Origin of the sequence: Pseudomonas lyxosi (assembly GCF_047758685.1) — a bacterium.
GTDB classification, from domain to species: Bacteria; Pseudomonadota; Gammaproteobacteria; order Pseudomonadales; family Pseudomonadaceae; genus Aquipseudomonas; species Aquipseudomonas lyxosi.
Map to the genome: position 1 here is coordinate 1,936,032 of NZ_CP180481.1, position 115,343 is coordinate 2,051,374.

The 115,343-nt window shown below is 59.4% G+C and carries 91 protein-coding genes, 2 tRNA genes, 2 pseudogenes and 1 riboswitch (2 of these 96 cut by a window edge); of the genes and pseudogenes, 65 read left to right on the forward strand and 30 right to left on the reverse strand.

The features are described from left to right. Both ACMXYI_RS09090 and ACMXYI_RS09095 read right to left on the reverse strand, forming a co-directional pair. Positions 1-54: the start of a methyl-accepting chemotaxis protein gene (locus tag ACMXYI_RS09090; protein WP_371925560.1), read on the reverse strand. The gene continues 819 nt to the left of window position 1, outside the view; only the first 54 of its 873 coding nucleotides appear in the window; the start codon lies at positions 52-54; its stop codon lies beyond the left edge, outside the window. Continuing rightward, positions 37-873 (reverse strand): annotated as a pseudogene (locus tag ACMXYI_RS09095) (MCP four helix bundle domain-containing protein); the annotation flags it as partial. The pseudogene ACMXYI_RS09095 and the gene ACMXYI_RS09090, both read right to left, overlap by 18 nt. Before the next feature lie 209 nt (positions 874-1,082). Here ACMXYI_RS09095 and ACMXYI_RS09100 point away from each other — a divergent pair. From ACMXYI_RS09100 to ACMXYI_RS09115, 4 genes and pseudogenes are all read left to right on the forward strand, one after another. Further along, entirely contained in the window at positions 1,083-1,313 is a 231-nt protein-coding gene (locus tag ACMXYI_RS09100; protein ID WP_415772920.1) for a hypothetical protein, read from the forward strand. Beyond that, a complete protein-coding gene (locus tag ACMXYI_RS09105) occupies positions 1,310-1,612 on the forward strand; it encodes a cell division protein ZapA (RefSeq protein WP_008149648.1) in 303 nt (100 codons plus the stop codon). The genes ACMXYI_RS09100 and ACMXYI_RS09105 overlap by 4 nt, the downstream gene beginning before the upstream one ends. 145 nt (positions 1,613-1,757) lie before the next feature. Then, positions 1,758-2,783 (forward strand): annotated as a pseudogene (locus ACMXYI_RS09110) (HAMP domain-containing protein); the annotation flags it as partial. A gap of 135 nt (positions 2,784-2,918) precedes the next feature. Beyond that, positions 2,919-3,650: a methyl-accepting chemotaxis protein gene (locus tag ACMXYI_RS09115; RefSeq protein WP_415773880.1), complete on the forward strand. Its 732-nt coding sequence runs from the start codon at positions 2,919-2,921 to the stop codon at positions 3,648-3,650. Between the two features lie 131 nt (positions 3,651-3,781). On the opposite strand, the gene ACMXYI_RS09120 is transcribed toward ACMXYI_RS09115, so the two are convergent. Together ACMXYI_RS09120 and putA are read right to left on the reverse strand one after the other, a co-directional pair. Continuing rightward, on the reverse strand, positions 3,782-5,584 hold the full coding sequence (locus ACMXYI_RS09120; protein WP_415772922.1) for an acyl-CoA dehydrogenase: 1,803 nt from the start codon (positions 5,582-5,584) through the stop codon (positions 3,782-3,784). A gap of 258 nt (positions 5,585-5,842) precedes the next feature. Then, positions 5,843-9,796: a trifunctional transcriptional regulator/proline dehydrogenase/L-glutamate gamma-semialdehyde dehydrogenase gene (putA, locus tag ACMXYI_RS09125; protein WP_415772923.1), complete on the reverse strand. Its 3,954-nt coding sequence runs from the start codon at positions 9,794-9,796 to the stop codon at positions 5,843-5,845. A gap of 464 nt (positions 9,797-10,260) precedes the next feature. On the opposite strand from putA, the gene putP reads away from it, so the two are divergent. From putP to ACMXYI_RS09175, 10 genes are all read left to right on the forward strand, one after another. Next, complete coding sequence (putP, locus tag ACMXYI_RS09130) at positions 10,261-11,745, forward strand: sodium/proline symporter PutP (protein ID WP_415772925.1); 1,485 nt, start codon at positions 10,261-10,263, stop codon at positions 11,743-11,745. 240 nt (positions 11,746-11,985) lie between these two features. Further along, positions 11,986-14,004, forward strand: coding sequence for a type VI secretion system tip protein VgrG (locus ACMXYI_RS09135; RefSeq protein WP_415772927.1), 2,019 nt, complete (start codon positions 11,986-11,988; stop codon positions 14,002-14,004). Then, complete coding sequence (locus tag ACMXYI_RS09140; protein WP_415772929.1) at positions 13,994-14,731, forward strand: DUF4123 domain-containing protein; 738 nt, start codon at positions 13,994-13,996, stop codon at positions 14,729-14,731. The genes ACMXYI_RS09135 and ACMXYI_RS09140 overlap by 11 nt, the downstream gene beginning before the upstream one ends. Then, positions 14,731-19,512 (forward strand): RHS repeat-associated core domain-containing protein, encoded by a 4,782-nt coding sequence (locus ACMXYI_RS09145; RefSeq protein ID WP_415772931.1) that lies wholly within the window; start codon positions 14,731-14,733, stop codon positions 19,510-19,512. The genes ACMXYI_RS09140 and ACMXYI_RS09145 overlap by 1 nt, the downstream gene beginning before the upstream one ends. Next, a complete protein-coding gene (locus tag ACMXYI_RS09150) occupies positions 19,512-19,871 on the forward strand; it encodes a hypothetical protein (RefSeq protein ID WP_415772933.1) in 360 nt (119 codons plus the stop codon). Before ACMXYI_RS09145 ends, ACMXYI_RS09150 begins: the two co-directional genes overlap by 1 nt. Before the next feature lie 207 nt (positions 19,872-20,078). Then, entirely contained in the window at positions 20,079-20,495 is a 417-nt protein-coding gene (locus tag ACMXYI_RS09155) for a hypothetical protein (RefSeq protein ID WP_415772934.1), read from the forward strand. Then, a complete protein-coding gene (locus tag ACMXYI_RS09160; RefSeq protein WP_415772936.1) occupies positions 20,495-20,911 on the forward strand; it encodes a hypothetical protein in 417 nt (138 codons plus the stop codon). Before ACMXYI_RS09155 ends, ACMXYI_RS09160 begins: the two co-directional genes overlap by 1 nt. An 88-nt stretch (positions 20,912-20,999) precedes the next feature. Further along, on the forward strand, positions 21,000-21,308 hold the full coding sequence (locus ACMXYI_RS09165) for a contact-dependent growth inhibition system immunity protein (RefSeq protein WP_415772937.1): 309 nt from the start codon (positions 21,000-21,002) through the stop codon (positions 21,306-21,308). Positions 21,309-21,656: 348 nt separating this feature from the next. Then, positions 21,657-21,974 carry a hypothetical protein gene (locus tag ACMXYI_RS09170; protein ID WP_415772939.1) on the forward strand — a complete coding sequence of 106 codons (318 nt, stop codon included), beginning with the start codon at positions 21,657-21,659 and terminating at the stop codon, positions 21,972-21,974. A 285-nt stretch (positions 21,975-22,259) separates the two neighbouring features. Continuing rightward, the gene (locus tag ACMXYI_RS09175; RefSeq protein ID WP_415772941.1) at positions 22,260-23,099 is read left to right on the forward strand and encodes a 23S rRNA (adenine(2030)-N(6))-methyltransferase RlmJ; all 840 of its coding nucleotides are present in this window, start codon (positions 22,260-22,262) and stop codon (positions 23,097-23,099) included. A gap of 128 nt (positions 23,100-23,227) precedes the next feature. Here ACMXYI_RS09175 and msrA read toward each other — a convergent pair whose 3' ends face one another. From msrA to aceE, 5 genes are all read right to left on the reverse strand, one after another. Further along, the gene (msrA, locus tag ACMXYI_RS09180; protein ID WP_223526220.1) at positions 23,228-23,875 is read right to left on the reverse strand and encodes a peptide-methionine (S)-S-oxide reductase MsrA; all 648 of its coding nucleotides are present in this window, start codon (positions 23,873-23,875) and stop codon (positions 23,228-23,230) included. 69 nt (positions 23,876-23,944) lie between these two features. Beyond that, on the reverse strand, positions 23,945-26,638 hold the full coding sequence (locus ACMXYI_RS09185; protein WP_415772943.1) for a putative bifunctional diguanylate cyclase/phosphodiesterase: 2,694 nt from the start codon (positions 26,636-26,638) through the stop codon (positions 23,945-23,947). 287 nt (positions 26,639-26,925) lie between these two features. Beyond that, the gene (locus ACMXYI_RS09190) at positions 26,926-28,320 is read right to left on the reverse strand and encodes an alkaline phosphatase D family protein (RefSeq protein WP_415772945.1); all 1,395 of its coding nucleotides are present in this window, start codon (positions 28,318-28,320) and stop codon (positions 26,926-26,928) included. A gap of 281 nt (positions 28,321-28,601) precedes the next feature. After that, positions 28,602-30,581: a dihydrolipoyllysine-residue acetyltransferase gene (aceF, locus tag ACMXYI_RS09195; protein ID WP_415772947.1), complete on the reverse strand. Its 1,980-nt coding sequence runs from the start codon at positions 30,579-30,581 to the stop codon at positions 28,602-28,604. Positions 30,582-30,592: 11 nt separating this feature from the next. Continuing rightward, positions 30,593-33,238, reverse strand: a complete 2,646-nt coding sequence (aceE, locus tag ACMXYI_RS09200; RefSeq protein ID WP_415772949.1) for a pyruvate dehydrogenase (acetyl-transferring), homodimeric type — start codon at positions 33,236-33,238, stop codon at positions 30,593-30,595. Between the two features lie 383 nt (positions 33,239-33,621). On the opposite strand from aceE, the gene glnE reads away from it, so the two are divergent. From glnE to ACMXYI_RS09285, 17 genes are all read left to right on the forward strand, one after another. Beyond that, positions 33,622-36,561, forward strand: coding sequence for a bifunctional [glutamate--ammonia ligase]-adenylyl-L-tyrosine phosphorylase/[glutamate--ammonia-ligase] adenylyltransferase (glnE, locus tag ACMXYI_RS09205; protein WP_415772951.1), 2,940 nt, complete (start codon positions 33,622-33,624; stop codon positions 36,559-36,561). 51 nt (positions 36,562-36,612) lie between these two features. Further along, positions 36,613-37,647 carry a lipopolysaccharide heptosyltransferase II gene (gene waaF, locus ACMXYI_RS09210; protein WP_033055457.1) on the forward strand — a complete coding sequence of 345 codons (1,035 nt, stop codon included), beginning with the start codon at positions 36,613-36,615 and terminating at the stop codon, positions 37,645-37,647. A gap of 1 nt (position 37,648) precedes the next feature. Beyond that, positions 37,649-38,710, forward strand: coding sequence for a lipopolysaccharide heptosyltransferase I (waaC, locus tag ACMXYI_RS09215; protein ID WP_415772953.1), 1,062 nt, complete (start codon positions 37,649-37,651; stop codon positions 38,708-38,710). After that, a complete protein-coding gene (locus ACMXYI_RS09220) occupies positions 38,710-39,831 on the forward strand; it encodes a glycosyltransferase family 4 protein (protein ID WP_415772954.1) in 1,122 nt (373 codons plus the stop codon). The genes waaC and ACMXYI_RS09220 overlap by 1 nt, the downstream gene beginning before the upstream one ends. Next, entirely contained in the window at positions 39,831-40,637 is an 807-nt protein-coding gene (rfaP, locus tag ACMXYI_RS09225) for a lipopolysaccharide core heptose(I) kinase RfaP (protein ID WP_415766299.1), read from the forward strand. Before ACMXYI_RS09220 ends, rfaP begins: the two co-directional genes overlap by 1 nt. Then, positions 40,637-41,371, forward strand: a complete 735-nt coding sequence (locus tag ACMXYI_RS09230; protein WP_415772956.1) for a lipopolysaccharide kinase InaA family protein — start codon at positions 40,637-40,639, stop codon at positions 41,369-41,371. The genes rfaP and ACMXYI_RS09230 overlap by 1 nt, the downstream gene beginning before the upstream one ends. Further along, on the forward strand, positions 41,368-42,120 hold the full coding sequence (locus ACMXYI_RS09235; protein ID WP_415772957.1) for a lipopolysaccharide kinase InaA family protein: 753 nt from the start codon (positions 41,368-41,370) through the stop codon (positions 42,118-42,120). The genes ACMXYI_RS09230 and ACMXYI_RS09235 overlap by 4 nt, the downstream gene beginning before the upstream one ends. Beyond that, on the forward strand, positions 42,120-43,571 hold the full coding sequence (locus ACMXYI_RS09240; RefSeq protein ID WP_415772959.1) for a lipopolysaccharide kinase InaA family protein: 1,452 nt from the start codon (positions 42,120-42,122) through the stop codon (positions 43,569-43,571). The genes ACMXYI_RS09235 and ACMXYI_RS09240 overlap by 1 nt, the downstream gene beginning before the upstream one ends. Before the next feature lie 167 nt (positions 43,572-43,738). Beyond that, positions 43,739-44,074: a YceK/YidQ family lipoprotein gene (locus ACMXYI_RS09245; RefSeq protein ID WP_415772961.1), complete on the forward strand. Its 336-nt coding sequence runs from the start codon at positions 43,739-43,741 to the stop codon at positions 44,072-44,074. 71 nt (positions 44,075-44,145) lie between these two features. Beyond that, entirely contained in the window at positions 44,146-45,024 is an 879-nt protein-coding gene (locus tag ACMXYI_RS09250; protein WP_415772963.1) for a DUF3800 domain-containing protein, read from the forward strand. Between the two features lie 227 nt (positions 45,025-45,251). After that, complete coding sequence (locus ACMXYI_RS09255) at positions 45,252-47,009, forward strand: carbamoyltransferase family protein (protein ID WP_415772965.1); 1,758 nt, start codon at positions 45,252-45,254, stop codon at positions 47,007-47,009. After that, positions 46,993-48,123, forward strand: coding sequence for a glycosyltransferase (locus ACMXYI_RS09260; protein WP_415772967.1), 1,131 nt, complete (start codon positions 46,993-46,995; stop codon positions 48,121-48,123). Before ACMXYI_RS09255 ends, ACMXYI_RS09260 begins: the two co-directional genes overlap by 17 nt. After that, a complete protein-coding gene (locus tag ACMXYI_RS09265) occupies positions 48,123-49,019 on the forward strand; it encodes an antimicrobial resistance protein Mig-14 (RefSeq protein ID WP_415772969.1) in 897 nt (298 codons plus the stop codon). Before ACMXYI_RS09260 ends, ACMXYI_RS09265 begins: the two co-directional genes overlap by 1 nt. Before the next feature lie 8 nt (positions 49,020-49,027). Further along, the gene (locus tag ACMXYI_RS09270) at positions 49,028-50,458 is read left to right on the forward strand and encodes a PIG-L deacetylase family protein (protein ID WP_415772971.1); all 1,431 of its coding nucleotides are present in this window, start codon (positions 49,028-49,030) and stop codon (positions 50,456-50,458) included. Continuing rightward, complete coding sequence (locus ACMXYI_RS09275; protein ID WP_415772973.1) at positions 50,455-51,411, forward strand: glycosyltransferase family protein; 957 nt, start codon at positions 50,455-50,457, stop codon at positions 51,409-51,411. Before ACMXYI_RS09270 ends, ACMXYI_RS09275 begins: the two co-directional genes overlap by 4 nt. Positions 51,412-51,450: 39 nt before the next feature. Further along, positions 51,451-52,218: a glycosyltransferase family A protein gene (locus ACMXYI_RS09280; protein WP_415772975.1), complete on the forward strand. Its 768-nt coding sequence runs from the start codon at positions 51,451-51,453 to the stop codon at positions 52,216-52,218. Between the two features lie 4 nt (positions 52,219-52,222). Beyond that, a complete protein-coding gene (locus ACMXYI_RS09285; RefSeq protein WP_415772977.1) occupies positions 52,223-53,371 on the forward strand; it encodes an O-antigen ligase domain-containing protein in 1,149 nt (382 codons plus the stop codon). Between the two features lie 42 nt (positions 53,372-53,413). Here the strand turns inward: ACMXYI_RS09285 and ACMXYI_RS09290 are convergent, their stop codons facing one another. Further along, positions 53,414-54,055 (reverse strand): toluene tolerance protein, encoded by a 642-nt coding sequence (locus tag ACMXYI_RS09290; RefSeq protein ID WP_415772979.1) that lies wholly within the window; start codon positions 54,053-54,055, stop codon positions 53,414-53,416. 115 nt (positions 54,056-54,170) lie between these two features. On the opposite strand from ACMXYI_RS09290, the gene msbA reads away from it, so the two are divergent. Then, positions 54,171-55,970 carry a lipid A export permease/ATP-binding protein MsbA gene (gene msbA, locus ACMXYI_RS09295; RefSeq protein WP_415772980.1) on the forward strand — a complete coding sequence of 600 codons (1,800 nt, stop codon included), beginning with the start codon at positions 54,171-54,173 and terminating at the stop codon, positions 55,968-55,970. 247 nt (positions 55,971-56,217) lie between these two features. Beyond that, positions 56,218-57,642 (forward strand): bifunctional D-glycero-beta-D-manno-heptose-7-phosphate kinase/D-glycero-beta-D-manno-heptose 1-phosphate adenylyltransferase HldE, encoded by a 1,425-nt coding sequence (gene hldE / locus ACMXYI_RS09300; RefSeq protein WP_415772982.1) that lies wholly within the window; start codon positions 56,218-56,220, stop codon positions 57,640-57,642. 128 nt (positions 57,643-57,770) lie between these two features. Here the strand turns inward: hldE and ACMXYI_RS09305 are convergent, their stop codons facing one another. From ACMXYI_RS09305 to ACMXYI_RS09320, 4 genes are all read right to left on the reverse strand, one after another. Then, the gene (locus tag ACMXYI_RS09305) at positions 57,771-58,739 is read right to left on the reverse strand and encodes a metal ABC transporter ATPase (RefSeq protein WP_134419771.1); all 969 of its coding nucleotides are present in this window, start codon (positions 58,737-58,739) and stop codon (positions 57,771-57,773) included. Between the two features lie 32 nt (positions 58,740-58,771). Beyond that, the gene (locus ACMXYI_RS09310; RefSeq protein ID WP_415772984.1) at positions 58,772-59,584 is read right to left on the reverse strand and encodes an aldo/keto reductase; all 813 of its coding nucleotides are present in this window, start codon (positions 59,582-59,584) and stop codon (positions 58,772-58,774) included. Continuing rightward, the gene (locus ACMXYI_RS09315; RefSeq protein ID WP_415772986.1) at positions 59,581-60,756 is read right to left on the reverse strand and encodes an NAD(P)/FAD-dependent oxidoreductase; all 1,176 of its coding nucleotides are present in this window, start codon (positions 60,754-60,756) and stop codon (positions 59,581-59,583) included. The genes ACMXYI_RS09310 and ACMXYI_RS09315 overlap by 4 nt, the downstream gene beginning before the upstream one ends. A gap of 153 nt (positions 60,757-60,909) precedes the next feature. Next, the gene (locus tag ACMXYI_RS09320) at positions 60,910-61,242 is read right to left on the reverse strand and encodes a DMT family transporter (protein ID WP_008027887.1); all 333 of its coding nucleotides are present in this window, start codon (positions 61,240-61,242) and stop codon (positions 60,910-60,912) included. Positions 61,243-61,345: 103 nt separating this feature from the next. Here ACMXYI_RS09320 and ACMXYI_RS09325 point away from each other — a divergent pair, with 103 nt between their 5' ends. Beyond that, entirely contained in the window at positions 61,346-62,248 is a 903-nt protein-coding gene (locus tag ACMXYI_RS09325) for a LysR family transcriptional regulator (RefSeq protein WP_415772988.1), read from the forward strand. 11 nt (positions 62,249-62,259) lie between these two features. Then, complete coding sequence (waaA, locus tag ACMXYI_RS09330; protein WP_415772990.1) at positions 62,260-63,537, forward strand: lipid IV(A) 3-deoxy-D-manno-octulosonic acid transferase; 1,278 nt, start codon at positions 62,260-62,262, stop codon at positions 63,535-63,537. Between the two features lie 72 nt (positions 63,538-63,609). Here waaA and ACMXYI_RS09335 read toward each other — a convergent pair whose 3' ends face one another. Continuing rightward, entirely contained in the window at positions 63,610-65,043 is a 1,434-nt protein-coding gene (locus tag ACMXYI_RS09335) for a TolC family outer membrane protein (protein WP_415772992.1), read from the reverse strand. A gap of 192 nt (positions 65,044-65,235) precedes the next feature. Continuing rightward, positions 65,236-65,341: riboswitch (TPP riboswitch) on the forward strand. 163 nt (positions 65,342-65,504) lie between these two features. On the opposite strand from ACMXYI_RS09335, the gene thiC reads away from it, so the two are divergent. Together thiC and cytX are read left to right on the forward strand one after the other, a co-directional pair. After that, on the forward strand, positions 65,505-67,394 hold the full coding sequence (gene thiC / locus ACMXYI_RS09340; protein WP_415772994.1) for a phosphomethylpyrimidine synthase ThiC: 1,890 nt from the start codon (positions 65,505-65,507) through the stop codon (positions 67,392-67,394). A 145-nt stretch (positions 67,395-67,539) separates the two neighbouring features. Next, entirely contained in the window at positions 67,540-68,832 is a 1,293-nt protein-coding gene (gene cytX / locus ACMXYI_RS09345) for a putative hydroxymethylpyrimidine transporter CytX (RefSeq protein ID WP_415772996.1), read from the forward strand. On the opposite strand, the gene ACMXYI_RS09350 is transcribed toward cytX, so the two are convergent. Continuing rightward, complete coding sequence (locus tag ACMXYI_RS09350) at positions 68,801-69,547, reverse strand: RsiV family protein (RefSeq protein ID WP_415772998.1); 747 nt, start codon at positions 69,545-69,547, stop codon at positions 68,801-68,803. The two genes, cytX and ACMXYI_RS09350, sit on opposite strands and share 32 nt — an antisense overlap. A 228-nt stretch (positions 69,548-69,775) precedes the next feature. Here ACMXYI_RS09350 and ACMXYI_RS09355 point away from each other — a divergent pair, with 228 nt between their 5' ends. The 9 genes from ACMXYI_RS09355 (at position 69,776) to ACMXYI_RS09395 (ending at position 79,216) form a co-directional block, all read left to right on the forward strand. Further along, positions 69,776-70,393, forward strand: coding sequence for an NUDIX domain-containing protein (locus tag ACMXYI_RS09355; RefSeq protein WP_415772999.1), 618 nt, complete (start codon positions 69,776-69,778; stop codon positions 70,391-70,393). After that, positions 70,384-70,836: a DUF1249 domain-containing protein gene (locus ACMXYI_RS09360; protein ID WP_008153350.1), complete on the forward strand. Its 453-nt coding sequence runs from the start codon at positions 70,384-70,386 to the stop codon at positions 70,834-70,836. Before ACMXYI_RS09355 ends, ACMXYI_RS09360 begins: the two co-directional genes overlap by 10 nt. Before the next feature lie 258 nt (positions 70,837-71,094). Further along, a complete protein-coding gene (cpdA, locus tag ACMXYI_RS09365; RefSeq protein WP_415773001.1) occupies positions 71,095-71,910 on the forward strand; it encodes a 3',5'-cyclic-AMP phosphodiesterase in 816 nt (271 codons plus the stop codon). A 63-nt stretch (positions 71,911-71,973) separates the two neighbouring features. After that, positions 71,974-72,582: a YqiA/YcfP family alpha/beta fold hydrolase gene (locus ACMXYI_RS09370; RefSeq protein ID WP_008153348.1), complete on the forward strand. Its 609-nt coding sequence runs from the start codon at positions 71,974-71,976 to the stop codon at positions 72,580-72,582. 54 nt (positions 72,583-72,636) lie between these two features. Then, the gene (parE, locus tag ACMXYI_RS09375; protein ID WP_046045699.1) at positions 72,637-74,541 is read left to right on the forward strand and encodes a DNA topoisomerase IV subunit B; all 1,905 of its coding nucleotides are present in this window, start codon (positions 72,637-72,639) and stop codon (positions 74,539-74,541) included. Further along, positions 74,541-75,530: an esterase-like activity of phytase family protein gene (locus tag ACMXYI_RS09380; protein WP_415773002.1), complete on the forward strand. Its 990-nt coding sequence runs from the start codon at positions 74,541-74,543 to the stop codon at positions 75,528-75,530. The genes parE and ACMXYI_RS09380 overlap by 1 nt, the downstream gene beginning before the upstream one ends. Further along, a complete protein-coding gene (locus ACMXYI_RS09385; RefSeq protein WP_415773003.1) occupies positions 75,527-76,051 on the forward strand; it encodes a retropepsin-like aspartic protease family protein in 525 nt (174 codons plus the stop codon). The genes ACMXYI_RS09380 and ACMXYI_RS09385 overlap by 4 nt, the downstream gene beginning before the upstream one ends. Positions 76,052-76,058: 7 nt before the next feature. Next, on the forward strand, positions 76,059-78,326 hold the full coding sequence (gene parC / locus ACMXYI_RS09390; protein ID WP_415773004.1) for a DNA topoisomerase IV subunit A: 2,268 nt from the start codon (positions 76,059-76,061) through the stop codon (positions 78,324-78,326). Between the two features lie 176 nt (positions 78,327-78,502). Further along, a complete protein-coding gene (locus ACMXYI_RS09395; RefSeq protein WP_415773005.1) occupies positions 78,503-79,216 on the forward strand; it encodes a PqiC family protein in 714 nt (237 codons plus the stop codon). Positions 79,217-79,472: 256 nt separating this feature from the next. Here ACMXYI_RS09395 and ACMXYI_RS09400 read toward each other — a convergent pair whose 3' ends face one another. After that, positions 79,473-81,005, reverse strand: coding sequence for an AhpA/YtjB family protein (locus ACMXYI_RS09400; RefSeq protein ID WP_415773006.1), 1,533 nt, complete (start codon positions 81,003-81,005; stop codon positions 79,473-79,475). A gap of 135 nt (positions 81,006-81,140) precedes the next feature. Here ACMXYI_RS09400 and serB point away from each other — a divergent pair, with 135 nt between their 5' ends. Further along, positions 81,141-82,355, forward strand: a complete 1,215-nt coding sequence (gene serB, locus ACMXYI_RS09405; protein WP_415773007.1) for a phosphoserine phosphatase SerB — start codon at positions 81,141-81,143, stop codon at positions 82,353-82,355. Between the two features lie 137 nt (positions 82,356-82,492). Here serB and ACMXYI_RS09410 read toward each other — a convergent pair whose 3' ends face one another. Continuing rightward, a complete protein-coding gene (locus ACMXYI_RS09410) occupies positions 82,493-84,271 on the reverse strand; it encodes a molecular chaperone (RefSeq protein WP_415773008.1) in 1,779 nt (592 codons plus the stop codon). A 214-nt stretch (positions 84,272-84,485) separates the two neighbouring features. Between ACMXYI_RS09410 and ACMXYI_RS09415 the strand changes: the two genes are divergently transcribed. Then, the gene (locus tag ACMXYI_RS09415) at positions 84,486-84,671 is read left to right on the forward strand and encodes a hypothetical protein (RefSeq protein WP_415773009.1); all 186 of its coding nucleotides are present in this window, start codon (positions 84,486-84,488) and stop codon (positions 84,669-84,671) included. A 56-nt stretch (positions 84,672-84,727) separates the two neighbouring features. Here the strand turns inward: ACMXYI_RS09415 and asd are convergent, their stop codons facing one another. Genes asd through ACMXYI_RS09430 form a run of 3 tightly spaced genes read right to left on the reverse strand, consistent with a single transcriptional unit; the run spans position 84,728 to position 88,003 of the window. Further along, the gene (gene asd, locus ACMXYI_RS09420) at positions 84,728-85,588 is read right to left on the reverse strand and encodes an archaetidylserine decarboxylase (RefSeq protein ID WP_415773010.1); all 861 of its coding nucleotides are present in this window, start codon (positions 85,586-85,588) and stop codon (positions 84,728-84,730) included. A gap of 18 nt (positions 85,589-85,606) precedes the next feature. Beyond that, positions 85,607-86,422 (reverse strand): rhodanese-like domain-containing protein, encoded by an 816-nt coding sequence (locus tag ACMXYI_RS09425; RefSeq protein WP_415773011.1) that lies wholly within the window; start codon positions 86,420-86,422, stop codon positions 85,607-85,609. A 42-nt stretch (positions 86,423-86,464) separates the two neighbouring features. Beyond that, a complete protein-coding gene (locus ACMXYI_RS09430) occupies positions 86,465-88,003 on the reverse strand; it encodes an HDOD domain-containing protein (protein ID WP_415773012.1) in 1,539 nt (512 codons plus the stop codon). Positions 88,004-88,169: 166 nt separating this feature from the next. Here ACMXYI_RS09430 and motA point away from each other — a divergent pair, with 166 nt between their 5' ends. Both motA and motB read left to right on the forward strand, forming a co-directional pair. Beyond that, complete coding sequence (gene motA, locus ACMXYI_RS09435; protein ID WP_415773013.1) at positions 88,170-89,021, forward strand: flagellar motor stator protein MotA; 852 nt, start codon at positions 88,170-88,172, stop codon at positions 89,019-89,021. Positions 89,022-89,024: 3 nt separating this feature from the next. After that, a complete protein-coding gene (motB, locus tag ACMXYI_RS09440; RefSeq protein WP_415773014.1) occupies positions 89,025-90,050 on the forward strand; it encodes a flagellar motor protein MotB in 1,026 nt (341 codons plus the stop codon). A gap of 41 nt (positions 90,051-90,091) precedes the next feature. Here motB and ACMXYI_RS09445 read toward each other — a convergent pair whose 3' ends face one another. From ACMXYI_RS09445 to rsgA, 4 genes are all read right to left on the reverse strand, one after another. Continuing rightward, positions 90,092-90,577, reverse strand: coding sequence for a toll/interleukin-1 receptor domain-containing protein (locus ACMXYI_RS09445; protein ID WP_415773015.1), 486 nt, complete (start codon positions 90,575-90,577; stop codon positions 90,092-90,094). After that, positions 90,577-91,536, reverse strand: coding sequence for a caspase family protein (locus ACMXYI_RS09450; protein WP_415773016.1), 960 nt, complete (start codon positions 91,534-91,536; stop codon positions 90,577-90,579). The genes ACMXYI_RS09445 and ACMXYI_RS09450 overlap by 1 nt, the downstream gene beginning before the upstream one ends. Before the next feature lie 3 nt (positions 91,537-91,539). Further along, positions 91,540-91,947, reverse strand: coding sequence for a TIR domain-containing protein (locus ACMXYI_RS09455; RefSeq protein WP_415773017.1), 408 nt, complete (start codon positions 91,945-91,947; stop codon positions 91,540-91,542). 213 nt (positions 91,948-92,160) lie between these two features. Continuing rightward, on the reverse strand, positions 92,161-93,192 hold the full coding sequence (gene rsgA, locus ACMXYI_RS09460; RefSeq protein WP_415773018.1) for a small ribosomal subunit biogenesis GTPase RsgA: 1,032 nt from the start codon (positions 93,190-93,192) through the stop codon (positions 92,161-92,163). 107 nt (positions 93,193-93,299) lie between these two features. Here rsgA and orn point away from each other — a divergent pair, with 107 nt between their 5' ends. Together orn and ACMXYI_RS09470 are read left to right on the forward strand one after the other, a co-directional pair. Beyond that, positions 93,300-93,842 carry an oligoribonuclease gene (gene orn / locus ACMXYI_RS09465; protein ID WP_008035288.1) on the forward strand — a complete coding sequence of 181 codons (543 nt, stop codon included), beginning with the start codon at positions 93,300-93,302 and terminating at the stop codon, positions 93,840-93,842. Positions 93,843-93,934: 92 nt separating this feature from the next. Next, the gene (locus tag ACMXYI_RS09470) at positions 93,935-94,546 is read left to right on the forward strand and encodes a trimeric intracellular cation channel family protein (RefSeq protein WP_415773019.1); all 612 of its coding nucleotides are present in this window, start codon (positions 93,935-93,937) and stop codon (positions 94,544-94,546) included. Between the two features lie 106 nt (positions 94,547-94,652). Here ACMXYI_RS09470 and queG read toward each other — a convergent pair whose 3' ends face one another. Next, positions 94,653-95,717 carry a tRNA epoxyqueuosine(34) reductase QueG gene (gene queG, locus ACMXYI_RS09475; protein WP_415773020.1) on the reverse strand — a complete coding sequence of 355 codons (1,065 nt, stop codon included), beginning with the start codon at positions 95,715-95,717 and terminating at the stop codon, positions 94,653-94,655. 63 nt (positions 95,718-95,780) lie between these two features. Between queG and ACMXYI_RS09480 the strand changes: the two genes are divergently transcribed. The 12 genes from ACMXYI_RS09480 (at position 95,781) to ACMXYI_RS09535 (ending at position 110,785) form a co-directional block, all read left to right on the forward strand. Further along, a complete protein-coding gene (locus ACMXYI_RS09480) occupies positions 95,781-97,280 on the forward strand; it encodes an NAD(P)H-hydrate dehydratase (RefSeq protein ID WP_415773021.1) in 1,500 nt (499 codons plus the stop codon). After that, positions 97,268-97,738: a tRNA (adenosine(37)-N6)-threonylcarbamoyltransferase complex ATPase subunit type 1 TsaE gene (gene tsaE / locus ACMXYI_RS09485; RefSeq protein ID WP_415773022.1), complete on the forward strand. Its 471-nt coding sequence runs from the start codon at positions 97,268-97,270 to the stop codon at positions 97,736-97,738. The genes ACMXYI_RS09480 and tsaE overlap by 13 nt, the downstream gene beginning before the upstream one ends. Beyond that, positions 97,739-99,166, forward strand: a complete 1,428-nt coding sequence (locus tag ACMXYI_RS09490; RefSeq protein WP_415773023.1) for an N-acetylmuramoyl-L-alanine amidase — start codon at positions 97,739-97,741, stop codon at positions 99,164-99,166. Beyond that, the gene (gene mutL, locus ACMXYI_RS09495) at positions 99,163-101,073 is read left to right on the forward strand and encodes a DNA mismatch repair endonuclease MutL (RefSeq protein ID WP_415773024.1); all 1,911 of its coding nucleotides are present in this window, start codon (positions 99,163-99,165) and stop codon (positions 101,071-101,073) included. Before ACMXYI_RS09490 ends, mutL begins: the two co-directional genes overlap by 4 nt. Further along, positions 101,073-102,044, forward strand: a complete 972-nt coding sequence (gene miaA / locus ACMXYI_RS09500) for a tRNA (adenosine(37)-N6)-dimethylallyltransferase MiaA (RefSeq protein ID WP_415773025.1) — start codon at positions 101,073-101,075, stop codon at positions 102,042-102,044. The genes mutL and miaA overlap by 1 nt, the downstream gene beginning before the upstream one ends. A 93-nt stretch (positions 102,045-102,137) precedes the next feature. Then, entirely contained in the window at positions 102,138-102,398 is a 261-nt protein-coding gene (hfq, locus tag ACMXYI_RS09505; protein ID WP_007902656.1) for an RNA chaperone Hfq, read from the forward strand. A 12-nt stretch (positions 102,399-102,410) separates the two neighbouring features. Continuing rightward, positions 102,411-103,712, forward strand: coding sequence for a ribosome rescue GTPase HflX (gene hflX / locus ACMXYI_RS09510; RefSeq protein WP_415773026.1), 1,302 nt, complete (start codon positions 102,411-102,413; stop codon positions 103,710-103,712). A 96-nt stretch (positions 103,713-103,808) separates the two neighbouring features. Then, positions 103,809-104,978 (forward strand): FtsH protease activity modulator HflK, encoded by a 1,170-nt coding sequence (gene hflK / locus ACMXYI_RS09515; protein ID WP_415773027.1) that lies wholly within the window; start codon positions 103,809-103,811, stop codon positions 104,976-104,978. After that, on the forward strand, positions 104,978-105,847 hold the full coding sequence (gene hflC / locus ACMXYI_RS09520) for a protease modulator HflC (RefSeq protein WP_008156983.1): 870 nt from the start codon (positions 104,978-104,980) through the stop codon (positions 105,845-105,847). Before hflK ends, hflC begins: the two co-directional genes overlap by 1 nt. A gap of 318 nt (positions 105,848-106,165) precedes the next feature. Continuing rightward, on the forward strand, positions 106,166-107,353 hold the full coding sequence (locus ACMXYI_RS09525) for an ATP phosphoribosyltransferase regulatory subunit (RefSeq protein WP_415773028.1): 1,188 nt from the start codon (positions 106,166-106,168) through the stop codon (positions 107,351-107,353). Positions 107,354-107,407: 54 nt separating this feature from the next. Further along, positions 107,408-108,700 (forward strand): adenylosuccinate synthase, encoded by a 1,293-nt coding sequence (locus tag ACMXYI_RS09530; RefSeq protein ID WP_010464193.1) that lies wholly within the window; start codon positions 107,408-107,410, stop codon positions 108,698-108,700. Positions 108,701-108,850: 150 nt separating this feature from the next. Continuing rightward, positions 108,851-110,785: a methyl-accepting chemotaxis protein gene (locus tag ACMXYI_RS09535; protein WP_415773029.1), complete on the forward strand. Its 1,935-nt coding sequence runs from the start codon at positions 108,851-108,853 to the stop codon at positions 110,783-110,785. Between the two features lie 93 nt (positions 110,786-110,878). Here ACMXYI_RS09535 and ACMXYI_RS09540 read toward each other — a convergent pair whose 3' ends face one another. From ACMXYI_RS09540 to ACMXYI_RS09555, 4 genes are all read right to left on the reverse strand, one after another. After that, on the reverse strand, positions 110,879-112,444 hold the full coding sequence (locus ACMXYI_RS09540; RefSeq protein WP_415773030.1) for an ABC transporter permease: 1,566 nt from the start codon (positions 112,442-112,444) through the stop codon (positions 110,879-110,881). Next, positions 112,444-113,454: an extracellular solute-binding protein gene (locus ACMXYI_RS09545; protein ID WP_415773031.1), complete on the reverse strand. Its 1,011-nt coding sequence runs from the start codon at positions 113,452-113,454 to the stop codon at positions 112,444-112,446. Before ACMXYI_RS09545 ends, ACMXYI_RS09540 begins: the two co-directional genes overlap by 1 nt. A 190-nt stretch (positions 113,455-113,644) precedes the next feature. Further along, a tRNA-Leu gene (locus tag ACMXYI_RS09550) sits at positions 113,645-113,731 on the reverse strand. Between the two features lie 166 nt (positions 113,732-113,897). Continuing rightward, positions 113,898-113,984, reverse strand: a tRNA-Leu gene (locus ACMXYI_RS09555). A 226-nt stretch (positions 113,985-114,210) separates the two neighbouring features. Here ACMXYI_RS09555 and rnr point away from each other — a divergent pair. Next, positions 114,211-115,343, forward strand: partial view of a ribonuclease R gene (gene rnr, locus ACMXYI_RS09560; RefSeq protein ID WP_415773032.1) — the beginning only. Its footprint extends 1,498 nt past the window's final position; 1,133 of the gene's 2,631 nt are visible here — the first part of the coding sequence; it begins with the start codon at positions 114,211-114,213; the stop codon falls past the right edge of the window.

The following is a 115,343-nucleotide window of genomic DNA, read 5'->3' on the forward strand; positions in this document are numbered from 1 at the left end:
GGAGCCGGAAATCCGCTGCAGGGTGTCGCGCAGCTTGTCCTGCATCTTCGACATGGCCAGCAGCAAGCGGCCGGCTTCGTCCTCACCGTCTACGGTGATCGGGCGAGTCAGGTTGCCTTCAGCAATTTCTTCGGCAGCGCTCAGGGCGTTGGCGATCGGCTTGGTGATGCTGTTGGTCAGCAACCAGGCGAAAAGCAGGGTCAGGCCGGTCGCGATCACCAGCAAGGTGATCACGAGGGTGAAGGCCGAAGCGTACTGGTCGGCGGCTTGCTGATTGGTGTCGAGGGTCTGCTGAGTGTTGATCTCCAGCAAACGGTTCAACACGGCATTCACCGCTTCGGAGTTGGTCAGCAAATCGGTGTTGAGCAGGGTGCGCAGTTCATCCACCTGATTGTTGCGCGACAGGGTCTTCATGCGGTCTTCAATCTGACGGTACTGGCCGAGCAACTGCACGTACTGGTCGTAGGCCGAACGTTCCTGCGGGCTGGTGATCAGCTTTTCGTAGGTCGCCTGAGCGGCGCGAATCTGTTGATTGCGGGTTTCCAGCAGTTCCATGGTCTTTTGCTGGACATCCGGCTCGCGGTTCACCAGCAAACGGTAGGACAACACCCGCAGGCGCAGGGTCAGTTGAGTGAACTCATCCAGGCTCTTGATGCTCGGAACGCTGCTCAAAGTGATGTCTTCACCGGCCGCGCGAATCTTGCTCATCTGGTTCAAGGCAAACACACCCAAAACCAGCATCAAACCGCCAATCAGGGCAAAACCGAGGAACGCCCGTGGCGCGATATTCATATTACGAAGGGACATGGTGTTTACCGAAAAGAGCGCATCCGTGCGGCGCTGAGACTGACGTATGGGTGACTTATCGGTCATACGACTAAAGTCTTGAGGCCCTGCGCGTTTTTGTCGCACAACGGCTCCGGCGACGAAGTGCAGGAACCAGATTCGCCAATCACAGTCTTTAAAGTTCGCGAGGAAGGTCGCCCGCCAGGAAAATCAAGGCCTTGCGCCCCAATAACCCTGGCATCCGTGGTGACTTTTCTTTATCGTACGCGCCCTTTGAAAATGCTTGGAAAATCAAAATGTTGGAAGCATCCCTAAGCCAATTGGAACAGCTGGTCAGCGACCTGGTGCAACAGAACCAGACCCTGCTCGGCACCAACCAAACCCTGAGCGCAGAACTGGCCCAGGCCAAGGATGAAAACGAAAGCCTGCAACTGGCGCTGATGGAACAGGAAGAGAAACAAGGGGCCACCGCTGCTCGTATCCAGGCCCTGGTTGAGCGCGTCAGCGCCGGCCCGGTCAGCGCATGAATCACGGCGCCGCAGGGGTAAAAGTCGTCTCGATCCTGGGGGAGGACTATTCGATCAAGGCGCCGGCCGGGGAAGAGCAAACCCTGCTGGACGCCGCGTTAATGCTGAAGGCTGCCCTGGCTGACACCAAAAGGAAGTACCCGACGCTGATCGGTGACCGCTTGCTGGTGCTGGCCGCGATGAATCTGTGCTCCCAGCAGATCGAAATGCAGAAACAGCACAAGCAGGAACTCGACCGTTACCAAGAGCAAGTCAGCGCCACGGTTGAAGTGATCTCCAAGACGATCAATCAGGCCTGATCGGCTTTGCGCACAACCAAAGAATAAATTGTCGCTTGCGTTGTATACAATCGGCACGGCTGTTGCAGTGTTTCAGCCTCTTATTCTTTGGGGGTGCTCCATGCAGTTCTGGCGACGCAGTATTCAATGGCAGTTGATCCTGAGCATGGGCACCGCCCTGCTGGTCAGTATTCTGATCGTGGTTGGCATTTATACCCTCGTGGTCAACCGTCTCGCCGAGCGCTATCTGGTCGAACAAGCGCTGCCGTCGAGCATCGAAGCGATGCGCAACGACATCGAGCGAATCCTCGTTCAACCCCTCACCGCCGCCAAGGACATCGCCAGCAACAGCATGGTGCGCGACTGGTTGGCCGGGGGTGAAAACAGCGCCCAGACCGCCACGTTCGTGGAGTATCTGGAAGGCATTCGCGCGGAGCACAAAGCCTTTACCGCGTTGATCGTCGGCACAGCTTCAAACCACTACTTCACCGAAAAAGGCCTGGACCGGACCCTCAGCCGTTCGAACCCCAAAGACGCCTGGTTCTACTCGTTCCTCGACAGCAATCAGCCGCGCACCCTCAATATCGACAATGACACCGCGACCGGAGAATTGGCACTGTTCATCGACCTCAAAGTCGAGCAGGCCGGCAAAGTCGTGGGCGTTGCCGGGCTTGGCCTGAGCATGAAAGAGCTGTCGGAGCTGATCCACAACTTCAACTTCGGTGAGCGCGGCAAGGTCTATCTCGTGCGTTCCGACGGTTTGATCCAGGTTCACCCCGAGGCGCAGTTCAGCGGCAAACGCTCCTTGGCCGAACAGATTGGCGCCCCGGCAGCGCAAGCCGTCATGGGCCAACAAGCTGCCACCCACAGCAGCTTCGATCGCGATGGCGAAGATTTCCTGGCATTGAGCCTGCCGTTGCGGGACTTGGGTTGGACCCTGGTGGCCGAAGTGCCGCAGTCGCAGATCTACGCCGAAGCGCGCCGCGCAATGTGGATGAGCAGCGGTATCGGCCTGGCGGTGGCGCTGGTTTGCCTGATGCTGGTGGTGTTGTTGGCCCGTGGATTGGTGCGGCCGATCCGTCAGGTAACAGCGGCGCTGGTAGCCATCGGTAGCGGTGGTGGAGATTTGACCCACAGGTTAGATTCCAGTCGCGCCGATGAACTGGGTGACCTGGCTCGCGGCTTCAATCGATTCCTGGAAAGCCAGCGCGACATGATCGGCGAAGTGCTGACCACCAGCGAGCGTTTACGCACGGCAGTCGGCCAGGTGGCGCGGGTGGTGGACAACACCGCAGAACGCTCCGGCCGGCAGCAGGAAATGACCGACATGGTCGCCACCGCCGTCCACGAAATGGGCCTGACTGTGCAGGAAATCGCCCAGAATGCCGGCAACGCTGCGGTGGCTTCACAAACTGCCCGCGATGAGGCGATGCAGGCGCGGGAAGTGGTGGGCGGGTCGATCCGGCATATTGAAAGCATGTCCGATGAGATTGGCCTCGCTGCCAGTGCGGTGGGCGAGTTGGCCCATCAGGTGGCATCCATCGATCAGGTGTTAGCAGTGATTCGCGGGATTTCCGAGCAGACCAACTTGTTGGCGCTCAACGCGGCCATCGAAGCGGCGCGGGCCGGGGACATGGGGCGTGGGTTTGCGGTAGTGGCGGATGAAGTGCGGACGTTGGCGCGGCGGACGCAGTCGTCGACTGATGAGATTCAGCAGATGATTGGCAGCCTCAAGCAAGGCGCGGAGAACGCGGTGTCGTCGATGCATTCCGGGCAAGCGGCGACCGGCACGGGCGTCGAGTCGAGCCAACGCACCGGGGCGTCGTTGACGGCGATTACCGGGCAGGTGGAACGCATCAGCGACATGAACCATCAGGTGGCGGCGGCGACGGAAGAGCAGTCGGCGGTGACGGAAGAGATTAACCGGAACGTGCAGGGGATTTCTGACTTGGCGCGGGCGACGGCGGGGGAGGTCAGGGCTTGCCGCGAGGATTGTCAGACGTTGCAGCGCTTGGCGGATGATTTGGCGCGGCAGATGGGTAGCTTCAAACTCACCTAACCGATCGTTCCCACGCTCTGCGTGGGAATGCCTCCTGTGACGCTCTGCGTCACGATCGAAAAGGGACGCGGAGCGTCCCGGGCTGCATTCCCACGCGGAGCGTGGGAACGATCAGCGATACAAGACTGCGATTAGAACCATTCATCCTGCATTGTCAGACACACATCATCCCGAGCCTCAAGAATCGCCAATTCATGGTGGCAACCCGGCACTTCCCACGTCAGAAAATACCGCGCCGCCTGCAGCTTGCCTTTATAGAAGCTCACATCCGCCACATTCCCTTTGGCCAACCCTTCCTCAGCGCGAATCGCCTGCTCCAGCCAGCGCCAGCCAATCACCGTATGCCCGAACACTTTCAGGTACAGCGCCGAGTTCGCCAGACTGCTATTAACCTTGCCTTGCCCCAGATCCGTCAGCAAACCAATGGTCACGGTTTGCAGGCGCGCCACCAATTTCTCCAATGGCTCACGCAGCGCGGTTAACGATTCATACGCTTGAGCGCGCTCGGCGGTATCGGCAATCAGACGGATCAATTGCTTGAGCCCCGCACCACCGTTCTGCGCCAGTTTGCGGCCCAGCAAGTCCAGCGATTGAATGCCGTGAGTCCCTTCGTGAATCGGGTTCAGACGGTTGTCGCGGTAATACTGCTCCACCGGGTATTCGCGGGTGTAACCGTGGCCGCCGAGTATCTGGATCGCCAGTTCATTGGCCTTCAGGCAAAACTCCGACGGCCAGGATTTGACGATCGGCGTGAGCAAATCCAGCAGCTCATGGGCCTGTTTGCGCTCGGCTTCAGTCTCAAGGGTCGTGGTGTCGTCAAACAGTCGCGCCGCGTACAGCCCAAGGTCGAACGAACCTTCGACGTAGGCTTTCTGAGTCAGCAACATGCGTTTGACGTCGGCGTGCTGAATGATCGCCACCGGCGCGGTATTCGGGTCCTTGCTGTCCGGCACGCGACCTTGCGGGCGCTCGCGTGCGTACTCCAGGGAATACAGATAACCGGCGTAACCGAGCATCACCGCGCCCATGCCGACGCCAATTCGTGCCTCGTTCATCATCTGGAACATGTAGCTCAAGCCGTGATGAGGCTTGCCCACGAGGTAGCCGACACACTCGCCGTTGTCGCCGAAGTTCAGCGCGGTGGAGGTGGTGCCGCGCCAGCCCATCTTGTGGAACAGCCCGGCCAGCAGTACGTCGTTGCGTTTGCCGAGGCTACCGTCATCGTTGACCAGAAACTTGGGCACGATGAACAGCGAAATCCCTTTCACCCCGGCCGGTGCATCCGGCAGCTTGGCCAGCACCATGTGCACGATGTTTTCCGACAGCGGGTGATCACCGCCGGAGATGAAGATCTTGTTGCCCTTGAGTCGATAGGTGCCGTCAGGCGCAGGTTCTGCGCGGGTACGAATATCCGACAGCGACGAGCCGGCATGCGGTTCGGTCAGCGCCATGGTGCCGAAGAAGCGTCCGTCGATCATCGGTTGCAGGAAGCGCTGTTTCTGCTCCTCGGTGCCAAAGCTTTCGATCAGGTTCGCCGCGCCCATGGTCAGGAACGGATAAGAGGTCGACGCCGCGTTGGCCGACTGAAAATGCGCAAAGCAGGCCTGAGACAACAGCGTAGGAAGTTGCATCCCGCCCGCGTCGAAACTGCGCGCAGCGTTGAGGAAACCGGCTTCAAGGAAGGCATCCACCGCCGGTTTCACTTCTGGAATCAGAACCGCCTGACCGTCCTCATAGCGCGGCTCGTTCTCGTCGCCTTTGCGATTGTGCGGAGCGAAGAACTTCTCGGCGATGTTGCGAGCGGTGCCAATGGCAGCATCGAAGGTTTCGCGGTTGTGCTCGGCGAAACGCTCACGCTGAGTCAGGCCTTCGGCATCGAGGACTTCATACAGCTCGAAAGCCAGATTGCGGGAACTGAGCAACGTCTCGGACATGGCGGCCTACCTTTTTTTGGAGTGGACCGAGTCTAGGCTTGGGGAGGGCGGGGTGAACAGGATGATTGATGAGCGTGATGGTGGAGCAGCGCAGCGACTTAGCAGGTGCCACAAAACAAATGTGGGAGCGAGCTTGCTCGCGATGGCGGCGGCACATCCAAAACTGATGTGACTGACAGACCGCTATCGCGAGCAAGCTCGCTCCCACAGGGATTATTGCTAAGCCAGACACCATTGCAGGTGCCCGGTTGATCGGGTTTAGCCGATAGTCATCAAGCTCGCATTACCACCCGCCGCAGCAGTGTTAACGCTCAATGCCCGCTCGATCACCAGACGCTCCAGCGCAATGTTGGTCTCACCTTGCGACAAACCATGAACCCCAACGATCGCACCGGCACGCTTGGCCACTTGCTGGCAGACCGCACGCAGCTGATCGGAATGGCCGTGATGCAGAACCGCATCAAACAGCACTTCGTCCTTGCTCCAGTCGGAAACCAGCTTGATCTTCGTCTGAACTTCCTTCGGCAGACGTGCGAACAACGCCTTGGTCAATTCAGCTTCCGGCCATACCGCCGAACCGCCTACAGCCAATACCGCCGCCAGTTGCGTCAGCAGATCGCCTTCGACTTCCGCCAGACACAGCACGTGTTCACGCGGCAGGATGGCGTAGCTGTTGCGCTCACCGGTCGGGCCAGCCAGCACACGGGTGATCCCGCTTTGCGATTGCGCCGCGAACTGCACGCACAGGGCGCTCAGGTCGGAGAACTTGTTGCTGTCAGCCCAGGCTTGCAGAGCCTTCAGCGGTTTGCTCATGGCATCACGCAGACGAACGTCCGGTGCCGCGATGGCATCACCGCGAGCGAAGGATTGTTCGATCGCATCGGTAGGACGCGTCGACAGCAGGCGGTACAGGTACAACGGACCACCGGCTTTCGGGCCGGTACCCGACAGACCTTCGCCACCGAACGGTTGCACGCCGACCACAGCACCCACGATGTTGCGGTTCACGTAGACGTTACCGGCGTTGACGTTGTCGATCACCTTGGCGATTGTCTCGTCGATGCGAGTGTGCACACCCAAGGTCAGGCCGTAGCCAGAAGCGTTGATCTGACCGATCAGTTGATCGATGTCTTTGCGCTTGTAGCGAACCACGTGCAGCACCGGACCGAAGATCTCCCGTTGCAGTTCGTCGAAGCTTTCCAGTTCGATCAGGGTCGGCATCACGAAGGTGCCGCGTTTGACTTCTTCGGTGTTGGCGATTGCCACCTGATACACGCTGCGACCTTTGTCACGCATGCCCTGAATGTGCTTCTCGATACCGGCCTTGGCTTCGGCGTCGATCACCGGGCCGATGTCCACGGACAGGCGTTCCGGGTTGCCGAGACGGCATTCAGCCATGGCACCTTTAAGCATTTCGATGACACGGTCAGCGGAATCTTCCTGCAGGCACAGCACACGCAGTGCCGAGCAACGTTGACCAGCACTGTCGAAGGCCGACGATACGACATCGATCACGACTTGTTCAGTCAATGCCGAGGAGTCGACGATCATCGCGTTCTGGCCACCGGTTTCGGCGATCAGCGGAATCGGGCGACCTTGAGCATCCAGGCGACCCGCGACATTGCGTTGCAGCAAACGAGCGACTTCGGTGGAACCGGTGAACATCACGCCTTTGACCCGATCGTCACCGACCAGACGGGCGCCGACGGTTTCGCCACGGCCCGGCAATAGTTGCAGCACGCCTTCCGGAATCCCGGCTTCGAGCAGCAAACGCACGGCTTGAGCGGCTACCAGCGGGGTTTGTTCCGCAGGTTTGGCCAGTACCGGGTTACCGGCGGCCAATGCAGCAGCGACTTGACCACTGAAAATCGCCAGCGGGAAGTTCCACGGGCTGATGCAGACCACCGGACCCAATGGGCGGTGGGCGTCGTTGGTGAAATCGTTGCGCGCCTGCACCGCGTAGTAACGCAGGAAGTCCACGGCTTCACGCACTTCGGCGATGGCGTTGGCGAAGGTCTTGCCGGCTTCGCGAGCCAGCAGGCCCATCAGCGGCTGGATCTCGCCTTCCATCAAATCGGCTGCACGTTCCAGAATCGCGGCGCGTTCGGCGGGCGGGGTGGCCTGCCAGATCGGCGCAGCATTCAGGGCGCACTGGATCGCGTTGTCGACGTCTTCGACGGTCGCTTCCTGTACATAGCCAACCACGTCACGCAGATCGGACGGGTTCAGGACTGGCGCAGGGGTTTCAGTGCTGGAGGTGCAACCGAGCATCGGCGCGGCTTTCCAGTGGTTATGAGCGGTTGCCAGCAAGGCGCAGGACAGCGAAGCCAGACGATGTTCGTTGGCCATGTCGATGCCGCTGGAGTTGGCGCGCTCGGCACCATAAAGATCACGCGGCAGCGGAATACGCGGGTGCGGCAGGCCGAAGCCGCCTTCCAGCGTCGCCATCTGCTCGATGCTGGCCACTGGATCGGCCACCAGCTCCTGGATCGAAATAGATTGGTCGGCGATGCGGTTGACGAACGAGGTGTTCGCACCGTTTTCCAGCAGACGACGTACCAGGTACGCCAGCAGTGTTTCGTGAGTACCGACCGGTGCGTACACGCGGCACGGACGGTTCAGCTTGCCTTCGGAAACTTTGCCTACAACCTGTTCGTACAACGGTTCGCCCATGCCGTGCAGGCACTGGAACTCGTACTGGCCGGGGTAATAGTTCTGACCGGCGATGTGGTAGATGGCCGACAGGGTGTGGGCGTTGTGCGTAGCGAATTGCGGGTAGATGACTTCCGGCACCGACAGCAGTTTGCGGGCGCAGGCGATGTAGGAAACGTCGGTGTACACCTTGCGGGTGTAGACCGGATAGCCTTCCAGGCCTTCGACCTGGGCGCGCTTGATTTCGCTGTCCCAGTACGCGCCTTTTACCAGACGGATCATCAGGCGATGACGGCTGCGACGAGCCAGATCGATCACGTAGTCGATCACATACGGGCAACGCTTCTGATAAGCCTGGATCACGAAACCGATACCGTTCCAGCCGGTCAGTTGCGGCTCGAAGCACAGACGCTCCAGCAGATCCAGCGACAGCTCGAGGCGGTCAGCTTCTTCGGCATCGATGTTCAGGCCGATGTCGTATTGCTTGGCCAGCAGGGTCAGCGACAGCAGGCGCGGATACAACTCGTCCATCACGCGCTCGTACTGCGCACGGCTGTAACGCGGGTGCAGTGCCGAGAGCTTGATCGAAATGCCCGGGCCTTCATAAATCCCACGACCGTGGGACGCTTTGCCGATCGAGTGGATGGCTTGTTCGTACGAGGCCAGGTACTTCTGTGCATCGTGTTCGGTGAGTGCTGCTTCACCCAGCATGTCGTAGGAATAGCGGAAGCCTTTGGCTTCGAACTTGCTGGCGTTGGCCAGGGCTTCGGCGATGGTTTCGCCGGTCACGAACTGCTCGCCCATCAGGCGCATGGCCATGTCGACGCCCTTGCGGATCATCGGCTCGCCGCTCTTGCCGATGATGCGGCTCAGGGACGAAGTCAGGCCCGCTTCATTATGGGTGGCGACCAGTTTGCCGGTCAGCAGCAAGCCCCAGGTGGCGGCGTTGACGAACAGCGACGGGCTATTGCCCAAGTGCGGGTGCCAGTTGCCGGTGCTGATCTTGTCGCGGATCAGTGCGTCACGGGTGCCTTTGTCCGGGATGCGCAGCAGCGCTTCGGCCAGGCACATCAGCGCCACGCCTTCCTGGGACGACAGAGAAAATTCCTGCAACAGGCCCTGAACAATCCCGGCACGGCCGCCGGCGCTCTTTTGATTGCGCAGTTTTTCGGCAATCGAGGCGGCGAGCTTGTTGGTGGCTTCGGCCATGGCGATCGGCAGGCGAGCCTGCTCGATCAGCATCGGCACCACTTCCGGCTCAGGGCGACGGTAAGCGGCGGTGATCGAAGCGCGCAGCACCGATTGCGGCAGGATGCTTTCAGCGAACTCCAGGAAGCACTGGTGCGCGTGGTCAGCGTGGACTTCGCCAGCGTCGTCAGCGTCTTTGCTGATCAAACCGCTCAGCTCGGTCAGGGTTGCACCACCCTCGAGTTTTTCCAGGTAATTGAAAATTGCCTGCTTGATCAGCCAGTGCGGCGTGCGATCAATCGAGGTCGCGGCAGCCTTGAGGCGCTCGCGGGTCGGGTCGTCAAGTTTGACCCCAAGGGTGGTGGTAGCCATATTTTTATCCTCATGTTTGCCACAACCGCGTGGCATCAGCTGGCGGCAAGATTAGCCGTGCAACCGTCGAGGTGCAACCGGGTGCAACCCTTTTTTTGTCGGAATAATACGCAGCTCGTCAGGAAATAAATTCCGGTACGAACGTACCGCTCCTGCTTGGTGCTTTTGCTTCTAGTAAACCGAAAGGACTGCGCTAAAAGGGAGCAAAAACGGGGTTTTTTCAGGTAAATCCGACTAGGTGCAACTTATTCTCAAGAAACTGGTTGCACCTTATTTACTTTGTTGAATAGCATTCGCGCCCAAGGTGCAACCGGTCAAAAAAGACAGGTGCACCGGCTGATGGCTTTCCTGGGGAAACATCAGTCATAAATGCGCGGGCCCAGAGATCGTCTGATCAAACGTTGTCGTTTGTCGGCGGTTTCACACTCTGCCGCTACATAAAAACAAAGCCAGGGCATCACTTAATGAGCGTAAGTAATCCAACACTGATCACGTTCGTGATCTACATCGCAGCAATGGTGCTGATCGGCTTCATGGCCTATCGCTCCACCAACAACCTTTCTGACTACATTCTGGGCGGTCGCAGCCTGGGCAGCGTCGTGACTGCATTGTCCGCCGGCGCCTCCGACATGAGCGGCTGGTTGTTGATGGGCCTGCCGGGCGCCATCTACATGTCCGGTCTGTCCGAAAGCTGGATCGCCATCGGCCTGATCGTCGGTGCTTACCTGAACTGGCTGTTCGTCGCCGGCCGTCTGCGTGTGCAGACCGAGCACAATGGCGATGCGCTGACCCTGCCGGATTACTTCTCCAGCCGTTTCGAAGACAAAAGCGGCCTACTGCGGATCATCTCCGCGGTCGTGATCCTGGTGTTCTTCACCATCTACTGCGCTTCCGGCATCGTGGCCGGCGCCCGTCTGTTTGAAAGTACCTTCGGCATGTCCTACGAGACTGCACTGTGGGCTGGCGCTGCGGCGACGATTGCCTACACCTTCGTCGGTGGTTTCCTGGCAGTGAGCTGGACTGACACCGTACAAGCCACCCTGATGATCTTCGCCCTGTTGCTGACGCCGATCATCGTGCTGCTGGCTACTGGCGGCATCGACACCACGTTCCTGGCGATCGAAGCACAAGATCCAAGCAACTTCGACATGCTGAAAAACACCACCTTCATCGGCGTGATCTCGCTGATGGGCTGGGGCCTGGGCTACTTCGGTCAGCCGCACATCCTGGCGCGTTTCATGGCGGCGGATTCGGTCAAGTCGATCGCTAACGCTCGCCGCATCTCCATGACCTGGATGATCCTGTGCCTGGGCGGCACCGTGGCTGTAGGCTTCTTCGGTATTGCCTACTTCTCGGCTAACCCTGCCGTGGCAATGCCCGTGAGCGAAAACCACGAACGTGTGTTCATCGAACTGGCCAAAATCCTGTTCAACCCATGGATCGCCGGTATCTTGCTGTCGGCCATTCTGGCTGCTGTGATGAGCACCCTGAGCTGCCAATTGCTGGTTTGCTCGAGCGCCCTGACCGAAGACTTCTACAAAACCTTCCTGCGTAAAACCGCTTCCCAGGTCGAGTTGGTCTGGGTCGGTCGTGCCATGGTGCTGCTGGTTGCCTTGATCGCTATCGCTCTGGCCGCTAACCCGGAAAACCGTGTTCTGGGTCTGGTCAGTTACGCTTGGGCCGGTTTCGGCGCTGCTTTCGGTCCGGTTGTCCTGATCTCCGTGATCTGGAAAGACATGACCCGTGACGGCGCACTGGCCGGCATCCTGGTCGGCGCGATTACTGTGATCGTGTGGAAACACTTCGAACTGCTGGGCCTGTACGAAATCATCCCTGGCTTCATCTTCGCCAGCCTGGCGATCTATATCGTCAGCAAACTGGGCGAGCCTACTAAAGGCATGCTTCAGCGCTTCGCCGCTGCCGAGGCAGATTTCCGCCTGAACAAGTGATCGGGATGAGCTGATGCTCTGACCTTTCGCCGAACATGAAAACGGCCCGCTTCCTTATGGATGCGCGCCGTTTTTTTGTCTGTACGACCCATCTGACGGGTATGTCTGTAGTTTTCTATCCCAATTTTTGAAGGAAAAATCTCTAAAAAAGTAGGGCAAATCTGATTTCCCTGTCCCTCCATCAACACCCCTTGTCGCTCATGCAGAATCGCCCGCCTTCATTCTGCAGAGACACATCGGATGTTCGCTCCTGCCAATCAACCGCGTTTCACGTTGACGATCGACGGCGTCCAGAATGAACTCAAGGTACTTGAGTTCTCGGGCACGGAAGCCATCAGCCAGCCCTACCGTTTTGACCTGGAACTGGTCAGCGAGCGGCCGGACATCGAACTCGAAAGCCTGCTGCATCGTCAGGCATTTCTGAGTTTTGATGCGCAGGGTTCCGGCATTCATGGTCAGATTTTTCGCGTTGGCCAAAGTGATTCCGGACAACGCCTGACGGGCTACCAAATCAGCCTCGTGCCGCGTCTGGCCTATCTCGGTCAGCGCATCAATCAGCGAATTTTCCAGCACAAAAGCGTGCCGACGATCGTCGCGCAAATCCTCAAGGACCACGGCATCCAGCGCGATGCTTTCGAGTTTCGGATAGGCAGCGACTACCCAGAGCGCGAGTACTGCGTGCAATACGCCGAAAGCGATCTGGCGTTCATCCAGCGGCTGTGTGCCGAGCTCGGCATTCACTACCACTTTCAGCACAGCCTCGACGGGCACCTGCTGGTATTTGGTGATGACCAGACGGTTTTCCCTCGTCTGCCCGAGTCGACGCTATACCTGCCGGGCAGCGGAATGGCGGCGGATGCGCCGGCCATCAAACGTTTCAACGTGCGACTGGAAACCCGGACGACAGCGGTAACCCGTCGCGACTACGACTTCAAAAAACCTCGCCTGCAACTTGAAAGCAGCCTCGACAGTGAGCTGCGACCGGTGCTCGAGGATTACCACTTCCCGGGCCAGTTCACTGACCGCGAACACGGCAAGCATCTGGCCCAACGAGCACTCGAACGCCACAACGCCGACTTCCGTCAGGCCGAAGGTCGTGGCGACGAATCGGCTTTGGTCAGCGGGCATTTCCTACACCTGGCCGAGCATCCGCGTCAGGCATGGAATGACCTGTGGTTGATCACCGAAATCGAGCACCGTGGCCGCCAGCCGCAAGTGCTGGAAGAGTCGGCTACCAGCGACAGTCCGGATGATTTCCAGGGTTATCGCAATACCTTTCTGGCAACACCGTGGGACGTTTCGTTTCGCCCTCCACTCGGGCCGGAAAAACCACGCATGCTCGGCTATCAACCTGCGGTGGTCACCGGCCCGACTGACAGCGAAATCCATTGCGACGAGTTCGGTCGGGTCAAGGTTCAGCTCGCCTGGGACCGTGACGGTCAGCTCGATGAACACTCCAGTTGCTGGCTGCGCGTCGCCACCGGCTGGGCCCATGACCGTTATGGCAGCGTGATGATCCCGCGAGTCGGCATGGAAGTGCTGGTGGGATTTGTCGATGCCGATGCCGATAAACCGTTGGTGATGGGTTGCCTGCCCAACGCCGCAACCCCGGTGCCGCTCGATCTACCCGCTGACAAAACCCGCAGCATTTTCCGCAGCCAGAGCAGTCCCGGTGGCGGCGGTTACAACGAATTGCGCATCGAGGATCGCAAAGGTGCCGAGGAAATCTACCTGCGCGCCCAGCGAAACTGGACTCAGCACGTACTGAATGATCAACAGGTACAGGTCGATAACGCCCGCAGCATTGTGGTCACCGGCACCGCTCGCCATGAGCTGAAGGCCGACGAGCAACGCATCACCCATGGCCAGCGCCAGACCGAAGTGAAACTGGATGATCACCTGGTAGTGGTCGGTGACCGACACATTCGAGTGGCCAGTCAGGCGCTGAATGCCAGTCAGCAATTCCATGTCAGCGCCGGCCAGCAAGTGGTGATCGACGGCGGTGCCAGCGCGACGATTCAAGCGGGCGGGCAGTGGATCAACATTGGGCCGGGCGGGATCTTCAGCAGCGTGCCGATTCAGGTGGGGGGCGCGTTGATGCCGGCCATGGCGGCTGCGCCGACTTCTCCAGATGTGCCGTTGACACTTGCCGCTGCCCCGGCGGCGTTGCTGAGTGCCGCACAGATTCTGAGCCTGAAAAGCGACGCGCCGTTCTGTGAGGAATGCGAGCGTTGCAAGGAGGGTGTCTGTGCAGCCTGATGCCTTGTCACCCCACGCCTGGTTGGATCGCCAACCACTCAAACCCTCCGAGCAGTTGTTCGCGGTTTTCAGCAATGCGAGTGGCGCTGAACCGTTCAAAGCCTGGCAGCGTTCGATCACGGCTCAAGCACCCAGTCCGATCTGGGCCGGCACCACTTACGCCGAGTGGGAACCGGTAATGCCCTATGTCGGAATCGTCGCTGCTGGCAGTGAGTTTCTGGAGTGGGTTGCCACAACCGAGTCTCGTGATTGGGGTTGGCTGGCGGTGGCTTCCGTCTCTCAAAGCGTGCTGGTCGAGCATCTTCGCAGCCTCACTCAAGTTCTTTTACCCAACGGCAACGCGGTGTTTTTTCGGTTCTGGGATGGGCGATATTTACTGCCGATTCTTCAGTCCATCGACGTTAACACCACGCAGTTAATGCCTGTGATTGACCGCGTTTTGATCAATGGCCAGCCGCTCGCCATCGGTGGCAGTGCGCTGAAAACCTCCCGCTTGTTTCCGTGGTGGGAGGTTTCTGAATCGCTGCTTCAACACCTCGCCTCGGAGTCCGCGACAACCCGCATCAACAACTTGCTGAAGTGGTTGAGTGAAGACCGCCCTGATCTCTATGAGGCGTTTTCCGAAAGCGTTTTGCGCCACAAGGTCGCGATCTTTCTTGAGACACCGGACCTGCCGCAAGCAGCCAAAACAGCCTTGGCGGACTACCTGATGGCGGAGCTGAACTGATGGATCAGATCGTACGGATCGAGCAGGAGCTCGACAGTTTCCCAAACACCCTTTCCCTTTACCGCGAACAGTTGAAGCACTGGTTCAGCCAAGCGGCGGACAAGGCCAGCCGCGCCGCTGATTTGCCTTCGCTGATGGGCATGGAGCGGATCATAAGGTTCGGCAATGCCAGCACTGCGGTGAGCAGTGGCGACGACGATTTTTTCTCCTCCGTGGTGCAATGCCCGAAGGGCGGAGAGCTAGAGATCGAGAGCAAGTTTGAATCGGTTTATGACATTCCCGTGGGGAATATTCAGGTTGATGTGATTGCGCTTGAGAGCGGCGAAACGGCGCTTGTCACGCTTGATGAAAATGGCAAAGGGAAGTTCAAGGGGGACGAGGGCAAGTTCTACCGCATTCACGTCCACAACGAAGTCACACCGCAGCAAGTTGAAGATCTTTTCTCTTCCTACAACGGCCTGACGAAAGAACTTGAAAAATGGCTGCGTGATGAATGGAAGACATTCAAGCCGAAGTGGTCGGAATCTTCTTCGGCTGCTGTAGGCAATGGAATGCTCGCGGGAAGTTGGGCGGCAATCGAGGGCGTGTGGGACGGCATCGGCCTGCTTTCGGACATCCTCAAGGATCCGGGGAAGTTTGGTGAGCGGTTGGGTGAGAGCGCCACAGCGCTGAAGAACCTCGCGGAAACCGCTCCGGATGTCATGGAAAAAGCCCAACTGCTGGCCAGTGACGAAGCGGCGCTGTGCCTACTGTTACGCACCGCCAGCCTCTGGTTGGACATGCTGCCGCCCGGGGAGATCGCCGGTAAAACCGCCGAAGCCGTGTCGACGATGGTAGTTCAGCTGTTGATCGACATCCTGATTGGCATCGTTCTGACGTTTATCGGTGCGGGTGCAGGGATTGCCTACTTGACGATGCGTCTGGCTGATCGAGCCGCGCAGTTGCTCAGTGCTGTTCTGCGTCTCGTCAAAGCGATTTTCACGATCATCAATGGCTTCATCAGCTACGTCGACCGCTACAAAAAAGTCGCCGCGAGGGGCATCGCTGCCGGCATGAAAAAAGGCCGGATGCAGTTGAACTGGAGTGCACGTCGCAACGCATCACTGAAGAAAGACGAACACCACGACGACGCCTCAGCGCAGGCGAAAAACCCCAACGGCGACAGCGCCGATTGCGTGCCGCTGACCTGCACAAACAACTGCCCGGTATCGATGGTCACCGGCGAAGAACTGCTGACCCTGACCGACGGTGCGCTGGACGGCATCCTGCCGTTCGATTTCACCCGGCTCTATCGTACTAGCGCCGCCGAGATCGATATCGGCCTCGGATTCGGCTGGAGTCACAGCCTCGCCCATCGACTGGAACTCGACGGCGACTCCGTCATCTGGATCGACCACGAAAACCGGCGCACCACGTTCCCGCTGCCAAACAGTGAACGTCCGGCGATCCATAACAGCCTGTCGCGGGCGGCGATTTATCTCGGCGATGAACCCGAAGAACTGATCCTCGCCCAGTCTGGCGACGACGCGCGGTTCTATCACTTTCATAACGGTCGGTTGACGGCGATCAGCGACGCTTACGACAACCGCCTGCGCATCACCCGCGACCGACAAGACCGCATCAAACGCCTCGACAACGGCGCCGGCCGTGCCTTGCGATTGCGCTATGACCGCAGCCATTTGGTCGCCGTGGAGTATCAGCGCTTTCATCCGGCCGACACCCTCGACGAGGCCTGGCACACCGAACAGACGCTGGTTGCCTACCGCTACGACGCTCGTCATCGCTTGATCGAGGCGACCAATGCCGTCGGCGAAAGCGAGCGCTACGACTACGACGATCAGCACGTCATCCTGCAGCGGCAGTTGGCCGGTGGGGCGAGTTTCTTCTGGGAATGGGAACGGTCCGGCAAGGCGGCCCGATGTGTCCGCCATTGGGCGTCGTTTTCGCAGATGGATACGCGTTACGTCTGGGATGACGAGGGCAGTGTCACCGTCCAGAACATCGATGGCAGTGAAGAGGTTTACGTCCACGACGACCGGGCGCGGCTGGTGCGCAAGGTTGAGCTGGACGGCGGCGAACACCTCAAGGCCTACGACGACAACGGTCGGCTGATTGCCGAGCAGGATCCGCTCGGCGCCGTCACCGAATACCGTTACGACGAGGTCGGACGATTGGTTGCGCTGATTCCGCCGGAAGACGAACCGACGGCCTACGAGTACCGCCACGGTTTCCTGCACGCACGGTTTCGCGGCAAAGCGGTGTGGAAATATCTGCGCAATGCGCAAGGCGATATCACCGAAGCGACCGATCCTGACGGCCATGTCAGCCACTATCACTACGACGAAAAAGGGTTGCTGCTGTCGATCCGATATCCGGACAACAGTCGGCAGGTGTTCGTCTGGAATGGCTTGGGGCAACTGCTCGAAGAGACCTTGCCGGACGGTGGCCAGCGGCGGTTTTCCTACGACGCGCTGGGGCGGCAGATTACCCGGCAGGACGAATACGGTGCCATCACCCAGTACCAATGGGATGCCGTTGGACGACTGATCCAGACGACGCTTCCCACCGGCGCGAGCCGCGCGTTCAGCTACAACGCCTACGGCAAGATCACCGCCGAACGGGATGAACTGGGCCGCGTCACCCGGTACGAATACGTCGACGACCTGCACCTGGTCAGCCGCCGGATCAATCCCGACGGCACCCAGCTGAAGTACCGCTACGACAACGCCCAGCTGTTACTCACGGAAATCGAAAACGAATCCGGTGAAAAATATTTCCTGGACTACACGCCTAATGGCTTGATCCGACAGGAAACCGGCTTCGACGGCCAACGCACGGCGTACACCTACGACCTCAACGGCCAGCTGCTGGAGAAAACCGAGCTCGGCGAGGACGGGTCGTGGTTGGTAACGGCGTATCAGCGGGATTCGGCCGGGCGCCTACTGGTCAAAACCCTGCCCGACGGCATCAAGGTCGAATATCGCTACGACAGCCTCGGCCGACTGGTCAGCGTCGACGATGGCTACGACCATCCGCTGGAATTCGAGTACGACCAGCAGGATCGCCTGATCACCGAACATCAGGGCTGGGGCACGCTGCGTTATGGCTACGACGCCTGCGGCCAACTCAATCGCCTGCGCCTGCCGGACGGCAGCAAACTCGATTACCACCACGCCAAGGGCGGCGCGCTGACAGCCATCGACCTCAACGGCGCGCGACTCACCACTCACCAATTCGCCTTCGGCCGCGAACAGCAACGCCAGCAGGGGCAACTGCTCAGCGAATATGCCTACGACGATCAGGGCCGATTGAAGGCCCACGCTGTCAGTCAACAGCACCAAACGCTGTATCGCCGCGACTATGCCTACAGCACCAACGGCAATCTCGACAGCATCGCCGACACCCGTCACGGCCAACGCAATTACCAATACGACCCGCTCAACCGCCTGACCCGCGTCCGCCACACCCGCGACGACGCACCAGAAGCCTTCGCCCACGACCCGGCGGGCAACCTGCTGATGCAAGACCGCCCCGGCGCCGCGATCGTTAAAGGTAACCGCCTGCTGATGCAAGGCGACCGCCATTACGACTACGACGCCTTCGGCAACCTCATCCGCGAACGCCGCGGCACCGCGCAAAAACTGATCACCGAGTACCGCTACGACTGCCAGCGCCGCTTGGTCGGCGTCACAACCCCTGACGGCCGCAGCGCCAGCTACCGCTACGACGCCTTCGGCCGCCGCATCAGCAAAACCGTCGACGGCAACACCACCGAGTTCTTCTGGAAAGGCGACAACCTCATCGCCGAAAGCAGCTGCGAGCACTACCGCAGCTACGTCTACGAACCGGGCACTTTCCGCCCATTGGCCATGCTCGATGGCAAAGGCCCGCGCAAGGCGTGCCCGTTCTACTACCAACTCGATCACCTCGGTACGCCGCAGGAACTGACGGATTACAGTGGCGAAATCGTCTGGTCAGCGAAATACAACGCCTATGGCAAGGTCACTCGCCTTGCATTCGGTGGGGGAGAGCAGCTCGAGCAACCGTTGCGGTTTCAAGGGCAGTACTTCGATGCCGAGAGCGGTCTGCACTACAACCGGCATCGGTACTATGATCCGGAGGTTGGCCGGTATCTGACGCCGGATCCGATCAAGTTGGCGGGTGGGCCGAACCAGTACCAGTACACGCCGAACCCGACGGGGTGGGTTGATCCGTTGGGGTTGAGCGGGAATTGCCCGTCGCCGAATAAGCCTGGGTGTGGGGCGCCGGATGATACGACTGGCGCTAGGGTTGATGAGGGGGAGCCTGCGCTGCCGAAAATGGCGGTTGAGCAGCGACGAGCAAGAATTGATGAGTTATCAGAGTCGGTTTTTTATAGGCGCTTGAAGGAAATGGAAGAATCGATTGATGGTGCCCATTTTCAGCAGAAACATGGAGCTCAAACAACCCTGCAATCCCAGCTTGATCGGGTGAAGGAAGGCAGAAATCCCACGACAGGCGAAATAGAAAGGTACGAGAAAGGAAAGAAAAAAGGCAAGCCCGTCATTCCTTCTGCCGCGACGCGTTTTCTCAGTCATCGTGATCAATTTAATGCAATACAACGTGCTCAGTTAATTTTTAGGCAGAGTGGTATAGATGCTTCACGACAACCTATTGAAATGGGTAAAAAAATAGGTGAAGGATTTAAAAGGGAGGGATTGCAGTATGGTCAGCAGACTAGAGCGGTCGTCATACTGGATAAAAATGGTAAAGCTAAAACTTCATACACGGAATTTGACTGATGAATAAGCCCTACACACTGTGGAGTATACGAGGTCTGCTTTTTGTATTTGATATTGAAAATACGCATGATTTGGAGCGGGAGGAGATTATTGTTTCGAAGAATGTGAATGATGACAATGAACTTGCTGAGCTTTTTGACGCCTTGCTACGCCCGGAATTTTTTATTTATAGTGAGCAAGAGCGCATTTCATTAATCGAAACTTTGTCTTACTTTTTAGAAGTGGGTAATAGTTTTGATGAGGTTTTTTCGAAGATGGACACGTATTTTGATGATGATGTTAAAGATCAAAGGCGGTTTATGACAGTTCTCATTAATTGTTTGAAGCGGTATCAAAAACAAGGAAATGACAATAATTAATTCCTGCAGAACGAGACAGTCTGATGTCTGAACAGACAAGTTTGCAACAAAGGGATCAACAAATGGGACGGATTTATTTTTGCTGCCAGCTTCGAAGGTGTTGTTAATATTGATAATGGCAGCAAATAAATTCGTCCACGTTTTGTCCGTATTTTGCTTTACATTTTTAGTGTTTTATTGTGCTCTGTTATGATCGGTGTTTGAAGAATGACGTTATTAATAGCTATTAGAAAATGGATTGCTATAGTGCGAGCTATGTATAAAAGTCGGGCAGATAGTTCATGTGCTGCTGCTCAGAAAAAAACCACTAGCTGCGAACTTTATGGTGAAAGAAAGAGGTGGAGAGCCGTTCCAAGCTCTAAATTTATAAGTTATAGCGCGCAGCTGAATGCTTATAATGAAGCGATGACAAGGGAAACTAGAAAAATGTCTCGTTTTACTGGAGAGGATAGTAAAGGAAATTTGGTAGTAAGAATGGAGGCTGAAAATGTAGGCCAGGGATATGAGCCTAATCCTTTAGACCCAGAAAATCCGCGTTTCATTCCGCAGATGAATGCCTTTGAGATGAAGTTTGACTTCGAGACATTACAGCCTTTGGCGCTTTATCCAATAGAGAAAATCTAATGCTGATGCATCCATATCTGAATGTTCAATATAATCCAAGCTTAGGACATTTTCTCGGCGGGTTCGATATATATGATCGCGAGGAGAGTCTTGGGGTTGAGTTGTCGTCGTACGATCCTGAGTGTCCTTCAGATAGAGGATTTTTGATATCTCGGTTTATTGTCAAGCGCTTCGCTGCGTTGAGTTATCGGCACAAGTTTGTTTTGTTTTTTGTGTTGGGAGAGGCTCTTGATGGTGACTCGAGTGTTTTTTCTGAGGTTTTGGAACATGATCCGATGTCACCCTCCTTGCTCCCTCCTGGGTGGAATGAAATGAAAAATCCGAGGGCGTTTTTTGCAGATGTGTACCTCAAGTTATCCGAGGCGTGGGTTGATGATCTATATAAAGCGAGCCAGGAGGACTGTTCTACTTGGTGAGGGCTAGTATTTCCATGAGGGAGGGATGCCGATATCGATGTGAGGAGAATGCATAAAGCTGTCCAATTTTTCGCAAGCTTCCAGAGATATGAACACAGAGTTTCCTGAGTTACACGATTTTTTTGGGGCTTATTTTCATCAAGATTGGGCAGTCGAGCATGATACCGCTGAGCAGGTGATTGATGCTTTTTTAGCCGACTCCGATCCTGATGATCTATTGGTGGTGCAGCATGAGCTCAATATTTTGCTTAGCCAGCGAAAAGACGAGTTTGTGTTACGAGATTACTTGCTGAAAGAGTTGAGCTGTTATTACTGCTATTGGCATGCATGGGAATCAGGTGAGCTTTGGCTACGCCATATTGCTGATAGACTGGCTAGTCGACTTGATCACACATGATGGCAACGGCTGCGAAATTTCTGGGCAAGATCGTCGGAAGTTTCCTTCAATCCGCGGCGGTTTCCATGAACTGGTGTGAAATGGTCTCCACCGATAGTCTCTGGTGGTCACTGAAAACTCAGTGGCGGGGTGTAGGAACCCTTCAAGACTAGAGAGGACGCTTCGGCGTCGACACCTGAATTGCGGCCATCAACATGCGTCCGTAAGATCAGTTGCGGCGGCTGTGCGCGGGCACGCTTCGGTGTGGTCGAGTTCTCTGGTCTCGATATTCCTACCCCGCGTATAGCTGCCACCCAAGCCTGTAGGAAGGCCGATGGTAGCGACCATTTACTACCAGAGGTTTCAAAAATGAAAAGTCTTCACCCCGATCCACCCTACGAAAAACCAACCCCCCATCCCCAAAGCCGCTTCATGGCGCTCACCAGCAATTGCGACGACATGCCAACCCTGTTCGTCGACGCCCAAGCGCCGCTGGATGTTTTGTATGACGCTGCCAGCTACCGAATTCGCGCCGTCACCCAAGTGATGGAGAACTTGTCCATGCGCGGTTCGATCGAGTGTCAGTCCTTCATTCTTAGTGATTTTGCTTTGCTCTGTGCCATTCCGTTGCGGGATGGGTGTGATGTGCTGGATGTGTTAGGGCGACAATTGAAGGCTCGGCCTTAGGAGTAACGCCGGACGCTATCCCTGATGCGATTCAGTCAAACAACTTTGGCTGAGTCGCACGAGTTGTAGCAGCTGGCGAAGCCTGCGTCCGGCTGCGCAGCAGTCGTAAAATCAGCACTCGCGATTTTTCAGACACACCGTGCAAGCAGGGTTTACGACTGCTGCGCAGCCGGACGCAGGCTTCGCCAGCTGCTACAGGTTGTGTGGCAGCTTGCCCGCTCGGCTGTGAGGTCCTGACGTTCGCCGCCGTACAAGGTAAACTTCCCGCCCTTCGCAGGAGCAGCCATGAATTATCGTCACGCCTTCCATGCCGGCAATCACGCCGATGTGTTCAAACACCTGACTTTGACCCGCATCATCGCTTTGATGTCGCGCAAGGAGCAGCCGTTTGCCTATCTCGACACTCACGCCGGCATTGGTCTGTATGACCTGCAGGGTGATCAGGCGAGCCGTACCGGTGAGTACCTGGAAGGTATTGCGCGTTTGTGGGATCAGCCGGATCTGCCGGCGTTGACCGCTGATTACATGAAGGTGCTGCACGACATGAACCCGGATGGCCAGTTGCGCTATTACCCGGGGTCGCCGGAGTTGGCGCGGCGTCTGACGCGGCCGCAGGATCGGGTGATGCTCAACGAGAAACACCCGCAAGACGGTGTGTTGCTCAAGGACAACATGGCGGGCGACCGTCGGGTGAAGGTGCATCTGGGTGAAGGCTGGCATGTGCCGCGTGCGATGTTGCCGGTGCAGGAGAAGCGAGCGGTGATGTTGATTGATCCGCCGTTCGAGCAGCTAGATGAGATGCAGCGCTGCGCGGCGTCTCTGAAAGAGGCGATTGGCCGGATGCGCCAAACCGTGGCGGCGATCTGGTATCCGGTGAAGGACCAGCGCATGTTGCGTCGTTTTTATCAGGACCTGGCGGGTACAGGTGCGCCGAAGTTGTTGCGCGTCGAGTTGCTGGTGCATCCGTTGGATACGCCGAACAGTCTGAATGGCTCGGGGTTGGCGATTGCGAATCCGCCGTGGGGGCTGGAAGAGGAATTGCGTGAGTTGCTGCCGTGGTTGTCCAAGAAGTTGGGGCAGACCCAAGGTGGCTGGCAGATGGATTGGTTGATTGCCGAGAGTTGATGCCTGATCGATCGTTCCCACGCTCCGCGTGGGAATGCAGCCCGGGACGCTCCGCGTCCCTGCCGAAGCGGACGCGGAGCGTCCATTGAGGCATTCCCACGCAGAGCGTGGGAACGATCAGTGTGGTGTCAGATCGGGCAAGTCACGCCTGTACCGCCAATCCCGCAATACCCTTCAGGGTTCTTGGCCAGGTACTGCTGGTGATAAGCCTCGGCAAAGAAGAACGTCGGGGCTTCGTCGATTTCAGTCGTGATGGTGCCTTTGCCAGCCTTGGTCAACTCGGCCTGGAACACTTGCTCGCTGTGCTTGGCGGCAGCCAACTGAGTCGGGTTGGTGGCGTAGATCACCGAACGGTACTGCGTGCCGATGTCATTGCCCTGGCGCATGCCCTGAGTCGGGTTGTGCAGTTCCCAGAACATCTTCAGCAGCTCTTCGTAGCTGACTTTTGCCGGCTCGTAGACCACCAGTACCACTTCGCTGTGGCCGGTCAGGCCCGAGCAGACTTCTTCATACGTCGGGTTCGGCGTAAAGCCGCCGGCGTAACCCACCGCCGTACTGACCACGCCTTCGCGCTGCCAGAACTTGCGCTCTGCGCCCCAGAAGCAGCCGAGGCCGAAGATCGCGAAATCCACGTCCATCGCGAACGGGCCCAGCAGCGGGGCGTCGTGGACGAAGTGTTTTTCCGGCACGGTCATTGGGGTTTCACGGCCAGGCAGAGCTTGTTCTTTAGTCGGGAGCACGTTTTTGTTCACCAGAATTTCCGAGCGCAAGACCATGATCAGTCCCCTCAGTCAGGTTGAATGTAAATTGTCAGACACGCAGTTTGCCCGAGTGTCACGCCGCTGTCAGGCGATCGGGCCACGCGGATAGCGCTTGAGCTTTTCGATCAGCTCTACGCCGGGGATCGGTCGATCAAACAGGTAACCCTGGCCAACGTCGCAGCGGTGACGGCGCAGGAACGCCAACTGCTCGGCGGTTTCGATGCCTTCAGCCACGACCTTGAGTTTCAGGTTGTGGGCCATGGCGATCACCGCGGAGGTGATTTCCATGTCGTCCTGGTTGTCCGGGATTTCGTGGATGAAGCTTCGATCAATCTTAATGATGTCGATCGGGAATTTTTTCAAGTAACTGAGCGACGAGTAACCGGTGCCGAAGTCATCCATGGCCAGGGTCAGGCCCAGGCGCTTGAGCTGGTCGAGCTGCAAGTGGGTGTCTTCGGTGGCTTCCAGCAGCAGGCCTTCGGTGAGTTCGAGTTCCAGCAGGTTTGCCGGCAGCGCTTCTTCTTTGAGGATGTTGGCGATGGACGACACCAGGTCCGGATCGGAGAACTGCTTGGGCGACAGGTTGATTGCCACCTGAAGATTGCCCAGGCCGGCGGCGGTCAGGTCTTTGCTCATGCGGCAGGCCTGGCGGGCGATCCATTTGCCGATGGGGATGATCAGGCCGGTTTCTTCGGCGACGCTGATGAACTGGTCCGGGCGGATCATGCCTTTTTCCGGATGGTTCCAGCGCAGCAGCGCTTCCATTCCCAACAGACGACCGCTGCGCAGGCAGAGCTTGGGCTGGTAGAACACATCCAGCTCGTTCTGGGTCAGGGCGCGGCGCAGGTTGTTTTCGACGAACAGTTTGTAGCTGGCTTCGGCGTTCAGCGCTTCGGTGAACACTTGGACCTGGTGTTTGCCGTTTGCCTTGGCCTTGTGCAGCGCGAGGCCGGCGTTGCGCATCAGGGTTTGCGGATCGCGACCGTGCAACGGTGCGCAGGCCAGGCCCACGGAGCCGGTGACGCTGATCAGTTGGTTGTCGACGAACATCGGTTTGTCGAGGGTCGCCAGCAATTGATTGGCAATCTGTTGGCCCGCACGCAGATCGGTGTCGTCCAGCAGCACGGCGAATTCGTTACTGGCGAACCGCGCCAGACTGCCGCTCGGGCTCAGGCTGTTGCGCAGGCGTCGGGCCAGGCTGATCAGCAGTTTGTCACCGGTCTGGTGGCCGAGGCTGTCGTTGATCCGCTTGAAGTTGTCGATGTCCACCAGCAACAAGCTGATCGGGGTATCGCTGTCTCGGGCGAAACGTTCGTCGAGGTTGCGGATGAAGGCCGGGCGGTTGCCGAGGTTGGTCAGGTTATCGGTGTAAGCCAGTCGTTCGATGCGCTGCTGAGCGAGCTTGGTCTGGGTGATGTCTTCGTAAATGCCGATGTAATGCGTCAGCTCGCGGTTGTCGCCGTAGACCTTGGAAATCGACAACTGGCCCCAGTAGGGTTCGAGGTTTTTGCGGCGGCTTTTGAACTCACCCTGCCAGCTGTTGCTCTTGGCCAGTGCCGAGTGCGCGTCGAATAACAGTTCGCTGAGATTTTCCAGTGCCGGCAGTTCTGACAGCCGCTGGCCGTGGACTTCTTCGGTGGTGTATTGGGTGATCGCCGTGAAGCTCGGGTTGACGTATTCCACCACGCCATCGCAATTGACCAGCAAAAAGGCGTTGGCGCTTTGCTCGACCGCACGCTGGAACAGGTGCAGGGCGCTGGTGGCGGTGCGGCGGTTGTGGTTGTTGATGACTTGGGCAAACTGATCCGCCAGCTCACCGGCGAAAGCAATTTCGTCCGATTGCCAGGCGCGGGTCGTACCGGTCTGTTCCAGGCAGAGTACGCCGACCACTTGGCCATCGACGCGGATGCTGGCGTCGAGCATCGCATTCACATCGCGTGGGCGCAGGTGTTCGGCCATTTCCCGGGTGCGCGGGTCGCGCATGGCGTTTTGAGCATCGATGGCACGGCCGGTGTGCAAGGCTTCCACGTAGTCGGGGAAGTTGCTGACGTCGATCGGCTCCGGCAGCAGGTATTCCTGGCTGGAACGGTGATAGGCCGAAATCGGCACGAGCAGTGAACCTTCGAGATTCCACAGGCTGGCGCAGTCGATTTCGTAAATGTCACAGGCACTGCGAGCGATCAGTTCGGCGGCTTCTTGCAGGGAGTTGTTGCTGCTGTAGCGCTGGCGGGTCAGCAGCAGGATCAAGTCTTGCTGGGCGCGCACCCGGTCCAGGTGCAGAAGCTGTTCCTGCTGGGCGCGCTGATTGAGTTCCAGGGCGATTTGCAGGCGAGAGTTCTGGGTTTCGAGGTCCAGGGCCGGCAGCAGTTGCTCGCCCTCGAACAGGTCGTCGACCACCAGCAGGTAGCCGCGCAGCAGGTGTCGATTGTGTTGTTTGTAGGCTTCGCCCAGTTCCAGCAGGTTCAAGGAGCCGGCGGCGGTGTGCAGGGTATAGCGGATCAGGTAATGCGGGCTTTCGGTGAGTTGCTGCTGAACCACATCATGCAGCTGATAGCGCGCTTCGGGCTCCATCAGGCTGGCGTAGGGCGAGCCGACCAGAGCGCAGAGCTCCACAGCCGGCAGGCCGAACTGTCGTTCGCAATTAGGATCGAGAAACAGCAGCGCCCAGCTCGCTTCATTCAGCCGTTCGAAACGAAGCATGCCGAGCCGCGAGGGCACAGGCAACTGCGTCACTACCTCGGCCACCATACGGCTGGCGGCATCGGGTTGGCTCTTCATATGGAGGGAAACTCGCTTCGAATAGGCTGATCGCGCCGGGCTCTCGCCCTCTTTACTGTTACCTGCGGCAAGGTTGCATCATTGCGACACTGACTGACAAGAGACATGAAGGCCAAGTGCTATAAGAATATGTCGGCCGGCGGCAGGATTTCTCCAATGGATGGCTAAAAGTAATCGTTTGGAGTCCTGTGGCGAGCGAGCTTGCTCGCGCTGGGCTGCGCAGCGGCCCAAATCTTGTGAGCGCTGCGCACTCAAGCGGGAGCAAGCTCCCTCGCCAGAGGTTTGGTTTAACGCAAAGGAATGCCTACCGATTGCAGCAGCTTGCCGTCCCGGTCGTGATAACTGACACGAACCTGTTCGGCATCGACGATCAGATGGGCAAAGTTGTCCTGGCTGACCACCTGGCTGGTCAGTTCGTGCTGGTAGTCGCCGGCGGCTGTTCGCGCCAATGGTTGATCGAGGATGAAGGTGGAGGCCTTGGCGTACGGCAGCAGTTTGCTGTTGCACAAGGGGGAGGAGACGATGGTGTGCACCTCGAAGTCCGGGTCTTCGCCGTGGGTCAGACGACTCGTCAAAGAGCCATGGACATCGCCGGAAACGAAGAAGACGTTCTTGATGCGGTGTGTACGAATAGTCTCCAGCAGCCGCAGACGCTGTTCGGGAAAGGCCTTCCACGCGTCATCGCCAAGGGCTTTGCGGTCGGGGTAGAACATCACGCTGGTGACCACGAATTTGACCCTGGCCGGGCTGTGAATCAACCATTTGCACAAGGCCTGTTCCTGCTTTTCGTCGAGGATGCGTCGATCATTGGCCGACAGGTTGCGTCGGGTTCGACTGTCGGTGACAAACCATTCGATATCGCCTTCGGCGAATTGATACCAATACTGTTCCAGTTTTCTATTTACTTGCCCGCTGGCAAGAAGTTCATGCGCCGGGCTATGACTGGCTTGATACAATTCATACGCCGCGATGGCGTTTTTGTATAAATAGGTGTCGGCCTTACTTTCGTTGGCGGGCCAGTTGTCTTCAATTTCGTGATCGTCGAGGATCATGTAAGTCGGCACGCCGGACATTAACTTTGCAATATTGGGTTGGGAAAAAGCTGCGCGGTACTTACTGAGTATTTCCTTGTATTCCCGGTCGGGAGCAATGACGTTCAGGTCATCGACATAGATTTGATCGCCGGTCATCAACATGGCGCTGATGGGTGGTTCGGCCTGCTGTGCCAGATTCGTGATCGAGGCGAAAATCCTGTCCCCCAGATGCGGCGCAGACGGGATGCCAGCAGTCATGCGCAGGTAACGGCATGAACCGACGATATAGGCCCGTGGAATCGTGGCTTTGCTGGACTGCGTGCGAAACCGGTAGATATCCCGCGGCCATTGCAGCGGCAGTTCCTGAACCGTTTCCACGGTGTGCACCGGGCTCATGGGGCTGAACCAGCCTGCCTGGTATTCGTACTCGGTATCGGCGGCAAGGTCGTTGAGTGCAATGACATCGGACATATCATGCAAGATCGTCAACTTTGCAAATACACCTTGGGACCAGCGCTCTTCGCCAGGTCGGCGATAACGAACGCCCGCAAATACAGGTGCATTAGTTTGAAGTTTGCCGCGCAAGAAGATACGTGCATGATTAGTTGTGGTATGGCCAATAATAGGGCCGACAGTCGGTTTGAACATGTTCGAATCCATTCGAAGTAATGCTAACTAAGCAAAATAAGTTGATAAGAGTTGTGGCGACAACTAGTTGAAATAAGCTTAGTTATTGGTTCGCAAAAAATATCGAGCAGAAGTGGATTGGAGTTGTGGGCGACGTAAGCCGCAAACGTAGGAAAAGGGTGTCGCGTGGCTTTCTTCCAGGCAAAAAAAGCCCCGCCAAACTGGCGGGGTTGAGGTACGAGCGTGGCGCTCGGAAAACGTGGAACGCGACGGGCCCTCCGGTGAAGGAGGGCCGATCGGTGTTACAGCAGGATGGTGCGGATGTCCGCCAGCAGATCGCTCAGACGCTTGGTGAAGCGTGCAGCAGCGGCGCCGTTGATCACACGGTGATCGTAGGACAGCGACAGTGGCAGCATCAGTTTCGGCTGGAAGGCTTTGCCGTCCCAGACTGGCTGGATGGTTGCCTTGGAAACACCGAGGATCGCCACTTCCGGCGCGTTTACGATCGGCGTGAAGCCGGTGCCGCCAATGTGGCCGAGGCTGGAAATAGTGAAGCAGGCGCCTTGCATGTCGTCAGCGGTGAGCTTTTTGTCGCGGGCTTTGGCGGCCAGCACAGCGGCTTCGGCTGCCAGTTGCAGCAGGCTCTTCTGATCGACGTTCTTGATGACCGGTACCAGCAGGCCTTCAGGGGTGTCGACGGCGAAGCCGATGTTCACGTACTTCTTGCGGATGATCGCCTTGCCGCTTGGTGCCAGCGAACTGTTGAAGTCCGGCAGTTCCTTGAGCAGGTGCGCGCAGGATTTGAGCAGCAGCGGCAGGATGGTCAGCTTGACGCCAGCCTTCTCTGCAACGGCTTTCTGAGCGATACGGAACGCTTCCAGGTCGGTGATATCAGCCGAATCGAACTGAGTCACGTGCGGAATGTTCAGCCAGCTGCGATGCAGGCTCGACGCGCCGATTTGCATCAGGCGGGTCATCGGCACTTCTTCGGTTTCACCGAAGCGGCTGAAGTCCACAACCGGAATCGGCGGGATGCCCGCGCCGCCGGTTGCGCCTGCAGCGGCGGCCGGTGCTTCCTTGGCCTTCTGCATCATGGCTTTGACGTAAACCTGCACGTCTTCTTTCAGCACACGACCGTGCGGGCCGCTTGGGCTGACCGCGCTCAACTCGACGCCGAACTCACGGGCCAGTTGGCGTACAGCCGGGCCAGCGTGAACCTTGGCGCCCGGTTTGGCCGGTGCAGCAGCCGGTGCGGCCGGTGCCGGAGCAGCGGCTGCAGGAGCAGCTTCAGCCTTGGCAGCCGCAGGTGCTGGTGCAGCAGCGGCCGGAGCCGGAGCAGCAGGCGCAGCACCTTTGACTTTCAGCTTCAGGATCAGGTCGCCGGTACCGACTTCGTCATCCAGCTTGATGGAAACGCTTTCCACCACGCCAGCGGCAGGCGATGGAATTTCCATGCTCGCCTTGTCGGATTCCAGGGTGATCAGCGACTGATCGGCTTCAACGGTATCGCCGGCCTTGACCAGGACTTCGATGATCTTGGCCTTGCCTGCCGAACCGATGTCCGGGACATGAATGTCCTGAACACTGTCGGCAACCGGTGCAGCCGGGGCCGCAGCGGCTGGCGCTGGAGCAGCGGCAGCAGGTGCCGCCGCCTGAGTTGGCGCGGCCGCAGCCGGTGCCGCAGCACCTGCCACTTCCAGATCCAGAATCAGGTCGCCGGTGCCGACTTCGTCGTTGAGCTTGACGCTGATGGCCTTGACCACGCCAGCGGCGGGCGAAGGGATTTCCATGCTGGCCTTGTCGGATTCCAGGGTGATCAGCGACTGATCAGCCTCGACGGTGTCGCCGACCTTGACCTGGATCTCGATGATCTGGGCCTTGCCCGACGAACCGATGTCCGGCACGTGCACTTGCTGAACCGAAGCGGCAGCAGGCGCGGCAGCTGGCGCTGGAGCAGCGGCGGCAGGAGCAGCAGCCGGTTTCGCTTCAGCCTTGGCTGCTGGCGCAGCGGCAGCCGCAGGGGGCGGTGCAGAGGCCGGGGCAGCGGCACCTTCGACTTCCAGCTCCAGCAGTTCGTCGCCTTCTTTCAGGCGATCGCCCAGTTTCACTTTGATGCTTTTGACGATGCCGGCCTTTGGCGCAGGAATTTCCATGCTCGCCTTGTCCGACTCAAGCGTCAGGATGCTCTGGTCGGCTTCCACACGGTCGCCGACCTTCACAAATAGTTCGATTACTTCACCTTCACCGCTGCCGATGTCAGGTACGCGAATGAGTTCGCTCACAGAGTGTCTCCTCAGCAGTCCAGTGGGTTGCGTTTTTCCGGGTTGATCCCGAACTTGGCGATGGCTTCAGACACCACCTTAGGCTCGATATCACCACGGTCAGCCAAGGCTTCCAGGGCTGCCAACACCACGAAATGACGGTCGACTTCGAAGAAGTGACGCAGCTTCTTGCGGCTGTCACTGCGGCCGAAACCGTCGGTGCCCAGGACTTTGAATTCCTTGGACGGGACCCACTGACGAATTTGCTCAGCGAACAGCTTCATGTAGTCGGTAGATGCGATGACCGGACCTTGACGGCCGTTCAGGCACTCTTCGACATAGCTCAGTTTAGGCTTCTGGCCCGGGTGCAGACGGTTGCTGCGCTCTACGGCCAGGCCGTCGCGACGCAGTTCGTTGAAGCTGGTAACGCTCCACACGTCAGCGCCGACGTTGAACTGTTCACGCAGGATTTTCGCCGCTTCGCGAACTTCGCGCAGGATGGTGCCGGAGCCCATCAGCTGAACGTGGTGCGCCGCTTCGCGGGTGTCTTCCTCGAGCAGGTACATGCCCTTGATGATGCCTTCCTCAACACCGGCCGGCATGGCTGGCTGCTGGTAGGACTCGTTCATCACGGTGATGTAGTAGAAAACGTCCTGCTGCTGTTCGGTCATCTTCTTCATGCCGTCCTGGATGATCACCGCCAGCTCGTAGCCGTAGGTTGGATCAAAGGTGCGGCAGTTCGGGATGGTGGCAGCCAGGATGTGGCTGTGACCGTCTTCGTGTTGCAGGCCTTCGCCGTTCAGCGTGGTCCGCCCGGCGGTGCCGCCGATCAGGAAGCCACGGGTACGGCTGTCGCCAGCGGCCCAGGCGAGGTCGCCGATACGCTGGAAGCCGAACATCGAGTAGAAGATGTAGAACGGCAGCATTGGCTGGTTGTGGCTGGAGTACGAAGTACCGGCAGCGATGAAGGAGCTCATGGCGCCCGCTTCGTTGATGCCTTCTTCGAGGATCTGGCCCTTCTTGTCTTCTTTGTAGAACATCACCTGGTCTTTATCGACTGGCTCGTAGAGCTGGCCGACGGACGAGTAGATGCCCAACTGACGGAACATGCCTTCCATACCGAAGGTACGGGCTTCGTCCGGGATGATCGGAACGATGCGCGAACCGATTTCCTTGTCCTTGACCAGCTGCGCGAGGATCCGCACGAAGGCCATGGTGGTAGAGATTTCACGGTCGCCCGAGCCGTCCAGGATTGCCTTGAGGGTATCCAGCGGTGGCGTCGGGATGTCGAAGCTTTTGGCACGGCGCTGTGGCACGAAACCGCCCAGTGCAGTGCGGCGCTCGCTCAGGTAACGGGCTTCAGCGCTGTTTGGTTCCGGTTTGAAGAACGGCAGGTTTTCCAGTTCTTCGTCACGGACCGGAATGTCGAAACGATCGCGGAACAGCTTCAGGCTTTCAACATCAACTTTCTTGGTGTTGTGCGCAGTGTTCTTCGCTTCGCCGGCACCGGTGCCATAACCTTTGATGGTCTTGGCCAGGATGACGGTCGGTTGTTCTTTGTGGTTGACCGCTTCGTGGTACGCCGCGTAGACCTTGTACGGGTCGTGACCGCCACGGTTGAGTTTCCAGATCTCGTCGTCGGACAAGTCTTCAACCATCGCCTTGAGTTCTGGCGAGTTGAAGAAGTGTTCACGTACGAACGCGCCGTCTTTGGCTTTGTAGTTCTGGTATTCGCCGTCGATGACTTCGTCCATGCGGCGTTGCAGGATACCGTCGACGTCTTTGGCCAGCAGTGGGTCCCAGAAACGGCCCCAGATGACTTTGGTCACGTTCCACTGAGCACCGCGGAACACGCCTTCGAGCTCCTGGATGATCTTGCCGTTGCCGCGTACCGGGCCATCAAGGCGCTGCAGGTTGCAGTTAATAACGAAGATCAGGTTGTCGAGCTTCTCGCGGCCAGCCAGCGAGATCGCGCCCAGGGATTCCGGCTCGTCGCACTCGCCGTCGCCCAGGAAGCACCAGACTTTTTGCTTGCCTTCAGGGATAAAGCCACGGGCTTCCAGGTACTTCATGAAGCGTGCCTGGTAGATCGCCTGGATCGGGCCCAGACCCATGGATACGGTCGGGAACTGCCAGAAATCAGGCATCAGCCAAGGGTGCGGGTAGGACGACAGGCCCTGACCGTCCACTTCCTGGCGGAAGTTGTTCATCTGGTCTTCGGTGATGCGGCCTTCCATGAACGCACGGGCGTAAACGCCTGGCGAGGTGTGACCCTGGAAGTAGATCAGGTCGCCGCCGTGTTCGTCGGTCGGGGCCTGGAAGAAATAGTTGAAGCCGATGTCGTACAGGGTTGCGCTGGAGGCGAAGCTGGAGATGTGACCGCCCAGGTCAGAATCTTTCAGGTTCGTACGCATCACCATGGCCATCGCGTTCCAGCGTACCAACGAGCGAATGCGGCGTTCCATGAACAGGTCGCCAGGCATGCGTGCTTCGTGGGTAACGGGGATCGTGTTGCGGTATGGCGTGGTGATGGCGTAAGGCAATTGCGAACCGCTACGGGTTGCGAGTTCGCCCATACGGGTCATCAGATAGTGAGCGCGGTCTTCGCCTTCTTTGTCGAGAACCGATTCCAGGGCGTCCAGCCATTCCTGGGTTTCGACGGGATCGAGGTCTTGCATGGCTTGCTCCAGGGCGGAAAGGCTTCCAGAATCGGTTGCCTGAGTTTGCGACTGGCCTTGTGGGCAGACGATATAAATTCTTGGATTGCCGAGAGGTTGTTCCGGCGGCGTGTAGTTTTACTACAAATCTTCGGGCATTTCAGCCTTTCGAATGTATATACGAGTAGTAAAACTACAGATGAGCGGCTTGTGGCCTCCAGCTGCGTTGTGAGAATAATCGTTAAGGTTGGTCTTTTGCCAACCAGAAAAGGTGAAAGCTTGATGCTGTCTGCCAAAAATAAAGAAATTTCAGCTATTTCTAACCTTTGTTCGACAGTCGATCACGTAGTGCATTCTCGCGAATCACTACATGCAGCCCTCTACACGCCGATCAAGGATAGACCATGAGCCTCCCTTCGCTTGCCGAACTGCCTGGCATCCTTCTGCCGTTTGTCACCCGCGCCGAGCAGTCGTTCCGTGCGGCCGTCGCGGTGCTTCCCGACGACCATGGCCTGGCCGGCTGGACGCCTGAACGCTGGGCACAATTTGCCCGCGTCACCGCTGCCAGCGACTTCGTGATTGAACAAAGTGTCCGTGACCCATTGATGTTGCTGGAGCTGGTGCAGTCCGGTGAGCTGGACCGAAGTTTTGCGCCCGGCGAGCTATGCGCACAAATTGCGGCAGCGGCGAGTGCAGCGGAAACCGACGATGAGCTCGGTCGCGCCCTGCGTCGTCAACGCACCCGTCATCAAGTGCGGATCATCTGGCGCGACCTGACGCGTCAGTGCGATCTGATCCAGACCTGCCGCGACCTCTCGGACATGGCCGATGCCAGCATCGATCAGGCCTATCAGTGGTTGTACTCGCGGCATTGCCAGCAGTTCGGCGTGCCGACTGGCCGGCGCAGCGGCGAGCCGCAGCAAATGGTCATTCTTGGCATGGGCAAGCTCGGTGCGGTGGAGCTCAACCTGTCGTCGGACATCGACCTGATCTTCGCCTATCCCGAAGGTGGCGAAACCGTCGGGGTCAAACGCTCGCTGGATAACCAGGAATTTTTCATTCGTCTCGGCCAGCGCCTGATCAAGGCCCTGGACCCGATGACCGTCGACGGTTTCGTGTTCCGCGTCGACATGCGCCTGCGGCCTTATGGGGCGGCCGGCGCATTGGTGTTGAGCTTCAACGCGCTGGAGCAGTATTACCAGGACCAGGGCCGTGACTGGGAACGCTACGCGATGATCAAGTCGCGGGTGGTGGCCGGCGATCAGGTGGCTGGCGCGCAACTGCAAGAGATGCTGCGCCCGTTCGTTTACCGGCGTTACCTCGATTTCTCGGCGATCGAAGCGCTGCGCACCATGAAGCAGCTGATTCAGCAGGAAGTCCGGCGCAAGGGCATGGCCGACAACATCAAGCTCGGCTCCGGCGGCATTCGTGAAGTCGAATTTATCGCCCAGGCATTCCAGCTGATCCACGGCGGCCGCGACCTGAGCTTGCAGCAACGTCCTCTATTAAAAGTACTGAGCACGCTGGAAGGTCAGGGTTATCTGCCGCCAGCGGTGATCAGCGAACTGCGCGAAGGCTACGAATTCCTGCGTTACACCGAGCACGCGATCCAGGCGATTGCCGACCGCCAGACCCAGATGCTGCCGGACGGTGAGCAGGATCAGGCGCGCATTGCCTTTATGTTGGGTTTTGACGATTGGGCGGCTTTCCATGAGCGGCTGATGTATTGGCGCGATCGCGTGGCGTGGCACTTCGGTCAGGTGATCGCCGATCCCGACGAAGAGGAAGGCACCGAAAGCGAAGTGGTGGTCGGCGGCGAATGGCTGCCGTTGTGGGAAGAGGCTCAGGACGAAGAGGCCGCTTGCCGCCAGTTGGAAGAGGGCGGCTTCGTCGATGCCACCAAGGCCCTGAAAGCGTTGGCCGGTTTGCGCAGCAGCCCGCAGCTGCGGGCGATGCAGCGCTTGGGGCGCGAGCGCCTCGATGCCTTTATTCCGCGGTTGTTGGCTCAGTCTGTCGAACACGCCAATCCGGATCTGGTGCTGGAAAGGGTTTTGCCACTGGTGGAAGCCGTGGCCCGTCGTTCCGCGTATCTGGTGTTGCTGACCGAGAATCCCGGCGCGCTGCGACGTTTGTTGACCTTGTGCGCCGCGAGCCCGTGGATCGCTGAACAGATCACTCGCTTCCCGCTGCTGCTCGACGAATTGCTCAACGAAGGTCGGCTGTTCAAGCCGCCACTGGCGCCGGAACTGGCCGCCGAGTTGCGCGAGCGTTTGACGCGGATTCCCGAAGACGACCTCGAACAACAGATGGAAGCCCTGCGGCATTTCAAACTGGCGCACCGCTTACGGGTCGCCGCTTCGGAAATCGCCGGCAGCCTGCCGTTGATGAAGGTCAGCGATTACCTGACCTGGCTCGCCGAAGCGATTCTCGAACAAGTGCTGGCCCTGGCCTGGCGTCAGACCGTGGCCAAGTACGGCACGCCGCTGCGTACCGACGGCACTTTGTGCGATCCCGGCTTCATCATTGTCGGTTACGGGAAAGTCGGCGGTCTGGAACTGGGGCATGGTTCGGACCTGGACCTGGTGTTCATCCACGATGGCGACCCGCAGGCGGAAACCGACGGGCCGAAACCTATCGACGGTGCGCAATTTTTCACCCGGCTGGGGCAGCGGATCATTCACTTGCTCACGGCTCAGACCAACTCCGGTCAGCTGTATGAAGTGGACATGCGTCTGCGGCCGTCCGGCGCGTCGGGGTTGCTGGTGAGTTCGCTCGGTGCGTTTGCCCGGTATCAGGAAAATGAAGCCTGGACCTGGGAACATCAGGCGCTGGTGCGGGCGCGGGTGTTGGTGGGTAGTCCGGACGTCGGCCAGGCGTTCGAGAAAGTCCGCGCGGCGGTATTGGGCAAGCCGCGGGACCTGGCGATATTGCGCCAGGAGGTCAGCGAGATGCGCGCCAAAATGCGCGATAACCTTGGCAGCAAGAGCACCGCGGCGGGCACTGGGGCAAATGCCTTCGAGGCCACGGCGCCGTTCGATCTCAAGCAGGACGCCGGAGGTATCGTCGATATCGAATTTATGGTGCAATACGCGGCCTTGGCGTGGTCCGAATCGCACCCGCCATTGCTGCGCTGGACTGACAATATTCGCATTCTGGAAGGGCTGGAGGAGGAAGGGCTGATGCCCGCCGAAGACGCCAGCCTGTTGCGCGAGGCCTATAAAGCCTACCGTTCCGCCGCTCACCGGCAGGCCTTGCAGAAGGACGCCGGAGTGATACCGGGCGACCAGTTCGTGGACGAACGGCGGCAGGTAGTGCGGATCTGGCGCGAGCTGGGGCTAAGCTGATTCTCGAGACGGGGAGGCATAAGGCCTCCCCGGCTCGTTTATGGAAACCACATGAAAATTCTGATCGTTGGGCCCAGTTGGGTCGGTGACATGGTGATGGCGCAGACACTGTTTCAGTGTCTCAAGCAGCGCCACCCGCAATGCGAAATCGACGTGCTGGCCCCCGAGTGGAGCCGGCCGATTCTTGAGCGCATGCCCGAAGTACGCCAGGCCTTGAGCTTTCCGCTCGGTCACGGCGCTTTGGAGCTGGCGACGCGTCGGCGCATCGGCAAATCCCTGGCCGGCCAGTACGACCAGGCGATCCTGCTGCCCAATTCCCTGAAGTCGGCATTGGTGCCGTTCTTTGCCGGCATCCCGAAACGTACCGGCTGGCGTGGCGAGTTCCGCTACGGCCTGCTCAATGACGTGCGCACGCTGGATAAAGAACGTTACCCGTTGATGATCGAGCGCTTCATGGCCCTGGCTTACGAGTCCGGTGCCGAGCTGCCGACACCTTATCCACGGCCGAGCCTGCAAATCGACCCGGTCACTCGCGAAGCGGCAATGGCCAAGTTCGGCCTGGCTCTCGACCGCCCGGTGTTGGCGCTGTGCCCCGGTGCCGAGTTCGGTGAGTCCAAGCGCTGGCCGTCCGAGCACTATGCCAAGGTTGCCGAAGCGAAGATCCGCGAAGGCTGGCAAGTCTGGCTGTTCGGTTCGAAAAACGATCACGCTGTCGGCGAAGACATCCGTTCGCGGCTGATTCCCGGTTTGCGTGAAGAGTCGGTGAACCTCAGCGGCGGCACCTCCCTGGCTGAAGCCATCGACCTGATGTCCTGCGCCGACGCGGTGGTGTCCAACGACTCCGGCCTGATGCACGTCGCCGCTGCGCTGAATCGCCCGTTGGTGGCGGTCTACGGCTCGACGTCGCCGGGGTTCACGCCGCCACTGGCCGAGCACGTCGAGATCGTGCGCCTGGGCATCGAATGCAGTCCCTGCTTCGATCGCACGTGCCGCTTCGGTCATTACAACTGCCTGCGCCAGCTCATGCCGCAAGCGGTGAACGAAGCCTTGCAGCGTTTGCAGGGCACTGTGGTCGAGGTCAAATAGTTTGCGGGTACTGCTGATCAAGACTTCTTCGCTGGGCGACGTGATTCACGCGTTGCCGGCGCTGACCGACGCGGCACGGGCGATCCCCGGCATCCAGTTCGACTGGGTGGTGGAAGAAGGCTTCGCCGAAATCCCGACCTGGCACCCGGCCGTGGGCAAGGTGATTCCGGTGGCGATCCGTCGCTGGCGCAAAAACATCTGGCAGACCATCAAGAGTGGCGAGTGGAAGCGCTTCAAGCAAAGCGTTCGCGCCAACAAATATGACTTGGTGATCGATGCCCAGGGCCTGCTGAAAAGCGCGTTGCTGACCCGATACGCCAAAGCCCCGGTGGCCGGGCTGGATAAAAACTCCGCCCGCGAGCCGATTGCCGCACGCTTCTATTCCCGGCGTCTGGCCGTGGCCCGTGGGCAACACGCGGTGGAGCGAGTGCGTCAGCTATTTGCATTGGCCCTGGGTTACGACCTGCCAAAAGGCTTGGGCGATTACGGCCTGAACGTCGAACGACTGGTGGAGTTGCCGCGCAAGAATCCTTACGTGGTGTTCCTGCACGGCACCACGTGGGACACCAAGCACTGGCCTGAAGCCTACTGGCGCGAGTTGGCCGAGCGCGTCGGCTATCTCGGTGTCGCGGTGAAGCTGCCGTGGGGTAATGCGATCGAGAAAGCCCGGGCCGAGCGCATCGCCAAAGACATGAGGCATGTCGAAGTGCTGCCCAAGCTGAACCTGGCAGGTGTCGGCAAAGTACTGGCCGGCGCGCAAGCCTGCGTGGCGGTGGACACCGGCCTCGGTCATCTGGCCGCTGCACTGGACGTGCCGACGCTGTCGCTGTTCGGCCCGACCAACCCGGGCCTGACGGGCGCCTACGGTAAAGCGCAGATTCACATCGCCAGCGATTTCCCCTGTGCGCCGTGTATGCAAAAGAAATGTACGTATCAACCGACGGCCGAAGATGCCCGTCAGTTTGACCTTAAACGCGAGTGGCCCCTGTGCTTCACGCGTCTGAATCCCGAGCGTGTCGCGACCCGACTGAGCACGTTGTTACTGGCTGAGGAGCTGCGCTGATGCAATTGGCATTCGTCTTGTACAAGTACTTTCCATTCGGGGGCTTGCAGCGCGACTTCATGCGCATCGCCCTGGAATGTCAGCAACGCGGCCATCAGATTCGGGTCTACACGCTGATCTGGGAAGGCGACATTCCACCGGGCTTCGAAGTGTTGGTGGCGCCGGTCAAGGCGTTCTTCAATCATCGACGCAACGAGAAACTCAGCGAATGGATGGAAGCGGATCTGGCCAAGCGTCCAGTGGACCGTTTGATCGGCTTCAACAAAATGCCGGGTCTGGACGTCTACTACGCCGCCGACGGCTGCTTCGAAGACAAGGCGCAAAACCTGCGCAACTCGCTGTACCGCCGTTGGGGCCGCTACCGGCACTTCGCCGAGTACGAGCGCGCCGTGTTCGCCAAAGATGCCAAGACCGAAGTGCTGATGATTTCCGAAGTCCAGCAGCCGCTGTTCATCAAGCATTACGACACGCCGCTGGAACGCTTCCATCTGCTACCGCCAGGTATCTCTCAGGACCGTCGCGCGCCGGCCAATGCCGCCGAGATCCGTGCCGAATTCCGTCGCGAATTCAACCTGAAAGACGATGATCTGCTGCTGGTGCAAATCGGCTCCGGGTTCAAGACCAAGGGCGTGGATCGCAGCCTCAAGGCGCTGGCCGCATTGCCCGCCGATCTGAAGAAATGCACCCGGCTATTTGTAATTGGCCAGGACGACCCCAAATTATTCCAGATGCAGAGCGCCACATTGGGGCTCGGCGATAACGTGACGTTCCTCAAGGGCCGCAGCGACATCCCGCGTTTTCTGCTTGGCGCCGATCTGTTGATTCACCCGGCGTACAACGAAAACACCGGGACTGTGTTGCTCGAAGCCCTGGTGGCCGGGTTGCCGGTGCTGGTGAGCGCGGTGTGTGGTTACGCCCATTACATCGCCGAGGCCGACGCCGGTCTGGTGCTGGACGAGCCTTTCGATCAGGCGCAGCTGACCCAGTACCTGACCGGTATGTTGAACGACGCTCAAGCACGGGCGGCCTGGAGCCGCAACGGTCTGGCCTTCGCCGAGACGGCCGACCTCTACAGCATGCCGCAGCACGCGGCCGATGTGATTCTGGCGGAGCACGCTTAATGAAGTTGATGCTGGCTGAACCGTTCAAGAGCCTCTGGGCCGGACGCGACCCGTTCGCTGAAGTCGAGGGTCTCCAGGGCGAGGTATACCGCGAACTTGAAGCGCGCCGGACCCTGCGTACCGAAGTCGATGGCAATGGCTTTTTCGTGAAGATCCACCGTGGCATTGGCTGGGGCGAGATCTTCAAGAACCTGCTCACTGCCAAGCTGCCGGTGCTCGGTGCCGGCCAGGAATGGAAGGCCATCCAGCGCCTGCAAGAAGTCGGCGTGCCGACCATGACCGCCGTGGCTTACGGCGAGAAGGGCAGCAACCCGGCGGACCAGCATTCGTTCATCGTTACCGAAGAGCTGGCGCCCACTGTCAGCCTCGAAGACTTCAGCATCGACTGGGTCAAACACCCGCCAGAGCCAAAACTTAAGCGCGCCCTGATCGCCGAAGTCGCGCGCATGACCGGCATGATGCACCGCGCCGGGGTCAACCATCGCGACTGCTACATCTGCCACTTTCTGCTGCACACCGACAAACCGGTGACGGCCGACGATTTCAGGCTCTCGGTGATCGACCTGCACCGTGCCCAGACCCGTCCGACGATTACCCAACGCTGGCGCAACAAGGACCTGGCGGCGCTGTACTTTTCGGCGCTGGACATTGGCCTGACCCGTCGCGACAAGTTGCGTTTCCTCAAGGGTTATTTCCAGCAGCCCCTGCGCCAGATTCTGGGCGAGGAAGCCGGGCTGCTTGCCTGGCTCGAAGGCAAGGCCAACAAACTTTACGACCGTAAACAGCGATACGGGGATGCGCTCTGATGGCAGGTTGGAAACTGGAGCCTGAGTACAGCGATCTGGCAGAAGATTTCGGCAGTCTTGAGGCTGTATTTGCGCTTCAGGGTGAACGCCTGACGCGCGACCTGTTGTCCGAGGTCATTCGCGTCGAGCGCAACGGCGTCAACTATTACGTCAAACGCTACGTGGGTGCCGGCAAAGGTCTGCGTCGCTACTTGGGTAAACCCCGGGTGAAAGCCGAGTGGCAGAATCTCAAGCGCTTCGCCAAGTGGGGCATTCCTACCGCCGAAGTGGTGGCCTGGGGCCTGGAGCGTCGCGGTGCGGCGTACGATCGCGGGGCTATGATCACCCGTGAGCTGCCGCATACCGAAGACTTGTCGGCCCTGGCCGAGCGGCATGATCCAAAGCTGGCGGACCGCGCCTGGGTCGATAACGTCAGCCGGCAGCTGGCGGGTTATACCCGGACCATGCACGACCACCGCTTCACCCATAACGATTTGAAGTGGCGCAACCTGCTGATCGACGATGAGCCCCGGCTGTTTTTGATCGACTGCCCCAATGGCGATTTCTGGCGCGGCTTTTGGCTCAAGTACCGGATCACCAAGGACCTGGCCTGTCTGGACAAGGTCGCCAAGTATCACTTGTCGGCTACCCAGCGCCTGCGCTTTTACCTGCAATACCGCCAGTGTGATCGGCTGAATGCCGCCGACAAAAAACGGATCCGGCACGTGGTGAGATTTTTCGAGGGACGCGAATGACTGATTTCCTGGCGGCTGAAGACCGTGCACTGCTTGAGCGTCACGGCCTCGGCACCTTCGACGCACTCTGGGCCAAGCAGCTCGAGGCTGTGGACGAGCCCAACACCGGTCGCGGTGGCTGGAGCAGCGTGTTTCGGCTGGATCTGGAAGGTCATGGCTACTACCTCAAACGCCAGAGCAACTACCAGATGCGCACCTTGCATGCGCCCTTTGGTGAGCCGAGCTTTGCCCGTGAATTTCGCAATATCAGTCGCTATGAGCGATTCGGAATTCCAGCATTGAAAGCGGCGTTTTTCGGTGAGCGCAAGGTCAACGGCGAAGTCCGGGCGATTCTGCTGACCCGAGCCCTGGACGGTTGGGATGACCTGGATTCGCTGTTGCAGCGCTGGTCGGACCTGAGTTCGGCGCAGCATTCGGCCATTCTGAAGGCCTGTGGGCAACTGGCTCGGCGCCTGCACGGCGCGCGTCAGGTTCACGGCTGCTTCTACCCCAAGCACATTTTTCTCCAGGCCACCGGCGACGGTTACCTGGCCCAGCTGATCGACCTGGAAAAGACCCGGCCGTTGCTGTTTGGTCTGCGTGATCGGGCCAAAGACCTGGAGCCGTTGCTGCGTCGGGCGCCTGAGTGGAGCGAAGCGCAGTTGCGCGAGCTGCTGGCCGCCTATCTGGATCAATCGCAAGACAGTTCGCTGATCGACAGCTGGCTGGCGCGACTGACCGCGCGGCGCACTCACAAGGAGACGCGCTGATGCGTTTGTCCGAGCTGAAAAACGCTGGCCGCAGCCCGAGCCTGCCGCTGAACATTCCACTGGCCGATGCCGCCGGCCCTGCCGAGCTGCAGTTGCTGAGTCTGTTGCGGGTGTTGCCGGGGCAGCGTTATGTCGGTGCGGGCGTCTGGCGCGGGCGGCCGGTGCTGGCCAAGTTGTTGGTCGGCAGCAAAGCGGCGCGGCATTTCCAGCGTGAGCTGGACGGCGTGCGGTTGCTGGCGGCTCAGGGGTTGACCACGCCGTTGCTGCTGGCTGATGGCCTGAAGGACGGCGAGGGCGGTTGGCTGCTGTTTGATTTTCTTGAAGGGGCCGACAGCCTTGGGGATGCCTGGAAACAGGTCGAACATTTGCCGATGCTGGCGGATGAGCAATCGGCGGTATTGGCCGATGCGCTGGGTGCGATTGGTCAATTGCACCGCAAGGGCCTGTGGCAGGAAGACCTGCACCTGGACAACCTGCTGCGCCAGGGCGGTCGGCTGTATTTGATCGACGGTGCCGGAATCCGCACGGAGACGCCGGGCCAGCCGCTCTCGCGGCAGAAAGTCCTGGAAAACCTCGGGGTGTTTTTTGCCCAGTTGCCCAAGACGCTGGAACCCTACACCGAAGAATTGCTGGTGTATTACCTGCTGAGCAACGGCGAGCATGCCTTGCCGATGGAAGCGTTGCAGAAGCAGATCAACAAGGTGCGCAGCTGGCGTCTCAAGGACTTCCTGATCAAGGTCGGCCGCGAATGCACGCTGTTCAGTGTCCAGCGCGGAGCGTTCGGCTTGCGGGCGATTCACCGCGAGGAAGAAACGGCGATGCTGCCGGTGCTGGCGCAGGCCGATGCGTTGCTCGATCAGGGCCATCTGTACAAGACCGGCGGCGCGGCGAGCGTCGGCAAGGTCGAGGTGGCTGATCGTACGCTGGTGATCAAGCGCTACAACATCAAAGGTTTTGCCCACTGGCTCAAACGTTTCTGGCGCCCGAGCCGTGCCTGGCACTCCTGGCGTGAAGGCAATCGCCTGGCGTTTCTCGGCATCGCCACGCCCAAGCCGTTGGCGTTGCTGGAGAAGCGTTTTCTCTGGTTGCGCAGTCGGGCATATCTGGTGACCGAGTATTTACCGGGGCCGGACATCATCGAGCGGTTTGCACCTTACGTTGAAAGCGGTGAGGCACCGGAAGCCGAGTTGCAGGCGCTGGATCATTTGTTTGCCGAGCTGATTGGCGAGCGGATCAGTCACGGGGATTTCAAGGGTCATAACCTGTTCTGGCAGCATGATCGCTGGGCGCTGATTGATCTGGATTCGATGTGTCAGCATGCCTCGCTCGGCAGCTTCGCCCCGGCCTATGCGCGGGATCGGGCAAGGTTCATGCGTAACTGGCCTGAGAGCAGTGCGCTGTATCGGGTCATTGATCAGCGCCTGCCCAAAAATGTCGATAGCGCCGCGTAAGTCGGAGCTTGCCCACAACCCTGTAGTACCGAGCCCGCCTTGTGCGGGCTTTTCGATGTCATGGGGGACAGGTTCTTATGAATTGTCCTACGCGAAACAGGGAGGCCGTGAACTGTGCCCTGAATAGCCGCGATGCTAGTTTGCCTGACGTTCACGGAGGGCAGATTTTGACGATAAAAATGGCGGTATTGCTGAGCACGTTCTCACTGGCTTTATCAGGCTGCGGGACCGCTGTTACGGTGTTGCAGGATGACGAGGATGCGGCTCGTAGCCTTCGAAAGCAAAAGACCTACTGTCAATCCATACCGCGTATCTACAGTGGCCTGGCCTACGACTTTTGCGTATTAAACGCAGCGCCTGATCCCACGGGTATTCTTTTGCCGTTCGTATTGGTGGATTTCACCCTCTCGGGTGTTTTCGACACCGTCCTCCTGCCCTATACGGTTTACCGCCAGGCTGCAGACGGCAATATCAGCATTTATTGGCGAGCGGGCCGCGGGTAACTCTTTTGTATTCCTGCGTGTCAGTGCTACACCTAACGCACTTGGCTCGAAGAACAAAAGGTGAATAGCTAGTGTCGACCCCGATTTTGCCCTCTCAACAGTTTTTTCTTTTTGAAAACGAAAGCGAAGCTGAAGCTAATGTTGAGGCGGAAAAGCTTTTACCTCCGTCCGGGAGGTACAGCGATTTCATAATCTATGTGGATGAGAGCGGCGATCATGGGATGCAAACATTAGATCCAAACTACCCAATGTTTGTGCTGGCATTTTGTGTGTTTCATAAAAGGCATTATTGCGAAAAGGTTATTCCTACCCTTCAGAAGTTTAAATTTAATCATATGGGGCATGACCTGATCGGTCTGCATGAATTGGAAATTCGAAAAGAAAAGGGAGCGTTCTCTAGTCTTTTCACATCAAGGCAACACAAGCATGCCTTTCTCGATGAGTTGACGGGAATCATTGAGGCCAGCAATTTCGTTCTGATCAGCTGCGTTATCGACAAAGCCGCTCTTCGCGAAAAGCAAGGTCCTGTCCACAATCCCTATCACGTCGCGCTCGGATTCTGCCTTGAAACGCTTTATGAGTATTTGCAGGAAAAGAATCAACAGAGCGTTTTAACTCATGTGATTTTCGAGCGTCGAGGGAAGCGGGAGGATAATGAGCTTGAACTGGAGTTTCGTCGCATGTGCGATGGCGCGAACAGATTGGGCATGCAACTGCCGTTCGACATCGTCTTTGCAACCAAACAAGTGAATTCCACGGGGTTACAGCTAGCGGATCTTGTTGCAAGACCCATTGGTATGAGCGTTTTGCGGTCGGGGCAAGAAAATCGTGCCTTTGACGTGCTCAAGCGCAAGTTCTACTGCAGTGGTGGGCGTAACAATGTGGGAGAGGGTTTCGAGAATTGGGGGTTAAAAATTTTCCCTCTCTCAGAAAGCGAAAAGCCCCGGTGAAACTCACCGAGGCCATAACGCCGACCGGGATCCCCCAGTCCATTTGCGCAGGAGTCTATGTCGAGGTCCTTCATCTGTCAACGCGCCAGCTTGCCACTTCCCGCTAGAGGCTTGCCGTCGCTTTTAAGCTATAATCCCGCCCTTTAGCTGCCACTCGCCCTTTGCGAGGGCACATTAATCTTTGAGGCGCCTTGCGCCTGCATGCAGACTAAAGAGGCTAGACCCCTGTGGCATTGACGATTCTTGGCCTGTCCGGCGCCCTTAGCCATGATCCTTCCGCAGCTTTGTACATCGACGGCAAGCTGGTCGCGGCGGCTGAGGAAGAGCGCTTTGTGCGCGATAAACATGCAAAGAACCGCATGCCTTACGAGTCGGCGAAGTTCTGCCTCGAGCAGGCCGGCATCAAGCCATCCGACGTTGATGTGGTAGCGATTCCGTTCGCGCCGATCAGCCTGTTCGGCAAGGCTCGCTGGCATTACGCCAAGCGTTACTGGTACGCCCCGGACCGCGCGCTCGACGCGATCCTGATGGGTAACCGTCGCTACAAGCGCTATCGCAACAAGATTGTCTGGTGCCTCGAGCAATTGGGTTTTGATCCGAAGAAAATCAAGATCGAGCCGGTCGAGCATCACCTGGCCCACGCCTCCAGCGCTTATCACTGCTCCGGTTTCAAAGAGAAAACCGCGATCCTCGGGATCGACGGCAAGGGTGAGTACGCCACGACCTTTTTCGGTTATGGCGAAAACGGCAAGATCCACAAGATCAAGGAATTCTTCGATCCGGACTCCCTCGGCGGCCTGTACGGCGCGATCACCGAGTTCCTCGGTTTCGAGATGCTCGACGGTGAGTTCAAGGTCATGGGCATGGCGCCGTATGGCGATGCCAGCAAATACGATTTCTCGCGCCTGGCTTCATTCGAGAACGGCGAGCTGGTGATCAACACCGACTACGCCAACGTCATCGGCCTGCGTCGTTATAAAGAGAAGGGCAAAGGTTTCTACTTCTCGCCGAAGCTGATCGAGTGGCTGGGTCCGAAGCGCGAAGGCGACATCGCCGACGAGCCGTACATCCACTACGCCGCGAGCATGCAAGCGCTGTTCGAAAAAATCTCGCTGCAGATGATCGACCGCTACCTGGGCGACGTGCTCAAGGAAACCGGCAAGCTGGCCTTCGCCGGTGGCTGTGCGTTGAACGTCAAGCTGAACCAGAAAATCATCGCCCGTGACGACGTTAAAGAACTGTTCGTGCAGCCTGCGTCCGGCGATGCCGGCACCGCGGTCGGCGCGGCGGCCTATGTGTCCCACGCCCGTGGTGTGCCGGTCGAGAAGATGGAACACGTCTACCTCGGCCCGTCGTACACCAACGAAGACGTGCTCGCCGCGTGTGCCCGTCACCCGAGCAAGCCGGTATGGCGCAAGCTTGAGAACATGCCGGAAAACATCGCCAAAATCATGGTCGATGGCAACCCGGTAGCCTGGTTCCAGGGCCGCATGGAATTCGGTCCGCGCGCCTTGGGCGGTCGTTCGATCATTGGTTGCCCGAGTGCGACTGGCGTGGCTGACCGCATCAACCACCAGATCAAGTTCCGCGAGCGCTGGAGGCCTTTCTGCCCGTCGATGCTCGACACCGTTGCACCGCAGATGATCAAGATCGATCACCCGGCGCCGTTCATGACCTTCACCTTTGAAGTGGCGGAAGAGTGGAAAACCCGCGTGCCGGAAGTCGTCCATGAAGACGGTACGTCGCGGGCCCAGGTGCTCAAGCGCGAATACAACCCGCGCTACTACGACATGATGAAGGCGCTGGAAGTGCTGACCGGTAACGGCGTGTCGCTGAACACCTCGCTCAACCGTCGTGGCGAACCGATGATCTGCTCGCCGACGGATGCCTTGAACATGTTCTTCGGTTCCGATCTACAGTATCTGATCATGGAAGACATCCTGGTGGTCAAAGAGGGCGCGGACGCATATGACACGCTCGGCTGAACGCCATGTGCTGCAGTTCTGTCACGGCTATGACGGGCCGTTTCTGGACTGCGCCCGGCAGTACGCCAGCCTGTTCGCGGGGACCGGTTATCGAGTGACCACGGTGTTTCTGACCGGGGCTGCCGATGCCGAAGTCGCCGCGGGCTGTGCTTCCGATGAAGTGCTGTTCATGGAATACAGCTCCAAGGCCATTCGTGGCCTGAAGCTGGGCGCCATCAGCGATCTGCGCAAGATCGCCGCCTCGCGCAATTTCAGTTTTTGCATTGCTCACCGTTTCAAGCCTATTTATATCGCCTTGCTCGGCACGTCGTTGCCGGTGATTGGCGTGCATCACGCGTTTGACGATTACAAACGCGGCACACGCAAACTCTTCGCGAATATTTTCCGCAAGCGCCTGAGCCTGCTCGGGGTTTCCGATGCCGTGCGCGACGACATGCGTCATTGCCTGCCGAAGTGGCCGGCGGCGCGGATTCAGACGCTCTATAACCGTATCGATGTGCAGACCTTGCAGGACAGCCAGGTGTCGGTTCGCGAAGCCCGGGAAACCCTCGGCCTGGCGCCGGATGCCTGGGTTGTCGGCAATGTCGGACGGCTGCATCCGGACAAGGATCAGACCACGCTGCTGCACGGTTTTGCTACGGCGTTGCCGGGTTTGCCGGCCAGCAGTCAATTGGTGATTCTCGGTGCCGGTCGACTGGAGCAGGACCTCAAGGCCCTGGCCCGTGAGTTGGGTATCGGCGACCGCGTGCTGTTCCTCGGTCAGGTGCCTGAGGCTCGGCGTTATTTCCGTGCCTTCGATGTGTTTGCCCTGAGTTCCGATCACGAACCGTTCGGCATGGTGCTGCTGGAGGCCATGGCTGCCGGCGTACCCTTGCTCGCCACGGCGTGTGGCGGGGCGAAGGAAGTGGTCGAAGGCGTCGGTATTCTGTTCCCGCTGGGCGATACCGAACACTTGGCTCAAGGGCTGCAACATCTGGCCGCGATGGACGAGCAGCAACGTCACCAGTGCGCCGAGCTGATGCTCGATCGCTTGCGTGAACGCTTCTCCGACCGCGCGGTGCGCGATGCTTTCTGGCGTTTGCCGCACGTTACCGAACTGGCGCCGAGGGGCTGATGCTCAACCGATTTCAAGGCTGGCGCGAACGTGGCTGGGCGGTAGTCGACGCCTCGACATATGCTGAAGCCTGGCAACGTTATGGCGGCAGCGTCGCCACTCATCCCATGGTGGTCGAGCGGCTTGCGCAGTTGGCCGACATTCCTGTGCGCTACCTGGCCTGGGAGCAAAACGGTGAAGTCAAAGCCGCGATCCCGACCTGGGGCCGCGACCTCGCCTTGTCCAAGGACGTGCTCAAGCGCTGCGGTAAAAAAGGTCTGTTCGACCTCGGTAATGCCGAGTTCATCCTGCCGGCCGCTGCCGATGCACAAGCGCCGCTGCGTCATCGTGGGCGCTACCTGTCGGCGCTGAATGAAGGCCGCTTCACCGGTATCAAATTGCAGGCTGAACAGCTGGCGATGGCCCGCACTCCCGAAGAACTGTCGAAGAAGTTTCGCTACAACCAGCGTCGTGAATTGCGATTGCTGGAAGAGGCGGGCGGAGTGGTTCGGCCGGTCGCGGAGTTTTCCAGCAGTGAACTGGCGGCGATCTATTGCGACCTGTTCCAGCGTCGCTGGGGCTTCCCGGCGACGGGGGCCGAGCGCATGGCTGAGGTCATCGAGTTGCTGCGTGATTTGTTGATCGGCTCGGTGATTTTCCTCAACGATGCACCGATAGCGATTCAACTGGTCTACCGTGTCGAGACACCGCTGTGGATCAGCGTCGAGTACATCAATGGCGGCGTCGATCCCGAAACCCGCGAATTCAGTCCGGGCAGCGTGCTGAGTTTTCTCAATACGCAAAGCGCCTGGGAGCATGCCCGGGCGTTGGACAAACCGTTGCGCTTTTCTTTCGGTCGCGCCGATCGTGAATACAAGGATCGCTGGTGCAATCCTGTGCCGGTGTTCACCGTATGAGTCAGCCCATGAACCGCAAACAGCAATTGCTCAAGCGCCATCGGCGCAACAAACGCATTGGTCTGCTCATCGCGCTGGTGCTATTGATTGCCATCGGTGTGCTGGTGACCTGGTGGCTGCCGTTGGTGCTCGCGGTTCTGGGCTGGATTGCCCACGAGGCCTGGTTCGCCGACCACCTGTTTTATTCGCCCAAAGACGATTATCAGTACAGCTTTCCACCGTACACCCAGCAGCCCAAGGTTCACCTTGACGGTGAGCGTTTGCGCCTGGACGACGGCGTCATGCTGGTCGACGACGCTACGCTGGTTTTGGCGCTGCGGATAAAAAGCACCTGGCTGGGGCGCTTCATCGATCCCGTGGTCGAGTTGTCGGGGGGGGATAACCCGGACCGACAAACCTTCGAGCGTGGTGTGAACGGCCTGCGTTACCTCAACCTCAGTGGTCAGGCGCAGGTTCTGTCGCAAGGTGAGTTACGCCTGCGTGGGCGTTTCTGCCGACTGCTGGGTGAGCCGGTGCTCAGGGCGTTCGAGCATCCGGATTACAGCCGTCAGCGGGTGATGGTGATCGCGCCCCACGCCGACGATGCCGAGTTGGCCGCATTCGGTTTGTACAGCAGCGCCAGTCAAAGCTGGATCGTGACCTTGACCGCCGGTGAGATCGAGGCCGGGCACTATCAGCAGATGGGGCTCAATGGCGTCGAAGCGTCTCGGCTGAAAGGCTCGCTTCGCGCCTGGGATAGTATCAGCGTGCCGCTGTGGGGCGGCGTACCTCAGGAGCGCTGTATTCAGTTGGGGTATTTCTGCCTGCAATTGTCCGCCATGCAAAGCGCGCCAACCGAGGCCGTGGCGTCCCGTGAGGCACAGCTTGGCGATACCCGATCTTTTCGACGGTTCAATCCGTTTGCCCTGGGCAGTGATGTCGATGGCATACCGTCCTGGAACAATCTGCTGGCCGACCTGAGTGAGTTGATCGAGCGTATCCAGCCTCAGGTCATCGTTTTGCCACATCCGCGTTTCGACCCGCACCCAGACCATCTATGCTCACAGCAAGCGGTGATGCAGGCACTGAACGGTACAGCCTGGCAGCCCGAAACCTTGTTGCATTACGCTAATCATCTACACGACAACGATCGCTGGCCAATGGGTGATGCCGGTACCGGTGTGACACTGCCGCCACAGATCAATAATCACGAACCGTTGCGGCCCTGGGCGCTTTGTCTGTCGACCGAAAAACAGTGGCACAAGGCTATGTCGTTGGGCATGATGCACGACCTTCAGCCCCGACTTCCCCTCAAACGCCTACTTCGCCGGGCGATCCAGCGTTGTCTGGCGGCCCGACACTGGCCGGCTTTCGGCGAAAACGAGTTCTTCCGTAAAGCGGTGCGACGCCACGAATTATTCTGGGTCCAAGAGCTGTCTGGAAAGAGAGAGACCAATTGAAAGTTCTGTTTCTGGTGCAGAAAGAGCAGCGAGCGATCCTCGATCGACTGTATGACGGTATCGCCGAGCACTGCGACTGCGACAAGCGCGAGTTGACCAGCGCAGAGCAGGACGACTTGCGTGGATACTTTCGCAAGCATGTCGATGTGACCCGCTACGACCGGATTGTTTTTTTCCTGCGCTTCAAAAAAGAAATCAGACAGGTGAGGTTCATCCAAACCCTGCCCAATCTGGTTATTCTGGAACACGATGCGTACCAGAATTACATCCCGTGCAAGTACACCGGCAAGTTCAGTGCGCATTACCGCAAGCTACCCTGGGCGCGGGTGATCAGCTCGGGTTTCATGGTCAGCCAGTGTTTGCGTGATGAAGGGTTTGACGCGCATTTCGTGCCCAAGGGCTACGATCAGGCGCTGTTGCAAAACTGCCAACGTGAACGGGATATCGAGCTGGGTTTTGTCGGCAGTCTCAACAGCGTGGCGTATGCCGGACGCAAGGCCATGCTCGAGTCCGTGGCTGAAGTGGAGAACCTGCTGATCACCCGCACCAAGTCGGGTGAGGAATACTGCGAGACGTTGAGCCGGATCCGTTACTTCGTGAGTGCCGACGTCGGCATGGGCGAATACATGATCAAGAATTTCGAGGCCATGGCCTGTGGTTGTGTGCTGTTTGCTTACGATCAAGGGGAAGCAGAGAATCGCGCGCTGGGGTTTGTCGATATGCACAACATCGTGCTCTATCGAACCCGCGACGAACTCAGGGAAAAACTGGCGGTGTTGCGTGAGTCCCCACAGCTGACCGAGTCCATTTCATTGGCCGGACAGGCTTTGGTAGAACAGCGTTACACGTTCCGGGCTGTAGGGCATGCGATTGTCGACGCCCTGCGTGCGCCGCTACGGGAGCACGTCCCGCTGGGCTGGAAAGAAAAATTACGCTTGTCGCTGGGGCTGTGAAGCCGGGCGATTAAACAACCAATGGTGCGGTGCAAATAAATGCTGTTCAGCGAGACTAGCGACATTTCGGTAGTAATCACTAGTTGCGGTCGCTTCGATCTGTTGAAGCGTACCCTCGAGACGTTTGACCGGTACAACACGGCTCCCATCCGTAAAGTGTTCATTACAGAGGACTCCGGCGACAGCGCCGTAGAGGCCTGTATTCCGGAGCACTGGAGGGCGCATACCCAGTTCTTCATCAACAAGCCACGCCTGGGTCAGTTGCGATCTATCGACGCCGCTTACGCTCAGGTGCAGACATCGTGGATTTTCCACTGTGAAGACGACTGGGATTTCTACCGCGAAGGGTTCATCGAAGAGTCCCAATGCCTGCTGGAGGAAGATCCGCAGGCACTGCAGGTGTGGCTGCGCAGCTTCAATCATGACCTGATGGTTCACAGTCCTTACGTGTTCCTGAACGAGCGCAAAGTCAGCCATGGCATTCCTTTCTACGTACTGGGCTCGCAAAAAGCCGAGTGGCAAGGTTTTTCCTTTAATCCAGGGCTGCGCCGTCGTGCGGATTACTTGTTGCATGCACCCTATTCCGGATTTTCCGGGGAGAAAGACCTGTCGCGTCTGTACGCTGGCGAAAACCGTTATGCGTTGATTCTGGAAAACGACGCGGTATTGCACACCGGTTTCGGTGAGCATGTGGTGGTTCCCAAGGAGCGGGAGAACAAATTACGGCGTAAACGTCTCGATCGGCTGAAGCTGATCGCAGCTCTTATCTTGGGTCTGGCAATAGGTTGGGTACTCCATGGAATTTAGCGGCATGAAGCCAGGAAAGAACACCGTGGCGTATTTCGGAACGGTGCTCTGTCTGTTTCTTTTGAGCTTTGTGGTGGGCTGGTCGTCGAAGTGGACCAATAACCTGTTCTACGTCCTGATGGCATTGCCGGGCCTGGTCTTCCTGATCAAGGAGCGCGGTGCGGGCTTGCTCAAGGAGCCGCTGGCATGGGGCTGGCTGGCGTTCATTCTGTGGTTTCTGGTGCCTGCGACGATTGCTGGGCAGATGCAGTTCTACAAACACGTCTTCTATGTACTGATGTTCGTCATGGTGGCCGGCGCCCTTACCGATCCGCAGTTCTTCCGCAGTGCGGCGTTTATTCGCGCTCAGTTCTGGATCCTGACGTTATACATCTTCGGCAGCGCACTCTACGGTTGGGCAACCGGTGAGTTCGCCGTCGGCGGCCGGGTGGCATTACTTCCGGCACGCTTGGAGAACGTCATCTACGCCAGCATTTGGCTGTTCTGTGCGTTGGCGCTGGCGCTGCCAATCTGGCTCAGGGAACGAAAGTATATCGAAGGTGGCCTGGCCATCGTTTTGTCGGTGTTCGCGGTAGCCTTCGTCCTGCAGACGCGTACCGCGTTTGTGGGGGCTGTGTTCCTGTTTGGCATCTGGTTGCTTTACGGCATTTACCTCAAGCCGCGGCTGGTTGGCACTGCGGTGGCGATTGTCGCGGTTGTTTCAGGCCTGCTGTTCCTGGTGGTGCACAACGAAGCCTGGTACCAGTCCCTCTGGAATCGAGGCGATTCGTACCGCCTCGAGATTTTTCATATCATGGTCGGCGAGTGGCGCCACTGCGGCTGGGCACTGGGCTGCGGCATCAACTTTCACACCGCCCAGGTGCTCGATGGCTGGATGCCGATTCAGCATCCGCACAACATTTTCGTAGCGCTGGGGCTGTACAGCGGTGGAGTTGCGCTGGCGTTGTTCGTAGCGCTGATGGTCGCAAGCCTTTGGCAGGCCTGGCGTCTGCGCGACGCTTGGGGTATGTACCTGGCGTGTGCGCTGGTGATGCTGAATTTCGATGGCAGTTTGCTGATCGGTAACCCTGACGAGTTGTGGCCGCTGGTGCTGCTGCCCGCCGCGATGATCCTGTCTCGCGTGCTGAAGGCGCGACAACCTGCGCTGGCGTAATGCCTGACCTTCGCCTCCTCCCCGGAGGCGAAGGCCGTCAGATCATTTTTGCAGGGCGACGCTCAGCTCCTCCGGGGAGCAGATGCTCTGGGTCTGGCCATAATGGTTCATGAAGACTTCGCCGTGACCGTCGAGCAGCCATTGCCGATCTTGCGGATAACGCACCATATGCTTGAAGTTGCGCAGCCGCAGAGTCTTGCGCAGCGGACGGCGATACACCCGCATGTCGGCGATGTCGATCAGGCCCAACTGATGCTCGGGTGTGAGCACGATGTTGCCCAGGTGCGCCGAGCGAAAATAAATCCCCCGCTCATGCAAAGTGGCCATGAAGACCCCCAATTGACCGCGCAACGGATCGGCATCGCCCTGGATGTCCAGCAGCTGACGCAGGGTCTGGCCCGGCAGTGGATCGTAGTGCACGGCATCGCGTTCGATACTCGCAATACGGTAAACCTGACGAATCGACGGGCAGGGGATGTGCCGTTCACGCAACGCATCGCAGTTGTCGGCAAAGCGTTTGGCGTACGGGTACCACGCGGCCGACGTCAGCAGGCGTTTGCGGCGAAACAGTTTGAGTATTGAACCGTCCGTCAACCGCAGAACCTTGTCCCCCGAACCATCCGCTTCAAGGACTTGTGCTCCCTCGCGGAGGGCGAGATATCGGGTGTGATCAAGCGCTTGCATCAATACTCCGGGTTGGGCGCCGTGAGGCATGGATAGCCGGCCATGTTACCGCAGCTCAGCGACTAAAATGGCCTGTGTTACACTCGCGGGCTCTTTTCTCATACAACGGGTTCTCATGACCAGCCCTGATTCGCCTGCGCCGTCGAGCTTGAAGATTTACCTGCGCCTGCTGTCGTATGTGCGCCCGTACTGGGGCATGTTTGCCATCAGTATCGTCGGCTTTGTGATTTTTGCCTCGACGCAGCCCATGCTCGCAGGGATTCTCAAATATTTCGTCGATGGCCTGAGCAACCCCGAAGCGGTGCTCTTCCCGACTGTTCCCTATCTGCAAGACTTGCAGTTGCTGATGGCCGTGCCGCTGCTGATCATCCTGATCGCCGCCTGGCAAGGCCTGGGGTCTTTCCTGGGTAACTACTACCTGGCCAAAGTCTCCCTTGGGCTGGTCCACGACTTGCGTGTCGAGCTGTTCAACAAGTTGCTGGTATTGCCCAACCGTTATTTCGACACCCATAACTCCGGGCACCTGATTTCGCGCATCACCTTCAACGTGACCATGGTCACCGGTGCGGCCACGGACGCCATCAAAGTGGTCATTCGTGAAGGCCTGACCGTGGTGTTCCTGTTTGCTTACCTGTTGTGGATGAACTGGAAACTGACCCTGGTGATGCTGGCGATCCTGCCCATCATCGCGATCATGGTAAGCAGCACCAGCAAAAAATTCCGCAAGCAGAGCAAGAAAATCCAGGTGGCGATGGGCGACGTGACTCACGTGGCCTCCGAAACCATCCAGGGTTATCGCGTGGTGCGCAGCTTCGGCGGCGAGAGCTATGAAGAACGTCGTTTCGCCGAAGCCAGCCAGGGCAACACCGACAAGCAACTGCGCATGACCAAGACCGGTGCGGTCTACACGCCCATGCTGCAATTGGTGATCTACACCGCCATGGCCGTGCTGATGTTCCTGGTGCTGTTCCTGCGCGGCGATGCCACCGCCGGTGACCTGGTGGCCTACATCACCGCCGCGGGCCTGTTGCCCAAACCGATTCGGCAGCTGTCGGAAGTCAGTTCGACGATCCAGAAAGGTGTCGCCGGTGCCGAGAGCATTTTCGAGCAACTGGACGTCGAGCCGGAGATTGACAAGGGTACCGTCGAGCGCGATCGCGTCAGTGGCCACCTGGAAGTGCGCAACCTGAGCTTCACCTATCCGGGCACCGAGCGTGAAGTGCTGAAGAACATCAGCTTCACGGCGGCACCGGGGCAAATGATCGCCCTGGTCGGTCGTTCGGGTAGCGGCAAGTCGACCCTGGCCAGCCTGATCCCGCGTTTCTATCACCACGAAACCGGCGAAATCATGCTCGATGACGTGGAAATCGAAGACTATCGTCTGCGCAATCTGCGTCGGCACGTGGCGCAGGTGACGCAGCATGTGACCCTGTTCAACGACACCATCGCCAACAACATCGCTTACGGTGACCTGGCCGGCGCACCACGAGCCGACATCGAAAAGGCCGCCACGGATGCTTACGCGATGGACTTCATCTCGGAGATGCCGCAGGGCCTGGACACCCAGGTCGGGGAAAACGGCGTGTTGCTGTCCGGTGGCCAACGTCAGCGCCTGGCGATTGCCCGGGCCTTGTTGAAGAACGCACCGTTGCTGATTCTCGACGAGGCAACATCGGCACTCGATACCGAGTCCGAGCGGCACATTCAGGCGGCACTGGATCAGGTCATGAAAGGTCGCACCACGCTGGTGATTGCTCACCGGTTGTCGACCATCGAGAAAGCCGACCTGATCCTGGTCATGGACCATGGCGAAATCGTCGAGCGCGGCACCCACGCTCAACTGCTCGCGCAAAACGGCTACTACTCGCGCCTGCATGCGATGGGCCTCGACGCCCCGGTTGGCGACATCGCCTGACCCCACAAAAGGGGTGAGCCTGGCTCACCCCTTTTGCACACCCGGCGTGCAATGCGCCCGGTGATTGGTATTCAGACCTTTATCTTTCTTGACCAAGCCTGAATAACTCTGCGCACCACGGTCGGATTTTCTGATCAATAAATGAGCAGATAGCCCCGCCGAATCATCCCATTGCAGCCGTCACACAAGCCCACGCCAACCCTGTGTTAATATCGCGCCCCTGTTCATTTTGTATGTGGGTTGCTCCATGAAGTTGTCCATGCCGCGATTCGATCAAGCCCCTGTCTTGGTGGTCGGCGATGTCATGCTCGACCGTTACTGGCATGGTGGTACCTCACGGATTTCCCCTGAGGCGCCGGTACCGGTAGTCAAGGTCGAGCAAATCGAGGACCGCCCGGGCGGTGCCGCCAACGTTGCGTTGAACATTGCCGCCCTCGGTGCACCGGCCTCGCTGGTCGGCGTGACCGGCGACGATGAAGCCGCCGACAGTCTGGCCAATAGCCTCAAGGGCGCTGGCGTGCGGGCGTTGTTCCAGCGTATCGCGCACCAGCCGACCATCGTCAAGCTGCGGGTCATGAGCCGTCACCAGCAACTGCTGCGTATCGACTTCGAAGAACCTTTCGCCACCGACGCGTTGGCGTTGGGCGAGCAAGTCGACGAATTGCTCGAAGGCATCAAAGTGCTGGTGCTGTCCGATTACGGCAAAGGCGCGCTGAAAAACCATCAGGTGCTGATCCAGGCGGCCCGTGCCCGTGGCATTCCGGTGCTGGCCGATCCCAAGGGCAAGGATTTCTCGATCTATCGTGGTGCGAGCCTGATCACCCCAAACCTCAGCGAATTCGAAACCATCGTCGGCGGTTGCGCCGATGAGCACGAGCTGGTGAGCAAGGGCGCGCAGCTGATGCACGACCTCGACCTCGGCGCATTGCTGGTGACCCGCGGCGAACACGGCATGACCTTGTTGCGTCCGGATCATCCGGCGCTGCACCTGCCAGCCCGTGCCCGTGAGGTGTTCGACGTGACCGGTGCCGGCGACACGGTGATTTCCACCCTGGCGGCAGCGATTGCCGCGGGCGAAGAACTGCCTCACGCGGTGGCTTTGGCCAACCTGGCGGCGGGCATCGTGGTCGGCAAACTGGGTACGGCAGCCATCAGCGCACCGGAACTGCGTCGCGCCATCCAGCGTGAAGAAGGTTCCGAGCGGGGTGTGCTCGGCCTTGAGCAGTTGTTGTTGGCGGTCGACGATGCGCGTGCGCATAAAGAGAAGATCGTCTTCACCAACGGCTGCTTCGACATTTTGCACGCCGGCCACGTGACCTACCTCGAGCAGGCGCGGGCCCAGGGCGATCGTTTGATCGTTGCGGTCAACGACGATGCGTCGGTCAGCCGACTGAAAGGTCCGGGTCGTCCGATCAACAGCGTCGACCGTCGCATGGCCGTACTGGCAGGTCTGGGCGCCGTGGATTGGGTGATCAGCTTCCCAGAAGGCACCCCGGAAAACCTGCTGCGCGAAGTCAAGCCGGATGTGCTGGTCAAGGGTGGGGACTACGGGATCGAGCAAGTTGTCGGCGCGGACATCGTGACCGCTTACGGCGGCACTGTGAAAGTGCTGGGGCTGGTGGAAAACAGCTCGACCACCGCGATTGTCGAGAAGATCCGCAAGTCCGAGTGAGGCTGATCGTTCCCACGTCGAGGCGTCGAACCGTCCGCGTGGGAATGCCTCAATGGACGCTCTGCGTCCGCTGTTGGGACGCGGAGCGTCCCGGGCTGCATTCCCACGCGGAGCGTGGGAACGATCAATCAAGAGCTGACTTTCTTGCGCGGTACGATTCTCTTCAGCAATTGCTTCGCCTTCCCACGCAACCGGGCTAACCCGGAATCCTTCCCCGGCGGGCTCAAGCCCTGTTGCCGCACCCAATCCTTCCAGCGAATCCGCTCATCCTTCACCAGCCAGCCTTCCTGCTGGGCAAAACTCTCTGCCAGGTACAACCCGCGAGTGCTCGCCGGGTACAACTGGTCCTTTTTCAAGGTATAGAGCTCGGCCATCGGCTGGCCGTCCTGCAGTGGCATCAGATACAAATCGGGACGTTTCCGATCGAGGCGGGCCACCAGTTGATCGCCTTCCAGTCGTTCGTCGACATGGAACAGGCTCAGGGATTTGGCTTCCTTGGGCACGTCCAGGCGCAAGTCGTAGATCAATTGCAGCGAGGCCGTCGGCAAATGCACGTAAGCCCGCGGGCGTTCGATCAACTGCATCTTGGCGCAACGCACCGGCCGCGCCGAGCCGGACAGCGGCGTCAGGCGAAACGGCAGGGCTTCGCGATAATGCAGCGCGGACGAGTAGGGCGCCGGCAGCCAGGTGTCATTGAAACGCCCGCCGAGCCAGCCCTCCGGGGTTTCCAGCAAGCACTCTTCGGCAATTTCCTGAATCGCGGTGTGCAGCGGCAGGTTCAGCTCATGGGCGGGCACGTAACCGGAGATCAGCTTGAGCACCACGTCGCCGCGGTCTTGCCGACGCTGACGCACCAACACCCAGTAATCGCGGTTCTGCCAATGCAGGGTCAGGCGCACCGAAACCCCGAGGTTGGCCAGCTCAAGCGAAAACCGCTGAGTATCGGCTACCGTCACCGGGCGGCGACGTTGCAGCGTCTGGGAGAAATTGAGCGGCATCCCGACGCTTTGATAACTCAGGCCTTCGGGAGTCGCTTCGACAAATAACGGCAGGGTCTTGAAGTTGCTCGGGTTCTTTCTTATGAGCGTACGCGGCATGTCGGCTCCTGCTTAAGGCCGCGTGGGCGGCATCAGTTTCTACGTAGGACCTGGGCAACGGTCGCGACGTTATGGGCGAGGTGCAGCGGATTAATGGTCCCGACAATAGCACTGGCAACACCCGGATGTTCAAACAACAACTCGAAGCTTGCGCGAACAGGGTCCACACCTGGGCTCAGGCAAACATGACCGCTGGCGAGGGCTTTTTTGACTAGAATGGCTTTGCCGTGAGCAGCAGCATAGTCAATGACCGGCTTCTCGTTCTGTTCGTTCAAATTGTAGGTGACCATCGCGCAATCACCTTGTTCCAGAGCCTTCAAACCACCTTCGACGGTTTTGCCGGAAAAACCGAAGCCGCGAATCTTGCCTTCACTCTTCAGCGCCGCGAGGGTCGCATAGACTTCGCTGTCGTTGAGGATCGCCAGGTCGTTGCCATCGGAGTGCACCAGCACCAGATCGATGAAGTCCGTTTCCAGCCGTTGCAGACTACGTTCCACCGACAGCCGGGTGTGGGCGGCGCTGAAATCGTGGCTCGACTGGCCGTCGGTAAACTCTTCGCCGACCTTGCTGACGATCACCCAATCCTGGCGCTGCCCACGCAGCAACGGACCGAGGCGTTCTTCGCTGCGGCCATAGGCCGGTGCAGTGTCGATCAGGTTGATGCCCAGATCGCGCGCGAGTTTGAGCAGCATGCGCGCTTCGTCATCATCGGGAATCTGGAAACCGTTGGGGTACTTCACGCCTTGGTCGCGGCCGAGTTTTACCGTGCCCAGGCCCAGTGGCGAAACCATCAGGCCGGTGCTGCCCAGCGGGCGATGCAGATCGTGCAAAGTCGGTTGGCTCATGGCAGCAGTTGCTCCCAGGCAGGGACGCCCATCGGCGGTTTTGGCAGGTCGGGCAGCGACGCCGGATGGCTTGGCTGGATGCCGTCGCGCTGCAAGGACGCGATGACGCGATCAGCAAAGTCCGGAGCCAGCGCCAATTTGGTTGGCCAACCGACAAGCAACCGGCCTTCTTCGGCAAGGAATGCATTGTCAGGACGGGTCAGTCCCGATTGCAGAGGCTCGGCGCGATCTACTCGCAAGGTCGCCCATTGCGCTGTGCTCAGGTCGATCCATGGCAGCAACTGGCCGAGTTCTTTCTGCGCGGTGGCGATTTGCTCGGCGGGTTCACGGGCGACACCTTCGGCTTCAGCGATATCGCCGCCCAGATACCAGACCCACTGACCATCGGCGGCCGGATGGGTGGTCACGGTAATGCGCGGCTTGGTGCCGCCGCCCAGGCAGTGGGCATACAGCGGTTTGAGCCCCGGACCTTTGGCGATGATCATGTGCAACGGCCGGCGTTGCATGGCGGGTTGGCTCAGCCCCAGGGCTTCGAGCAGCGCTGCTGTACCGGCACCGGCGCTCAAGACAATGCGCTGGGCGCGGATTTCGCGCTCGTCGACTTTGAGGCCGACCAGAACGCGACCCTCCAGCAACGGTTCGATTTTCTGACCGGCGAGCAAACCATCACCCGCCAGATCGGCGAGGCGCTGAATCAGGCTCGGCACGTCGATCACCAGTTCTGCCAAGCGATAGACCTTGCCCTTGAAGCGCTTGTCTTGCAGGGCGGGTGGCAGTTGCTCGCCCTTGACCTGATCGACACGGCCGCGCACTGCCTTGCTGGCGAAGAAACTGGTGAGGTTGCCGGCGATCGTGCCGGGGGACCAGAGGTAATGGGCTTCGGACAGCAGGCGCACGCCGGTCAGATCGAGCTCGCCGTCACCGGCCAGGGCTTCACGCCAGCGCCGAGGCATGTCGGAGATGGCTTCCGAGGCACCGGTCAGGGCGCCATGCAATGCGTACTTGGCGCCGCCATGGATGATGCCTTGGGATTTCACGCTTTGCCCGCCACCGAGGCTGGCGCTTTCCACCAGCACGGTCGAAAAACCCTGGCGGCGCAGGCGCGCATTCAGCCAGAGGCCGGCGACACCAGCGCCGACAATCAGAACGTCGGTGGAAATAACGGATGGCATGCAGCGACCTCAGTGTTCAAGACGAGGGCGCAGTATACAGACTCGACGAAGAGGGGATTTGTTGGTGATCAACGCAGCGAATGCAAAACCCTGTGGGAGCGAGCAAGTCGGATCGCCGCACCGCCGCTCCCACAATGGATCGTGTTTCAGGTTTTAGTGGCCGGCGGTTTTCGAGAAGAGCTGGATCACTACAACGCCCAATACGATAAGCGCCATCCCCAGCATCGCCGGCACATCCAGCTTCTGCCCGTAGATAAACAGCGCCGCGACGCTGACCATTACGATTCCCATGCCGGCCCACACCGCGTAAGCCACGCCCACCGGAACGCTGCGCACCACCAGCGTCAGCATCCAGAAGGCGATGCCGTAGCCGACAATAACCAGAATCAGCGGCAGCGGGGTGCTGAAGCCTTTGACCGCTTTCATCGAAACGGTGGCGATCACTTCGGCGCAGATGGCAATGGCCAGGTAGTAGTAAGCGGTCATAGGTGCATCCTCGTGTGAAGTGTTGCTTTCTGAGGTCGGCATTTTAGAGATTCTCCAGATGCGGTAAAGTCATTACCTATCTGTTCTGAAGATGGGTTGAGCCATGAACACGCAATGGAATCTGGAGCAGCTGCGGCTGTTTGTCAGCGTAGCGGAGCAGCGTTCGTTTTCTGCGGTAGCGCGGGATCAGCGCAAGGCGCAGTCGGCGGTCAGCAGTTCGATTGCGCTGCTGGAAGAGGACCTGGGCGTCAGCCTGTTCGACCGCAGCAGCGGCCGCCAGCCGAAGCTCACCGAGGCCGGTAACGCATTGCTGGATGAGGCACGGGAAGTGCTGCGCCAGTGCGAACGCCTTAACGGTCGGGCGCTGGCCATGATGCGCGGCCAGGAGGCGCGTTTGCGTGTGGCCCAGGATGAGGCGATGCCCTATCAGCCGATCATCGAAAGCTTCGAAGCCCTGGCTCAACAATTTCCCAGCCTTGAAGTACAGCTGACCAGCGCCGCCCAAGGCGATGTGGCGCGCAAACTGGTGGAGCGTCGAGCTGATCTGGGGCTGCTGTTTTATCACGACCAGATTCCCGAAGCGCTCGAGCGGCGGGTGTTGGGCAGCGTCGAAATGGTCACGGTGTGCGGCGTCGGCCACCCACTGGCGAAACAGGCTCAGGTTGATTGTCAGCAACTGGCGCAGCATCGTCAGTTGCTGATGTCCACACAGTCGAGTGTTTACCCCGGCAGCGAGCCGGCCAGCCCGCAAGTCTGGCGGGCCGACAGTTTCTACGTGATGGCTGAATGGCTGGTGCGCGGTCTCGGTTGGGCCTGGCTGCCGCGCCACGTGGTGCAGTACCCGGCGTATCAGGATCTGATGGTCGAACTGGTCAGCGAATGGACCCCGCCAGCGCTGGTGGTGGAGCTCGTCTGGCGCCGCGATGAGCCTCTGGGGCCGGCAGCTCGTTGGCTGGCGGAACGTTTTGCCGTGCACTTGCAGGCGATCGGTGAAAAAAGCCGATAAACTCCGCCGCCATGAATAGAACTCTCTACACCGCGCTGTTTTACCTGGGGCTGCCATTGGTAGCGATTCGGCTTTGGCTGCGGGCGCGCAAGGCGCCGGCGTACGCCAAGCGCATTGGCGAACGTTTCTCCGTCGGGTTACCGGCGATGAAAACGGGCGGCATCTGGGTGCACGCGGTGTCGGTGGGCGAAAGCATTGCCGCGGCGCCGATGATTCGCGCCTTGCTGCAACGTTATCCACAGTTGCCCATCACCGTGACCTGCATGACCCCGACCGGTTCGGAGCGCATCCACGCGCTGTTCGCCAATGAGCCACGCATCCAGCACTGCTATTTGCCTTACGACTTGCCTTGCGCAGCGAAGCGATTCCTTGATCGGGTCCAGCCGAAACTGGCGGTGATCATGGAGACCGAACTCTGGCCGAACCATATCCATCAGTGCGCCAGGCGCGGGATTCCCGTGGCCCTGGCCAACGCTCGACTGTCCGAGCGTTCGGCCAAGGGCTATGGCCGCTTCGGCAAACTGACCCAGCCGATGCTCGCCGAGATGAGCCTGTTCGCGGTGCAGACCGAGGCCGAGGCCCAGCGCTTCCGCGATTTGGGTGCGCGTTCGCAAACCGTGGAAGTGACCGGCTCGATCAAGTTCGACCTGACCATCGACCCGGCACTGCTTCAGCGTGCCGCCGAGTTGCGTGCGCAATGGCAGGCGCAGGAGCGTCCGGTGTGGATCGCCGCGAGTACTCACGAAGGTGAAGACGACGTGGTGCTGGCGGCTCATCGTCAGTTGCTGGCCAATCATCCCGATGCGTTGCTGATTCTGGTGCCGCGCCATCCGGAGCGTTTCAACCCGGTGTTTGAGTTGTGTCGGCAGCAGGGCTTCGCCACGGTCCGTCGTTCCGCTGGCGAACCCGTCACCGCCGGCACTTCGGTGCTGCTGGGCGACACCATGGGTGAGTTGCTGTTTCTTTATGCCTTGGCTGATAGCGCTTTTGTTGGGGGTAGTCTGGTGCCGAACGGCGGGCATAACCTGCTGGAACCGGCCGCTCTGGCCAAACCAGTGTTGAGCGGACCGCACCTGTTTAACTTCCTCGAAATTGCCGCGCAACTGCGCAGTGCCGGGGCGTTGCAGGAAGTGGAGGATGCCGAAGGGTTGGCGTTGGCAGTGCAGCGGCTGTTCGAGTTGCCGCGCGATGCGCAGCGGATGGCAGAGGCGGGGTTGGAAGTGATGCGCACCAATCAGGGCGCATTGCAGCGATTGCTGGATGGGTTGGACAGGTTGATTCAGCGCTAACCCTGTAGGAGCAAAGCTTGCTCGCGATGGCGGTTTCAAGGGCGCCATCGCGGGCAAGCCATGCTCCTACAATTAAGGACGGGCTTTAAGCTGATCCGCCGCCGCCTTCGCCAGATCCGGCGGCAGGAAGTCTTTATCCGGGTTGTAATCGGCCTTGAGATAACGCGCCAGGTCCTGCAAATCCCCCGGGTTCAAGGTGCCCGCGGCCTGCTTCAAGCGCAGGTTGTCGAGGATGTAGTCGTAGCGGGTGTTGTTGTAGTTGCGCACCGAGGTGTACAGCTGACGCTGCGCATCCAGCACGTCGACGATGTTTCGCGTACCCACCTGATAACCGATTTCGGTCGCTTCCACCGCACTTTGGTTGGAGATGATCGACTGCTTGCGCGCCTGCACCTGCTCCACGTCGGTGTTCACCGCGCGGTGCAGGTTGCGGGTGTTTTCTACCACTTGCCGACGCAGGGACTCGCGCTGTTGTTCGGTTTGATCCAGGCGCGAGTAAGACTCGCGAACCTGTGAAGTGGTCAGGCCGCCGCTGTAGATCGGGATACTCAATTGCAGCGCCAGCGTGCGTTGCTCGACGTTACCGCCGTAAGGCGTACCGAAGGCGTTCGGGTTGCTGAAACCCATGGCGTCGTTGTCACCTTTCTCGTATTTCGCCACGGCATCCAGGGTCGGTGCGTGACCGGCCTTGCGCTGCTTGAGGGTTTCTTCGGCGGCGCTGACGGCGTAGTTGCTGGCCAGCAAATTCAGGTTCTGTTTGGCGGCGGTGTCGACCCAGGCTTTGGCGTCGTTCGGTGCCGGCGGCAGAATCGGCAAGGTGTGGACGATACCCTGGATCGAGTTGTACTGACGATTGGTCAGGGTGATCAACGCTTCAAACGCATCATCGACCTGACGCTGCGCGACGATCCTGTTGGCTCGCGCGGTGTCGTAACTGGCTTGCGATTGCAGCACGTCGGTCTTGTCCGAGAGGCCGACGTCGAAGCGCTCGTTGGACTGATCGAGTTGGCGTTTGAACGCCGCTTCTTCGGCCTTGGTCGAGGCCAGATTGTCCTGGCTGCGCAGCACGTTGAAATAGCTTTCGGACGTTTGCAGGATCAGGTTCTGCTCGGTTGCCGAGAGCTGCAGTGCAGCCTGTTCGTTGACGTCCTTGGCGGCCTGATACTGGAACCAGCGATCGGCACGGAACAGTGGCTGGGCCAGGGTCGCCTGATAGGAATGGGCACTGCGATTGGCGACGGCCGACGGTTGATCGAGGTCGGTGCGCACGTTGGCGACCTGGGCACCGCCAGAGATGTTCGGTAACAGCCCGGCGCGAGCCTGGGGCACGACTTCTTTCTGGGCGCCGTACTGAGCGCGGGCGGCAGCCAGGTCGGCGTTGTTGTCCACCGCTTCCTGGTAGACGCTGACCAGATCGGTCTTGGTCGATAAGGGCGCTTCTGCTGCCCAGGCCATTCCATTGGACGCACAAGACACGGCAAGGGCCAGTGAGAGTTTGCGCAGCATGAGGCCATCCCTAAAAAATTACGCTGATAATTTGAGCGCCAAGGCTACGGCGCGGCCCATACAGCGTCAAGGCGCAGCATGGCATGGCGAGTGTAGTTGCGCCCACGTGCGGCAACAATCCTGTAATTGCGCCATTCATCATGGTGTTTACCTCGGTGTTGGCGTTCTTAGCCAGTTGTGTCTAGACTGGCCGGGTTCTTGTCGGGGTGCCTTGCTATGAGGCTGAGATCGAATAATTTCGGATCCCGTTGAACCTGATCAGGTTAGCGCCTGCGTAGGGAACAAGATTTCTCGTCACCCGGCGAGTCCTCTTGTGCTTCGTCCGGGATGTTGTTCGACAATCGAACACCCCTCGAGCACTGAGCGCAGCACTGCTGGTTTTCCCAGCTCCCGTGCGTCCATTCGATTACAGGTTCGCTCCGACAAAAATCCACTGCCTGGATGTGTTTGGAGAGCCCGTGATGACGATAAAACTAAAAAACACTACGAACCTGAGTGATTCGGCCCAAGTCGATCAGCAATCGGTTCAGCCGTTTACCCGCTCGCAAAAAATCTATGTTCAGGGCTCTCGCCCGGACATCCTCGTGCCGATGCGTGAAATCAGCCTTGATGTGACCCCGACCGATTTCGGCGGTGAGATCAACGCGCCTGTCGTTGTGTACGACACCTCGGGCCCCTACACCGACCCCAACGTCATCATCGACGTGCGCAAAGGCCTGGCCGATGTGCGTTCGCCGTGGATCGAATCCCGTGGCGACACCGAGCGCCTGCCGGGTCTGAGTTCCAACTTCGGCCAGGAACGCCTCGCCGATGCGGAGCTGACCAAGCTGCGTTTCGCCCACGTGAACAACCCACGCCGGGCCAAGGCCGGTGCCAACGTCAGCCAGATGCACTACGCCCGCAAAGGCATCATCACCGCCGAGATGGAATACGTCGCCATCCGCGAAAACATGAAGCTTGAAGTAGCGCGCGCCGCTGGCCTGCTGGACCAGCAACACGCCGGTCACAGCTTCGGTGCCAGCGTGCCGAAAATCATCACCCCCGAATTCGTCCGTGAAGAGATCGCCCGCGGTCGCGCGATCATTCCGGCCAACATCAACCACACCGAACTGGAACCGATGATCATCGGCCGTAACTTCCTGGTGAAGATCAACGGCAACATCGGCAACAGTGCCTTGGGTTCGTCCATCGAAGAAGAAGTGGCGAAATTGACCTGGGGCATTCGCTGGGGTTCGGACACGGTCATGGACTTGTCCACCGGCAAACATATTCACGAAACCCGCGAGTGGATCATCCGTAACTCGCCGGTGCCGATCGGTACGGTGCCGATTTATCAGGCCCTGGAAAAAGTCGGCGGCGCTGCCGAAGACCTTACCTGGGAGCTGTTCCGCGACACGCTGATCGAACAGGCCGAGCAGGGCGTCGACTACTTCACCATCCACGCCGGCGTGCTGTTGCGTTACGTACCGCTGACTGCCAAACGCGTGACCGGTATCGTTTCCCGTGGTGGTTCGATCATGGCGAAGTGGTGCCTGGCGCACCACAAAGAGAACTTCCTCTACACCCATTTCGAAGACATCTGCGAAATCATGAAGGCCTACGACGTCAGCTTCTCGCTGGGCGATGGCCTGCGTCCGGGCTCGATCGCCGACGCCAACGACGCGGCACAATTCGGTGAGCTGGAAACCCTCGGCGAGCTGACCAAAATCGCGTGGAAACACGACGTGCAGTGCATGATCGAAGGCCCGGGCCACGTGCCGATGCAGTTGATCAAAGAGAACATGGACAAGCAGCTTGAGTGCTGTGACGAGGCGCCGTTCTACACCCTCGGCCCGCTGACCACTGACATCGCGCCAGGCTACGACCACATCACCTCGGGTATCGGTGCGGCGATGATCGGCTGGTTCGGTTGCGCGATGCTCTGCTACGTGACGCCGAAGGAACACTTGGGTCTGCCGAACAAGGATGACGTGAAGACCGGGATCATCACCTACAAGATCGCCGCCCATGCCGCCGATCTGGCAAAAGGGCATCCGGGGGCACAGATCCGCGACAATGCCTTGAGCAAGGCGCGTTTCGAATTCCGTTGGGAAGACCAGTTCAACCTGGGCCTTGATCCGGACACCGCTCGTTCGTATCACGATGAGACCCTGCCGAAGGATTCGGCCAAGGTTGCGCACTTCTGCTCCATGTGCGGACCGAAATTCTGTTCGATGAAGATCACTCAGGAAGTTCGCGAATACGCGGCCAACCAGCGCATCGAAACCGTCGACGCCGAAGTCGCCCAGGGATTGGCGGAACAGGCCGAGCGGTTCAAACAGGAAGGCAGTCAGCTGTACAAGAAGGTTTGATCCCGTACTGATCGTTCCCACGCTCCGCGTGGGAATGCCTCTTGTGACGCTCTGCGTCACGCTTTGGGACGCGGAGCGTCCCGGGCTGCATTCCCACGCGGAGCGTGGGAACGATCACAACAAATGTCCCTCTGAGATAACACCCTTGAGCATTCAACCCAGCACTTATTCCCCTGATATCGCGGTGCCCAAAGACAAGCGTGTCTTCGGCGGCCGCGATTTGTTTTCCCTGTGGTTCTCCCTCGGCATCGGCCTGATGGTCCTGCAGACCGGTGCATTGCTCGCGCCAGGTCTGGGCCTGTCCGGCTCGTTGCTGGCCATCTTCCTCGGCACGCTGGTCGGCGTTCTGCTGCTGGCCGCGGTCGGCGTGATCGGCAGCGACACCGGCCTGTCATCGATGACCGCACTCAAACTCAGCCTCGGCAAACATGGGGCGAGCCTGCCGGCCGTGCTGAACCTGCTGCAACTGATCGGTTGGGGCTCGTTTGAAATCATCGTCATGCGCGACGCCGCCAGCCTGCTCGGCGCGCGTGCCTTCAGCGAAGGCAGTCTGCTGTCGAATCCGCTGCTGTGGACCGTGTTCTTTGGTGGTTTGGCGACCTTGCTGGCCGTCAGTGGTCCGCTGACATTCGTGCGGCAGATCCTGCGCAAGTGGGGCATCTGGTTGCTGCTGGCCGCGTGCATCTGGCTGACCTGGAACCTGTTCGCCAAGGCTGATCTGGCGGCGTTGTGGGCGCAGGCCGGTGACGGTTCGATGTCGTTCGCCGTGGGCTTCGACATTGCCATCGCCATGCCGCTGTCCTGGCTGCCACTGATTGCCGACTACTCGCGTTTCGGCAAGCGTGCGAAAAACGTGTTTGGCGGCACGGCGCTGGGTTTCTTTATCGGTAACTTCTGGCTGATGAGCCTCGGCGTGGCCTACACCCTGGCGTTCGCGCCGAGCGGTGAAGTGAATGCCTTGCTGTTGGCATTGGCCGGTGCCGGTTTGGGGATTCCGCTGCTGCTGATCCTGCTGGATGAGTCGGAAAACGCCTTTGCCGATATTCACTCGGCAGCGGTTTCGAGCGGGATTCTGTTGCGCTTGAAAGTCGAGCATCTGGCCTTGGCCATCGGCGTGATCTGCACACTGATCGCGTGCCTGGCGCCATTGGCCCAGTATCAAAACTTCCTGCTGTTGATCGGTTCGGTGTTTGCGCCGCTGTTCGGCGTGGTGCTGGTGGATCACTTCATCCTGCGCAAACGCAGTGCTCGCGTGGCGTCAGCCGCATTGCGCTGGCCGGCGTTGCTCGCCTGGTTGGGCGGGGTGAGCACCTATCATTTGCTGGCTAATCTGTATCCGGATATCGGCGCAACCCTGCCGTCACTGATTCTGGCAGGGCTGCTGCAACTCGTGCTGGGTCGGGCCTTCAGTTACGGCCAGGAAACAGCTCGGGTTTGATAATGCCGTTCAGGCGAGGGTAGGGGATCTTCAGTTCGACGTGACCCAGCGCGTAAGGCGCGATGGTGCTGGTTTCGTACTTGAGGATCACCCCGCCATAGGTGAGTGCCACGTTCTGGGTTTTCTGGAAATGCCACTCCTTCAGGAACTCCGGTTCCTGATCGAGCTTGGTGCTGATCAGCCAACTGTTGTGCGCCACCTGCGCGGCTTTCCAGAACGCCTCTTCCTGCCCCGGCACCAACATGTCCGACAGCGTCAGCACTTTGTGTTGCTGGCGTGAATAGTTGATGAAGCTGCGGCCCGGCGTGCCATGGGCACCGCCGGTGTCCAGGTAGCTGGAGAATTCAACGATCACCAAGCCGTCATGCTGCTCACGTACCTTGGCTTGCAGGTAACTGCTGCTACGCGGACCGGCACTGCTCAAAAATTGCTCGCGATACGCTGCCAGCGTCGGCGCCACCGGGGCGTCGGGCGAGGTGCGGGTCATTTGCAGCAGGCGTTTTTCGATGATGCCGTCCAGCTGTGGTTCGGCCGGGAAGCGCAGCGTATCGATGTTCACCAGCGGGCAGTCAGGTGTTGTGCAACCCGGTTTCAGCTGTTCGGAAGCGTCGCGGGTGGTTTCCAGCGGCGTCCGGTAGTTGGGTTGGAACAAACTCTGGCAGGCGCCCAGGGTCAGGGCGATTGCAGCCACGGAGGCGATTTTAAAAAGCGACATGGGCGTCCTTCATAAAACAGGGAAAGGCAAAAAGTTATCCGCTTCGACTCTCAACGAAGCAGTCAGTTCGCCACTAAGCTAATTAGAGTTGGTTTCACCCTCACCGTCTATCCCGCTGACTGTAAAGGGGCTGCATCAAATGTCGCGGGCGCGTTAGGATGGCGCGAAGTCGAGGTTGCAAGTAACAAAAAGGAGCCTCGTAACGGATTTGCAGTAAAGAGGATTGTCATGACTGATTTTGCCAACGCCATTCCGACCGCCGTTGATATCGTTCGGCGCGAAAAGTGCTATGAGGGCTTCTACAAGCTCGATCGTGTGCACTTGCGTCACGAATTGTTCGCCGGTGGCATGAGTCGCGAGATCAATCGTGAAGTGTTTGTTCGCCACGATGCGGTGTGCGTACTGCCTTACGATCCGCAGCGCGATGAAGTGGTGTTGATCGAGCAGTTTCGCGTCGGCGCCATGGGCAAGACCGACAATCCATGGCTGATCGAACTGGTCGCCGGTCTGATCGACAAGGATGAAGTGCCGGAAGAAGTTGCTCACCGCGAAGCGCAGGAGGAAGCTGGGCTTGTGTTCGGGGCGCTCTGGCCGATGACCAAATACTTTCCATCGCCGGGCGGCAGCAATGAATTTGTGCACTTGTACCTGGGGCGTTGCGACAGCACCGGCGTCGGCGGCCTGCATGGGCTGGAGGAAGAAGCAGAAGATATCCGCGTCACGGTCTGGGCGTTAGAAGATGCCCTGCAGGCCGTACGCGACGGACGAATTGCCAACGCGGCCAGCATCATTGCCTTGCAATGGTTAGCTTTGAACCGCGCTGAAGTGAGGGGGTTATGGTCGTAAACAAACTGCGCGATCGCTATAGGGTCGACCTCGTGGGGCTGCAAGCCTCCTGCGAGGCCAACTACGCGCGCCTGATGCGACTGTTGCCGGACATGCGCAACGAGCCGGAGGCGCGGCGTATTGCCGTGACTCATGGCGACCAGATGCTCGGCGTGCTCGCCCTTGAAGTGCTGCAGGTCTGTCCGTACACCACAACCCTGCAAGTGCGCCAGGAACACAGCCTGCCGTGGCTGCCGGTGCCGCAGCTGGAAGTTCAGGTCTATCACGATGCGTGCATGGCCGAAGTGGTCAGCGCCGAACATGCGCGACGCTTTCGCGGCATCTATCCTTACCCGAATGCCTCAATGCATCAGCCGGACGAAAAGGCCCAGCTGAATATGTTTCTGGGCGAATGGCTGAGCCATTGCCTGGCCTGCGGACACGAGTACGCCGTTGTGCGCTGAGCGCCCTATCTCCCAAATATGCTCATTTTTGGCGGTGTTCATTGTCGCCATGCTGCGTTGCCGCTCCTCCCCATAGCCAGCTATGAGTCGTCGCGGCGCCTTGCCTGACGACAATGACCACTCGCCAAAAAAAGAGCATATTTGGGAGATAGGGCGCTGAGTGTGAACTGCGTCAGGTTCACAAGTTTCCCCTTTTGATCATCCCCCAGCATAATTGCGGCACTCATCCATCCCGTGATTCAGCCTTGGGAGAACGCCTTGCCAAGCGTATCCATTTTGACCACCGCCGATTCGGCGTTGCTGGTGCAACTTTCCGACAGTCATCTGTTTGCCGAGACGGACGGGACGTTGTTGGGCATGAATACCCGGGACAGTCTGCAAAAAGTCATCGAGCTGGTGCGGCTTCAGCAGCCGCAGATCGACCTGATCATTGCCAGTGGCGATCTGTCTCAGGACGGGACGCTGGAGTCCTATCAACTGTTTCGCGACCTGACGCGCCAGCTCGATGCGCCGGCGCGCTGGATTCCCGGTAATCATGATGAGCCGCGGATCATGGCTGAGGCTGCCGTGCAGAGTGCGTTGCTGGAGCCGGTGGTGGATGTCGGTAACTGGCGCGTCACGTTGCTCGATTCGGCAGTGCCGGGTTCGGTGCCGGGGTATTTGCAAGATGAGCAGCTACAGTTGCTGGCCCGTTCGTTGAGTGAGGCGCCGGAGCGCCATCATCTGGTGTGCTTCCATCATCATCCGGTGTCGATCGGGTGTGCGTGGATGGAGCCCATTGGATTGCGCAATCCAGACGCTTTGTTTGCAGTGCTGGATCGGTTTCCGCAGGTGCGCGCTGTCTTATGGGGACATGTGCACCAAGAGATCGATCAGGATCGCAAGGGTGTGCGGCTGATTGCCTCGCCTTCGACGTGTATTCAGTTCGAACCGGGCAGTGATGATTTCAAGGTCAGTGACCAGGCACCGGGGTATCGCTGGTTGCGGCTTCTGCCGGATGGCCAGCTCGAAACCGGCGTGGAACGCGTTACGGGTTTCGACTTTCAGGTCGACTACGGCTCCAACGGCTACTGATATCCCCGATTCCCCCGACTCCCTGTAAACTGCGCCTCTTTACCCGACGCACAGGGAGCTCAAATGTCTGGTTCGATCCTTTATATACACGGTTTCAACAGCGCGCCTTCGTCTAAAAAGGCCACGCAGTTGGTACAAGTGATGGAGCGTCTGGGCTTGAGCGATCAGTTGCGCGTCCCGGCCTTGCATCACCATCCGCGCGAGGCCATCGGTCAGCTAAACAAGGCGATTGAGGAGCTTGGGCGGCCACTGCTGGTCGGCAGCTCACTCGGCGGCTACTATGCGACTCACTTGGCCGAACGCCATGGCCTCAAGGCCCTGTTGATCAACCCTGCCGTCAGTCCGCACCGGATGTTCGACGGGTATCTGGGGACGCAGAAAAACCTGTATACCGATGAGGCCTGGGAATTGACCCACGACCACGTGACGGCCCTGGCCGAGCTGGAAGTGCCGGCGCCCCAGGACCCGCAGCGATATCAGGTGTGGTTGCAGACCGGCGACGAAACGCTGGACTATCGCCTCGCCCAGCAGTATTACCGGGCCTGTGCCTTGCGCATCCAGGCCGGCGGCGACCATAGCTTCCAGGGTTTTGCCGAGCAATTGCCGGCAATGCTGAGTTTTGCCGGCATCGGCGCAGATTTGTATCAGGCGATCGATTTCACAGCACTGTGAACCGTCGCCTCTTTTTCACAGAACACTTTTTTTACAGGCGGACGACGAGACCCCATGGCCACTCCCAGCGCTAGCTCTTATAACGCAGACGCCATCGAAGTCCTCTCGGGCCTCGACCCGGTGCGCAAACGCCCCGGCATGTACACCGACACCAGTCGGCCGAACCACCTCGCCCAGGAAGTCATCGACAACAGCGTCGACGAAGCCTTGGCCGGGCACGCGACCTCGGTGCAGGTCATCCTGCACGCCGATCACTCCCTGGAAGTCAGCGATGACGGCCGCGGCATGCCGGTGGATATCCACGCCGAAGAAGGCGTGTCGGGCGTCGAGCTGATCCTCACCAAGCTCCATGCGGGCGGCAAGTTTTCCAACAAGAACTACCAGTTCTCCGGCGGTTTGCACGGGGTGGGTATTTCCGTGGTCAACGCCTTGTCGAACGAAGTCCGGGTGCGTGTAAAGCGTGACGGCAACGAATACCAGATGACTTTCGCTGACGGTTACAAGAAAACCGAGCTGGAAATCATTGGTACCGTCGGCAAGCGCAACACGGGTACCAGCGTGTTCTTCGCGCCGGACCCGAAATACTTCGATTCGCCGAAATTCTCCATCAGCCGTCTCAAGCACGTACTCAAGGCCAAGGCCGTTCTGTGCCCGGGGCTGCTGGTCAGTTTTGAAGACAAGGCCACCGGCGAGAAAGTCGAATGGCATTACGAAGACGGCCTGCGCTCCTATCTGGTGGACGCGGTCAACGGATTCGAGCGTCTGCCGGACGAGCCGTTCTGCGGCAGCCTGGCCGGTAACAAAGAAGCGGTCGATTGGGCCCTGCTGTGGTTGCCGGAAGGTGGCGACAGCGTTCAGGAAAGCTACGTCAACCTGATCCCGACAGCGCAGGGCGGTACCCACGTCAACGGTCTGCGTCAGGGCTTGCTCGATGCGATGCGCGAATTCTGCGAATTCCGCAGCCTGCTGCCACGTGGCGTGAAGCTGGCGCCGGAAGACGTCTGGGAACGCATCGCTTTCGTGCTGTCGATGAAGATGCAAGAGCCGCAATTCTCCGGCCAGACCAAAGAGCGTCTGTCGTCCCGCGAAGCGGCTGCATTCGTTTCCGGTGTGGTCAAGGACGCGTTCAGCCTGTGGCTCAACGCCAACCCGGAAACCGGCATGCTGCTGGCGGAACTGGCGATCAACAATGCCGGTCGTCGTCTGAAGGCCAGCAAGAAGGTCGAGCGCAAGCGCATCACTGCGGGTCCGGCACTGCCGGGCAAGCTCGCCGACTGCGCCGGGCAGGACCCGATGCGTTCCGAGCTGTTCCTGGTGGAAGGTGATTCCGCCGGCGGTTCGGCCAAGCAGGCGCGGGATAAAGAATTTCAAGCGATCCTGCCATTGCGCGGCAAGATTCTGAACACCTGGGAAGTCGACGGCAGCGAAGTGCTGGCCAGCCAGGAAGTGCACAACATCGCCGTGGCCATCGGTGTCGATCCGGGCTCGGCGGACATCGCTCAGCTGCGTTACGGCAAGATCTGCATCCTCGCCGACGCCGACTCCGACGGTCTGCACATCGCCACCTTGCTGTGCGCGTTGTTCGTCCAGCATTTCCGCCCGTTGGTGGATGCCGGTCACGTCTACGTCGCGATGCCGCCGTTGTACCGTATCGACCTGGGTAAAGAGATTTACTACGCCCTGGACGAAGCCGAGCGCGATGGCATCCTCGACCGTCTGGTGGCCGAGAAGAAACGCGGCAAGCCGCAGGTCACACGATTCAAAGGTCTGGGCGAAATGAACCCGCCGCAGCTGCGCGAAACCACCATGGACCCGAACACTCGGCGTCTGGTGCAGCTGACGCTAGACGATTTTGAAGCGACCTCGGAAATGATGGACATGCTGCTGGCGAAGAAACGCGCCGGTGACCGCAAATCCTGGCTGGAATCCAAAGGCAACCTCGCCGAGGTTCTTGGCTGATGCGGGTTGGCTTTGCCCTGGCGTGTGCGTTACTTTTGACCTCGGTTTCGGTGTTTGCCGAACCGGTGCCGGAACTGCGCCTGTTGTCCGAGCATCCCGTTGACGGTATGCGCGGCGGCAACCTGTCCGGGCTGGCCCAGTGTGGCAAGGATATGTGGACGGTGTCGGATCGCGACGACGATCAGATTTACCGGCTCGATACCCGCGAAAGGGTATGGCAAGCCGAAACCGTGGGCATCGGCGTACCACCGGTGCCAGACAGCGGTTTGCCCTGGGGCTTGCGTTCGCGGACCTGGGTGGCGTCGTTTGTCCGTGGCGGGGATCTGGATTTTGAAGGCATCACCTGCGACAGCGCCGGTAATCGCTACATCGTCAGCGAGTCCCACGCCGCGATTCTGCAAGTGCCACCCGTTGGGCCATCGTCCTGGCTGAAGATCTCGCCGATTCTGATTCGCGAAGCCCGGGCCAGCGGCATGCTGCTGCACTTCAATGCGTTGTTCGAGGGCCTGGCGATCAATCCGGCGGGTGATCAATTGTGGCTTGCCGCCGAGCGTCAAAGCCGTGGATTGTTGCTGATCAAGCGCAAACAAACGGTATGGGATTGCGATGGTGGCTGTGTGTTGCTGAGCGAAGCCGGGAAAGAAATGCAGCCGGCGCAGTTTCCCCGAGCCAAAGCAGTGTCCCGAGACTTTTCCGACCTGTCGCTGTTCAACGGCAAGCTGTTTACCCTTGAGCGCAACGCTTACCAGATCTGCCGCCGTGATTCGGTGACGGCCAAGGTCGAGCGCTGCTGGTCGTTTGCCGATGAAGCCTTGCAGGCGCATCGCCGCTATTCAAATCCTTACGGCCTGACCGAAGCGTTGATTGTTGACGCCGAGGGCGCGTGGATCGGCACCGACAACAACAACGATGCCCGCGCCGATGGCGAGGAACGTCCGATCGTCTGGCGCTTTGCCGCACCTGAAGGTGGCTGGAGTGCCAAGTCATGAGTCAGCAGCCGCCGGGCAAACGCGCCGGTCGGGTATTTATGGTGCTGGCCTGGTGCGCGGCGCTGTTTCTGGCGACGCGGTTTTTCGGTCAGTGGGAGGCGCGTCAGCAGAACCCCAACACCGTCGTCAGCTCTGAGCAGGGCGAAGGTTTTATCGAAGTGAAACTGGCCAGCAACACACAGGGTCATTTCGTCGCCAGCGGCCAGATCAACGGTCAGCCGGTGGATTTCATGCTCGATACCGGGGCGACCGATGTGTCGATCCCGGCGGAAATGGCCGAACGGCTGAAACTGGAAAAAGGCTTTGGGGTGACCCTGAGCACGGCCAATGGTCGTACCCAGGGTTACCGAACCCGCATCGACCGGCTGCAACTGGGCGACATTGTGCTGCGTGATGTGCGCGCCCTCGTCGTGCCAGGCCTGGATGGCAAGCAAGTGCTGCTCGGAATGAGCGCGCTGAACAAACTTGAATTTACCCAGCGCGGTGGCACCATGCTGCTGCGCCAGACAACGAACCGATGAGGCCCGCATGAGCGACTCCCTTGATCTCAGCCTGGACGGTGTAGAACGCCGGTCACTGGCTGACTTCACCGAAAATGCCTACCTCAACTACTCCATGTACGTGATCATGGACCGTGCCTTGCCGCATATCGGCGACGGCCTGAAACCGGTACAGCGGCGCATCATCTACGCGATGAGCGAGTTGGGGCTGGACGCCGATTCCAAGCACAAGAAGTCGGCGCGTACCGTCGGTGACGTGCTCGGTAAATTCCACCCGCACGGCGATTCGGCCTGCTACGAAGCCATGGTCCTGATGGCCCAGCCGTTCAGCTACCGCTACACGCTGGTCGACGGCCAGGGTAACTGGGGTGCGCCAGATGATCCCAAGTCCTTCGCCGCCATGCGTTACACCGAAGCGCGGCTGTCGCGTTATTCCGAAGTGCTGCTCAGCGAACTGGGCCAGGGCACAGCGGACTGGGGCCCGAACTTCGACGGCACGCTCGACGAGCCGCTGGTGTTGCCGGCGCGTTTGCCGAACATCCTGCTCAACGGCACCACCGGCATTGCCGTGGGCATGGCCACCGACGTACCGCCGCACAACCTGCGCGAAGTCGCCACGGCATGCGTGCGTTTGCTCGATGAGCCGAAAGCCACGGTCGAACAGCTCTGCGAACACATCCAGGGCCCGGATTACCCGACCGAAGCGGAAATCATCACGCCGCGTGCCGACCTGCTGAAAATGTACGAAACCGGCAAGGGCTCGGTGCGTATGCGCGCCGTCTACCACATTGAAGACGGCGACATCATTGTCACCGCGCTGCCGCATCAGGTGTCTGGCGCCAAGGTGCTGGAACAGATCGCGGCCATGATGCAGGCCAAACCGTCCAAGGCCCCGCAGATCGCTGACCTGCGAGACGAGTCCGACCACGAAAACCCGTGCCGGATCGTGATTATTCCGGGCGCCCGCAAAAACTTTGACCATGACGCGCTGATGCAGCACCTGTTCGCCAGCACCGAGCTGGAGTCGAGCTACCGGGTCAACATCAACATCATCGGCCTCGACGGCAAGCCGCAGCTGAAAAACCTGCGGGCATTGCTGGTCGAGTGGCTGGAGTTCCGGGTGCAGACCGTGCGTCGTCGCCTGCAATTCCGCCTCGACAAGGTCGAGCGTCGCCTGCACCTGTTGGACGGTTTGTTGATTGCCTACCTCAATCTGGATGAAGTGATTCACATCATCCGCACCGAGGAGCACCCGAAAGCTGCGCTGATCGAACGTTTCGCCCTGAGCGAAATCCAGGCCGACTACATTCTCGACACCCGTTTGCGTCAGTTGGCGCGACTGGAAGAAATGAAGCTGCGTGCCGAGCAGGATGAGCTGCTCAAGGAACAGGCCAAGCTGCAAGCCCTGCTGAGCAGCGAAGCCAAGCTGAAAAAACTGGTCCGCACCGAGCTGATCAAGGATGCCGAAACCTACGGCGACGACCGTCGCTCGCCAATCGTCGAGCGCGCAGAAGCCAAGGCGTTGACCGAGCACGATCTGCTGCCGAACGAGAAAGTAACCGTCGTTCTGTCGGAAAAAGGCTGGGTTCGTTCCGCCAAGGGGCATGAAATCGACGCCACCGGGCTTTCCTACAAGGCCGGGGATGGTTTCAAGGCCTTGGCGCCCGGACGCTCCAACCAGTTTGCGGTGTTTATCGATTCCACCGGTCGCAGCTATTCGGTGGCTGCGCACACGCTGCCATCGGCCCGTGGCCAGGGCGAACCGCTGACCGGTCGTCTGACGCCGCCACCAGGGGCGAGCTTCGAATGCGTACTGATGCCGGAAGACGATTCGCTGTACGTGATTGCTTCTGACGCCGGTTACGGTTTCGTGGTCAAGGGTGAAGACCTGCAAGCCAAGAACAAGGCGGGCAAGGCGCTGTTGAGCCTGCCGAACAACGCCAAGGTGATTCTGCCGCGTCCAGTGGCTGATCGTGAGCAAAACTGGCTGGCTTCGGTGACCACCGAAGGTCGCCTGCTGATCTTCAAAATCAGCGATCTGCCACAATTAGGTAAGGGCAAAGGCAACAAGATCATCGGGATCTCCGGTGAGCGTGTCGCCAGTCGCGAAGAATATGTCACGGACATCGCCGTATTGCCGGATGGCGCCACGTTGGTGCTGCAGGCCGGAAAACGTACCTTGTCACTGAAAGCGGACGACCTCGAACACTACAAAGGTGAGCGTGGACGTCGTGGTAACAAACTGCCACGTGGCTTTCAGAGGGTAGATGCGCTGCTCGTCGAAAACCTCAATTAAGCGTCCTAGAGCGCTCGATCTACGATTTAACGCGTAGATCGACGCTTTGCCGCTGGAGTCGGAACGCATATTCACGGATGATATGGCCTTTCAAGCGCCGGCGTGGCCGAGCGTTCTTCATATTTATTGAGTATTTTCACTGTGGTTAGCCTTGTGGCAACCACCTGGATGGGACGATGACTGCTCTGCGCCTTCCTTTTATTTTGATGCTCGCTGGCGTTCTTGGCCTGGCGGGTTGCAGCGTTCACCAACCGGTGTCGCTGTATCAGCTGGACAGCGGAAGTCCGGCTCAGCCTGCGCAAAGCGCGGGCATGGCTGTATTGCTGGGTCCGGTAACGGTCGCCGATTACCTGCAGCGCGAAACGTTGTTGCAGCGACAGCCGGATGGCAGCCTGCAAGCTGCGACTGATGGTCGTTGGGCGGGTAGCCTGTCGTCGGATATCGATCAACTGCTGCTGCGTCAGGTCGCCGGTCATCTGGACAGCCAGCGCGTGGTGCTGGCGCCAGCGACAGTGGGCTTCACGCCGGATGTGCAGGTTCTTCTGACGATTACTCGCCTGGACTCGGGTGAGGCGCAACCGGCGATCCTTGATGCGCAATGGCGTCTGATCGACCGTCGTGGCCAGGTTAGGGATAACCGCATCATTCACCTGCAGGAACAGCATGCCGGTGGCACGGCGGCTCAGGTTCAGGCGCAGGGTGTATTGCTGCAGCGTCTGGCCGAGCAACTGTCGACGGCGCTCAAGCCGCTGGCCAATCAGCCGCCGATTGCCGAAGCGCCAAAAAAACCGGCTGCCAAGCCTGTCGCGCCGGCAGCCGAGCAAGAGAAACAGCCGAAGATCCCGATGGCTTCGCCGATCCGGACCGATATGGAAGTGTTCAGGTTCTAAGCCTGGATTGATCCAAGAACAAAGCCCGCCATGTGCGGGCTTTGTTGTTTCTGCTCGCAGGAGAAGATCGTTCCCACGCTCTGCGTGGGAATGCAGCCCGTGACGCTCTGCGTCACATCGGTGTCAGGACTTGGTATAGGCGGCGAGGCTGGAACGCGGAGCGTCCCTGGAGGCATTCCCACGCAGAGCGTGGGAACGATCAAAAAAAAGCCCGCCGACGATTACTCGTCTGCGGGCTTTTTCATAACGGGGCTATTTACGCCCGACGTTCATGCATCCGCGCCAGTTGCCGCTCGAGCATCGACGGATAAGGCTCCATCAGTCGCTCTACGCAACAAGCGCCTTCCGGGCTTGCGATCGGTCGGATTCGTGCGCGCTGGCGGATCAGCGCGTCGTCACCGATCTTGCGCTCCACCAGCAGCAGGTTGCGGCTGTGTTGCGACAGGGCCAGCGCATCCTGAGCGGTTTCGGTCAGCAGCAGATCAATCTGGCTCAGGCCGAACAGCTCATCACCCAGGGTCAGGCCCAGTTGCAATTGCAGGGTGATGCCGCTGTCGGCGACTTCGATCTGCAACTGATGGCCCAGAGCCCGCAACAACTCACCGCAGCAGATGGCGTTGGTCAGGTAGTCGTCGCCGCTGTCTTCGGTGTGGAACAGCATCAGCGTGCTGCCATCGTTCAGGGTGTGCAGCTCGCTCTGGTAGAGCGAGGCGGCCTGATCGAGGCAGTCGCGATAGCGTTTGAGCAGTTCTTCCAGGCGTGTGCGGGGCAGACGACGCAGTTGATCCTGAGCGCCCAGTTGCACGGCCAGCACCGCGCTGTGCTGCGGCACGTTCGATATTTGCGGTTTTGCTACCGGTTTCGGCGCGGTCGAAGCTGATTCATCACGCAAGTCAGCAAACGCATCGTCGTCATCATCGTCTTCAACGGTGCTGACAATGCGCCGTGGCGCAGGTTTGAGGCCGGCCACGGGCTTGGTTTCATCGAAACTCGGGTCACGCAAATTGCGCACTTCGAAGGTTGGCTCGTTATCGTCCGCGTCTTCGTAGTCGCTTTCGTCGTATTCGGGCTCGGGAACGGGTTCCGGCTCGGCGGGCTCTGGCGCGAAGTCGGCGTGCAGCTGACGGGCCAGGTCGCCGATCTCATCCTGACGCTCGGTGGCCGGGGTGTATTCGTCGATATTGCGCAGCCACACCCGCAATTGCAGCAGCGGCGTGGAGATGTGCCGACCCAGGCGCAGGCTCAAGGCCAGGGACAGCGCCAGCAGAATCGCGCTCAAAATGCCCATGCTTTGCAGGCTGATGGTCATCGGCTGCTGGAACTGATCCATGTCCAGGCTGATGCGCAGTTGCCCGGCGGTCACATCCTGGAAAGTGATCTTGCTCTGGTACATGCCTTCGGCTTCGCCCAGCAGGCTATGCTTGGGGCGCTGACCGGCTTCGGCGAGGATGCGGTTATCCACGCTGTAGATGGCGGCGTGAGCCACCAGCTTGTTTTTGGTCAGGTTGTTGAGCAGCACGTTGAGGCTGAGGATGTCGTTGGACACCAACAGCTCCGTGGCGGACGTGGCAGTCTGGGTGGTCAGGCTTTCGCCCAGCGCATCCGCCTGCTCGTGCATGGCCTGCTTGAACTGCAAACCCATCACACAGGCATAGATCACCAGGGCCAGAGCGACCAGGATCACGTTATGGCTGGCGATGCGCAATGCAATCGGTACACGGCGGTGGCGCAGTGCACGGAAGATCAGCAGAAAGAAGTTATCGGTTTTTACTGGCGTGGGCCGGTTCACTTGAGCTCGGCTCTTTTGTCCGTGAAGTTGACGCGCAGTATAGCGACAGGCCCTAGACCGTCAAAGCGCTCACGGTGCCCGATGGTCACTGAAAGTGGGTAGAATGCGGTTTTTTTCCACCTGCGGGGGTGCGCCTTGCGCGAAATCGTCCTGATAAACATCACGGGAGTCGACCGTCCGGGTCTGACTGCGGCCATTACCGGCGTTCTGGCCCAGGGTGGTGTGAACATTCTCGACATTGGTCAGGCGGTGATCCACGACACCTTGTCGTTCGGCATCCTGGTTGAAATTCCTGACACCGAGCAAGGCAAGTCGGTGCTCAAGGACATCCTGTTCACGGCGTACAAGCTCGACCAGCAGGTGCGTTTCACGCCGGTGTCCGAAGAGGATTACCAGCAGTGGGTTGGCAATCAGGGCAAGAAACGCCACATCGTGACCCTGCTGACCCGCAAAGTGACCGCCGGGCAATTGCAGGCCGTGAGTTCGATCACCGCCAAATATGGCCTGAACATCGACCACATCGATCGTCTGTCCGGGCGCATGCCGCTGGACACCCCGGCCGATCAGGGCAAGGGCTGCATCGAGTTTTCCGTGCGTGGTGAAGCGGCTGATCCGCAAGCGCTGCGGGCCGAATTCCTCAGCGTCGCGCAGGAATTGAACGTCGACATCGCCTTCCAGGAAGATTCGCTGTTCCGCCGTAACCGCCGTCTGGCGGTGTTCGACATGGACTCGACGCTGATCGAAGCCGAAGTGATCGACGAACTGGCCAAGGCTGCCGGTGTGGGCGATCGGGTGTCTGCGATCACCGAGCGGGCGATGGCCGGCGAACTGGACTTCCGCGCCAGCTTCAAGGAGCGCCTGGCCTTGTTGAAAGGGCTGGATGTCAGCGTACTGGATTCCATCGGCGCCTCCCTGCGCCTGACCGAAGGTGCCGAAACCCTGTTCGCCGAACTCAAGCGCCTGGGCTACAAAACCGCGATCCTGTCGGGCGGCTTTACCTACTTCGCCAAGCAATTGCAGGCCAAGTTGGGTATCGACTATGTGTTCGCCAATGAACTGGAAGTGGTCGACGGCAAGGTCACCGGCGTGGCGGTCGAGCCGATTGTTGATGCGCAGCGCAAGGCGGATCTGCTGAAGGAGTTGGCGCACAAGGAAGGTTTGCGTCTGGAGCAGACCATTGCGGTCGGCGACGGCGCCAACGATTTGCCAATGCTGGCGATTGCCGGGTTGGGCGTGGCGTTCCGTGCCAAGCCGCTGGTGAAACAGTCGGCGAAGCAGGCGATTTCCACCCTTGGGTTGGATGGCGTGCTGTATCTGCTGGGCTTCCGGGATCGCGACGGGCAACTCTGAGTTCTTTATTGCCTGATCTGGCCTCATCGCGAGCAAGCTCGCTCCCACAGGTGATCTCTGTTCGACGCAGATCCAATGTGGGAGCGAGCTTGGTCCGGGCGGCGTTCCGACGATGGGCGCGCTGCGGATTCACAGACTCACAACGACTTCCACAACGAATCAAAATCCTCCTCAGCGCCGCTCACCGCGGCGTTGTCGTTTCTGGCGGTCTCCAGTGGGCGGTAGGCGAACTGATTGAAACTGTTAGTGCTCGCCACTCGCCGTTCCAGCCCGACCCGGCGTTCCTCGCCGTGGGTATTGATCATGACCTTGTTGCCCTCCTGAAAGGGCAGGCGCGGCGCGAGCAGGGTGGCCGGCACGTCGATGGCGCTGATTTGCGGCAGCAACAGACCGCGAAGGTATTGGCTATGGTCATCACGGGTACGCACCAGTTGCAGGCCGCAAGGCTCGGCGCAGGGCGCAACCTGCTCGACGCCCATCTGCGTGCCACCGCCGCGCACCTGGCGGATCCAGCGCACCACCGCGATGCTCCAACCCTGACCGGCAGAATCCTCGATACCGACCATCTCACCCGCCTGTAACTCGGCCGGCACAGCGGCGGGCCAGGCCAGGCAGTAACCGCCGGGGCTGTGATTGACCACTGACAGGACATGGGTCGGGAAGTGCTGATTGCGGTCGGATGCTTCGTGGCTGTCGTCATTCTGAAGCTGCGGGTATTCGATCTCTTCGTAGGGCAATAGAGTGTCTGCAGTGCCTTGGGGAGCAGCGTCGAAGGCCTGGTGCCATTGGTCCTTTTCCCGGCCGGTCACTGACGTTACCGAAAATTGTGCAGGCCGGGCGCCGTGGTTTTTCAGGATGTCGCTGAATGAGCGTTGCCCACCCAGATAAAAGTGCAGCGCGCTCATGCCTATGCACAGGGTCAACGTGCCTTGGCCGACGGTGCGCTGGAAACTGCGCTCGGCAGTCTGGCCCCAGGCGGCATGAAGGTGTTGCAACGTATCCAGGGTTAACCCTGTCGGCACGGGCAGTGGTGATGAACTGTCGTTTTTGTGCAAATGAGCTTCAATCGCCGCGACCAACGGCTGCGGATCAATCCCCAATAAGCTCTCTTGCTGCTCGGCCCGGAACTTGGTGCGGTAACGCGGTCCGGTGTCGAGGTCTGGCGCGACGGCAAACAGCCCGGTGGCCGGTTTGCCGGGTTGCAGCTTGATCCATTGGCTCCAGGGCTCCAGCACCTCAGCAACGCGGGCAATTTGGTGCTGGCGCAGTTGATTGCAGCGTGAGGCGCCCAGCAGCAAGGCGACCACGTAAGTCTGTTCGATGCTCAGGGTTTGCGTCTGGCTGGCCAGCTCATCGCGCAGGCTGGTGTGCTGGAGCCGGTGCGCGCAGGCGATCCGATAGAGCTGATGCAGCTCCAGCCACAGGCCTTCCGGCACTGGGCAATAAAGTTTGGTAGCGCGAATCAGCGGCCCGTTCAGGCAATGGATCGCCCGTTGCAGCGCCTGGGTCAGCAGCGGCGCACAGTCCTTGCTGAACTTCGGTGTGATGCGCACGACGATCTGTTTATAACCAATGGCCAAGTGACTTTGCAGCGCCTGGCAGAGGTTGGCGATCTTGCGGGAACGCTCGTCGAGGGCAATCGACTGATGCAGGAAATGCTGCTCAAGGTGTTTGCAGACGTAATACACCTCGGGTCGCAGCAGTTCGAGCAATTGCAGGCGATTGTCGCTGGGCGTGAGCAGCTGGTTGAGTTCGCTCAAGCATTGATAGAGCTGGCGAGCGGTTTCGCCGATGTTGGCTTTGGGTAGATTGGCGATCCAGCGCTTGAGATCACGCGGGGTGGCTTCACAGAACGACAGGCGCAACTGCGTCGGGATGGGCGCGCGTAGCAGCAGGTGGGGGCTGGTCTCATTCATGCCGTGGAAAAACTCCAACCGGTAAATGGGCAGTGAATGATCTGACTGTAGCAGCTATGGGTTTCTACCGTTTGTCTGTCAGTCGAGTGCCCTCCGGGCGTACTACTAATCTGACAGTCGTGCGACTGGATACGCACAGTCGTACGGCCTGCTGCCTACGCAGGGCAGGTCTCTTTGTAACTTCAAGGAGATGAAGTTTATGTCTAGATAGGTAGTGGCAAATCAATGGGGCGGTAGTTCGGCACCCTGGCATCCGGGCGGAGACTGGACGCTAGGCGCGCGGGACAACCAAAACGTTGTCGCGATCGAGATCAAATCGGGCGATGGCGGGAAGAGTTTCACCGGCACCAATACCTACGCCAACGAAGGGCCGATCGGCTTCCGTGGACAGATAGAGTAACGGCACCACCGAAATGTCCGACCCCGCGAAGACGTTCGCGAGGTCGGATCAGGGGATCAGGCTTTTGCCAGGCCCATGCCTTGGCCCATCTGCACCGGCGAACCCGCCGCCAGCTCTTCAGCCCACTTCACTTGATCAGGCCCGAACAACACGACAGCGGTCGAGCCCAGTTTGAACCGACCCAGTTCTGCACCTTTCTCCAAATGGATCGGCGCACGGGCGGCTTCGTCGTAGCGGAAGGTTTTCAGCTCGCGTTTTGGCGGCGTGACCAACCCGGCCCAAACGGTTTCGATCGACGCAACGATCATCGCCCCCACCAACACCACGGCCATCGGCCCGCGCTCGGTGTCGAAAATGCACGCCACACGCTCGTTGCGGGCGAACAATTCCGGAACGTTTTCGGCGGTGGTCTGGTTGACTGAGAAGATCCGGCCCGGGATGTAGACCATCTCGCGCAAGGTGCCGGCCAGCGGCATGTGCACGCGGTGGTAGTCCTTCGGCGACAGATAAATCGTCGCGAAATCACCGCCCATGAATGGCGCTGCGTTGGCAGCGTCGCCGCCCAGCAATTCCAGCACGCTGAAGCTGTGGCCCTTGGCCTGGAACACACGACCGTGTTCGATCGGGCCGAGTTGGCTGATCGCACCGTCGGCCGGGCTGAGGATCGCGCCTGGCGTTTCATCCAGCGGGCGAGCACCGTCTTTCAAGGCGCGAGTGAAGAACGCATTGAAGTGCTCGTAGGCGGTCAGGTCTTCGACCAGCGCCTGCGACATATCCACCTGATATCGCTTGGCGAACCAGGCGGTGAAGGCGTTCTTGAACCAGCGCACGCGGCATTCGGCAATGCAGCCGGCCAGTCGTGACAGCAGGTGATGGGGCAGCAGGTATTGGCTGAGGATAAACAAACGCTTATTCATTAACTGTCCTTAAAAACCTTAAATCTCTACGGGCGTATCGGGGTGGTTGCCCCATTCGCCCCAGGAACCGGCGTAGCCTTTGACCCGCGGATAACCGAGGGATTTGGCCACCAGATAGGTGAAGCCAGAACGATGGTGAGTCTGGCAGTGGGTAATCACTTCTTTGTCTTTGCTGATCCCGAGCTTTTCCAGGATCTGCGGCATGTCGGTGCGGATGCGCAGGTTGCGCGCCTGATCCATGCCCGCGGTCCATTCGAAATTGACCGCGCCGGGAATGTGCCCGGCCTTGGCCGCCAGGACTTTCTCGCCGGAGTACTCCAGCGGCCCGCGTGCGTCCCAGATCGCCAGGTCGGCGGCGCCGAGACGGCTTTGCAGATACTCGCGGGTGGCGGTGGGTTCGTCGTGCAAGGTCAACGCAACCGGGCCGCCGACCGCTGCCGGGATCTGGATCGACATGGGCAAGCCCTCTGCCAGCCAGGCCTTCAGGCCCCCGTCGACATAGTGGTACTTGCTGTGGCCAATGACATCCAGCAGCCAGATAAAGCGCCCGGCCCAACCGCCGCCTTCGTCGTCATAGACCACGTAGACTGCATCGGGGTTGTGTCCCAGCTCACCGAACAACGCTTCGAGCGCCGCTTGCGGCGGCATCAGTCCCGGCGCAGGTGCGTGACCGAGTTGCGTGCGCTTCGGATCGACAAAACGCGCACCGGGGATATGCCCTTCGGCATAGCGGGCGCTGCTGGTCAGGTCCACCAGAATCAGTTCGCGGGAGTCGAGACGGGCGAGCAAGTCGCTCGGCTCGATCACCAGCGGCAAGCCAGAGAAGTCAGACATGTGAGGTCTCCAGAGCACAAAAGGGAGGATTGTATAGCAGCGTCATTGGCCGCGGTGACTAAAGCTGTGCAGTGCCTTTTCGATGCACTGCGCGGTTTTGCCGAAGGCTTGCACGGTGATTTCAGAGAACGGCCCGCCGCCCTGATCCGCCACCACAATCATGATCACCCGACCATTATTGGCCAGTGAGCGCAGCAGCAAGTGTTCGCCGCCGAACTGTGAGCGCAGGCTGGCCGGTAACAGGGCGGAAAATTGTGCGTTGTTGGCCGGAGTCAGGCGGACCTGGGCCTGCTGCGAGAGCAGGCGTTGCAGCACGGTGCTCTGGCTGACGACGAAATTCAGGCCCGCCACTTCTTTTGGCAGCCCGGCCGTCTGGTGCACCCGCAGATTGGTGTGAGTGCGGTCGGCCATCAGGATCATCACCCGACGCATGCCGCACGCGACCAACGCGTCCCGGGCAGAGGTGGTCAAGTGCATGGCATTGGTGAAGCGACTGGGCTCCACCAGCAACTCGGCACACTGTCTGCGCCATTTCGCCAGGTCTACGGCAGTCGGTGCCGGGGCCGGCAGCAAACCGGCATGGACGCGGTTCATGCCCCACGGCCAGATCAGTGAAACGGCCGGGTGCCAGAGGTCCGGCATGGCGTGATGGCGGGCGCTGTTGGCGGCCTGTTGGTGCAACTGCTGCTGCACTTCATCCATTGGCATTTGCAGGTAAAGGCTGGTCAGGTATTGCCAGCGTTCATTGTGCGGACTGTCCCAGGCCTGTTGCGCCGACAGCGCCAGTCCGTTGGCCAGCAGCACCGTATTGGCCGGTTGATTGAGCCAGCGGCGCAGGGTCGGATCGTCATCGAGGCGGTTCTGCTGGCGCAATGGATGATCGCTGTCGCGCGCGATGCGCAGCACTTTCACCAGCTCACGTTGCTCGTTGAGCAGCAGCCGATAACCCTGCTGCACCCAGATCGGCAGGCGCCAGATGTCCACAAGCGCCAGGCAGATATCCAGCAGGCGTGCGCCGAATAATTGCTGTTCAACTTTGCGCGCTGACTCGCCTTTGTGCATGACCCGCAGCTCCCACTCTTCGAGCAACTGCGGATGGGTCAACGCCATCGGCCAGAGCGGCGAGAGAAACAGCAGGCTGCCCCAGTGGATGTCCTGCCACAGCCGCGCCAGGCGACTGGCGAAAAAACCGTTGGCCTGTTGGGTCGCATGCTGGCTGATCAGTTGCAGCTGACGCAGGGCGATCGGGATCTCCGATTGCGGCTGGGCAGGCAATCGGGCGAGCAGTTCCTCGGTGCGCTTCAAACCGAGGCGATTGATCGCCACCTCAAGGTTTTCCGCAGGCTCGGTCATGCTGCCATGGGTGTGGCGATTGGCTTCGCGAATCACGCTCAAGGCCAGCGCGGGGCTGTCCTGTATCAGTTCGGCGATTTCGCGCAGGGAGCTGCGACTGTTGGCGATGGCCTTGCAGACGCGGTCATGACTGGCTTGTGGAACGGGCAAGCGCACGCCATCGAGAAGCTTGACCCAGCCTTCGAGCGTGGTTGGTTTTGGAGTTGGAACGTTCGTTTCGTTAGCCATGGTTGGACGCGATCATCGTCTGCATTACCTATGCCCGGAGCGGGCCAAATTGGCTTTTCGCCTGAACTGGCTATAGTCTGGCGCAGTTTTGCCGATAAGTAGAAGAAGAGATTTTTTAACTTCCGAATATGACCTTGAACCCGACTCAGTAAGTGCTCTCCTACCTATGGCTAAATTAATCGGCATCATCGTCGTATTCGCGAGCGTGCTCGGCGGATACGTGCTCTCCCACGGCAAAATTGCCGCCCTGATTCAGCCCTTCGAGGTGATGATTATTGGTGGTGCGGCCCTCGGTGCATTCCTGCAGGCCAACCCCGGTTACATGACCATGCACGTGCTCAAGAAGTCCTTGGGCATGTTCAGTTCGCGCTTCAACCACACGTTCTATCTGGAAGTGCTGGGCCTGATCTACGAGATCCTCAACAAGAGCCGCCGCGAAGGCATGATGGCCATCGAAGGCGACATCGAAGATGCCACCGCGAGCCCGATTTTCGCCAAGTACCCGGCCGTGCTCAAGGACGAACGCATGACCGCGTTCATCTGCGATTACCTGCGCATCATGTCCTCCGGCAACATGGCGCCCCATGAGCTTGAAGGCCTGTTCGACATGGAACTTTACAGCCTCAAGGAAGACCTCGAGCATCCATCCCACGCGGTGAACGGTATTGCCGACGCCATGCCCGGTTTCGGTATCGTCGCGGCGGTACTCGGTATCGTGGTGACCATGGCTTCCCTGGGTGAAGGCGATCAGAAGTCCATCGGCCTGCACGTCGGTGCGGCCCTGGTCGGTACCTTCTTCGGTATTCTCGCGGCGTACGGTTTCTTCGGTCCGCTGGCCCACTCCCTGGCCCACGATGCCAAGGAAGAACTGAACGTCTACGAAGCCATCAAGGCCTCGCTGGTGGCTTCCGCTTCCGGCATGCCGCCCTCGCTGGCGGTAGAGTTCGGTCGTAAAGTTCTGTACCCGGCGCACCGTCCTAGCTTCGCTGAGCTGGAACAAGCGGTTCGCGGTCGTTAAGTCATGGAAAATAACCAGCCGATAATCATCAAGCGCGTCAAGCGCATCGCCGGCGGGCATCACGGGGGCGCCTGGAAAATCGCCTTCGCGGACTTCGCGACGGCGATGATGGCGTTCTTCCTGGTGCTGTGGCTGCTGTCCACCGCGACGCCTGAACAGAAGATCGCCATCGCCGGTTACTTCAAGGACCCGGTCGGCTTTTCCGAAAGCGGCACGCCGTACATCATCGACTTGGGCGGCTCGCCGACCCTGGCGCCGGAGAACACCCTCAATCCCGAGGTGAAATCTCAGCCGCAGCCGGACAAGGTGACCGTCGACGCCGAGCAGGTTGAAGGCATGGCCGAGCAGGTCGAGAAGGAGCGTCTTGAGCTGTTGCTGCAAGAACTGCAGACCAAGGTCGAAGAGAACCCGCAGCTGAAGAAATTCAAAGACCAGATCAGTTTCGAAATCACGCCGGACGGTTTGCGCATCCAGATCGTGGACGCCGAAAACCGGCCGATGTTCGACTCTGGCAGTGCTCGCCTGAAGCCGTACTTCGAAGACATCCTGCTGGCCATGGCCGACACCATTAAAGCGGTGCCGAACAAGATCAGTATCAGCGGCCACACCGATGCCAAGCCGTACACGGGCACCGGTGACTTTGGTAACTGGGAGCTCTCGGCCAACCGTGCCAACGCTGCCCGTCGTGCGCTGGTCGCCGGCAGCTATCCGGATGCGCAGGTGGCGCGGGTCGTGGGTTATGCCTCGTCAGCATTGTTCGATCGCGAGCACCCGTTCAATCCGATCAATCGCCGTATCGACATCGTGGTGCTGACCAAGAAAGCCCAGCATGCCATCGAAGGTTCGCAAGGTGCGGAACCGGCTCCAGAAACAGCACCGACGCAAGGGCAGGGTGGCCCGGGTGAAGTGCCTGCCGATCCGAACGCTTTACCGGCGGATAAAGAGCCGTTGCCGGCGCATGAGCTGCGTGAGCGCTTGAACCTGTTCGACAACCCGGCACCGAAACCGGCAGAACCGCCCAAGCAGTGACCCATGAAAAAGCCGCGATCATCGCGGCTTTTTTGCGCCTGTCAGAAACCGCGCCGGATGCGGTTCTTGAGTTGGTCGTGGAACAGGTCTGCATTTCCTTTGTAGATGCCGCGAACCGACTCACTGATTGATTCCAGTCCCATCGAGCGTTTGGTTATCACCTCCTCACGATAAGCATCAATGAAAAAATTGATGTCCGTATCGCCGCTCAGTTTCGGCCATTTGTCGAGGTACAACGGTAAAGCGCTGGGGCCGACATGGTACGAGCAGATGCGGCGATTGCTGATGGTCGCTTCTCCGATTTCGAACGGCACCCACCAGGACTGTGCGGTGTTTTCCGAAATCACGGCGAGCAAGTGCGTGCACGCCGTGATGTTGCGGGTGATGACCCCGGTGATGTCGTCAGTGGTCTGTGATTCCGGGTCCAGCACGTCGAAGTAGGTCTTGATGTTGGCCTGAATCAGACGGGTGTTGATGGCGATGGCGTGGGGCCGATCGCTATGGCGGTAGCTGATGAATACGGGCATCAGAAATGTCCTTTGAGGGCGAGTTCGCGGTAATAGGCGCCGAGCGCTGTGAGGCGGCAACCGGTCGAGTTGATGGCCGCGTAGTACATGTGTTCGGCGTCCACCGGTTCGATCAGGCTGTGGCGGTTGCACTTTTGCAGTTGGGATAAGACTTCGCCGTGCTCTGGGTCGAACGTGGCTTCGGTAGGTTCGTAGCTTGGATCGAGGGCGAACATTGATTCCGCCTCTTCGAACCAGTCGGGCAGTTTGCGCAGAATCTCTTTGGGGATCAGCGGCGAGACTTCTCGCAATGAAATGAACTGCGACACATTGGTCTTGAACACCGGGCGCTGTTCCCAGGCATCGAGAGCGTTGTCGACGAATGAGTAGAGGCTGCCGGGCGTGATTTTCCCCAGGATGTTCGCGGCGCCGCCGTGCAGTGCTTGCAGCAACAGCCCTGTGAAGACGCCGTGGTTGGCGCCTTCCATCGCCGGTTCTTCCTTTTTGCACGCGGTGAGGATGGTCATGCCTTCGCACACCATGCTGCTTTCGCTGCGTAGCGCCCGCACTTCGCCCGCCGAGCCCGCCTGGCAGCAGTCGAGAATAATTACTTTGTTTTTGATTTTTACGGCTTTGGCCGCCCAGTTCAGGATGTCGCTGATGCGAATTCCATCCTTGGCGGATTTGTAGTCCTGGGGGATCAGCATGCCTTCGTCCGTATCGACGTCGAAGTTGCCGTGACCGGCGAAGTACAGCAGTGCAACGCTGCAATCGCCTGAAAATAATTCCTGGATATGCCCTTCGAGCTTTTCACGGCTCAGATAATCTTCGGCGGAGGTCAGGACTAGGTTCTTGAAATTCGGATCGCCATTGGCATCGGTTTTCAGTACTGACGCCATGGCCATCGCGTCGTTGTTGCAACCACTTAATTGCGAAACATGGCTGTAATTATTAATGCCGATGAACAGTCCCTTGCGCATGGTTCACCCCGCCGCGTGAGTGCGAATGGCATTGATGATGCTGTTGGTGTTCCACGCACACTCCGCGTGCGCCGCCCGGCGTACCACCGTGGAAATCCGTTCCGCACCAAACGGCTTCACCGCAATGATCACCTTGCCCATTCGCCTGGCGATCTCGATTTCCTTGTTGATCCACTTGCTGTAGGTCGAATACATCCCCGCCATGATCAGCACTGCCGAGCAGGGCCGGATTTTGTTTTCGATGGCTTCTTCCAGCTGTTTGTCGGTTTTCGCGCCGATGATCGGGTTGTCTGGCGGCACCGAAAAATTTTTGAACGTGAAGCCGGGTTTAGCGTTGAGCAGCCGCACGAGGTTGTCGTGGGCGTGGGGGTAGTTCCACGAATGGCTGATAAACAAATGATAGGTTTGCATGGCTGTCCCTCGGTATCGCCAGAAATGCGATGAGGGCTCGAATGTATGCACTTGAGTGGGCGTAACAAGGCCTGTGCGGATAAAGAGAATTCCCCTACAAACAGGCGTGCAAGAGCCTTACAGAAGTCTCTGACGTTTAAATGGTGAGGATATTTGTAGGATGCTACAAGCGGCCCGCCGCCCCGTCAGTGTCGAGGCAGCGGGCGCGTCTGTTTAGTAGCTGGTTTCCGGCAGGCTAGCAATGATCGAGCGATAGCTGTTCATCCGTTGCTGCTGCACGCGGCCTTCTTCCAGGGCCTTGAGCAATGCACAACCCGGCTCGCGGTCGTGCTTGCAGTCGCGGAAGCGGCAGGTGCCGATCAGGTCGTTGAACTCGATGAAGCCGGCTTCGACGTCGGCACGGCTGACGTGGCCCAGGCCGAATTCGCGGATACCCGGGGAGTCGATCAGCTCACCGCCACCGGGGAAGTGGAACAACCGCGCGGTAGTGGTGGTGTGAGTGCCCTGGCCGGACAACTCGGACAGCGGGCCGACACGGGCTTCGACTTCAGGCAACAGGGTATTGACCAACGAAGATTTGCCGACGCCGGACTGGCCGACGAACACACTGATGCGCCCGTCCAGTTGTGCCTGCAATTGCTCCATGCCATTGCCGTGGTGCGCCGAGACTTCCAGCACCGGGTAACCCAGCGTGCGGTAAACCGCCAGCAAGGCGTTCAGTGCCGGGGCGTTTTGCTCGTCGATCAGGTCGAACTTGTTGAGCAACAGCAGCGGACGAATCCCTGCGTGCTCCGCAGCGACCAGATAACGGTCGATCAAGTTGGCATGAGGCTCGGGCAGCGGCGCGAAGACGATGACGATCATGTCGACGTTGGCGGCTACAGGCTTGAGCTGACCACGACTGTCCGGACGGCAGAGTTCGGTTTTACGCGGCAGTTGAGCCACGATCACACCGATGCCCTGGTTGCCGGCACGCCAGACCACCTGATCGCCGGTTACCAGCGCAGGCAGGTTGGCGCGCAAGTGGCAGCGGAACACCTGGCCGGCCAAATCGCCATCGAGCGCTTCGACTTCGACCTGCACACCGAAGTGCGCGATCACCAGGCCGGTCTGTTCCGGACCCAGGTCGCCACCCTCAAGTGCCTCGACAGCCGAGGACTCGCGTTTGGCGGCGCGGGCAGCGCGTTCGCCCTGAATCTTTTCGATGCGCCAGTTTTGACGACGATTGAGTTGGCGTTTGGCCATGGGTGTTCCGTATCAAGAATGCAGCGATTAGGTAAAACGGCCGCGAGTTTAGCACGCCCGGCCGCCGCCCTAGGCTAAACTGCGCAGCATTGCCTAGGAGCCGACACATGCAAAACCCGCAGAATCTGATCTGGATCGACCTGGAAATGACCGGTCTGAACCCTGATACCGACGTCATCATCGAAATGGCCACCATCGTCACCGACAGTGACCTGAACACCTTGGCCGAAGGTCCGGTGATCGCCATCCATCACAGCGACGAAATTCTCGCCGGCATGGACGAGTGGAACACCCGTCAACACGGCGGCTCCGGGCTGACCCAGCGCGTTCGCGACAGCCGCATCAGCATGGCTGAAGCCGAAGCCGAAACCATCGCTTTCCTGGAGAAATGGGTGCCGAAGGGCAAGTCACCGATCTGTGGCAACAGCATTTGCCAGGACCGTCGCTTCCTTTATACCCACATGAAATCCCTGGAAAGCTTCTTCCACTACCGCAACCTCGACGTATCGACCCTTAAAGAGTTGGCCGCACGCTGGGCGCCGGACGTGCGCGACAGCTTCAAAAAGGGTAGCACTCACCTGGCCCTGGACGACATCCGCGAATCGATCGCCGAGCTGCAGCATTACCGCAAGCATTTCATCAAGTTCTGATGGAATTGAGGGCTGCACGGAATGTGCAATGCCCTCTTTTGGTGCCGTCCCTAAATAGCTAGACTGCGCGCCTTCCTGCAAGGACCGCCGCCATGTTGCTGATGCTTTACCTGATCGCCATTACCGCCGAAGCCATGACCGGTGCCCTGTCTGCGGGTCGTCGCGGGATGGACTGGTTTGGCGTGGTGCTGATTGCCTGCGTCACGGCTTTGGGTGGGGGGTCGGTGCGTGACGTGCTGCTCGGTCATTACCCGTTGACGTGGGTCAAGCACCCGGAATACCTGGTGCTGACCTCGGTGGCGGCGATGTTCACGGTGTTCGCTGCGCGCTGGATGCGCCACCTGCGCTCGCTGTTTCTGGTGCTCGACGCCGTGGGCCTGGTGGCGTTCACCCTGATCGGCTGCATGACCGCGCTGGAAATGGGCCACGGCATGCTCGTAGCATCCGTCAGCGGTGTGATCACCGGGGTTTTCGGCGGCATCCTGCGCGACATCTTCTGCAACGACATCCCGCTGATCTTCCGCCGCGAACTCTACGCCAGCGTCTCGTTCGCTGCGGCGTGGTGCTACATGCTCTGCATTTACCTGCAATTACCGGGTGAGCAGGCGATTCTCATCACCTTGTTTGGTGGCTTCCTGCTGCGGTTGCTGGCGATCCGGTTTCATTGGGAAATGCCGAAGTTCGTTTATAACGACCAAGCCTGACGTCGCGCAGCCCTTGTAGCAGCTGCCGAAGGCTGCGTTCGAGGCCGCAGGACTCGATTTGCAGGATGACGACTGCTCCGCAGCCGGACGCAGCCTTCGGCAGCTGCTACAGGAGTCCGTGTTGTTTCAGGGCCCATTCCACGTGTTCGCGGACCAGTTCTGAAGGGTATTCGCGCCGCGCTTTCAACGCTTCCAGCACCGGAATGCTTGATGGCGCATTCCCCAGCCCCACCGCCAGATTTCGCAACCAGCGCTCGTAACCGGCCCGACGTAACGGCGAACCTTCAGTGCTGCTGAGAAACTTCTCCTCATCCCACATGAACAGCTCGGCCAACTCCGCGTTATCCAGGTTGTGTCGTGGCTTGAAGTCGCTTTCGCCGGACGGGCGGGCAAAGCGGTTCCACGGGCAGACGATCTGACAATCATCGCAACCGAACACCCGATTGCCGATCAATGGCCGCAAATCCTCCGGGATCGCACTTTTCAATTCGATGGTCAGGTAGGAAATGCAGCGTCGGGCATCCAGCACATACGGGCCGACAAACGCGTTGGTCGGGCAAATGTCCAAACAAGCCGTGCAACGGCCGCAATGTTCGGTGCTGTGTGGCGGGTCAACCGGCAGCGGCAGGTCGACGAACAGTTCGCTGAGAAAGAAGTAACTGCCGGCCTTGCGATTCAAGACCAAGGTGTTTTTGCCGATCCAGCCAAGACCGGCCTGTTCCGCGATCGCTTTTTCCAGCACCGGGGCGCTGTCGACGAAGGCGCGGAAACCAAACGGGCCGATCTCGGCCTGAATTTTATCGGCCAGTTGTTGCACGCGTTTACGGATCAATTTGTGGTAATCGCGGCCCAAGGCATAACGCGAGACGTAGGCTTTTTCTGGTTGTGCCAGACGTTTGGCCATTTCGGTGTCGCCCGGCAGGTAGTCCATGCGTAGGGAAACCACCCGAAGCGTGCCGGGCACCAGCTCTTCCGGGTGTGAGCGTTTACTGCCGTGGGCGCCCATGTAGTCCATTTCGCCGTGGTAGCCGGCCGCGAGCCAGCGTTCCAGGTGCTGCTCATGCTCGGCCAGGTCGAGGCCGCTTATGCCGACTTGCTGAAAACCCAGCTCGCGGCCCCAATCCTTGATGGATTGGGCGAGGACGGGCAGGTCTGTGGTAATTGCGGGCATGAGGCGAGAGAAACCGGAGCTGAGGTGCGTATAATTCTGCCAGACATCGGAGCCCATAGACGCATGCCGCACACTAAAGATGATTTACCCGACGCGCTGTATAGCGCTGCGCAAGTGCGAGCCCTCGATGCGAGCCTGATTGCGGCCGGCACACCGGGCTTCGAATTGATGCAGCGCGCGGCGCGGGCGACCTGGCGCGCGCTGGTCCGTCATTGGCCGTCGGCGAATGAATTGAGTGTCGTGGCCGGTCATGGCAATAACGCCGGCGACGGTTATCTGGTGGCCGTGCTGGCCCGACGTGCGGGCTGGCATGTGCGGGTGCTGGCGGTCGGTGATCCCAAGCGTTTACAGGGTGACGCGGCATTGGCCCATGCCGAGGCTGTGTCTGAAGGTGTCGCGCTTCAAGCTTTCAGTGCGCAGTCCGAGTTGCGCGGTATCGTGCTGGATGCCTTGCTCGGCACCGGCCTGACGGGAGAGGTGCGAGAGCCCTACGCGGGCGCCATCGCGGCGATCAACGGCAGCGGGCTGCCGATTGCGGCGGTGGATATCCCTTCGGGGTTGTGCGCTGATACCGGCCGAATACTCGGCGCTGCGGTGCGGGCTGACCTGACGGTGACGTTCATCGGCCTGAAACTGGGTCTGTTTACCGGCGATGCTGCAGACATGGTCGGCGAGTTGGTGTTCAACGATCTGCAAGCCTCCCCCGAGTCGTTTAACGGAGTCGCCATCAGCGCACGTCGGCTGACGGCCAGTTCCTTGCCGTGTCTGACGGGCCGGGCTCCAACTTCCCATAAGGGCAAATTCGGTCATGTATTGCTGATCGGCGGTGATCGCGGCTTTGGTGGCGCCATCCTGCTGAGCGCGCAAAGTGCCCTGCGTAGCGGTGCGGGCATGGTGTCCGTGGCGACGCGCAGTGAGCATGTTCCGGCCGCGCTGGCGAGAATTCCTGAAGCCATGGTGTTGGGCGCTTCGTCGGCCAATCAACTGATGGAACTGCTGCAAAAGGTTTCCGTGCTGGTTGTCGGCCCAGGCTTGGGTCAGGCTTCCTGGGGGCGCAGCCTTTTGTCGGCGGCTGCCAACGCGCCGCTGCCGCAAGTCTGGGACGCCGACGCATTGAATCTGCTGGCCACAGAGCACGTGAGCTTGCCCAGGGATTGTGTGATCACTCCGCATCCGGGCGAAGCGGCGCGCTTGTTGGGGGTGAGCACTGCCGAAGTGCAGGCCGATCGTCCTGCGGCGGCTCACGCATTGAGCAAAAAATATACAGCTGTCGTGGTGCTGAAAGGTGCCGGCAGCCTGATCGCCAGCCCCGATGGGCGCCTGGCGTTGTGTCATCAGGGCCATCCGGCCATGGCCACCGCCGGTTTGGGTGATGTGCTGGCCGGTCTGGTCGGCGCGTTGCTGGCACAAGGCATGGAGGCGTTCGACGCCGCCTGCCTGGCCGTCTGGCTGCATGCCAATGCTGGCGCGCAAGAAGGTAAATCGGGCCGTGGGCTGGCGGCCAGTGATCTGATTCCAGCCATTCGTCAGTTGTTGGAGGAGCAAGCACCGTGTCTGAAGTAACCCTGTACCTGGCTGATGAAGAGGCGATGACCGCATTTGGCGCACGCATCGCACAAACCACTGAAGGGCACGGTCTGATTTTTCTCGAGGGGGATCTGGGCGCGGGGAAAACCACGCTGTCCCGGGGCATCATCAGGGGGCTGGGGCATAAAGGGTCGGTAAAAAGCCCTACGTTTACCCTGGTCGAACCCTACGAGATTGGCGACATCCGGGCCTTCCATTTCGACCTCTATCGCCTGGTCGATCCTGAAGAGCTGGAGTACCTCGGCATCCGCGACTACTTCGAAGACGACGCGTTATGCCTGATCGAGTGGCCCGAAAAGGGTGCAGGCTTTTTGCCAAAGCCCGACCTGACCATTACCATTAGCCCGCAAGACAGCGGGCGTTCGCTGAAAATTTTGTCCCAGGGCTCGCGTGGCGAGTCGTGGTGTGCCGCTTTGGCATTGGAAACCAATTAAATGATGGGGTTAGGTATGCGCTTTCGCGCGATGGTAGCTGCCGTAGGATTGTTGTTTTTGGCGGTGACCGTCGACGCTGTGGCCGAGACAAAGGTCAATAGCGTTCGCCTGTGGCGGGCTCCGGACAACACACGACTGGTGTTCGATCTGAGCGGTCCTGTCCAGCACAGTGTCTTTACCCTGACCGCCCCGGATCGGCTGGTCATCGACATCAATGGCGCATCCCTGGGGGCGCCGCTGAACGTCAACAGCTCGAACACTCCGATCACCGCCATGCGCTCGGCTCAACGTACGCCGACCGACCTGCGGGTGGTCATCGACCTGAAAAAAGCCGTGACGCCGAAAAGTTTTACCCTGGCGCCAAACGCCCAGTACGGCAATCGCCTGGTGGTCGACTTGTTCGATAATGCCGCCGATGCCGCGCCAATTCCGGCGCCGACCAACGTCGCGACGGTGGCCCCGGTGCCGGTCACTCCGGTGGAGCCAGCGGTGAAGCTGCCGCCAGCCCCGGCCGGCAAGCGCGACATCGTTGTGGTCATCGATGCCGGTCACGGCGGCGAAGACCCGGGTGCCTCCGGCTCTCGCGGTCAGCGTGAAAAAGACGTGGTACTGGCCATCGCCCGCGAACTGCAACGTCAGGTCAATGGCATGAAAGGCTTCCGCGCCGAACTGACCCGCACCGGCGACTACTTCATTCCATTGCGCGGTCGTACTGAAATCGCCCGTAAGAAGGGTGCCGACCTGTTCGTTTCGATTCACGCCGATGCCGCGCCTTCGGCTGCTGCCTTCGGTGCCTCGGTGTTTGCCCTGTCTGATCGCGGTGCGACCTCGGAAACGGCCCGTTGGCTGGCCGACAGCGAAAACCGTTCCGACTTGATCGGTGGTGCCGGCAACGTCAGCCTCGACGACAAGGACCGCATGCTGGCGGGCGTGCTGCTTGACCTGTCGATGACTGCTTCCCTGACCTCCAGCCTGAACGTCGGCCAGAAGGTGCTGAGCAACATCGGTCGCGTCACGCCGCTGCACAAACAACGCGTAGAACAGGCCGGGTTCATGGTGCTGAAGTCGCCGGATATCCCGTCGATCCTGGTGGAAACCGGGTTCATCTCCAACGCCAACGAAGCTTCCAAGCTTGCCGCAGCGAACCACCAGCAAGCGCTGGCGCGTTCGATCAGCAGCGGCGTGCGCCAGTTCTTCCAGCAGAATCCGCCACCGGGCACCTACATCGCCTGGCTGCGTGATTCCGGCAAGATCGCTCAAGGTCCACGTGACCATCGGGTGAGCCCGGGCGAGACGCTGGCAATGATTGCCGTGCGTTATCAGGTGTCCCCGGCCACCCTGCGCAGCGCCAACAACCTGCAGAGTGACGAGCTGAAAATCGGTCAGACCCTGACCATTCCCGGCACTGAACTGGCGGCCAAAGAATGAACCAGGTGCTGACCAACACGGCTCGCATCGAGCTGCTCAGCCCGCGACTGGCGAACCAGATTGCCGCCGGTGAGGTGGTTGAGCGCCCGGCTTCGGTGATCAAGGAGTTGCTGGAGAACAGTCTCGACTCCGGTGCCAAGCGCATTGATGTCGATGTGGAGCAGGGCGGCGTCAAGCTGCTGCGGGTGCGCGATGATGGCAGCGGAATTTCTGCCGATGACTTGCCGCTGGCTTTGGCGCGTCACGCCACCAGCAAGATCCGCAACCTGGAAGACCTTGAGCAGGTCATGAGCCTTGGGTTTCGTGGTGAAGCACTCGCGTCGATCAGCTCCGTGGCGCGTTTGACCCTGACGTCCCGCACTAAAGATGCCGATCAGGCATGGCAGGTCGAAACCGAAGGCCGGGACATGGCGCCTCGCGTGCAACCAGCGGCCCATCCGGTGGGCACGTCGGTGGAAGTGCGTGACCTGTTCTTCAACACCCCGGCGCGACGCAAGTTTCTCAAAACCGAAAAAACCGAATTCGATCACCTGCAAGAAGTGATCAAGCGTCTGGCCCTGGCGCGCTTCGACGTGGCGTTCCATCTGCGCCACAACGGCAAGACCATCCTCAGCCTGCATGAAGCCCATGACGACGCGGCCCGTGCCCGGCGTGTGGCGGCGATTTGCGGTTCGGGTTTCCTCGAGCAGGCGCTGCCGATCGAGATCGAGCGCAATGGCCTGCATTTGTGGGGCTGGGTCGGCTTGCCGACGTTCAACCGCAGCCAGGCAGACTTGCAGTATTTCTTTGTGAACGGCCGAGCGGTACGCGACAAGCTGGTGGCCCACGCGGTGCGCCAGGCCTATCGCGACGTGCTATTCAACGGCCGGCACCCGACGTTCGTGCTGTTTTTCGAAGTCGATCCGGCAGGCGTTGACGTCAACGTGCACCCGACCAAGCACGAAGTGCGCTTCCGTGACGGGCGCATGGTTCACGATTTCCTCTACGGCACCTTGCACCGCGCGTTGGGCGATGTGCGGCCGGATGATCACCTGGCTGCACCGGTAGCGACGGCAATCGTTCGACCGACCGGGATCGATGCGGGCGAGTTCGGTCCGCAGGGCGAAATGCGTCTGGCGGCCAATGCGTTGCTGGAACAGCCTCAAGCCCAACCGTCGTTCAATACGCCGGCAGGATCGGGCGCTGGCGCTGGTTATCAGTATCAATACACGCCGCGTCCTCAGTCCGGCGTGCCGGCAGCTGAGGCTCAGGCTGCGTACAAGGAGTTTTTTGCGCCGCTGCCAGAAGCCAACGCCGCTGCACTTCCGGCCGGGCAGGACGATATTCCACCGCTGGGTTACGCCTTGGCGCAACTCAAAGGCATCTACATTCTTTCGGAAAACGCCCAAGGGCTGGTGCTGGTGGACATGCATGCCGCTCACGAGCGGATCATGTACGAACGCCTGAAAATCGCCATGGCCAGCGAAGGCCTGAGCGGTCAGCCGCTGCTGGTGCCGGAGTCCCTGGCGGTCAGTCAGCGTGAAGCCGATTGCGCCGAAGAACACGTCGCGTGGTTCCAGCGCCTGGGCTTTGAATTGCAGCGTCTGGGCCCGGAATCCCTGGCTATCCGGCAGATTCCGGCCTTGCTCAAGCAAGCTGAAGCCAATCGATTGGTCAGTGACGTTCTGGCGGATCTGATGGAGTACGGCACCAGCGACCGGATTCAGGCGCACCTGAACGAACTGCTCGGCACCATGGCCTGCCACGGCGCGATTCGTGCTAATCGGCGTCTGGCAATCCCGGAAATGAACGGTCTGCTGCGGGACATGGAAAACACCGAACGCAGCGGTCAATGCAACCATGGCCGACCGACCTGGACCCAATTGGGCCTGGACGATCTGGACAAACTGTTCTTGCGCGGTCGTTGATGAACCAGCTCCCTCCTGCGATTTTCCTGATGGGGCCGACCGCCGCCGGCAAGACCGACCTGGCCATCGAACTCACCAAAGTCTTGCCTTGCGAGTTGATCAGCGTCGATTCGGCGCTGGTCTACCGTGGCATGGACATCGGCACCGCCAAGCCTTCAAAAGAGCTTCTGGCTGAATTTCCACACCGTTTGATCGATATTCTTGATCCGGCAGAGAGCTATTCGGCCGCCGATTTCCGTCGTGATGCCCTCGAAGCCATGGCCGAGATCACCGCGCGGGGCAAAATTCCGCTGCTGGTGGGCGGCACAATGCTCTATTACAAGGCTTTGGTTGAAGGTCTGGCAGACATGCCAGCGGCAGATCCGGACGTCCGCGCACAGATCGAAGAAGAAGCTGCACGCCTTGGCTGGCAAGCTTTGCACGAACAATTGGCAGTCATCGATCCTGAATCTGCGGCGCGTATTCATCCGAACGATCCGCAGCGACTCAGTCGAGCGCTGGAAGTTTATCGCGTCAGTGGTCAGAGCATGACTGCTCTAAGGTTGCAACAATCTGCGCAAAGTACTGAAGCAGCCGCCTCGGGACTGCAACAATTGCCCTATACTGTCGCGAACTTGGCTATTGCTCCGGCAAATCGCCAGGTATTGCACGAGCGAATTAAACAAAGATTCACGAATATGTTGGAACAGGGATTCATTGACGAGGTCGTAGCCCTGCGTAAGCGAAGTGACCTGCATGCCGGGTTGCCGTCTATACGTGCAGTAGGCTACCGACAAGTCTGGGACTACCTGGATGGCAAGCTGACGCAAGCCGAGATGCAGGAGCGTGGAATCATTGCCACGCGCCAATTGGCGAAGCGCCAGTTCACCTGGCTGCGCAGTTGGGCTGATTTACACTGGTTGGACAGCCTCGATTGCGACAATCTGCCGCGCGCCTTGAAATACCTTGGGACCATCTCCATATTGAGCTGAGTCCTTGCATTTGCCGTCTATCCTTGGGGGTGTGACGGCCACAAGCCATTGTTTACCTATTTTTTATATTGAATCCTTAAAGGAGTGCGGCACATGTCAAAAGGGCATTCGCTACAAGACCCTTACTTGAATACTTTACGTAAAGAGAAAGTGGGGGTTTCCATCTACCTGGTCAACGGGATCAAACTGCAAGGCACGATCGAGTCTTTCGACCAGTTCGTTATCCTGCTGAAAAACACCGTCAGCCAGATGGTTTACAAACACGCTATCTCTACAGTGGTGCCGGTTCGTCCAATTCGTCTGCCTAGCGCAACCGAATCCGAAGCAGGTGACGCTGAGCCAGGTAACGCCTGATAGGAGTCTCCTTTGTTCTTTGAGCGCCACGGTGGTGGTGAGCGAGTAATCCTCGTTCACTTGGATGGACAGGACCCTGAGGCGCGCGAAGATCCGCAGGAGTTTCAGGAGTTGGCTAATTCGGCCGGCGCCGAGACCGTTGCGTTTTTTAACGTGCCGCGTCATCGGCCAACCGCCAAATTCCTGATTGGCAGCGGCAAGGTCGAGGAACTGCGCGACCTGGTCCATGCCGAAAAGGCAGATCTGGTGATCTTCAATCACACCCTCACGCCCAGTCAGGAACGTAACCTCGAACGTGTTTTCGAGTGTCGCGTGATCGACCGCACCGGTCTGATTCTCGATATTTTCGCCCAGCGCGCCCGTACCCATGAAGGCAAGCTCCAGGTAGAACTGGCCCAGCTTGACCACATGAGCACCCGGCTGGTTCGTGGCTGGACTCACCTTGAGCGTCAAGGTGGCGGTATCGGCATGCGTGGCCCGGGTGAAACCCAGCTGGAGACCGACCGCCGTTTGCTGCGGGTTCGCCTGCGACAGATCAAGGGCCGGCTGGAAAAAGTGCGCAGCCAGCGCGAACAGTCGCGACGTGGCCGTTCGCGTGCGGATATTCCTACCGTGTCTTTGGTGGGGTATACCAACGCCGGTAAATCCACGCTCTTCAATAACGTGACGAAATCCGACGTGTACGCGGCTGACCAGTTGTTTGCCACGCTGGACCCGACCTTGCGCCGTCTGGAACTGGACGACCTGGGGCCGATTGTCCTGGCCGACACTGTGGGTTTCATTCGCCACTTGCCCCACAAGCTGGTCGAGGCATTTCGGTCTACCCTCGAAGAGTCGAGTAACTCCGACCTGCTTTTGCACGTGATCGATGCGGCCGAACCGGATCGCATGTTGCAGATCGAGCAGGTGATGGTGGTGCTGGGCGAGATTGGTGCCCAGGACTTGCCGATCCTCGAGGTCTATAACAAACTCGATTTGCTTGAAGGCGTTGAGCCACAAATCCAGCGCGACGAAAACGGCAAGCCCCAACGGGTCTGGCTATCGGCGCGTGATGGCAGTGGTCTGGAATTGCTTGAGCAAGCCATTGCCGAGTTGCTTGGCAGTGAGTTGTTTATCGGTACCTTGCGCTTGCCGCAACGATTCGCTCGACTGCGTGCGCAGTTCTTCGAACTCGGAGCGGTGCAGAAAGAAGAACACGACGAAGAAGGTGTCAGCTTGCTGGCCGTTCGATTGCCGCGTTCGGAGCTCAATCGGCTGGTCAGCCGTGAAGGCGTTGTGCCGACAGAGTTCATCGAGCAACACACTTTGCAATAAAAGCCTGAGAAAGCGGTTGTGCCGCGGTGACAGGCATTCTGTAGCATTGGTCGGCGCGCCGTGGGTGCGTCTTTGCTTTATCAGATGGAGAGCGCTATGGCTTGGAATGAGCCGGGTGGCAACTCGAATAATCAGGATCCTTGGGGTGGCAAGCGCCGCAATAACGGCGACCGCAAGGGACCACCGGATCTCGACGAGGCCTTCCGAAAGCTGCAGGAAAGCCTGAACGGGTTGTTCGGTGGTGGTAAGAAACGCGGTGATGACGGTGGCGGTTCGGGCAGGAGTGGCGGCTTCGGCGGTCTGCTCGGCATCGGCCTGGTCGTGTTGGCGGCCGTATGGCTGTACAGCGCGGTCTATGTAGTCGACGAGCAGGAGCAAGCCGTGGTGCTGCGCTTCGGCAAGTACTACGAAACCGTTGGCCCGGGCCTGAACATCTATTTCCCGCCGATCGATCGCAAGTACCTGGAAAACGTCACGCGTGAGCGTGCCTATACCAAGCAGGGTCAAATGCTGACTGAAGACGAGAACATCGTCGAAGTGCCGCTGACCGTGCAGTACAAGATCAGCAACCTGCAGGACTTCGTGCTGAGCGTTGATCAGCCGGAAATCAGCCTGCAGCACGCGACCGAAAGTGCCTTGCGCCACGTGGTGGGTTCCACCGCTATGGATCAGGTGCTGACCGAAGGTCGTGAATTGATGGCCAGCGAAATCAAGGAGCGTCTGCAACGCTTCATGGATACCTATCGCACCGGTATCACCGTCACTCAGGTCAACGTACAGAGCGCAGCCGCACCGCGTGAAGTGCAGGAAGCCTTCGATGACGTGATCCGCGCCCGTGAAGACGAGCAGCGTTCGCGTAACCAGGCTGAAACCTACGCCAACGGTGTCGTGCCGGAAGCCCGTGGTCAGGCCCAGCGCATCATCGAAGATGCCAATGGTTACCGTGACGAAACCGTTTCGCGCGCCAAGGGTGAGGCTGATCGCTTCACCAAGCTGGTGAGCGAGTATCGCAAGGCACCTGAAGTGACCCGTCAGCGTCTGTACCTGGACACCATGCAGGAAGTCTTCAGCAATACCAGCAAGGTTCTCGTGACCGGCAACAAGAATGGCCAGAGCAATCTGCTGTACTTGCCGCTGGATAAAATGGTCGAAAGTGGTCGCAGCACCAGCACTCCGGTGACCGGCGCGGCAGCCACCAGCAATGAAGCGAATGTGCGTGCAGCCGATCTGCAGCAACAGCAAGCACGTACCAGGGAGAGTCGCTGATGAGCAATAAATCGCTGATCGCCCTTATTGTCGGCGTCGTCGTGGCGATCGCTGCCTGGAACTGCTTCTACATCGTGGCTCAGACCGAGCGTGCGGTGCTGCTGCAGTTCGGTCGTGTGGTCCAGACTGATGTTCAGCCAGGCCTGCATGTGAAAGTGCCTTACGTTAACCAGGTGCGCAAATTCGACGCACGCCTGATGACGCTGGATGCACCGACACAACGCTTCCTGACGCTGGAAAAGAAAGCTGTCATGGTCGATGCCTACGCCAAGTGGCGCGTGAAAGATGCCGAGCGCTTCTACACCGCGACTTCCGGCCTCAAGCAGATTGCTGACGAGCGTCTTTCCCGTCGTCTGGAGTCGGGCCTGCGTGACCAGTTTGGTAAGCGCACGCTGCACGAAGTGGTTTCCGGTGAGCGCGATGCGCTGATGACCGATATCACGGCTTCGCTGAACAAGATGGCGGAAAAAGAGCTGGGCATCGAAGTTGTCGATGTTCGGGTCAAGGCCATCGATCTGCCGAAAGAAGTGAACCGCAGCGTTTTCGAACGCATGAGTTCCGAGCGTGAGCGTGAAGCTCGCGAGCACCGCGCCAAGGGTAACGAACTGTCGGAAGGCATTCGTGCCGACGCTGATCGTCAACGCCGCGTGTTGTTGGCTGAAGCCTATCGTGAATCTGAAGAGGTTCGTGGTGATGGTGATGCCCAGGCAGCTGCGATCTACTCCAAGGCCTACGGCCAGGATCAGGAGTTCTACGGTTTCTACCGTAGCCTGCGTGCCTACCGTGAAAGTTTTGCGAACAAATCCGACGTCATGGTCCTGGACCCAAGCAGCGACTTCTTCCGTTACCTGGAAAAAGCCAAACCTTGATACGACGTTGACCTGAATCATCCCCCGCCTGGCGGCTAACGCCTCGGGCGGGGTGATCCTTTGGGAAAACGTGTGTATGATGCGGCAGCCGGGAAATTCCCGGCTTTTTTGCGTCTGCACGTTTGATTGCTGTTTTTTATGCAGGCGTCCGAGTTGAATGACTCGACAGGTTTTTCGAGGAAAGTGGTTGGCGAAGCCGATTTCAGGCTTTTCGCCACGTTGTTCTTGCGCGTGGTTTGTGCGCATGAGCCGATCATTTTCTGCTTCACTCAAGGCTCGCCCAAAGGCTTGTCGCCCGGATCATAGGGGAATGGCGTAATGGCAACGGTAGACCGCTGGCTGCTGCCAGATGGCATCGAAGAAGTACTGCCACCAGAAGCGGCGCGCATTGAAGTCGCGCGTCGTCAGGTGTTGGATCTGTTCCAGAGCTGGGGTTACGAGTTTGTCGTGACTCCCCATATCGAGTACCTGGAATCCCTGCTGACCGGCGCGGGCCAGGACCTCGATCTGCGTACCTTCAAGGTCATCGACCCGCAATCGGGCCGGCAGATGGGTTTCCGTGCCGACATCACGCCGCAAGTGGCGCGCATCGATGCGCACACCTTGCGTCGCGAAGGCCCGAGCCGTCTGTGCTATGCCGGTAGCGTGCTGCACGCTCAGCCGCGCGCCTTGTCGTCCTCGCGCAGCCCGATCCAGCTGGGTGCCGAGTTGTACGGCGATGCCAGCCCGAGCAGCGACGTGGAGGTCATCAGCCTGATGTTGGCTATGCTGCAACTGGCCGATGTGCCGGATGTGCACATGGACCTCGGTCATGTGGGTATCTACCGCGGCCTGGCTCGCGCCGCCGGTTTGTCCGGTGAAGTCGAGCAACAGTTGTTCGATGCGTTGCAACGTAAGGCCATCGACGAGGTCATTACCTTGACCGAAGGCTTGCCTGCCGATCTGTCGGGCATGTTGCGGGCGCTGGTCGACCTGTGTGGCGGCCGTGAAGTATTGAGCGCTGCCCGCGAGCGTCTGGCGAATGCGCCAGCGCCGGTACTGGCAGCTCTGGACGACTTGCTGGCGATTGCCGAGCGTCTGTCTACGCGTTTCCCTGAGTTGCCGTTGTATTTCGACCTGGGTGAGTTGCGCGGCTACCACTACCACACCGGTGTGGTGTTTGCGGTGTTCGTACCGGGTGTTGGCCAGTCCATTGCTCAGGGCGGTCGTTACGACGACATCGGTGCCGACTTCGGTCGCGCCCGTCCGGCAACCGGCTTCTCCACCGATTTGAAAACCCTGGTGACCCTGGGGCGTGCTGAGATCGAGTTACCGTCTGGCGGTATCTGGATGCCTGACAGTACGGATGCGGCACTCTGGCAGCAGGTTTGCCAGTTGCGCAGTGAGGGTCAGCGTGTCGTTCAGGCTTTGCTTGGGCAACCTTTGGCCGCCGCCCGTGAAGCGGACTGCGACCGGCAATTGATTCAGCAGAACGGGCTTTGGCAAGTATCGCCACTGGCTTCTTGAGTTTTCCTGCCGGCCGCGGCCGGCACCAAGTTTGCGCGAATGAGGACAAGTGTTATGGGTAAGAATGTCGTAGTCCTGGGCACCCAATGGGGTGATGAGGGCAAAGGCAAGATCGTTGATCTGCTGACCGAACATGCTGCCGCCGTAGTGCGCTACCAGGGTGGCCACAACGCTGGTCACACCCTGGTGATCGATGGCGAAAAAACCGTCTTGCACCTGATCCCGTCGGGCGTGCTGCGCGAAGGCGTGCAGTGCCTGATCGGCAACGGCGTGGTGGTTGCACCCGACGCTCTGCTGCGGGAAATCATCAAGCTGGAAGAGAAAGGCGTACCGGTGCGCGAGCGCCTGCGTATCAGCCCGTCCTGCCCGCTGATCCTGTCCTATCACGTAGCGCTGGACCAGGCGCGTGAAAAGGCCCGTGGCGAGCTGAAGATCGGTACTACCGGTCGCGGCATCGGCCCGGCGTACGAAGACAAGGTTGCGCGTCGTGGCCTGCGCATCGGTGACCTGTTCCACCGTGAGCGTTTCGCCGCCAAGCTGGGCGAGTTGCTGGATTACCACAACTTCGTTCTGGTCAATTACTACAAAGAGCCTGCGATCGACTTCCAGAAAACACTCGACGAGTGCATGGAATACGCCGAGCTGCTGAAGCCGATGATGCTCGACGTCACCGCTGAGCTGCACGAGCTGCGTCGCGCAGGCAAAGACATCATGTTCGAAGGCGCCCAAGGCTCCCTGCTGGACATCGACCACGGTACTTACCCGTACGTCACCAGCTCCAACACCACCGCGGGCGGCATCGCCACCGGTTCGGGTTTTGGCCCGATGTACCTGGATTACATCCTCGGCATCACCAAGGCCTACACCACTCGCGTCGGTTCGGGTCCGTTCCCGACTGAGCTGTTTGATGATGTGGGTGCTTTCCTGGCCAAGCGTGGCCACGAGTTCGGCGCTACCACCGGCCGTGCCCGTCGTTGCGGCTGGTTCGATGCCGTCATCCTGCGTCGCGCTATCGACGTCAACAGCATCTCGGGCCTGTGCCTGACCAAGCTGGACGTGCTGGACGGTCTGGAAACCATCAACATCTGCGTTGGCTACAAGAACCAGGATGGTGCAGTGATCGATGCACCGACTGACGCCGACAGCTACATCGGCCTGGAGCCGGTGTACGAAGAGATGCCGGGCTGGACCGAATCCACCGTCGGTGCCAAGACCCTGGAAGAGCTGCCACAAGCTGCACGCAACTACATCAAGCGCGTCGAAGAGTTGGTCGGTGCGCCGATTGACATTATTTCGACGGGCCCGGACCGCAACGAAACCATCGTTCTGCGTCACCCGTTCGCCTAATAAGTCGTTGATGTAAAACACAAAGGCCCCTTAATTGGGGCCTTTGTCGTTTGTGTCTGTTAGACGGCATGACCTTTGCTGTGATCTTCATTAAGTGCATCTTTTCTGGGGTGTCATCAATTTAATGGCGTCAACGCAGAGGGATATCAAGTGTCGGCCGTTCTCTCACTGTTACAAAGCCGTCTATTGCGGCCCGTGTTCGTTACCCTTGGTATCGCACTTTTGGTGCAGGTGCTGGTGGCTGTCGCCCTGACCCGGAGCACAGTGACCGCACTGGAAGCCGATCTGGGTGTGCGCCTGGGTGCCGACAGTCAAAAACTCTCCGGGGAACTTGAACAGGCAGGGCGTGAAGTCACGTCGAGCCTCGACAGCCTCTCTACGAGTACTCGTCAACGTCTTACGGCGGGCTTGTCCTCGCGATTGAAGGACGAGCAGGCGCAACTGCGTGCGACGCTGGAGAAGGATCTGAAGGACTCCGCCAATGATATGGCGCAGCTTCTGGCTTCGGTCGCACCCCGCGCCATGTGGGACAGCGACGTTCCAACCCTGTCCGAATTCGCCCGCCGGGCTCAGCGTAATCCCAACGTGCTGTTCGTGATCTACGACGACGCTACCGGCCAGCACCTGACGCGCTATCTGAATCGCGAGAACCCGATCAACAAAGCGCTGCTGGAGAAAGGCCAGGGCGAGCGCGCATTGGACAAAGTGCTGGATGCGGCGAAGAACGATCCATCGGTCTACTACCTCGAAGCCTCAATCAGCCCCAATGGCGTGGAAATCGGCAAGGTCTTGATGGGTGTCTCCACCGCTTCCGTGGAAGTCGATCTGGCGGCCCTGGACAAGCGTTTTTCGGCGCTGATCGCCAGCAGTGATCAATTGGTGGGCGACAGCCTCAAGGGTGCGGCAGCTGACAGCGCCACGGCGATGCGTGCGCGTCTGACGTCCGCTCAGTCCACGGCATCTGAAATGAAAGACAACACCACCAGCACTGTGCAGGAAGCGGCAGGCACTTTGCGCTGGCGCATCGGCATGGGTCTGGCGGTGGTGGGTTTCGGTGTGTTGCTGTTGCTGGCCGTAGTCCTGGGTCGTCGAGTAGTCAATCGCTTGAAACTGCTCATCGCTGCCATGGACGACCTGGCTGCGGGCGAGGGCGACCTGACCAAGCGCGTGCAGATCAACAGTAAGGACGAAATCGGCGACATGGCCTCGGCGGTCAATCGCTTTGTGGATAAGTTGCAGCCGATCGTGCGCGAAGCGGGCGATGTGGCTCAACGCACTGGCGTGGAAATCGGCGCCATGACCTTGCGCAATGCCGGGGCCGATAAAGCGGCGGGCATGCAGCGCGATGAAGTGGCCGAGAGCCTGCGTGCGTTGTCGCAGATGGCGGATGACGCTCAGTCTGAAAGCCACGCCATGCAGGCGGCGTTGCAGCAAGTGGTGGATATTCGTTCGGCCACGGATGAAAACACTCGGACCTCGGCGAAAGTCGGCAGTCTGATCGAGGCGTTGGCCGGGCAGGTCGATACCGGGGCGAAAGTCATCGAGCGGCTGGCGCAGCAGAGTGAGCAGATTGAAGTGGTGCTGACGGTGATTCACGGGATCGCCGAGCAAACCAACCTGCTGGCGCTGAACGCGGCCATCGAAGCGGCCCGTGCGGGCGAGACCGGTCGCGGGTTTGCCGTGGTGGCCGATGAAGTGCGGGCGCTGGCGAGCAAGACGCAGAGCTCCACCGGCGACATTCAGGCGCACATCGTTGCCTTGCAGCAAGGTGCGCGTGAGGCGGTGGCCGCGATCGGTCAGGCCGGGCGCCAGGCCAGCGAAGGTTTGCTGGTGCTGCGTGACAGTGCGCGGTTGCAACAGTCGGTGCAGACGTCGGTCGAACAAGTGCATGCGGCGATAGGTCTGGCAACGCAGGCAGCGGCGCATCAGGCGCAAGGCGCACAGGCGGTGCGTGGTCGGGTTGAAACCATTCATGCACAGGCAGAGAAAGCGGCTCGAGCGGTGGTGGAAACCACCGCCAGCGGCAAGGTGCTGGATGGATTGGCGGCGCAGTTGAAGGCGAGTCTGGGGCAGTTCAGGGCTTGATGGGTTGTCTGGGCTTCCGCTATCGCGAGCAATCTCGCTCCCACATTTGGAGTGCGTTCCCCTGTGGGAGCGAGCTTGCTCGCGATGACGATGTCAGCGGCTCAAATACATCCGGGTAGTAAGGAGATATACGGGCAGCCCCGACACCAATATCAACAACGCCGCATAAGGCGCCGCCGCCGCAAACTCCACATTCGCGGTATGCGCCCAGACTTCCGTCGCCAGCGTATTGAGCCCGGTCGGACTCAGCAGCAGCGTCGCCGTCAATTCCTTCATCGCATCCAGAAACACCAGCGCAAACGCCGCACCCAATGCGGGGAAGATGATCGGCAACGTCACCCGGCAAAACGCACTGAAGGACGACGCTCCCAGCGTGCGTGCAGCCTCTTCCAGTTGCGGCGCAGCCTTGTTCAGTGCCGTACGAATCGGCGCCTGAGCCAGCGGCAGAAACAACAGCGCATAAGCGATCAGCAACAATGCCGAAGTCTGGTACAGCGCCGGCACATAGTGCAGGGCGAAATACACCAGCGTCAGTGCGATCACCAGTCCTGGCAGCGCATGCAGCAGATACGGCAAGCGCTCGGCCCAGATCGCCAATTGGCCCTTGTGACGCACCACCAGCAATCCCACCGGCACTGCCAGCACCAGGCACAGCGCAGCGCCGCCCAGCGACAACGCCAGGGAGGAGAGCAGCGCCTCGCCGATCGCCGCCGCCGGGAATGCTGCCGACGAACCCACTGCCAGCCAGTACGCAAGCATCCCGAGCGGAATACCGCTGCCGATGATCGCCAACGTCAGGCAGTAAAGTTGTCCGGCAGCAGCCCAAGGCCCCAGCCGAACCTGTTCCGCATGCCGGGCCGCGCCCTGACCGGTACGCACGTGTCGGCCCTTGCCGCGTACACGCAGTTCCAGCCACAGCAGTATCAGGCACAGCGCCAGCAACACCGCGGAAAGCATCGCAGCATTCGCGTTACTGAATTCCAGTTCGAACTGTTGATAGATCGCGGTGGTAAAGGTTTGCAGTCCAATGATCGACAGTGCACCGAATTCCACCAGCATGTGCAGCGCGATCAGCAGCGAACCGGCGAGCAGTGATGGCCAGAGCAGCGGCAGAGTGATTCTGAAAAACACGCCCCAGCGATTCTGCCCCAGTGTGCGGGCGGACTCTTCGAGGGAGGGATCAAGATTGCGCAGGGTCGCCGCGACCGGCAGAAAGATCAGCGGATACTTGGACAGGGTCATCACCAGAATCGCCCCGCCCAAGCCTTCGAAATGTGCGCTCAGCGAGACCCAGGTAAAGCTGCTGACAAATGCCGGTACCGCGAACGGCAGGCACAGAATCACGCCCCACAAGCGCCGCCCCGGCAAGTTGCTGCGCTCAAGCAGCCAAGCCAGCGACAGGCCGATCACGCCACAGGCGAGCGTCACACCGACCATCAACGCCAGGGTGTTGCGCAGCAGGCCAAACACATAAGGGCGCCACAACAAATGCAGCGCCTCAGCCCAGCCGGCCTGCCAAGTCTTGAGCCCGACATACGCCAGCGGCAACAGGCTGAGCACCACCAGCAGCAAAACCGGTAGCAACAGCCAGATCGATGGCCGCTTGCGCCGTGGCACATAACCCCCGCGCGCGACGGGGGCGGATAACGATGCGCTCATCAGTTCAAGCCAACGTCACGTTCCAGGTCCAGGGCTTCCTCGGCATTGCCGAGATCGGCTGGCGTAACCTTCGGTGCTTCGAGCTCGCTGAACGGCTTGAGCCCACGATCCGATTCCATGCCTTTGTGCAGCGGGTATTCGGCGGTGGTCTGGGTGATCACGCGCTGACCTTCTTCGCTGGCCATGTAGGCGAGAAATTGCTGGGCTTCTTTTGGATGCTTGCTGGATTTCAGCACGGCCGCACTGGAAACAGTGATCAGCCCGCCGACGTCGCCGCCGGTGAAATAATGCAGTTTCGAATCGAGCTGGCCTTTTTCACGCTGCAAGGCGAACCAGTAATAGTTGTTCACCAGCACGGTGGCGACTTCGCCGTTTTCCACCGCCTTCAGAGCAACCATGTTGTTGCTGTAGGTCTTGCCGAAAGCACGCAAACCGGTCAGCCATTCTTCGGCCGCGTCCATGCCGTGCACTTTGATGATCGCCACGGCTTGTTCCTGGAAGGCGCCGCTGGTGGGCACGAAGCCGACCTTGCCTTGCCATTTCGGATCGGAAAATTCCATCACCGACTTCGGCAGGTCTTTTTCATCGATCAGTTTCGGGTTGAAGGCGACCACGCGGACCCGGGCGGTGACACCGATCCAGGTGCCGTTGCCGGCGACGTAATCTTTCGGCAGAACGGCCAGGGTGGCGGCATCGGTCTGTGCGAGCAGGCCTTGGTCGCCGAGTTTGTTCAGTGGTGGTGATTCTTCGGTGTAGATCACGTCGGCAGGGGAGCGATCGCCTTCTTCGACGACCTGGCTGGCGAGCTGGTTGCTGCTGCCTTTGCGCACATTAACGTGAATCCCGGTCTTGGCTTCGAAGGCTTTGGCGATGGCGTCGCCGACTTCTTTGTGTTGACCGTTATAGAGTGTCAGGGAAACCGGTTCGGCGGCTTGGGTGAGGGGAGTGGCGAGTGCCAGGCCGAGCAGGGTTATGGTCAGGCCGCGGCGCAGGGTATTTCGAAACATCATTCGCAAGGTTCCTCACTGTCGCATTGCAAAAACTTGAAACAATGATAAACGATATTGTTTCTCAAGTGCGCCTTGCAGGGCTGACGGGGATTTGCTAGAGCAGTTCGCTGTAACTTTTCAAACCCCGGAAACGCAAAAACCCGCTTTCGCGGGTTTTTGTGAAATTTCAGATCGACTCTGAAATTTGAATTGGTGCCCAGAAGAAGACTCGAACTTCCACGACCTTGCGGTCACCAGCACCTGAAGCTGGCGTGTCTACCAATTTCACCATCTGGGCATAATCTTCAGCGTTGCCGCTGTTGATGTGGCGCACTATACGGAGAGCTTTTTGATCTGTAAACCCCTGATTTAGTTTTAATAAATCAGGAGCTTAGAATGCAAAAAACCCGCTTTCGCGGGTTTTTGTGTGAGCCTTGAAATTGATCTAATCTCAAGCTCGAAATTGGTGCCCAGAAGAAGACTCGAACTTCCACGACCTTGCGGTCACCAGCACCTGAAGCTGGCGTGTCTACCAATTTCACCATCTGGGCATTATCGGCAATGCGTCTGCGTCGTCGATGGCGCGCACTATACGGAGCGTCTTTTTAACTGTAAACCCCTGAGGTCGAAAAAACCTGGAAAATTTTACCAGTGGCATTTAATTCAGCTTCGCGGTGTCGATAAAGGGCTTTAGATGGGCTCTCATAGCTTGAAATTTCCCGTTTCATTACGCCTATGCCAAACTAACCCGCATATAGACAAGGTGAAAACTCTCTAATGGCCGATTGGCAGTCCCTCGATCCCGAGGCCGCTCGTGAAGCGGAAAAATATGAAAACCCTATTCCTAGCCGCGAACTGATCCTTCAGCACCTTGCTGATCGGGGTTCGCCTGCTAACCGCGAGCAGCTGGTCGAAGAGTTTGGTCTGACTACAGAAGACCAGATCGAAGCCCTGCGCCGCCGCCTGCGTGCCATGGAGCGCGACGCTCAACTCATCTATACCCGTCGCGGCACCTATGCGCCGGTGGACAAGCTCGACCTGATCCTGGGCCGCATCAGCGGTCACCGTGACGGCTTTGGCTTCCTGGTTCCGGACGACGGCAGTGACGACCTGTTCATGAGCCCTGCGCAAATGCGTCTGGTGTTCGATGGCGACCGTGCGCTGGCCCGTGTTGCCGGCCTCGACCGTCGCGGTCGCCGCGAAGGCATGATCGTCGAAGTGGTCTCCCGTGCCCATGAGACCATCGTTGGCCGTTACTTCGAAGAGGGCGGTATTGGTTTCGTCGTTGCGGACAATCCGAAGATCCAGCAAGAAGTGCTGGTCACGCCGGGCCGTAACGCCAACGCCCAGATCGGTCAGTTCGTCGAAGTGAAGATCACTCACTGGCCGACGCCACGCTTCCAGCCGCAAGGCGACGTGGTTGAAGTCGTGGGCAACTACATGGCGCCGGGCATGGAAATCGACGTTGCCCTGCGCACGTACGACATTCCTCACGTCTGGCCTGAGGCTGTGCTGAAAGAAGCCGCCAAGCTCAAGCCGGAAGTCGAAGAGAAAGACAAAGAGAAGCGCATCGACCTGCGCCATCTGCCGTTCGTCACCATCGACGGCGAAGATGCGCGCGACTTCGATGATGCGGTCTACTGCGAAGCCAAGCCGGGCAAACTGCGCCTGTTCTCCGGCGGCTGGAAGTTGTACGTGGCGATCGCCGACGTTTCCAGCTACGTGAAAATCGGTTCGGCTCTGGACAATGAATCCCAGGTCCGCGGCAACTCGGTGTACTTCCCCGAGCGCGTCGTGCCGATGCTGCCTGAGCAACTGTCCAACGGCCTGTGCTCGCTGAATCCGCACGTCGATCGTCTGGCCATGGTTTGCGAGATGACCATCTCCAAATCCGGCGAAATGACCGACTA

What these genes read in the sequence shown, in the direction of transcription:
- ACMXYI_RS09280 (WP_415772975.1), top strand. Translation starts at nt 51,451, where the DNA reads ATGCTGTTCAGCGAGACTAGCGACATTTCGGTAGTAATCACTAGTTGC.
- ACMXYI_RS09385 (WP_415773003.1), top strand. Translation starts at nt 75,527, where the DNA reads ATGAGTCAGCAGCCGCCGGGCAAACGCGCCGGTCGGGTATTTATGGTG.
- putP (WP_415772925.1), top strand. Translation starts at nt 10,261, where the DNA reads ATGAGCGTAAGTAATCCAACACTGATCACGTTCGTGATCTACATCGCA.
- ACMXYI_RS09355 (WP_415772999.1), top strand. Translation starts at nt 69,776, where the DNA reads ATGACTGATTTTGCCAACGCCATTCCGACCGCCGTTGATATCGTTCGG.
- ACMXYI_RS09175 (WP_415772941.1), top strand. Translation starts at nt 22,260, where the DNA reads ATGAATTATCGTCACGCCTTCCATGCCGGCAATCACGCCGATGTGTTC.
- ACMXYI_RS09155 (WP_415772934.1), top strand. Translation starts at nt 20,079, where the DNA reads ATGACGTTATTAATAGCTATTAGAAAATGGATTGCTATAGTGCGAGCT.
- ACMXYI_RS09270 (WP_415772971.1), top strand. Translation starts at nt 49,028, where the DNA reads ATGAACCGCAAACAGCAATTGCTCAAGCGCCATCGGCGCAACAAACGC.
- ACMXYI_RS09220 (WP_415772954.1), top strand. Translation starts at nt 38,710, where the DNA reads ATGCAATTGGCATTCGTCTTGTACAAGTACTTTCCATTCGGGGGCTTG.
- orn (WP_008035288.1), top strand. Translation starts at nt 93,300, where the DNA reads ATGCAAAACCCGCAGAATCTGATCTGGATCGACCTGGAAATGACCGGT.
- hfq (WP_007902656.1), top strand. Translation starts at nt 102,138, where the DNA reads ATGTCAAAAGGGCATTCGCTACAAGACCCTTACTTGAATACTTTACGT.
- ACMXYI_RS09430 (WP_415773012.1), bottom strand. Translation starts at nt 88,003, where the DNA reads ATGGCTAACGAAACGAACGTTCCAACTCCAAAACCAACCACGCTCGAA.
- hldE (WP_415772982.1), top strand. Translation starts at nt 56,218, where the DNA reads ATGAAGTTGTCCATGCCGCGATTCGATCAAGCCCCTGTCTTGGTGGTC.
- ACMXYI_RS09190 (WP_415772945.1), bottom strand. Translation starts at nt 28,320, where the DNA reads ATGTTCAAACCGACTGTCGGCCCTATTATTGGCCATACCACAACTAAT.
- glnE (WP_415772951.1), top strand. Translation starts at nt 33,622, where the DNA reads ATGAGCCTCCCTTCGCTTGCCGAACTGCCTGGCATCCTTCTGCCGTTT.
- parE (WP_046045699.1), top strand. Translation starts at nt 72,637, where the DNA reads ATGGCCACTCCCAGCGCTAGCTCTTATAACGCAGACGCCATCGAAGTC.
- ACMXYI_RS09240 (WP_415772959.1), top strand. Translation starts at nt 42,120, where the DNA reads ATGCGTTTGTCCGAGCTGAAAAACGCTGGCCGCAGCCCGAGCCTGCCG.
- ACMXYI_RS09135 (WP_415772927.1), top strand. Translation starts at nt 11,986, where the DNA reads ATGTTCGCTCCTGCCAATCAACCGCGTTTCACGTTGACGATCGACGGC.
- asd (WP_415773010.1), bottom strand. Translation starts at nt 85,588, where the DNA reads ATGAATAAGCGTTTGTTTATCCTCAGCCAATACCTGCTGCCCCATCAC.
- ACMXYI_RS09395 (WP_415773005.1), top strand. Translation starts at nt 78,503, where the DNA reads ATGACTGCTCTGCGCCTTCCTTTTATTTTGATGCTCGCTGGCGTTCTT.
- ACMXYI_RS09265 (WP_415772969.1), top strand. Translation starts at nt 48,123, where the DNA reads ATGCTCAACCGATTTCAAGGCTGGCGCGAACGTGGCTGGGCGGTAGTC.
- ACMXYI_RS09310 (WP_415772984.1), bottom strand. Translation starts at nt 59,584, where the DNA reads ATGAGCCAACCGACTTTGCACGATCTGCATCGCCCGCTGGGCAGCACC.
- ACMXYI_RS09320 (WP_008027887.1), bottom strand. Translation starts at nt 61,242, where the DNA reads ATGACCGCTTACTACTACCTGGCCATTGCCATCTGCGCCGAAGTGATC.
- ACMXYI_RS09445 (WP_415773015.1), bottom strand. Translation starts at nt 90,577, where the DNA reads ATGCCCGTATTCATCAGCTACCGCCATAGCGATCGGCCCCACGCCATC.
- ACMXYI_RS09305 (WP_134419771.1), bottom strand. Translation starts at nt 58,739, where the DNA reads ATGCCGCGTACGCTCATAAGAAAGAACCCGAGCAACTTCAAGACCCTG.
- ACMXYI_RS09410 (WP_415773008.1), bottom strand. Translation starts at nt 84,271, where the DNA reads ATGAATGAGACCAGCCCCCACCTGCTGCTACGCGCGCCCATCCCGACG.
- ACMXYI_RS09425 (WP_415773011.1), bottom strand. Translation starts at nt 86,422, where the DNA reads ATGTCTGACTTCTCTGGCTTGCCGCTGGTGATCGAGCCGAGCGACTTG.
- ACMXYI_RS09470 (WP_415773019.1), top strand. Translation starts at nt 93,935, where the DNA reads ATGTTGCTGATGCTTTACCTGATCGCCATTACCGCCGAAGCCATGACC.
- thiC (WP_415772994.1), top strand. Translation starts at nt 65,505, where the DNA reads ATGACGATAAAACTAAAAAACACTACGAACCTGAGTGATTCGGCCCAA.
- ACMXYI_RS09545 (WP_415773031.1), bottom strand. Translation starts at nt 113,454, where the DNA reads ATGATGTTTCGAAATACCCTGCGCCGCGGCCTGACCATAACCCTGCTC.
- motB (WP_415773014.1), top strand. Translation starts at nt 89,025, where the DNA reads ATGGAAAATAACCAGCCGATAATCATCAAGCGCGTCAAGCGCATCGCC.
- ACMXYI_RS09235 (WP_415772957.1), top strand. Translation starts at nt 41,368, where the DNA reads ATGACTGATTTCCTGGCGGCTGAAGACCGTGCACTGCTTGAGCGTCAC.
- ACMXYI_RS09450 (WP_415773016.1), bottom strand. Translation starts at nt 91,536, where the DNA reads ATGCGCAAGGGACTGTTCATCGGCATTAATAATTACAGCCATGTTTCG.
- ACMXYI_RS09285 (WP_415772977.1), top strand. Translation starts at nt 52,223, where the DNA reads ATGAAGCCAGGAAAGAACACCGTGGCGTATTTCGGAACGGTGCTCTGT.
- hflK (WP_415773027.1), top strand. Translation starts at nt 103,809, where the DNA reads ATGGCTTGGAATGAGCCGGGTGGCAACTCGAATAATCAGGATCCTTGG.
- ACMXYI_RS09100 (WP_415772920.1), top strand. Translation starts at nt 1,083, where the DNA reads ATGTTGGAAGCATCCCTAAGCCAATTGGAACAGCTGGTCAGCGACCTG.
- msbA (WP_415772980.1), top strand. Translation starts at nt 54,171, where the DNA reads ATGACCAGCCCTGATTCGCCTGCGCCGTCGAGCTTGAAGATTTACCTG.
- putA (WP_415772923.1), bottom strand. Translation starts at nt 9,796, where the DNA reads ATGGCTACCACCACCCTTGGGGTCAAACTTGACGACCCGACCCGCGAG.
- ACMXYI_RS09115 (WP_415773880.1), top strand. Translation starts at nt 2,919, where the DNA reads ATGGTCGCCACCGCCGTCCACGAAATGGGCCTGACTGTGCAGGAAATC.
- parC (WP_415773004.1), top strand. Translation starts at nt 76,059, where the DNA reads ATGAGCGACTCCCTTGATCTCAGCCTGGACGGTGTAGAACGCCGGTCA.
- ACMXYI_RS09525 (WP_415773028.1), top strand. Translation starts at nt 106,166, where the DNA reads ATGGCAACGGTAGACCGCTGGCTGCTGCCAGATGGCATCGAAGAAGTA.
- ACMXYI_RS09350 (WP_415772998.1), bottom strand. Translation starts at nt 69,547, where the DNA reads ATGTCGCTTTTTAAAATCGCCTCCGTGGCTGCAATCGCCCTGACCCTG.
- ACMXYI_RS09335 (WP_415772992.1), bottom strand. Translation starts at nt 65,043, where the DNA reads ATGCTGCGCAAACTCTCACTGGCCCTTGCCGTGTCTTGTGCGTCCAAT.
- hflC (WP_008156983.1), top strand. Translation starts at nt 104,978, where the DNA reads ATGAGCAATAAATCGCTGATCGCCCTTATTGTCGGCGTCGTCGTGGCG.
- ACMXYI_RS09170 (WP_415772939.1), top strand. Translation starts at nt 21,657, where the DNA reads ATGAAAAGTCTTCACCCCGATCCACCCTACGAAAAACCAACCCCCCAT.
- waaA (WP_415772990.1), top strand. Translation starts at nt 62,260, where the DNA reads ATGAATAGAACTCTCTACACCGCGCTGTTTTACCTGGGGCTGCCATTG.
- ACMXYI_RS09490 (WP_415773023.1), top strand. Translation starts at nt 97,739, where the DNA reads ATGATGGGGTTAGGTATGCGCTTTCGCGCGATGGTAGCTGCCGTAGGA.
- ACMXYI_RS09150 (WP_415772933.1), top strand. Translation starts at nt 19,512, where the DNA reads ATGAATAAGCCCTACACACTGTGGAGTATACGAGGTCTGCTTTTTGTA.
- ACMXYI_RS09230 (WP_415772956.1), top strand. Translation starts at nt 40,637, where the DNA reads ATGGCAGGTTGGAAACTGGAGCCTGAGTACAGCGATCTGGCAGAAGAT.
- ACMXYI_RS09370 (WP_008153348.1), top strand. Translation starts at nt 71,974, where the DNA reads ATGTCTGGTTCGATCCTTTATATACACGGTTTCAACAGCGCGCCTTCG.
- ACMXYI_RS09530 (WP_010464193.1), top strand. Translation starts at nt 107,408, where the DNA reads ATGGGTAAGAATGTCGTAGTCCTGGGCACCCAATGGGGTGATGAGGGC.
- ACMXYI_RS09315 (WP_415772986.1), bottom strand. Translation starts at nt 60,756, where the DNA reads ATGCCATCCGTTATTTCCACCGACGTTCTGATTGTCGGCGCTGGTGTC.
- ACMXYI_RS09325 (WP_415772988.1), top strand. Translation starts at nt 61,346, where the DNA reads ATGAACACGCAATGGAATCTGGAGCAGCTGCGGCTGTTTGTCAGCGTA.
- ACMXYI_RS09120 (WP_415772922.1), bottom strand. Translation starts at nt 5,584, where the DNA reads ATGTCCGAGACGTTGCTCAGTTCCCGCAATCTGGCTTTCGAGCTGTAT.
- ACMXYI_RS09145 (WP_415772931.1), top strand. Translation starts at nt 14,731, where the DNA reads ATGGATCAGATCGTACGGATCGAGCAGGAGCTCGACAGTTTCCCAAAC.
- ACMXYI_RS09260 (WP_415772967.1), top strand. Translation starts at nt 46,993, where the DNA reads ATGACACGCTCGGCTGAACGCCATGTGCTGCAGTTCTGTCACGGCTAT.
- aceE (WP_415772949.1), bottom strand. Translation starts at nt 33,238, where the DNA reads ATGCAAGACCTCGATCCCGTCGAAACCCAGGAATGGCTGGACGCCCTG.
- ACMXYI_RS09185 (WP_415772943.1), bottom strand. Translation starts at nt 26,638, where the DNA reads ATGAAGAGCCAACCCGATGCCGCCAGCCGTATGGTGGCCGAGGTAGTG.
- ACMXYI_RS09480 (WP_415773021.1), top strand. Translation starts at nt 95,781, where the DNA reads ATGCCGCACACTAAAGATGATTTACCCGACGCGCTGTATAGCGCTGCG.
- mutL (WP_415773024.1), top strand. Translation starts at nt 99,163, where the DNA reads ATGAACCAGGTGCTGACCAACACGGCTCGCATCGAGCTGCTCAGCCCG.
- motA (WP_415773013.1), top strand. Translation starts at nt 88,170, where the DNA reads ATGGCTAAATTAATCGGCATCATCGTCGTATTCGCGAGCGTGCTCGGC.
- ACMXYI_RS09105 (WP_008149648.1), top strand. Translation starts at nt 1,310, where the DNA reads ATGAATCACGGCGCCGCAGGGGTAAAAGTCGTCTCGATCCTGGGGGAG.
- ACMXYI_RS09360 (WP_008153350.1), top strand. Translation starts at nt 70,384, where the DNA reads ATGGTCGTAAACAAACTGCGCGATCGCTATAGGGTCGACCTCGTGGGG.
- ACMXYI_RS09380 (WP_415773002.1), top strand. Translation starts at nt 74,541, where the DNA reads ATGCGGGTTGGCTTTGCCCTGGCGTGTGCGTTACTTTTGACCTCGGTT.
- ACMXYI_RS09160 (WP_415772936.1), top strand. Translation starts at nt 20,495, where the DNA reads ATGCTGATGCATCCATATCTGAATGTTCAATATAATCCAAGCTTAGGA.
- miaA (WP_415773025.1), top strand. Translation starts at nt 101,073, where the DNA reads ATGAACCAGCTCCCTCCTGCGATTTTCCTGATGGGGCCGACCGCCGCC.
- queG (WP_415773020.1), bottom strand. Translation starts at nt 95,717, where the DNA reads ATGCCCGCAATTACCACAGACCTGCCCGTCCTCGCCCAATCCATCAAG.
- ACMXYI_RS09290 (WP_415772979.1), bottom strand. Translation starts at nt 54,055, where the DNA reads ATGCAAGCGCTTGATCACACCCGATATCTCGCCCTCCGCGAGGGAGCA.
- rsgA (WP_415773018.1), bottom strand. Translation starts at nt 93,192, where the DNA reads ATGGCCAAACGCCAACTCAATCGTCGTCAAAACTGGCGCATCGAAAAG.
- rfaP (WP_415766299.1), top strand. Translation starts at nt 39,831, where the DNA reads ATGAAGTTGATGCTGGCTGAACCGTTCAAGAGCCTCTGGGCCGGACGC.
- waaF (WP_033055457.1), top strand. Translation starts at nt 36,613, where the DNA reads ATGAAAATTCTGATCGTTGGGCCCAGTTGGGTCGGTGACATGGTGATG.
- ACMXYI_RS09165 (WP_415772937.1), top strand. Translation starts at nt 21,000, where the DNA reads ATGAACACAGAGTTTCCTGAGTTACACGATTTTTTTGGGGCTTATTTT.
- ACMXYI_RS09455 (WP_415773017.1), bottom strand. Translation starts at nt 91,947, where the DNA reads ATGCAAACCTATCATTTGTTTATCAGCCATTCGTGGAACTACCCCCAC.
- msrA (WP_223526220.1), bottom strand. Translation starts at nt 23,875, where the DNA reads ATGGTCTTGCGCTCGGAAATTCTGGTGAACAAAAACGTGCTCCCGACT.
- ACMXYI_RS09540 (WP_415773030.1), bottom strand. Translation starts at nt 112,444, where the DNA reads ATGAGCGCATCGTTATCCGCCCCCGTCGCGCGCGGGGGTTATGTGCCA.